Genomic DNA, 115,343 nt, shown 5'->3' with positions numbered 1-115,343 from the left:
TAGCGCTGGAACAGCTCTCTTAAAGTAGATTCTTTACCGTTTGCTCGTATCAATTCTTTCGTCAATATCAAATAGGCACAATTGGCGATCAACGTCACAATACCATAGGTCAATTGTGGGACTAAGCTGTCAATGAAATCACCGACCCAGGCTGTTGCAAAAGGCACCAATGTTAATGTAAAAATGAAAAAGTTATTTGCCCACAGCACTCTGCCATTGATTTTATGAACTAGTTGAAACATATGATGATGATTATTCCAATAAATCGCCAGCATCACAAAACTGACAACATAGATAAAAAGCTTCTTCTCGATCCCAACCAATCCAGCTAAAGTATCTGTTGTTGGCTGGTGTAACTCTAATACTAAGATCGTCATGACGATAGCGATCACTGCGTCTGTAAATGCTTCGAGCCTCGATTTTGACATGTATTCCACTCCTTGTATCTTACATCCTTTTAGACAAATGCTATGCGTTCACCCGCCTTGCGCCTGAGAGAAAATCAGACCCAAGATGGATTCCTTCTCTTGAGATTCTTGCTATACTTTATTCATAGAGAACGAGAGAAAAAAATGGAGGTTTTACTAATGAGACAACAATCAATGATAATGAATATTTTAATGGTCATCGGATTATTTTTCGTAGGGAGTTTTATTTTAAGTATTGTACTAGGAATTGTCGGAAGCTTATTGTGGTTTGCAATCAAGATCATGATTCCCGTAGCAATCGCTGTGTGGCTAGTTCGCATGATCTCAGGTCCTTCAAATAACCGCCGTAGATACTATTGATCCTATTTTTTAAAAATCGAAGAGCAGGACAAAACTAAAAAATTAGTTTTATCTCCTCTTCTTCCCCATAAATCGACAGGAACAGAAGCATCTTTCTCCTAAGGAGGTGCTTTGGCTCCTGCTTTTTATTTTACATACATTTTTTCCCGATACATCTGCAACTGTACTTGTTTGATCTGTTCAATTGCCTGAACAGCATAATCAACCCCACTATGATAGTCTTTATGGACTTGTTTTGAGACAGTCAATAAATTCGTTTCGTGGTCGCTTCCGCCATCTGCTACAAACACTAGATGATGAATTTCCATCTGTTGATTGCTAGCAGGTATCCTAACACCCAATCGATTCGTTACAGCGAGATCTTCTCCAGTCACTCGACAATAAAAGCGATCTCGGCTTGCAATTCTATATGGGAGTGTTGAAATTCCCCGCTTGAAGAAGGTTGCTTTTCCATAATTCCGGCTACATCGATCTGAGCAAAAAGAGGTACGTCGCCCTTCTAATGCTTGAGCGCACCACTTACATCTTGTTTTATCTTCTCTGAAATCAATTGTTTCAAATCCAAGTGTTTCACCAAATGCTTTTTCGTATTCATATAGACTTAACCAACGTCTTGTATAGGTGTTACTTTTTTCTTCCAAACGCAGTTGACTACCTTTAGCCTTATAAATGTACTTGTCCGAAATCTCCTCTACCAGCTGCTTGATTTCTTCTTTTCTTTTAACGGAAAATCCAGCATAATCATCCTTCGGCAATTCTCCTACACCGAATTGCCCGATCGTCTGACATTTAAAGCAAATATAAAATCGACCAGCTTCATCCTTTTCTTCTGAAAAAAGCAATTCTACTTTTCTAGAACACTTGGGACAATACGCCTGCGGAAGTTTAAATCGCTGATACACCATGCTATTCTCAATTCCTTTTTGTTTTTCCCCATTATAACCTATTTTCTATAAAAAGAGAGTCTGGATCAAAACTAGAAAATAATTTTGTCCCAGACTTTACTTCTTAATAAACATTGGTAAAAAAATCAGGTTCTTCGCGAATTTTGCAACAGATGTCACTTTAATTACTCGAACCTAAACGACTTTTGTCTCAGCTTCTACTATCTAAATGCATAGACAATATGAGTGATTCCATAAAGCATAAAATAAAAACCGACTAAAAAGCTCAATGTAAGTGCAGAGGTCAACGGATCCATCAATAGCATAAATCCTAAAATGATCCCTAATACATTAATGATTAGCGTAAACCAGAAATAACCTGTGCTCACAGATTTTGCCAAATCTAATGCAAACAAACCAAAAACTGAATCGGCAATAAACCAAATCGCAAAAACGAATGGTAACACTGCTATCCCAATATTCAAATTGAAGAATAAGTAAATACCGATTATAATATCGATCACACCTAAAATGATTGGTCCGTACGCTTTATATCCGGTCAATTCTTTTAATCTGTTACGAACAAAAATCTCGAAAATCCCTTTGATGATCGCAAAAAATGCAAAAACCATTACGATTGCAATCAAATTTCCTGCTGGATCTTGAAAAGATATCAACGCAGTCAAAACAAAGAGGATACCCAAAACCAATGATCCCCAATCAATACCATTTCTTCTTGTTTCATTCATTACGTTCCACTTCCTCATTTGTTATTTTATTTACAATTTTATGGTACTCCTAAGAAATATATTCGTCAAAAGATAACCCCTGTAATATTTTTCAAAAAAAAACGGGTCAAGAAGTTTTTTTTGAATATTTGTTAAGATCACTTTTATTATAAAGAATTTTGTATTTAAGTCTTACTCCGGTTACTACTAAAAGAACCTATCCATACCATGATAAAAACACCATTCTCTTTACTTCAAGCGATAATCAAAAATAAAACCCCACTATATTGCTTTACAACATAGTGGGGTTTTTGGTATATTGTATTACAAGATACCTGTAAAAGGAGGAAATCATTTGGACACTAGTCAAATGCTCAAAGGATTACTAGAAGGTTGCATACTGAAGATCATTCAAAAGAAAACCGTTTATGGCTATGAAATGCTTACTTTATTGTCCGATTATGGTCTAACGATGGTCAGTGAAGGCAGCATCTATCCTATTTTACTCAAACTACAAAAGCAGCAACTTATCAACGGGGAAATGCGTCCATCATCAGAAGGCCCCAAAAGAAAATACTATTTCTTAACTCAAGCTGGTGAGGACTATTTACTAGAATTTGAAGAGCGTTGGAAGCAATTATCTTCGGCCGTGAATAACATTATAGAACAAGAAAATGAGGGATAAACAATGACGACAAAAGAACTGATCAAGGAAAACAATCGATTGAGAAAACAACTAACAGACGAAAATAAAAAGTACTACGAAGATTTGCTCCTTTATATTCGCATCAATGGACACAAACAAGAGCTGGCAACGGAAGAAACACTTTTGGAAATTCTTCAGGATATTCTTGACGCACAAAAAAATGGGCGTTCTGCACAAGCTTTCTTCGGGAAAAATCCTAAAGAAATCAGTGATGAAATACTCACTGCCTTGCCGAATGAAACAAAGATCAGTACTGCTAGATCCATCAGTTTCGTGTTGATCTTGCTATTGCAATATAACTTATTTTCAATCTTATTAGAGCCTGTCGTCACATTGAGCTTCTTTAAAACAGCATTGTCGCTCTTGTTGATTGTTTGTGTGATCATATTATTACTGGTATCACTCAAGCGCGGTAGATTTTCTAAAAAATCCGGCTGGACATTTGCTTTATTTGCTTTCATCTGCTGGCTAGCGACTTTGTTGATTCCTATTGTTGATACTGCTATGGGCGGGATCGGCAAAACACTAGTGCTTTCTCATCAGACATTTGCGTTGATTTTACTAGTCCTTTCAGGCATCATTCTTTTAAGCACTTTTTTGAAAAAAGAGGGATGGATAGATGCACTGCCTACATTGATTCTGGCTGTCTTAGAAGGTATGGTTTTGATTGGTTTAGTTGATCCTGCTACTTTATCTGAAGGTAGTAGACTACTTTTCTCTACAATGATTTTACTTATCGTTGTTGGTCTTCCAGCACTTCAGATTTATAAAGACGAGTAAAAAAAGAGCCTGTAACAAAACGTTTTTCTAGTCTTGTTATAGGCTCTAATTTCGAATAGACGGCGAGAAAAAAGCAGCTACTTCGTCACGCTTCGATCACATCAGCTAAAGCACTAAGTGTTGAAGGCTTCGAAAATAGACATTTTTTTCTCAGTTTCCTTTTTACTGATAAATGATCTTATCCATTATCTTTTTTCTTTTTCCCAATCGATTTAAATGCTCGCTTCATGACATCAAAGAAACCAAGCGATTGTACCATGTGATCCGGTGACACATAGGCCTGCATTTCACGTAGTGCTTTTTTCGGTTGCTTTGATGAAAAGGTAAAAGTGCCGTTTTGTTTTGTCTGAATCGCATACCGAGGAATCCATTTTCCTTTGAACATCACCGAAGCAATCACATAGTCGACTTCTTCCCAGGGAATTTGAATATATTTACGAGTATCACGAGCATTGTAAAATTCAAATCCCTTGTCTCCGATCATAATTTTTCCATAATCTGTCAATCCAGTAAAAGCAGTCGCATCTGTTATAAAATCAACTTTTGTATTCAGTGATTGAACCATCTTACCTACCTCGTTTCCTCTGTATCTTTTGTTACTCCATTATATGTTTTTTTTAAAGATTAAGCTATGTAAATGGTGCCTAGGGTAAAACGATGCATTCGTTTTATCCTAAGCACCAACGAAAATGTTTTTTTAGATTATAACAAGCCAATATAGTGGCCAGCTACGCCGACTACGAACAAACCAAGAATGATGATGATTGGAGAAACTTTTTTCTTCAATAACCACATACATAAGAATGTAAGTAACAATGCAGCCAAACCAGGAATCAATTGATCCAAGTTGTCTTGAAGTGTTGTAACCTTATTAGCTGACAGAGCCATTCCACTATTTACTTGTTCAAATGCGCTCTTGATTCCTTCACCACCAGCAGGAAGTTTATCCCACTCGATATAGGCACCTTTATCTAACTTAACTGTAGAAACGATCGGCAGGAATTTGATCGATACCCACCGCTGTACTAAGGCTGCCAGAACGAACATCCCTAGGATCGAAGCACCTTTTGTCACGTCTTGTAATAATCCGCCTGAAAGGTCTTCTGTGATTTTTGAACCAGCTTTGTAGCCGAATTCTTGTGTATACCACATGAATGCCCAACGAATCAAGTTCCATGCAACGAAGAAAATGATCGGACCTAAGATACTACCACCCATTGCAAGTGATGCACCTAGAGCACCTAACATCGGACGAACAGTAAACCAGAAGACTGGATCACCAACACCGGCCAATGGTCCCATCATCCCAACTTTAACCCCTTGGATCGCTACATCATCAACAGGAGCGCCATTGGCACGTTCTTCTTCAAGAGCCAATGTTACACCAAGGATCGGTGAAGCAATATATGGGTGAGTGTTAAAGAATTCTAAGTGACGTTTCAACGCCGCTGAACGATCTTCTTTTGTTTTATATAATTTCTTGATCGCTGGGATCATTGAGAATGCCCAACCACCATTTTGCATACGCTCATAGTTCCAAGAACCCTGAATGAATGTAGAGCGCCATGCAACGGCTAAACGATCTTTTTTAGTTAATTCAATTTTTTCTGCCATTTCTCTTCTCCTCCTTCAGGATTAATAATCATTTAGAATATCGCCAAGCGGGTCACCAGTATTGCTTCCGCCGCCGCCATTTGAAGAACCGCCCATTTTAGAAAGATTCAAGTAGATCAAGGCTAAAGCGACACCTAAAGCTCCTAATGCGATCAACGTTAATTGAGAAATCGCAGCTACGACAAAACCGATAACGAAGAATGGCCAAACTTCTTTTGTTGCCATCATGTTGATTACTAATGCATAACCTACGGCAACGACCATTCCACCACCGATAGCCATACCATCAGTCAACCATGCTGGCATTGATTCCAATGCACCTTGTACAGATTCTGCTGGAATGAATAAAAGTGCGCCTGCTGGAATCGCAATACGAACCCCTTGCATACATACTGCTAAAATATGCAATGCTTCGATTTGTCTGATGTTGCCTTTTTCTGCTGCTGCATCCATCATGTGAACGATCGGTACAGCCAATGTACGAACGATCATTGTTAAGAAAAGACCTGCTACTGCAAGTGGTACAGCGATAGCGATCGATGATGATACAGCATCTTTTACAGAAATACTTTGTGCGCCTAGTGCTTTAACTAAAATAATTGCTGATGCTACCGATGCTAATGCTGCATCCGGCGCTACGGCTGCTCCGATATTTGCCCATCCAAGCGCGATCATTTGTAATGTTCCGCCTAAGATGATCCCTGCTTCCAAATGACCAGTAACTAAACCGATCAACGTACATGCCACTAACGGTTGATGGAATTGAAATTCATCTAGAATCCCTTCCATACCAGCTAGAAAGGCAACAAAAATTACTAAAATAATTGATATAATAGACATGATAAGCCTCCTATTTTTCATTTAAGATTTGTGTTATTTTGCGTGTGCCTCAGCTAATTCGTGTTTTGCTTTTTTAAGGATTTCATCCATGTTTGCTTGAGAATCATTTGGCACTTTACGAACATCAAACTTGATGCCTTTTGCTTCTAATTTTTCAAACGCTTCAACATCTTCTTGTCCCATTGACAATACTTTGCTTACTACGACTTTCCCAACTGAGTGCGCCATTGAGCCAACATTGACTTCTTTGATATCTACGCCGCCGTCTACGACTTTGACCACATCTTCTGGATTTTCAAATAGTAATAATGCTTTTGTATTGCCAAAACGTGGATCTTTTGAAATCTCGATCATTTTACTGATTGGGATAACGTTTGCTTTAACCCCTGGAGGAGCTGCTTGTTCGATCAATTTTTTACGAAGATCGTCTTTCGATACTGCATCTGAAACGACGATGATTCGATTTGGCAACACTGATTTCGTCCAGGCAGTCGCAACTTGTCCATGTAGTAAACGAGAATCCACACGTGCTAAAACAAATTTGATTTTGCCATCGCCGACTACTGTTCCTTCAGGTAATGCGCCTTTCGGCTGTGCATCCTCAACTGCTGCTTTAGGTGCTTCAGCTGGCTCTAATTCTTCCGGTTTGATTCTCACGCCTTCTTTAGCTGTTTCAAGAATGTGTGCTGCAATTTCATGCGCAGAGTTCATTGAGAAACGAGAAGCATATGCCTCGATCAACATTGGTAAATTCAAGCCGCTAACGATCGCCCATTTGTCTTTATGCTCTTCAAAAAGACTGTTTGCCTGGTTAAACGGTGTTCCTCCCCATAGATCGACTAAAAATAATACTTCGTCTTCCTCATCAAACGTTGCAATTGCTTGAGTTAGCTTTGCTTTTAAATCATCTGGGCCTTCGCTAGGCATCAACACAACTGCTTGTACTTTTTCCTGTTCGCCAAAAATCATGGAACCGGATTGTAAAATGCCTTGAGCAAATTCGCCATGGCTAGCAAGAATAATTCCTACCATAATTTGATACCTCCTGTATTTTTTTCAATGACATCATCACTAAACTTCCTTTTAATAAACAACCATTAGAAAAGATATAAACTAAAAAATGCATGAAGTGATTGTTTATCTCATGTTTCAGCAGTGACTATGTTCCATATCCTTTAGTTATAAAAAGCCTATCTCCTTTTCTTCTCTATATAACCACCTCTTTCAATGATTTTTGGACTCGTACCTACATTTGGCTTCTAGTCTGCTTCTATTTATTTATAGAATCTGAAAAATCAAACAAGCTGTTCCTTTTTCAGTAATTCCATCAAATTCACTTGGCTGTCAGCAACCACTTTGCGAATCTCTAATTCAATTCCCTGATCATGCAAATATTTGAACGCTGCAATGTCTTGCTCATCGACTGCAACTGCATTGGAAATCATTCGTTTACCGCTCGTGAAGCTCATACCACCGATATTCACTGAATCGAACACGACATTGCCCTTTACTACCCGCTGAACATCTTCCGGATTGGTGAACAGTAACATGACTTTCAATCCCTCAAACCGTTCATCGCCAAAGATCTCGATCATCTTTTCAACCGTAATGACATTGACTTTTACGCCTGGAGGAGCAGCCTGTACAAGTAACGCTTTTCTTAGTGTATCGTGTGCTACCGCATCACTAATGACTAAGATACGTTCTACATTGGTGCTTTTTGTCCAAACTGTAGCTACTTGCCCATGTATCAGGCGATCATCGATGCGTACTAAACGAATATCCATCATTCATTGTTCTCCTTCTTGCATTTTCGATTCTTTTCCACGAAATGTCTTTTTAAACAATCTTTAGTAATAAAATACTATGCTCTTTCATTTATTACCAAAATAACGACTAGCAAAAATCGATTATTTCCAAAAAATGTTTACTTGGCAATCATATATAACTACTCACTCTATATTAAGCAATTTTCGTGCCAATTTTAGTGTATTGTCTGAAAAAACCAAAAACTAAGGATTTATTTAAGAAAATACACAAAGAAGATACACTAAAATAGTGTATCTTCTTTGTGTATTGAGTCTAGTGTATTTTTTTCGCCTTGCAGCTGATTTTGCTGTGTATTTTTGATCAATTGAATAATATAATAGATTTCTTCCAATGGTAATTCCAACTGAAATGTTTGCTTTAGAAATAGTGCAGCTTTCGCTACTACTTCATAACTTGGTTCAGAGATAATATGATTCAATTCATCTTCAGTCAACGAAAGAGTTTCATGCTGCAGTACGCGCTCCAGCATTCCTGCTAGATGCATGATCAGATTCACATAGAATGTGTAATCCAGTTTCAAAGACAATTTCGTCCGAATGATATCAGCAAACTGCCATAGCGGATCGATCACTTTTTTTGGATTGATAAATGTAAAGCTTTCTTCCATATAATCTAGACAAGCTTGTCGTGCTGTCTGTTCATTCATTTCCTGTTGTTCCAAAGAGATTTCACTTTCCAGCAATAAACTCTCAATGATCGTTTCAGCCTCTCCAGAAAAAAAGTTTTCCATTGAAATAAACGGTGCAGAAATTTTAGGATCGATGATCCCCGTTGTCGCAATAACATGATATTTTTCCTGAATGATCACTAACTGCTCTCTCATATCCACAACGGATAAGGGCAATACTTCAAAATCCATTCCTAATTGCGGCGAAACTGCTGATTCGATCATTTCCTTCATTCGCTTAGCTGTTCCTTCACCTGAAGCACAAATAGCAATGATCACTCGTTTTTTCCATGATGGCGCCTGTTCATTTTTTCTTTCTTGCTGAATACCAGCGTACCCTTGGAAGTTTTTCAATGATTCATATAGTGTATCTAATTGTGTATCGATCAATGAAGTTTTTCTTGCTGTCTCTAAAACGATCGGTGTTGTCACCATATCGACCGTTCGAACATCAATTCCTGTCTGACGGGTTATTTCATCCGAAAATGTTGCTAGAGACCCCATATCTACTAAAAGAATCACACCACTATCTTCATTGACCTCTTTTACCACATTGATAATTTGACGCAATGCTTCTTTTGGCTGCATTTCAAGCGGCATATCCACCGCTCTTAAGTTATCGACATTCAATAATTGAGAGACCACTTGAACCATACTCGTTGCTGTGCTCTTTCCATGAGCTGCTACTACAATACCGATCCGTCCAGCATCTTTATTTTCTCGCAGTGAAATCAATAAGACTGCTAAATAATAAGTTTCAAAATCCGGAATATTCATTTGGTAGCTATTTGCGATAATTCGCTTGATTTCCTGAGCTGTCTCAAATTCTAACGGATAATCCAGTACCATATTCCGAATGTTTTCATTCAACTGATGTTGCCGTTCTTCACCGTTTTGGATACGTTTTAAGAACGAGCTGATATGTAGACTCATCGCATAAATAAAGTTAGATTGGAAATTGTAATTCAGCTTCTGCTGCGCAAAGGCATAGATTTCTTTTGTCACATCAATGATCCGTTGATCAACGATTTCCGCTAATTTATTTTCTGTATCAAATGTAAACCCATGATCTTTGTAAAAAGATTTTAAATGGACATTGATATCTGTCGTGATAAAGTTGTTGATGGCTTCTTGCTCAAGCCCATCTGCTTTCAATAACGCTGCTTTATCTCCAATGATTTCATACAGATTATACGGCAGCTCATAAGAATCTGATTGAATCGTTACCAATGGCTCATTCGGTGTCACAATCATTTGCGGTTCTAAATATTTTGATAGCTCCGCCAACAAATCACGATTGCTTGCTAGTTGCATCATGCCTTCTTTGATACTGTCAGTCAGCTCGTCGATCGTGATCACTAACTCGTCTTGCTCAATATGATTCAAAAAGCCTCTTGCAGTCACTAGCTGAACATTGGACTTCAACTGACCTACATTTCCGTAAGAGACACTACCGATCAAAGCTTTGACCACATCTTCTGATAAAGAAATCGTCCGATGAATTCGAGAAGCTTCCATTGAAATCATTACTCGAAGCAGGTCGATCTTTTCCTTTGCCGGCCGATCAATAAAATTGGGTAGTTGAATAATGATCGGAATTCTGCGGACAAATGTATTCAACAAGGAGGAGGTAGGATTTTCAGTTGTAGCACAAATGATCCTGACATCTGCATGCCGATTTTTGACCGTTTCTCCTAGTCGTGAGTACGTTCCATGATCCATGAAATAAAAGACCATTTCCTGTCCTTCCGGTGGCAAACGATGCACCTCGTCCAAAAATAAGATACCTCCATCTGCTTCATGGATGATTCCTTCTTTTGCTTTATTCGCTCCTGTAAATGCTCCTTCTGCATAACCAAATAAGTGTGACATCAATAATTCTGGGTTGTGCGCATAGTCTGCACAGTTAAAAACAACTAATTTCTTAGATGAGTCAATAACATGATTCAGTAAGGCAAATTGAAACATCGCATGAGCAAAGTAGGTTTTTCCAGACCCTGTTGGACCTGTGATCAAACAATTTAAGCCCTTTGGTGGATATAAAATAGCCGCTTTTGCCTGCTCTACAGGTGTTCTCATACTCCCTGTAGAACCAATCATCGCTTTGAAAATATCTTCACCGACAAACGTTTTAGTTGATTGCTGTTGTGTCACTGTTTCCTGTTCTTCCATCAAACTACGTTCACGATAGCTTTTCACAGGTTTAGACAGTGGTTGATATTTAAAAACAGCTTTATCTACATATTTAACTGGGCGTCCATCCGTTTTTTCCAGTAATCCTTCTCTCACAAGCTGATTCAAATCTTTGCTGGCATTGGTTCTTTGGATATCTAGAGCATTTGAAACATCGCCTGTTGTCATACCGCTCCCTAAAGAAACATCATTTGGCATCAAATGTTCGGTCTGCTCTTTTACATATTGATAGATTCGATCGATCCGTTTCATTTTACACTCTCCTTTTTACGCTCAAAGCCCCAAAACGATACACTAATTTTATGTGTATCATACAGTGTATCATAAAAAAAGTACACTAATAACCTTTTGCCTTGAATGTTCCACATGAAACACTGAAACTTTAGAAAATTTCTCCATTTGAATAAAAAGTACAGAGGATTTCTGAAAAAGTCTGAAATTCCTTGAAAAATCTAGGTTTCCTCGCTATAATGCAGAGAGGTTTAACTATTATATATGAAGCGAGGAAATCTATTGATTACTGTAAATGATGTAAGTTTGTTATTTTCTGACCGCAAACTTTTTGACGATGTAAATATTAAATTCACGCCTGGTAACTGTTACGGATTGATTGGTGCGAATGGCGCTGGAAAATCAACATTTTTAAAAATCTTATCTGGTGAAATCCAGCCAACAACTGGAACGATCACATTGGGACCCGATGAACGTATGGCTACACTGAAACAAAACCACTTTGATTATGAAGATAATACTGTTTTAGAGACTGTTATCATGGGACATAAACGCCTTTATGAAGTGATGAAAGAAAAAGATGCGATCTATATGAAAGAAGATTTTTCTGATGAAGATGGGATCAAAGCTGCTGAACTTGAAGGTGAATTTGCTGAGCTTGATGGTTGGGAAGCAGAACCTGAAGCAGCTGTTTTACTTCAAGGATTAAACATTCCTGATCAACTTCATGACCAAAAAATGAGTGAACTGACTGCGGGGCAAAAAGTGAAAGTATTACTTGCTCAATCACTTTTTGGTAAACCTGATGTACTACTTTTAGATGAGCCGACAAATGGATTGGACACACGTTCGATCAGCTGGCTTGAAGAATTCTTGATCAACTTTGAAAACACCGTTATCGTTGTTTCCCATGACCGTCACTTCTTGAATAAAGTATGTACACACATGGCTGACCTTGATTTTGGAAAAATCAAATTATACGTTGGTAACTATGACTTTTGGTTGGAATCAAGCCAATTGGCAGCTAAGCTGCAAGCAAACGCAAATGCGAAAAAAGAAGAACAAATCAAAGAATTACAAGACTTTATCGCTCGTTTCAGCGCAAATGCATCAAAATCAAAACAAGCAACTTCTCGTAAAAAAATGTTGGATAAAATCACATTAGATGACATCCAGCCTTCTTCACGTCGTTACCCATTCGTTGGGTTCACACCTGAAAGAGAAATTGGTAATGATTTGCTGCATGTAGAAAATGTTTCTGTTACGATCGACGGCAAGAAAATTTTAGATAATATCTCATTTTCTTTAAGTAATGTTGATAAAGTAGCCTTCATCGCAGACAATGATATCGTCACAACGACACTTTTCAAAGTGATCATGGGTGAAATCACACCAGATACTGGTACTGTGCGTTGGGGTGTTACAACTTCTCAAGCTTATTTGCCAAAAGACAACAGTAAAGATTTTGATACAGATTTGACGATCTTAGATTGGCTGCGTCAATTTGCCAGCAAAGAAGAAGATGACAATACATTCTTACGCGGCTTCCTAGGTAGAATGCTCTTTTCTGGTGAAGACGTATTGAAATCAGTCAACGTTCTTTCCGGTGGTGAAAAAGTCCGTGTGATGCTGTCTAAATTGATGCTATCAAAAGCCAATGTTCTTGTTTTAGATGATCCGACAAATCACTTGGATCTAGAATCGATCACTGCTTTGAATGATGGCTTGATGGCTTTTACTGGCGCCATTTTATTCGCTTCTCATGACCACCAATTTATTCAAACATTAGCAAACCGCATCATCGCTGTTTCTGACAAAGGTGTTGTGGATCGTGCAGATACAACATATGATGAGTTCTTAGAAAATAAAGATGTCCAAAAACAATTGGATCAGCTATTTTCTAGTGAATACTAACAAAAAAGATCAAACGCTGTTTTTCAGCGTTTGATCTTTTTTGTTAAATACTTGCTCCACCTCCGCCAGAGTTTCCTCCGCCTCCGGAAAAACCGCCACCAGAACTAGAACCTCCTCCGCCTCCCCATGAGCCGCCAGAAGAAGAACCTCCTCCCCAAGAACTGCCACTGCCGCCATCTCCTTTGCCGAAAATAGCTGACAATATCCAGATTGGAACCATCAACAATAGGACAAAAAGAAATTCACCGTCACCTGAATCCCAATTGCTTGAAGAAGTATAAATTACGTCATCATCTTCATCCTCATAAAATCCATCTAACTCAGTTTGACTCAACGCATGTTCATCAGTTGGATAGCCATAATCTTGATCGATCAAAGTTGCTACTGCATTAAATACATATCTTAACCCTTCATTGATCAGTACAGGATCTGAAGATTTTAATTTGTCTTTTTGACTGACTAAGATATTCATGGCCGTACTATCTGTAATCACATCTTCCAAACCATAGCCAACTTCGATCCTCACATTACGATCACCATCATTTAAAGCATATAAAATCAAGATCCCGTTATCATGCTCTTTATTTCCAATTTGCCACTTGTCAAAAAGTTCTGGCGCATAACTATCAATACTATCGCCATTTGTTGATTCAATCGTTGCAAGAACGACTTGAGGATTCTCTGGTTGTTCTTTATAAAACTCACCTTTATTGTTAATAAGCTGCTTTGTATCTTCTGCCAAGATATTCAATTGATCTAAATAGAAATCTGTCGGTGCTTCAGGTAAGCTTTCCCCTTGACCATACGCTGTTATCGGTAATGCAATACTCCAAAATAAGAGTAAAAAAAATAATCCTCTATTCGTTATTTTTTTGACCTTTTTCATTGTGATTAACCCCTTTTTGATTTAGCTCCTTACTTCCCTTCAACGCAACAACCCTTTTAGTAAGGAGCTAAATATAATGTGTAACGTAACAATATTGTAATATTAAAGAAATATGTTTGTAATCAGACTTTAGTCCTATTTTTAAGTATGATATAAAAAAGATGAAGCAAAATAAACGATTTTCCTGCTTCACCTTTTAACATTAAATAACTAATTATATTCTTTTTTTACCTCTAGAAAATACTGCTATACAGCCATTTCCTGTGTGGCTTGTAATTGTCGGACCTAATGGATGCAGGCGAATTTCTTTCACTTGAACCTGCGCTTCGATCAATGCTTTGACTTTTTCTGCACTCTCTAAATCCCCTGCATAAGCAATAAATAACCTTTGATTGATTGGATCGATCATCCCTTGAGCCGTCTCATCAGCAAGTTTCTTCAACGCTTTCCCGCGTCCGCGAACTTTTCCAATATTTTGCAGCTTTCCTTGTGCATCTACTACAATAATCGGTTTAACATTCATCAATCCGCCAATCGCTGCAGCTGCTTTGGAAATTCTGCCGCCACGCTCCAAGTGTTTTAAATCATCTACCGTCACCCAAGAATGGACTGTCATTTTATTTTCTGATAACCATAATAAAATTTCTTCTAAGGAATGCCCAGCCTGTTTCAAGTCGATCACTTCGCTGACTAAAAGTCCTTCACCTAAACTGGCAGCTTTTGTATCGATCACATAGATTTCTGCCTCTTCAAACTCTTCCTTTAAAATTTCCACAGCCTGTTTGGCACTTTGATAAGAACCACTTAAGCCGGATGAAAAAGCTAAATATAAAATTGGCACTTGTTTTTCTACAAATGGACGGAAAAATTCAATATAGCGACCAACATTTACTTGAGAAGTTGTTGGCATACCACCCGTTTTTATCTCTTGCAAAAACCAGTCATAGTCGAATGTTTTCCCCAAATCATCCACTAATTCTTTCCCGTTCAACTGGATCGTCATACTGATAAAATCAACATCATTTGCTTCTAAATATGTATATGGTAAGTCACAACATGAATCTGTCATTATCTTAAAAGTCATCTTTGATATCCCCCTAACTGTTTTTCTATTTTAACATATAATTAAAAGATACTCATGCTTTATTCAGGGAAGTTTCTTACTGAAAATGAACAAAAAAGAAACCGGGACATAACTCTACAAGTTACAACCCAGTCTCTTTAAAAGCAAATAAACGGTGGAAACAAAAGTGTCCAACTTCTTATCCTGTTTGATTAAATTTGAGCCCAAACACTTTCTAAAACGTTTGTTTGATTACGGTCTGGTCCAACAGAGAATGTTGAAATACGAACACCTACTAATTCAGAGATACGGTGCACATAATTTCTGGCATTTGCTGGTAGATCAGCCAATGTTTTACAGCCGGTGATATCTTCTGTCCAACCGGGTAATTCTTCATAAACTGGTTTACAGCGGCTTAATTCTTTCAAGCTGGCAGGATAGTGATAAATCAATTCACCATCCAGCTCATATGCTGTACAAATTTTTACAGTATCTAAACCACTTAATACATCAATTGAGTTTAATGATAGATTGGTGATACCTGAAACACGTTTAGAGTGACGCATTACCACTGTATCAAACCAGCCGACACGACGCGGACGTCCAGTTGTTGTTCCGTATTCTTTTCCGACTTTACGAATCGTTTCTCCTGTTTCATCAAACAATTCTGTCGGGAATGGACCATCGCCCACACGTGATGTATAAGCTTTACATACACCAACGACTTTATTGATTTTTGAAGGACCGACACCGCTACCGATCGTCACGCCTCCAGCAACTGGGTTTGAGGATGTCACAAATGGATACGTTCCTTGATCGATATCAAGCATAACACCTTGTGCACCTTCAAATAAGACACGTTTGCCTGCATCTAATGCATCATTTAAGATAACAGATGTATCTGTCACATATTGTTTGATTTGCTGACCGTATTCATAATACTCTTCGAAGATTTCTTCAAATGAAATCGGTTCGCTATCGAACATTTTTACAAATTGACGATTCTTTTCTTCTAAATTGATTTTCAAACGCTCTTCAAAAATTTCTTTATCTAATAAGTCTGCCACACGAATACCAACACGTGCCGCTTTGTCCATATAAGCTGGACCGATTCCTTTGATCGTTGTGCCGATCTTATTTTCACCTTTAGCATCTTCTTGTAATTGATCTAGTTTGATGTGGTAAGGTAAAATGACATGTGCACGATCAGAAATACGTAAATTATCTGTTGTTACATTGTTCTCTTTTAAATAAGCAAGCTCTTTTACTAATGATTTAGGATTAACGACTACGCCGTTTCCTATCACACTGATTTTTTCTTTGTAAAAGATACCTGAAGGAATCAAGTGTAGTTTATAAGTAACACCATCAAATTTAATGGTATGACCTGCATTATCTCCGCCTTGATAACGTGCAATGACTTCAGCATTCTCACTTAAAAAATCCGTGATCTTCCCTTTTCCTTCATCGCCCCACTGCGTTCCGACTACTACAACTGATGACATTCGAACACCTCGTTCTAAATTATTTTGTCCTGATTCATTGTACCAGTAAAACGCAACGCTTTCAACAAAAAATCGAATATTATTATTTCAAAAAAACAAAAACAAAGCAAAACACGAACATTATTTTTTATACTAAAAAACATTTATTAAAAAAACGAAAATTCAAAACTTAACCGTCCTTTAACAAATAAAAATAAGCTGCCCATAAAGATCATAGACAACTTATTTAACTATACTTTAAAACTCTTCTCTCGGTGATAGCGACGAGAATTTATTATATTCTTTAATAAATAACAGTTCAACTGTTCCCCGCGCACCACTACGGTTTTTCTCAATGATAACTTCGATCACATTATCGATTTCCGGTGGTTCATGATCGCCATCTTCGCCGCCTTCACCACGCTCATAATAGTCATCACGGTAAAGGAAAGCAACGATATCAGCATCCTGCTCGATCGAACCAGATTCACGAATATCACTCAATACTGGTCGTTTATCTTGCCGCTGCTCCACACCACGAGATAGCTGTGACAAGGCAATTACAGGAACTTTCAGCTCTTTAGCTAATTTTTTCAACTGACGAGAAATTTCAGAAACCTCTTGTTGTCGACTTTCACGTCCCGTTCCTTCAATCAGCTGCAAATAGTCGATCAGGATCAGACCTAAATTGCCTCTTTCCTGCGCCAGTTTCCGGCATTTTGCACGAATCTCTGTAATTTTGATTCCTGGTGTATCGTCGATAAAAATCTGAGCTCTGGACAAACTCCCCATTGCAATGATCAAGTTTTGCCACTCTTCTTCAGATAATTGACCCGTACGCAAGTGACCAGCTTCGATCGAACCTTCTGCACAAAGCATCCGATTGACCAAAGATTCCGCCCCCATCTCCAAACTGAAAATAGCAACTGAACGATCTGTTTTGGTCCCGATGTTTTGAGCAATATTCAAAGCAAACGCTGTTTTCCCCACGGCCGGACGAGCAGCTAAAATAATCAATTCTTCTGCTTGAAGCCCTGCAGTCATCTTATCTAACGCTGGATAACCTGTCGGTAACCCCGTGATTTCTTCGTCATTTTGATACAGCTGATCGATGTTAGCAATCGATGTATTCAATACATCTGCAATCGATAAGAAGCCGCTTCTGTTTCGTTTTTCCGATACTTCTAGGATACTACGTTCAGCATCATCTAAGATCGTCTCGACATCTTCACCTTGTTCGAATCCTTTTGTTACGATCTCAGTAGCGGTCGAAATCAAATTGCGTAGTAATGATTTTTGTTCGACGATTTTAGCATAGTAAACGATATTTGCTGCAGTCGGTACGGCTAGTGCTAAATCTGATAAATAGCTTAAACCGCCAACATCCTCCAACAAATTCTCTTGTTCCAGACGATCCTTGATGGTAATGACATCAATTGCTTCATTCCGATCATTTAACGTGAGCATAGTTTGAAAAATCAATTGATGATTACGGCGATAAAAATCTTTTGGTTCTATGTACTCTAATGCATCGATAATAACCTCAGCATCTAAAAAAACCGACCCTAAAACAGCCTGCTCTGCTTCCATGCTATGTGGCGGTACTCTATCTTGCCATACTTCACTCATTTTTTTCTCTCCTATTTTTCTTTCACTAGAAACGATCTATCTTTACAGATACGATTAGTTTCACAACTCTCACTATATATTCATTCTGTCCAGTCTTTCTATTTTAACAATAATTGTCTTAAATGTACACTGAGAATCACAGGTGCAGGCTTTTCATAAAAAGAAAAATAAGTGTTGCTCAAAAGTAAGAATCTCTTTTGAACAACACTCTAAAAGTACATGCATAAGTGAAACAAAATCAATTTTAGAAAAGCTAAGGTATCTTTTAGTTTTCTTTTTTTAAGACTATTCTTCTACTACGTGTACTTTGATTTTTGCCGTTACTTCATGATGAAGTTTTACTGGAACTTTCGTATAACCTAGCGCACGAATCGGTTGAGACAACTCGATCTTACGTTTATCTAATTTCACCTTATATTGCTTGTTTAAGGCCTCTGCAATTTGTTTTGAGGGAATTGATCCAAAAAGCCGTCCGTCCTCTCCAGCCTTTGCTTTAAGCTCTACAACAGTCTCTTCTTTTTCTAGAAACTCCTGCATTTTTTTTGCTTCTGCTAAAACTTCTGCTTCGTGTTTATCCTGAGCTTTTTTCTGCCCTGCAAGAGCACTGATACTCCCTTTATTCGCTTCTTGAGCATAGCCATTTTTAATCAGGAAATTTTGAGCATAACCTGTTGGAACTTCTTTTACGTCGCCTTTTTTTCCTTTGCCTTTAACGTCTTGCAAAAAAATAACTTTCATACTATTTTTCCTCCTCATTTTAAAAGCACGATCAGCTTATGGCGCTGAATCATACATTACATTGATATTTTGGTGTATCACTCTTAATAGTTGCTCTTTGACCTCAGCCACTGTTACATTAGGTAATTGTACCGCAGCGTTAGTGAAATGACCACCTCCGCCAAGATTTTCCATGATCAGTTGGACATTTATCGACCCGTTACTTCTAGCACTAATCCCTATCTGCTTATCTGTACGTTTCGTGATCACAAAAGCAGCATTGATCCCAACCATTGATAATAAAGTATCTGCTGTTTTTGCAGCTGTCACACTATCATACTCTTTTTCTTCACTTCCAGTAACGATCACAGTATCAGATGTTACATACTCACTCTGAGCAATCAAGCTGTTCATTTCTAAATAACTGGTCAAATCTGAGCTTAATAAATATTGTACTAAAGATGAATCCGCACTACAAGTTCTCAAATAACTTGCTACATCAAAGGTTCGAGAAGTTGTCCGTACACTAAAGCTTTTCGTATCAACAAAAATTCCCGCAAGCAGCAATGTAGCTTCAAATTTGTCTAATCGTCTTTTTGAATTACTTTGGTATTCGATCAATTCTGTTACTAATTCTGAAGCAGAAGAAGCAGAAGATTCAATATAAGAAAGCAAAGGTTTTACAGGAAACTCATCACCACGACGATGATGATCGATAATAACGACTTTCTCAAATTGTTCATACAAATCTTGTGAGATAGATAGTGAAGGCTTATGATAATCAACCATGATCAACAAACTGCTATCCGTTTTCTTTTTCATCGCTTCTTTTGGCGTAATGATTTGTTCTGCCAAATCTGGATACTTTTGTAATTCACTCATGACTCTTTCGACATCAGGAATGCTTTCATTTTTATCTAATACGATCCAAGCGTGTCTATCATGGAATTTTGCTAAACGCGCCATACCAAATGCTGATCCTATAGCATCCATATCAGGATACTTATGCCCCATGATATAAACATCTGAAGACTCTGATAAGATTCCTTGGATAGCTGTACTCATTGCCCTCGAGCGAACACGTGTTCTTTTCGCAACAGAAGCTGTTCTACCACCATAAAAAACCGGTTTAGCATCATCTTTCGCTTCTTTTACTACCACTTGATCTCCGCCTCTAACTAAAGCAGTATCTAAATTCGTTTGTGCCGTATTTCCAGTTTGATTCAAGGTTTCTCCACCATAGGAAATTCCCATACTTAATGTAACTGAACTTTCTCGAGTACTTGATTCTTTTCTGATTTTATCTAATATCTGAAACTTTTCATCCATCATTTTTTGCACATCTTCAAGCTGTGCGATGAAAAAATATCGTTCGGCATTTAGTCTTTTATAGAAGACCTGATACTGATCCATCCAATCAGAAATCATTGTTGTAATGAAACTGTTCAAATACGAGATCTCTTTATCATCCAAATTATCTGTTATATCATCATAATTATCTACAGAAACAATTCCTATAGCTGTTTGCATACCCAGCTTCTCTTGATACAAGTTACTCTCTTTTGTAATGTCTTTAAACGTTATTGTATTTTGAGCAGTATCTATATTGAAACGATAGACATGCTCACCTACTTTGAAAATATCTTTACCTTTATCAACAAGTGACAGATAATTTTGAATCAATTCTGGACTGAGCAATGATTGCCCATCTTTTTTGAAGATGTCTTCTGCAAAAGGATTTAACCACTTGGCTTCCTTAGTATCAGGATCATAATTGATGATACCCACAGACACTTCATTAAAAGCATAATCTAATGATTTTTCAGCTATTCTGCTAGCAGCTCTAATCTTTTCCGTATTTGATATCTCTATTCGCCTAATTAGATAAATAATTCTATTTATCAAAAAAAGATTAAGCACTAATAATGCTAAAATAGATATGTATTTATTAGGTATAAAAAAGAGAATTAGAACTTCTAACAAAAAAAGAACGAATGCAAAACCTAACAGTTGTTTCATTCCAATTTTTCTCATTTAAGGACTCCCCCATCCTTCAAGCATACCGCTATTTTAGCATAAAAATGGAATTTCTGCGAACTCCATAATGTTTCACGTGAAACATTCCATAGATATCATAGCTGCCTTATTCAAATCATAACTAGTATTATTTTTTTAATTTTAGTTTGTACATTTAAGGTTACTTTCATGTAAAAAGAATAATTTAAAATTAAAAAAAGACCAAAGAAAATTAATTCTTTGATCTTTGTTTTCTATATTATTGCTCTTCACCAACGAATGGTAATAAGCCCATGATACGTGCACGTTTAATCGCGATTGTTAATTTACGTTGATTTTTAGCACCAGTACCTGTTACACGACGTGGTAAAATTTTTCCACGCTCAGAAATGAATTTTTTTAGTAATTCAACATCTTTGTAATCGATATACTCAATATGGTTTGCTGCAATATAGTCAACTTTACGACGTTTACGTCCGCCTCTTCTTTGTTGTGCCATTCTTATTCCCTCCTATCAAATTCGTTTAGAATGGTAAATCATCATCTGAAATGTCAATAGTCGATCCTGTTCCACCGAATGGATCAGCATCTCTATCAAAATCAGGCATACCGTTATTGCTAGACTGAGAGGATGATTGATTAAAATTGTTTTGTCCTGAAAAATTATTATTCTGTGATGGTTGGAAACTTCCGCCGCCGGAATTGTATGACGGTGCTGATCCTTCTTGTGTTTGTCTTTGCTCTGATGCAGAACGAGACTCTAACAACTGGAAATTTTCACAAACAACTTCAGTCACGTATACACGTTGACCTTGCTGATTTTCATAATTTCTAGTCTGAATACGACCTGTTACACCTAACAATGTACCTTTACGCGCATAGTTTGCCATTGTTTCAGCGGGTTTACGCCAAATCACACAGTTAATAAAATCTGCTTCACGATTTCCACTTTGATTCGTAAAGTTACGATTTACTGCTAAAGTAAATGTCGCAACAGCTGAACCACTAGAAGTATATCGTAAATCTGGATCTTTTGTTAGTCTTCCAACTAATACAACGTTGTTAATCATTTAAACATCTCCTTTCGTCAAATGAATGTTTCACGTGAAACATTCTTATTATGCTTCTTCCTTGATAATCATATGACGGATAATATCGTCATTGATTTTAGCAAGACGATCAAATTCATTGATTGCTCCTGCAGTTGATGGAGAAGATACTTTAACGATATGATAGATGCCTTCACGGAATCCGTTCATTTCATATGCTAAGCGGCGTTTTTCCCAATCTTTTGATTCGATAACTTCTGCTCCGTTATCTTTTAAGATTGTGTCGAAACGTTCTACTAAAGCAGTTTTTGCTTCTTCATCAATGTTCGGACGAATGATGTACATAATTTCATAATTCGTAGCTTGACTCATTGATTTTCACCTCCCTATGGACTTCAAGGCTCTTAGTTTGCTAAGAGCAAGGAGAGCGATCTAAAAAAATAGACTACTCACAATATTTTATTATACACCTAAAATCCAATCAAATCAAGTATCCTTCATAACTTTTGACTGTTTTTTCCTCAAGCTATTTCCTCTTTTAGCTTTCACTATTAATATACGTTAAATCAGTGTCTTTTTGTTTTTTTCTTATTTATTCAGGTTATTTATTTTTCATGGTATACTGTCCTTGTTCGTTATTACACAAGCGATAAAAATATTTATGTAGTTTGAAAGGATGCTGTAAATTGAACCAACTGTTAGAGTACCAACCACTTAATTTGTATACAAATTATCGTGATGCTGCCTGTAAAAACCCTACTACTGCAATTATTCATGATGAACCCCTACCCGCCTTTCCAGAACTAGGTACAAGTTATACGTACGAGCTAAGTCATAATGCCATTTTAAATCGTGCGTATCAATTAGCAAGCCTAGGTGTTAAAGCTGAGGATAAAATCATTATCTTTAAAAGTTCCAAATTCGATACGTATTTACTAGCGGTTGCAGCTTCTTATTTAGGCGCTGTTCCTGCAATGATCTCTTATCACTTTCCAGCAGAAACAATCGAAGTGTTTGTTGATCGTTTAGATGACCCTTTTATTTTATTTGATGATGAAACAGCTGAAAAAGTGAACAACGTGAAAAACAGTTCTTCCAGCAAACAAATTTCTATTGAGAGACTTTTACAAGCATCTACTGAAGAAGTTCCTCAAGTCGAACTTCCTAAAGATACGATCGCTTATATGACACATACATCTGGAACAACAGGTATCCCAAAATTGATTTGTCATTCAGCAAATTCTATGGGATGGCGTACAAAATGGCAAAAAACAATTTTTACTAAAATCGCAGAGAAAAAACTGGTTGGATTCCATATTTCACCTGTACATTCACGTTTTAATATCGGTGTCTCTTCGTTAATGGCAATGGGTTTTCCAATGATGCCCTTGTCCATATCCAACAGTGATTCTGTTGCTGCAATGCTCTTAAAACATCAACCTATTGCTCTTGAAACTCACCCAAATAACTTTGTTCAGTGGACTTCATTAGCGAAAAGAGCACCTGAGGTTTTCGGCAGTGTGCGCTACTATCACTCTACATTTGATGCAATCAATAATGCGACTATGGCCAGCTTCTTAAAAGCATCAGAGAAAAACGAACCTGTTTTCCTACAGGTCTATGGACAAAGCGAATGTGGGCCAATGATCTTAAAAGCTCATACTCTAGAATCACTAAAAACATCTGATGCTCGCGACATGGGTGTTGGTTTAGAAGGGTTGACTGAGGCTAGAATTGCAGATAAAGACGGCAATGTTCTGCCTAAAATGACAGATGGACATATTCAGTTTCTATCTAAGGGACGTGCGCTTACTTATTACAAAGAAGATGAGCGATTCCAAGCAACGGTTTTTGGTCCTTGGTGGGATAGTGGTGATTATGGCTTTATGGATGAACAAGGTCATCTGCATCTGAAAGATCGTCAGGTTGATTTGATTGAAAAAATCGATAGTAATCTAGCGATCGAAGATCATTTACTAGATGCACTCGATTTCCTTCAAGAAGTGATCATTGTTCGTGCAAAAGATAATTCTCCTCAACCGATTTTAGCTGTTGATCCAAAGCAAGAAATGAACTGGGATGCTTGGTGGGAACAAGTCAATGACTTGCCACGCTTAAACGAACCGATCATTATGGCTTGGGACGAAATTCCCCGCACAGCAACGATGAAAGTCCAACGATTACAGATTGAAAAAACGTTGAAAGAACAATAAATTATAGAAAGAGACTCACAGACATTTTTTCCTTGTCTGTGAGTCTTTCAATCTGTGTAGATAGTTTCATAATTTCCATACTTCAAAAGATGTTCAGGAGATAGCGACACGCCAATTCCCGATCCTGTTGGCACTGAAAGCTTGCCATTAGTTAGAACAAAAGGCTTTGATATTATGTCTTCGTAATAGTACCGATCAGAAGCTGAAATATCTCCAGGGAAAGTAAATATGCTTTGTGAAGCAAACTGCAGATTCAATGCTCTACCCACACCTGATTCAAACATTCCGCCCAACCACACAAGCAGGTCATGTTTTTCACAAAAATCAACGATTTTTAATGCTTCAGTGATTCCACCGACTCTAGGGATTTTCAAATTGATACTTCGGCAGCTCCCTAAAGCGAAAGCTAATTCACAAGCTTTGACCGATCGGATATTTTCATCTAAACAGATCTTTGTCTTCATTACTTTTTGCAATTGTGCATGATCTAAAAAATCATCAGCAGCAAAAGGTTGCTCCAGCATCACCAAATTATAGGCGTCCAGCTTTTTCAAATGAGAAAGATCATCGATAGTATACGCAGAATTAGCATCAACCATTAGTGGTAAATCAGGAAACTTTTCTCGAATCGAAGCAATTGGTTTCAAGTCATAGCCAGGACGTATTTTCAACTTAACTCTTTGATATCCTTGATCCACATAAGCTGTAATTTGCTTTAATAATTCAGATATATCAGATTGAATGCCTACACTAACGCCGACAGGAATTTGTGTTCTTGTTGCAGAAAAATATGTTTGGAGACTTTTTCCATTACGTTTGGCATATAAATCCCAAACGGCAGTTTCTATACTGGATTTTGCCATTTGATTGCCTTTTACTTCTTGAAATAGCAAAGAAATCTCTCTTGGATCATCGATTTCTCGATCGATCAACAAAGGAATCAAGTGCTTTTCTATGATGATACGTGCTGTTGCAATCGTTTCTTCAATATAATCTGGCTGCTCAAATGCTACGAGCTCCCCAATCCCCTGATTACCTAATTCATCAGTGATCAATATAATATCAAAGGCTTTTTCTGTTAGTCGGCCGTAACTTGTTTCAAAAGGAATACGTAAAGGGAGACGAATGCGATAACAATCGATACGCTTAATCTTCATCTGCAACTCCTCCTTTTAAAAATCCATAAACGATTTCTTCAAATTGACGCGGTTTTTCTAAGTGGACACAATGTCCCGCATGTTCGACCGTTTCAATGATGAACGTTGACTGTATTTGTTTCATTTCCTCAGCAATCCACCGAAATTTATGATCTAATTCTCCGACAATCAATAACACAGGAATGTTTATACCGACTAATTCTGTCCAATAACTTTTTTGTATGCCTGTTCCCATAAACCACAAACTACACGCTAAACCAAATGGTTGTTGTGCTAATCGTTCCTCACGAACTGCAACCTGTAACTGATCAGGTAAACTTCTTTGTGTATCAAAAAGAGGCAGTGCTTCCCACTTCATCACAAAATCTTTAATTGGTGAAGTTAAGGTCCAGGAAGCTAAACGCTCATCTGATAATTGACGTCTTGTTCGTTCTGATCGACTTTTTAAGCCCGGAGAACCGCTCTCTAAGATCAGTTGTTGAACTTTATGAGGAAATAGATAGTAGAACCCTAAAGCTGCTCTAGCCCCCATAGAATAGCCTAATAATGAAAATACCGAAATACCCAGCTTTTCAGTTAGTAAAGCTAAATCCTGACACAACGAGTCTAACTGATAACGGTAAGGATGCACATGAATAGAGGATCGACCGTGTCCAATTAAATCGATCACTAAAATATTAAAATCAGATTTTCCCTGAAAGACTGGCGCAAAGGTTTGTCCACTACCTGTAAAGCCATGCAGACAGACTAAAGTGGGACACCCTTTTTTATAAGATAACCATTCATAATAGTAATCTACACCATTAATTTCTATATTCATCTGTCTTGCTCCAATTTTTCCTTTAGCACGTTCATTATTTGTTCCTGTAAACGAACATTCTTTTCACGATCCCCAATGATTTCGATTAGTTGAAATTTCGGCTCTGTTTTTGTCTGCTCTAATAATAAATCCAGCTGTTCTAAAGTTTCAGCTTTTGTATATTCAGCACCATATAACTTTGCCACAAGGGAAAAATCTAAATCAATTGGTGTGCCAAAAATCGGTTCAAAATCCTCTTTCTCCAGTTCTCTTTGAGAAAGGAAAGAAAAAATACCGCCACCATTATTATTCAACAATATGATCGTTAAAGGTAAATGATATCTTTGGGCTAATAATAATCCATTCATATCATGATACAGGGCCAGATCACCAATCAGCAAAATATTTTGGCGTTTAGGGTTCGTCGCACACATACCTAAAGCTGTCGAAACGATTCCATCGATTCCATTGATCCCGCGATTCCCAAATAGATGATAGCTAGTATTTTCTACAGCAGCAAACCGATCGATAAAACGAATGGCGTTACTGTTTGAAACGAATAATTGACCGTCAGCCATCATTTGTTTATGAACTAAAAGGCTCGCAGAAGTTTCGTTGAGCTGGTTCATTTCAGCTAATTCTTCTAATACCTGTTCAGTTATTTTTTGCCATTTAATCCATTGAGCAGTCCACGATCCTGATGTTTTTACTGTGATATTTTCTTTAACTGCTTGAAGAAATGGCTGTTCTTGAACTTGAATCGCAACTTGTGTTTGCTTTAATTGATCCTGCCATTCACCGGTCTCATCTACAAAATAGATGATCGTCTCTGTTTTCTCAAGTGATCGAAGCCAAAACATCGTATTTTTTGAAATCGGCAGCATACCAAAACGAACAACGACTTCTGGTCGATGAATCATAGTTACTTCTTGAATAAATAAATCCGCACAACTCATGATCAGTGAGCTGTCAAGACCACAAGAGGTAATATTCGTCAGCGGATCACTAATGATAGGCCAGTTTAATGCCTCTGCTAATTCAACAAATAAACGTGCTTCTTTAGGTGTGTGACTTCCCCCAACAACTAGCACACCTTTTTTACCTTGCAAAGCATTGATGCACTGAATCAATTGCTTTTCTGTCAGCTGCGGCTTTCCTGCAATGATTTCTGTTTGCCGTTTCGTTTTTAATGAGGAAGACAAATCTGGCAATAAAGGTTCTCTTAAGGGAAAATTTAAGTGTACAGGTCCTTTGGGCATTTGGGAAGCTGTATCTGTCGAGCGCATTCCTTGCCAATAAGCGTAGTCCTGCATTTCTTTTGTTCCTTCCGGAATAGCCATTTCTACAAATAATTTAACATGATTTTGGAATAATTGAAGCTGATCCATAGATTGCGGTGCACCTACTTGTCGTAATTCATGTGGGCGATCCGTCGTTAAAATGATCAATGGAACGTGACTCGCTTTAGCTTCACAGATTGCTGGATAATAATTTGCAGCTGCTGTTCCTGAAGTACACAACAAGGCAACTGGTTTATTACTTGCTTTACTTAATCCAAGTGCAAAAAAAGCTGCCGAACGCTCATCGACTTCAACAAACGTCTCTATCTTTTCTTGTCGATGCAGCAATAAAGCTAAAGGAGTAGATCTAGATCCGGGACTAATCACTGCCTGACTGACGCCACTACTAATCATGCCTTCGACAAAGGAGTGTAAATATCGTGTCATATCAATTTGATTTGTCATTGATCTTCCCTCCTATTCCTCTTAACATTGGTTGAAATTTGATTTTGGTTTCTTCTCTTTCCTGCTCTGCTTGTGAATCCTTTACGATCCCACAGCCAGCATATAAATAGCCAGTATCGCCCGAAAAAACTGCCGAACGTATACCAACGGCAAATTCACCAATATCTTCCTTGATCGCAACCCAACCGATCGGTGCACCATATAGACCTCTATCTAACTCTTCATGCTGTCTTAACCATTCCAAAGCCAATTCTTTTGGTTCCCCACCTAATGCTGGTGTTGGATGAAGTTGTTTTACTCCTTTTAAAAAACGATACTCTTTTTGTCGTTTTCCCTCAATTGGTAGATGTAGATGCTGAATGTCCCGATTTTTTAATAGCTTAGGCGTCTGAGGTAAAATTGAAACACCTGTCATCTGCTCTACTTCTCTAGTAATTCGATCGACAACAATTTTATGTTCTTGTCGATTTTTCATATCGTTCAGTAAATACTTACCCAATTCTTCATCTTCAGCGGCAGTTGTTCCACGTGAAACAGAACCAGCGATGCTTGCTGTCGAAAAAGCTGTGTCAGTTGCCTTCAGCAACCGTTCCGGAGTTGCACCAATAAAAAGTTGATCAGCTGATTCCAGCACAAAAAAATAAGTATTCGTCTGCTGCTCCTGTAGATTTCTCAAAATATATTCTGCTTGAAAAAAGTCATTGGTTGTTACTTTCATTCGTCTAGCTAAAACAACCTTTTCTAATAGTCCAGATTGTTTTAATTGTTCCACTGTTTGGTCGACCAATTTCATCCATTCAGAAACAGCTACTTCTTCTGCAATAATTTCCTGAAAAGTTGTGTTTGTTTTCACTTGTTCCTGCATTATCTCTTCTATCTGCTCATTTAGAGCATGCCATTTATGCTCTAATTCTGCTAAACTTTCAGCACTAAAATTGATCGTCAAATATCTTTGTTCATTTTTTTGAGAAAACAGGAATGTTGATAAATAAAACAATCCCCGATCCATCTCACCCCACTCATTTTGTTCTATCGAGTGATGGTCAAATGCAAAGCCGCCAACTAACATTGCACCTGCCCCGCTGATCATTTCATTTTGATAAACCAAGTCATGTTCTTTTAATAGAAAAGCATCGACATTATTAAAAGAAGCCTGATCCTCTACTAATACTTGTTCTTTCCCAAATCCTACAAGTATCAGTTCTTGTTCTGGCGTTTGCCAATAGAATCTAGTACCTTTGAAATATTTTTGTCCCTTCTCAAAATAAGTACGCAAAGATTCTGTATGTTCATTTATTTTTTTTATCCAGCTAAACTGACGATAGCCGTTCACATATGCTTCTTTTAATTCATTAGGAATGCTCATTTGCTTAAAAAAGCCTCCCTTTCTTCTGTTGTTAAGCGATGTTTCGCAAGTTTTCCACTCGCAGTTCTAGGCAAACAATTACATAGATAGAGTCGTTTTGGACATTTATATTTCGCTAAATGCTGCTTCGCAAATTCATTGATTTTTCCAATCGTAATCGTTGGGTCACCAACAATATAAGCAACTGGAACAGCTCCCCATTTTTGATCTGACTCACCGATCACAGCAACTTCTTTCACGCCTGGAAATTCTTGCAGGATATGTTCAATTTCTGTAGGATAAATATTCTCTCCACCAGAAATGATCAGTTCACTTAAACGACTCACTAAATAAAGGTACCCTTCATTATCCAAATACCCCATATCTCCTGTTTTAAACCAACCGTCTGCCGTCCATTTTTCTATTTGCCACTGCTCGCCATTCAAATAATTTCGAATCACATTTTTCCCTTTTAAAAGGATTTCACCAACGTTATTAGCTGGTGCTTGTTTTCCATTTTCAGCTATAATTTTGATTTGCATACCTTTTAACGGTTTTCCTGCTGAGCCGATTTTTTTAGAAGCATCCTCGAAGCTTAATGCAACCACCTGAGAACATGTTTCAGTCATCCCATAAGATTGGATCACAGGAATTTTATTTCGTTCGCATTGCTCTAATGCAGCTGGGGCAATAGGTCCGCCACCCAGAAGCATTGCTTTAAATTCTTTACTGTAACCCGCTTTAGGGTAATACTCCAGTAGCTCTCTCAGCATCACAGCCACAACGGAAATCACAGTTCCTCTACCTTCAGTCAAATCTTTGGTTATATTTTTAGCATCAAATTTACTATACAAGCGAAAGCTGCACCCCAGAACCAATTGACGAATCACGATCGATAGTCCGCTAATATGAAATAGTGGTACTGGACAAAGCCAACAATCAGCTGCGGTAATCCCCATATTCTCTTGTGTGCCCAAAGCACTGGCAAGATGGTTGCTAAAACGCTGAACAACCCCTTTAGGTTTCCCTGTTGTACCAGATGTATACATGATCGAAGCTGGCATCTCAAGCTGATAATTTAGTTCCATTTGTTTTTGATCAAGAACCGAAACATCTCCACGTTTCATTTCAAGGATGTTCACTTGGTTCAAGTCTGCAACTACTGATAAATATTCAGTTGCCGTAATCACTATTTTTACTTTGGCATCTGTCAATTGATATTGAAGTTCTTGAAGGCTTAAATGCGTATTCAAAAAAACGATCTCTTTACCTAATTCCCATAATGCTAGGATCGAAAAATACATCTCTTTTGAATTTCGGCTAAAAAGAGCAATACGTTTCTCTGTTTGCGGAATATTTGCAGAGTATCCAGCTGCCCATTTTTGAACTTCTTCTGCTACTTCAAAAAATGACCATACTTCATCCTGCCAGTAAAAAGCAGGATGATCCGGTCGTTCATTTACTTGTTTTTGAAGCCAACTACTCATTTTTCTCACCCTTTATGGAAACTTAGGAAATTGATCGAAATCAGGATCACGTTTTTCTTTGAAGGAATCGCGTCCTTCTTTTGCTTCGTCCATTGTATAGTAAAGTAACGTCGCGTCTCCAGCTAATTGCTGAATACCTGCAAGACCATCTGTATCTGCATTCAAAGAGGCTTTGATCATACGCAGCGCCAACGGACTTTTCTTCAACATTTCATGCGCCCAATCCATCGTGACATCTTCTACTTGGTCTAATGGAGCAATTGTATTGATCCAGCCCATATCTAACGCTTCTTCAGCAGAATATTGTTTACATAAGAACCAAACTTCTTTCGCCTTTTTATGACCGATCACACGTGCCAAATAACCAGAACCATAACCGCCGTCAAAACTACCGACATTCGGGCCTGTTTGACCAAATTTTGCATTGTCTGCAGCAATCGTCAAATCACAAACCAGCTGTAGGACATTACCACCACCGATAGAATATCCTTTGACCATCGCAATAACGGGTTTAGGGATCACACGAATCAAACGCTGTAAATCTAACACATTCAAACGCGGCACACTATCTTCACCGACATAACCGCCATGTCCACGAACTTTTTGGTCTCCACCAGAGCAAAAAGCTTTATCTCCAGCTCCTGTCAAAATAATCACACCAATATCTTGTCTATCTCGACTGATATTGAATGCATCGATCATTTCCATCACTGTTTTTGGAGTAAATGCATTGTGTACATGAGGACGATTGATCGTGATCTTCGCCACTTTACCTTCTTGTTCAAATAAAATTTCATCATATTCCTTGATTGGTGTCCAGTTTCTCATGGGGAAACCTCCTTATAATTTTAAAAGCGGAACAGGCTCTTCCAGCTCTGACTGAAAAATAGGAAAACATGACTGAGACGATTTTTGTCTCATTCAGGTTTTATCTTTCTCCGAAGAGCTAGCCTGTGCAGCTAAGTAAGTTTTCAATGCTTCTATTATACACAAATATATAAATTTTAGAATGCTAGACGGTTCAACATAAGATAGATCAGCTCTATATAATTGTACTAGAAAAGAATGAAAACCATTTATTGGTTTCCATTCTTTTTTGACTTCTGATTCATATTTATGATCTATCTTGTTACAACCACCTGAGCTCCAAACGGCATCAATGCTAGCTTCGCTAACTTGAATGACTGCATCCCAAATGGGATCCCAATAATCGTCACACATAAAATGATCCCACTAATACAATGTCCGACAGCTAGCCAAAAACCACTGAAGATCAACCATAAGATATTTACTAAAAATGATACACTACTTGTGCTGTAGACAACATCTTTCCCAAATGGCCAAAAGCTCAAGCCTGCTAATTTGAAGCATTGTAAGCCTATCGGTATTCCCACGATCGTGATACACCAAAGAATTCCAGCTAAAAGCCAGGTCACTCCACCAATGAATCCACCAAAAATAAACCAGATAATATTTCCTAAACATCCCATATCCTATTCCTCTTCTCTTATTATTCGCTATAAACTACACAATCAGATTATACTAAAAAATACACATAATTTCTTAACTTTATTTATTTCATCTTGCATACAACAATTCATATGAACTTGCTTGTTCTTGTCGTTCATCCAAAACTCCGTTATCATTGATAGTAATAGCTTCAAGAAAATAGAAATAGGAGTGATTATTTGTACCGAGCGGTTGTTGTTTATCAGAGTACACCTATGTTTGGGAGAAATAAACTTCCTGATGGAAATATTTTAGGAATGTTTAAGCAGAATAAATTGGTCAAAGAATTAAATAGAGAATTACAAAAAAGAGCTGCGCCATGGACAGTTGTCCTTGATGACTCCATCGCAGATATCCACCAAATTTCTCAAAATGCAGAGGCTATTCTCTGTGTCCCTGGCTTACAAAAACAATTTGATAGTGGAGATTATTCTAAAGAACGTATTTTTTATTTTGACTCTCTGGACTATCACAATGTAATAGTAACGTCAGCAATTGCTTTTCTCGAAACAATCCATTCGTAATTGATCACTAGTTTTTTAGAAAGGACGGAGATACATGAATTTATTGGAGCATCTGCAAATACATACGAAAGAGTTAACAAAAGAAAAAGTTACCTTAACGATGAATGTCGCATCTTTCCATAAACAGCCCTATGGAATTGTCCATGGAGGCATCAATGCTGTATTGATCGAAACAGCTTGTAGTATGGGGGCGAATGAACAATTCTCTACTGAAAATGCTTATGCTGTCGGTGTTGATCTTCAAGTCAATCATTTAAAAAGTGTACTAGACGGAACATTGACTGTCGTTGCTAAACCAAATCATATTGGTGGTTCATTGCAAGTTTGGGAAGGAAAAATTTTTAATGAGTCGAAAGAGTTGATTAGTGTAGGACGTTGTACGCTAATGAAACGGATATCTAAATAGTAAAAAGACGCTTATTTCAGCGTCTTTTTTATATGATCTCTCCAGTAATGATCTTTAATTTCATAAACAAGGAAGAAAGAACTGCTAATTCTCCTTGGTCTACATCAGAATATCTTTGCTCTATAACCTGTTCTCTTTCTTTTTTTACTAAAGAACGCATCATGCTGAGCTCTTCGATCGTTAAATTGGATAAATAAGCATGATTTGGTTCAGAATAAGCTTTCGCTTCGATCTCAAAGGATGTCGGATTTCTTTTTAAACTCGTTCTTACTTGAAATCCGTTGGTAAAGGTGATCAACTCTACATAAAAATATTCAGAAAAGGTGATTGGTCTGCGCTCCAGCACAGTTGTCTTATCGCCGAATATTTCAAGTATATTTTCGATGAAGTTGGATAATGCAGTGCCTATATTTAATTGCTTTGAAAAAGTTTTAGTTAATAGTAATTTTTCTTGAATCATCTCTTCACCTCACACTTATTCTTATTTTTTATTATAAACACACTTTTAACTAAAACAAAAGAAATATAATTTAGTTTTTTTAGAAATAATAAGTAATAATAAAAAAACACAACGACCCTCTCTTTTAGAGAAAATAGTTGTGTTTTTTTATTGTTTAATTCATTCAGTTTCTTATTCTTCTGTAGACGTATCTGCTTCTGTTGTTTCAGTTTCAACTACTGTTATTTCAGCATTTTCGACTTCTTCAACGATTTCATCCGGCTCAGGTTCAACCACTGCCATCGTTACAACTTTTGCATCTTCTTCCATTCTCATCAAGCGAACACCTAGGGTTGCTCTACCAGTTTGAGAGACAGAATCGACATTGAATCGAATGATGACACCTTTATTAGTGATCACTAGAATATCTTCATCTCCGCGAACAGTTGTAAGTCCAGCTAATGGTCCATTTTTGGCTGTGATATTAGCTGTCTTGATTCCTTTACCACCACGGCCTTTTACAGGGTACTCAGAGGCTTTTGTCCGCTTACCGTAACCATTTTCCGTCAACACAAGAACTTCCGTGTCAGCATCCAATAAAGAGGCTCCTACAACGTAATCATCTTCTCTCAGACGAATACCGCGAACACCTGATGCTGTACGTCCCATATCCCGGACAGCTGTTTCAGCAAAAGTAACAGAATAACCATTATGCGTACCGATGATCATATTTTGTTCTCCGTTAGTTAAGACAACATTGACTAACTCATCATCTTCTTTCAAACCGATCGCGATCAGACCATTACTTCTGATATTTGAAAAGGCTGTTACAGCTGTACGTTTAACTGTTCCTTTACGTGTAGTAAAGAACAGATAATGTCCGTCTTCCGCTTTGCCTTCGACTGCGATGATCGCTTGGATCTTCTCACTAGAGTCAATACCCAGCATATTGATCACAGGGATACCTTTGGCTGTTCTACCGTATTCAGGAATTTCATAGCCTTTCGCACGGTAAACTTTCCCATTATTCGTGAAGAATAATAACGTATCGTGTGTTGAACATGACACTAGATTTTTCACAAAATCATCATCATGGACACCCATTCCCTGAACACCACGACCTCCACGGCGTTGTGCTCTGAATTCACTGTTTGCTACACGCTTGATATAGCCGTTATTGGTTAATGTGATCACGACCTCTTCTTCTTCGATCAAGTCTTCATCTTCTAAACTCAAAACTTCACCAACTAAAAGTTCAGTACGACGAGCATCTCCATATTTATCACGGATATCGCCTAATTCAGTTTTGATGATTTCGATAACACGTTCTGGACGAGCTAAAATATCATTCATATCAGCGATAAATTTCAGTAACTCTTGATATTCATTTTCGACTTTATCACGCTGCAAGCCAGTTAAACTACGTAAACGCATGTCTAAAATTGCTTGAGCCTGACGATCAGAAAATTCAAAGCGCTCGATCAATGATGCTTTTGCTTCATCATCTGCTCTAGAATTTCGGATGATCGAAATGATTTCATCGATATGATCTAAGGCAATACGTAAACCTTCTAAGATATGTGCGCGTGCTTCTGCTTTTTTCTTATCAAATTCAGTACGGCGAGTAATCACTTCTTTTTGGTGCTCTACATAATTCTCAAGAATTTGTTTTAAGCTTAGGATTTTTGGCACACCTTTTTCAATTGCCAACATATTAAAACCAAATGATGTTTGTAATGACGTCATCTTGTAAAGATTGTTTAAAATAACAGAGGCACTGACATCACGACGGACATCAATAACGATCCGCATTCCTTCACGAGAGGATTCATCACGTAAATCTGTGATTCCTTCGATTCTCTTTTCACGGTGCAGCTCTGAAATTCGTTCGATCAATTTGGCTTTGTTGACCATATAAGGCAACTCTGATACCAAAATACGTTCTTTCCCATTAGGCATCTCTGTAATATCTACTTTTGCACGAACTGTGATCGATCCCCGACCAGTCTCATACGCACGACGAATGCCTGATTTGCCCATAACTAAACCGCCAGTTGGAAAATCCGGTCCAGGCAATACTTCCATCAGTTCATTGGTTGTAATCTCTGGATTGTCCATCAACAAATTAGTCGCTTCAATGACTTCAGCTAAGTTGTGCGGTGGAATATTTGTCGCCATCCCAACAGCGATCCCAGTTGTTCCGTTGACCAAAAGGTTAGGGAAACGGGCTGGCAATACATCCGGCTCTTGTTCAGAATCATCATAGTTCCCATGGAAATCAACAGTATCTTTATTGATATCACGCAGCATCTCCAACGCAATTTTACTCATTCTAGCTTCGGTATAACGCATCGCCGCGGCACCATCACCATCGACAGAACCAAAGTTTCCGTGCCCATCGACCAGCATACTGCGGTAACTAAACGGCTGAGCCATACGAACCATCGCTTCATAAATCGAGGAGTCACCATGCGGGTGATACTTACCCATTACATCCCCAACAACACGGGCAGATTTCTTATGTGGCTTATCAGGTGTTACACCTAACTCATTCATTCCATACAAAATACGGCGGTGGACAGGTTTCAACCCGTCACGTACATCCGGCAATGCCCGAGCTACGATAACACTCATCGCATAATCAATGAAGGATTCTTTCATTTCACTGGTCAGATTGACGTCTTGAATGTTTTCTTTCACTTCTTCACTCATGAACTTATCTCCTTCTTATCACTAAATATCTAAGTTTTTCACGTAATGAGCGTTTTCTTCAATAAACGCACGGCGCGGTTCTACACGATCTCCCATCAACATTTCAAAAATCCGATCTGCTTCGATCGCATCATCGACACTGACACGTGACATTAATCGTCTTTCAGGATCCATCGTTGTTTCCCATAACTGATGATCATCCATTTCTCCAAGACCTTTATAACGTTGAACACTTGGTTTTGGACTCGCTGGTAATGATTCTAAGACTCTTGCAAGCTCTTCTTCTGCATGTTTACCAGGTTGAACGTAGGTAATGTTTTTCCCTTGTTTTACCCCATATAATGGCGGTTGAGCAATATAAACGTAACCTGCTTCAACCACAGGACGCATGAAACGGTAGAATAATGTCAACAATAAGGTACGAATATGTGCACCATCGACATCGGCATCTGTCATGATCACTAATTTATGGTAACGAGCTTTTGATACATCAAAATCAGCACCAAATCCTGTCCCCATCGCTGTAAATAATGAACGGATTTCTTCATTAGCTAAAATTTTATCCATGCTGGCTTTTTCAACATTCAGGATTTTCCCACGAATCGGTAAGATCGCTTGGAATTCACGGCTACGTCCTTGTTTAGCAGAACCGCCGGCTGAATCTCCTTCGACGATAAAAATTTCGCATTTTTCAGGATCTTTACTTGAACAGTCTGCTAATTTACCAGGCAGATTGCTGATTTCAAGCGCGCCTTTACGACGAGTGACTTCACGAGCTCTTTTAGCTGCCAAACGTGCTTTAGAAGCTAATAAGCCTTTTTCGACGATTTGTTTACCAACTGTAGGGTTTTCCATCAAGAACTTTGTGAAATACTCTGAGAATAAACGGTCAGTAACTGTACGTACTTCTGAATTTCCCAGTTTTGTTTTTGTTTGCCCTTCAAACTGAGGTTCCGGATGCTTGATCGAAATAACAGCAGTCAATCCTTCACGAACATCTTCCCCTGTTAAGTTTTCATCATTTTCTTTCATGATTTTTTGTTTACGGGCGTAATCATTGATCACACGGGTCAAGGACGTTTTAAAACCAGACTCATGCGTTCCGCCTTCATACGTATGGATATTGTTTGCAAAGCTCAAGATATTTGAATGATAACCGTCTGTATACTGCATAGAAACTTCTACAGTAATATCTTGTTGTTCGCCTTCAATAAAGATCGGTTCAGGAAATAGAACATCTTTGTTGGCATTTAAATGTTCAACATAACTCTTGATCCCGCCTTCATAGTGATACTCTTTCAAAACAGGTGTTTCTTCACGTTTATCTTCGATCGAGATTTTTAAACCGCGATTCAAGAAAGCCAATTCTCTCACACGTGTAGCTAATTTATCAAAATTAAATGTTGTTGTTTCAGTAAAAATTTCAGGATCTGGTACAAAATGGACAGTAGTTCCATGACGATCTGTTTCTTCGATCACTTTCAGGTCATCGACAACTGCTCCGCGATGAAACTCTTGATAATGAACTTTTCCATCTTTATACACTTTTACATCCAAAGTTGTTGAAAGTGCATTAACAACGGAGGAACCAACCCCATGCAGTCCGCCGGATACTTTATATCCGCCGCCGCCGAATTTACCTCCGGCATGAAGTACAGTAAAGACTGTCTCAACGGCAGGACGTCCTGTTTTTGCTTGGATATCAACTGGAATTCCCCGACCATCATCGACCACTGTGATACTGTTATCAGGCTCAATGATCACTTGAATACTTGTCGCAAAACCTGCTAAGGCCTCATCGATCGAATTATCCACGATCTCCCAAACTAAGTGATGTAACCCTTCTGAGCTAGTTGATCCGATGTACATCCCTGGACGCTTACGAACCGCTTCTAGACCTTCTAATACCTGAATCTGACTGGCATCATATTCCTGGGCGCGTTCTTTCATGTTTTTTTCTTCTTCTGTCATATAGATGCTTCCCTCTCTATCTCTCCCTGATGAACATAAAATATATCCGGCTCAACAGTTAATTTATTGTTTAAATGGTCCAAACTTGTAGTAGTTAAAAATGTCTGGACCTTTCCTTCAATCGTTTCTAGTAGGTGTAATTGCCGTTCATTGTCTAATTCACTCATGACGTCATCCAATAACAGAACAGGATATTCCCCTGTTTCTGAATACATTAAATCAATTTCTGCAAGCTTCACACTTAACGCAGTCGTTCTTTGCTGTCCTTGTGATCCATAAGTCTGGACATTTTGACCATTCACATTAAAAATCAGATCATCCCGATGAGGACCTAGAAAAGTATTAGCTTTGAACAATTCACGTTTACGATTTTCGTTCACGCTTTGCAGTAATTGTTTTTGCAGTTCTTCTAGTGAAAAATTTTCTTTATCTATTGGAATACTTGAAAAATACTCGATCAACAGCTCTTCTTTTTCATGGCTGATTTTTTTGTGCAGCAAATTCGCCCAGTGTTCCAGTTTCTTGATGAACTCCAAACGGGCAAATAAGACTTTGCCGCCAAATTCCGCCAGCTGTTCTGTCAGAATATCTAAATAAACAAGGTCTGATTGTTTTTTCTCAGCTAATTGCTTCAAATATTGATTCCGCTGCTTCAAAACAGATTGATACTGGACCAGATCATATAAATAAATCGGATTGACCTGTCCCAATTCCATATCGATGAATTTACGTCGCAGCTGAGGTGAGCCTTTCACAAGAGACAGATCCTCCGGCGCAAATAAAATCACATTCAGCTGACCTATGTATGAACTTAGACGTTTTTGCTCAATATGATTGACCTTCGTCTTACGTCCTTTCGTCGAAATAATGATTTCAAGCGGAATCGTTCCAGTCTTTTTCTCGATGACACCGCTGATTTTTGCCGAATCGGAATCCCAGTGGATCAGCTCTTTTTCGTTGCTGGTTCTGTGGCTGCGAGTCATCGCCAGCACATAAATACTTTCCAGCAAGTTGGTTTTGCCTTGTGCATTTTCTCCTAGGAAAATATTCAAGGTTTTAGGGAAATCCAGCGTTAGCCCATCATAATTACGGTAGTGCTGCACTGCGATTTCATTCAGTCTCATCCGCTGCCTCGCCTTTTTTCACCATAAAAAAAGTACCTTCTTCAGGTATCTCGATCATCATACCAGCATATAATTTTCTACCGCGGCGATTCTCTAATTCCCCATCTACGAATACACTATTCTCAGCTAGGTACCATTTTGCTTGGCCACCGCTGCTTATCACATCGACTTCTTTTAAGACTTGCCCCAGTGTCATGTAATCAGTTTCTAAAACGAGTGTCTTTTTCAACATGCATCCCTCTTTTTTATTTTCACTTTCACTCTAATATTATACTCTTTTTTTAGTGATAAAACAAATTTATCCGTCTAATTTTCATTCTAAGCAATTTTGAATATAATCGATAAAAAATATTCCAAGGAATAAAAAACTCTTAAAATGCATTTTAAGAAGGTATTTAAAGTTGAAAGGGCTGAAAGTTTTACAACCGGTTTTACATTTTTATGAAAAGAATGAGCGAAAATCAATCGAATCAAAAAATCCACGCAATGAATAAGATGACAATTTCATTTCGTAGGTTTTATGGTCCTTATATATGAACTATAGACTGTCGATCATTGTCTGCAATGGATAAATAAACAATGAGGCATCTATGGATTTTTCTGGATGACTTACACCAAATCAGATTTTTAAAGACTATAAAAAAAGCTGCTACATGCATTAAACACATGTAGCAGCTTTTTCATATTTATATCTAGGTCTTAATTCGTACGAACAGGTGTAATCAACTGAATAAAATCTAAATCCGTTTCTGTTGGTTCCAATGTAAATGGACGGATCGCCGAGATAAATTTCACAGTAATGCTCATATCTCCAAATGCACGTAGTGCATCTTTCATATAATCTGGATTGAATGAAATTTCTAAAGGATCTCCTGACACTTTTTCATAGCTCAACGGCTCTTCTACTTTACCGATTTCTGGAGAATTTCCGTAAAGAACAACAGAATCTGAAGCAATGGCTAAACGAACGATATTGTTACGACCTTCATGTGAAAGTAAAGAGGCACGATCGATCGCTGACAATAATTCCGGTACATAAAAATCGATTTCTGTATTGAAGCTTGTTGGGATCAAACGATTGGTATCAGGATAATTTCCTTCCAATAAACGAGAATAGAAATACATATTTTGTGTTTTGAACAGCACTTGATTTTCCATGATGCTGATTTCTACCATTTCTTCTTCATTTGTAAATGAACGAGAAAGTTCAGTTAAGCTTTTTCCTGGAATAACGATATTGAAATCTTCTGCTGCTTGTTCGATTGGAATCACACGTTGACTTAAACGGTGAGAATCTGTCGCAACAGCTAATAATTTTTGATTTTCTAAAATAAAATGAACGCCTGTCAAAATTGGACGGCTTTCATGTAGTGATACCGCAAAACCTGTTTCATTGATGATTTTTGTCAACAGGTGGACAGGTAATTGAATTTGATTTTTTGCATCAATGACTGGAAGGTGTGGATAATTTTCAGCATCCAAACCATTGACAGTAAAGTCAGCTTTACCAGAAGTGATCGCTACTTGGTTGTTTTCTAATACTTCAAGTGTAAACATGTCCTCAGGTAATTTACGGATGATCTCACCAAAGAAACGAGCTTGCAGCACAATGCTTCCTGTAGATTCTATCGTCATTTGAGCTTTTTCGTCGTCTTGGCTTAAAAAGCTTTCAATAGAAATATCTGCATTACTACCAGTCAATGATAGACCTTCATCTGTTAATACGATTTTTACCCCAGTTAAAATTGGGATCGTTGTTTTAGAAGAAATGGCTCTTTGAACGGTTTGTAGTTCTTGTAAAAATGTATTTCTCTTTACAGTTACTTTCATAATGATTAAACTCCTTTTTCTTTGATTTTAAAATAGAAAAACTCTATCGCGGAATCTTTGTATTTATATATAAATAAATAATAAAAGTAGTAGGTCTTGTTAATTCTGTGGAAAACTGGATAAACAGAATAGAATCAGAGTTTTCCACCTGTGTATAACTTGTGGAAAACTTTTTCTGTTTTCTTATTTTTATCCACAACCTATGAATTGAGCAGATTTTTGATTTCAGCGACTTCTTTTTGAATGGTGGGGTCTTTTTCCAATAACTGTTGGATTTTTTCATGCGCATGGATCACAGTCGTATGGTCTTTTCCACCGAACTCAGCACCGATTTTAGGTAAAGAGTTGTCCGTCATTTCTCTAGAGAGGTACATCGAGATTTGTCTAGGGACAACGATCGATTTCACTCGTTTTTTCCCTTTTAAGTCCTTCAGCTGAATGTGGTAATATTTTGCAACCTCTTCCTGAATTTGGAGAATGGACAAATGATTTTGACTACCGACCGATTTTAGCGACTTCAGTGCATCAGCAGCTAAGCTTGTAGAAATATCTTCTCCATTGATCGTAGCATAAGCCTGTACACGCACCAAAGCTCCTTCAAGTTCACGAATATTGGAATCGATTTGACCAGCAATGTAGCTTAGCGTGTCATCTGGGATCTCTAAGCGTTCTGCATCTGCTTTTTTTCTGAGGATCGCAATTCGGGTTTCCAAATCAGGTGGCGTGATATCGACAGATAAGCCCCAGGCAAAGCGGGAAACCAAACGTTCCGGCAGTTTAGGAATATCATTTGGTGGTCGGTCACTTGTTAGAACGATTTGTTTATTCTCATTATAGAGATCGTTGAAGGTATGGAAAAATTCTTCCAGAGTCGCTTCCTTCTCTGCTAAAAATTGAATATCATCGACAAGCAACAAATCAACATTCCGGTATTCTTTTCTAAATTGCTCTGAATTTTTCGTTTGGATCGAGTTGATAAACTCATTCGTAAAGGTTTCACTGCTGACATACTTTACTTTAGCATCTGGTCGGTTTTGCAGCATTTGATGACCGATCGCATGCATCAAGTGAGTTTTACCTAAACCAACACCGCCATAGAAAAACAGTGGATTGTAGATGGAACCGGGATCTTCTGCAACAACTAAAGCAGCTGCGTGAGCCATTTGATTGCCCTTTCCGATAACAAATGTGTCAAAGGAATATTTAGGGTTCAACAAGGCTTTTTTGCTATGCTCAGAAATCTTTTCAGGAGCTGGAGCTTCCTTTTTTTCTTCTTGGATCATTATGGCTTCTTTTTCATCGGTCACAACAAAATGAGGCATTACTTCAGCGCCAGTTAATTTAAAACCAGTTTCAACGATTTTTGCAGCTAAGTTTTTTTCCCAATAGTCTCTATGAACGGCAGAAGGAACTTCCAACCATAATTGATTGTTTTCCAGCTTTAATGGTTGAGCTGTTTTGATCCAAGCATCAAAGCTTGGGGCAGATAAAACAGATTGGTAAGTATTCTCAAGATCTTTCCAGAAACTTTCCATATCGGGCATATAGCGACCTCCTTAAATTAAAAATGTTCAGCCGTGACTGAAAATAGACTAGTCAGCCTACTCTATCCTTTTTCAAAGATGAGCTGATCAAGTGAAATAAGTTGATATCTTATTTTCTATATAAAAGAGCAGCACAAATACAAATAGATAAGCAAATAGAATTTTATCATTTTTTTCGAACTTTTTCCACAGGCAAATTGTGAATTGTGGAAAATAAATCAACAGATGTCTAAAAAATTATCCACAGATAGAAAATAGACTGTGGATTTCTACTTGTTATTTTATTTATCCACAATACATTCTGCAAAACAAACGTGGGAATATCAGCGTTTTTGAGAAGTTATGCACAGACGGGAAATGAAATGTGTATAACTTTTAAACATCCTGTTTTTTTGTGTAAAAGTGGTGTATAAACGAAAAATAAATCAAGCGTTAGAAAAAAACTATCCACAGTCTATTCGGAAGAATCAGCATTTTGTGGATAACTTATTGTCGTACATAAGAAAAATATTCCTGAAAATTTATTGACAAATCTACCTAATACTAGGTATACTATCAAAGTATGTCTATGTATTGATGGATAGTTACAATTTCAGGAGGTGGAACAAGATGAAAAGAACATATCAACCAAACAAACGTAAACGTCAAAAAGTTCACGGTTTCCGTAAACGTATGAGCACAAAAAATGGTCGCAATGTATTAGCGAGCAGACGTCGTAAAGGTAGAAAAGTTATTTCAGCATAATATATGTTGATTTTGAATAACAAACCAAACGAACTTTAAGAACCCTTTATTATCTTCACAAAGTATATGTGAAAATAATAAAGGGTTCTTTTGTTGTTCATCACTCCACGTAGTTTCGATCGCATCAATTTCTAAGAGCTAAAGCTCTAAGAATTGAAGGACTGCGATTGGCTTCGCCAGAGCAGATGATGAACAATACTTGACGACCAAAGGGAGCGAAGTGTCCTTACTAGTGAATCACCAAACGCTTAACACTAAAACCAGCAATGAACGATATCAGCTAAATAAAAAAACATCACAATCAATTTCTAAGAGCTGAAGCTCTTAGAATCGAAGGACTGAGAATGGCTTTGCCGGAGTCAGTGATAAACAATAGCTAGCAATTTAAGGAAGCGAAGTATCCTAAATAGCTTTTTATCATTTCTTCCCCTGAATTTAGCTTCCTACTCTTTGAAAGGTCATAATTAATGAAAGAAACCAAAAAATGACATTTAAAAATAATGTTGTCGATTATAATCATCAGATATGGACATCAAAAAGCAAGACAAACATAAATCAACAAAATACTGTTTATTTTCCCCCGATATTTACAAGAAATCAAGTGAAAAAAAAGCAAATAAATGATAATATATTGAATTAGAGTCATGACATTCAAAATCTCTGGATATTTTCCTTTAAATTTGAAAAAAAATGACGGAACTATGCTATTATTGTATGTGAGTAAAAAAGAAAGAAACAAAGGGATGCAGATGAAAAAATCCTATAGAGTAAAAAAAGAAAAAGAATTTCAAGCCGTTTTTCAGCACAAACAATCCTGTGCCAATCGAAGGTTTGTTGTCTATGTTTTGGAAAAACCAGAACAAAAACATTTTCGTGTGGGAATTTCTGTCGGAAAAAAAATCGGCAACGCAGTTGTTCGAAATGCAGTCAAGCGTAAAATCCGCACGTCGATCTACCAATTAAAAGAGTCGATCGAGCCAACTTGTGATTTTATCATCATTGCCCGCCCTGGAGTGGATGCATTGACTTCTGAAGAAATCCATCGCAACATCACGCATGTATTGAAACTTGCAAAAATTTTGAAATAAGAGAGGAACAGTTTTGTGAAGAAGTATAAACGTTTATTATTGATGGCAGGTCTAATTTCCCTGATTTTTGTCTTATCTGCCTGCGGCACAGCGCCAATTAATGCTGATAGTACCGGGATTTGGGACCGCTATATTGTCTATTATTTTGCTGAAGCGATCAAGTTTTTATCCATTTCAGCAAATACAGGTATCGGGATCATCCTATTTACCTTAGTGATTCGGATCATCCTATTACCATTGATGCATTTCCAAACAAAAAGCATGCGTAAGACGCAAGAATTACAACCGAAACTAAAAGCGCTGCAAAAACAATATTCTTCAAAAGATCCGGAAACACAACGTCTATTCCGTGAAGAACAACAAAAATTATATGCAGAAAATAATGTCAATCCATACGCTGGCTGTTTACCTCTATTGATTCAAATGCCGATCATGATGGCGCTATATCAATCGATTTCTCGAGTACCAGAGTTGAAGCAAGGAAGCTTCATGTGGTTGAATTTGGGTAAACCTGACCCGTATTTGATTTTACCGATTCTAGCTGCGGTCTTCACATTTGCCAGCACATATTTGACAAGTATGAGTCAAGTTGAATCAAATGCCTCATTAAAAATCATGAGCTTTGCGATGCCAGTAATGATTTTTGTTATGGGGATGAATTTAGCCAGTGGATTATCTCTTTACTGGGTGATCTCTAACGCGTTCCAAGTAGGGCAAACATTATTGATCAATAATCCATTCAAGATCCGTAGAGAACGTGCGGAGGCTGAGCGACAAGTCAAAGAACGTGAAAGAGCATTGAAAAAAGCAATGAATCCTAAGAAAAAAAATAAGAAGAAATAAAAGGAGGGTTTCCAGGTGCCGGTTTATGAGGGAAACACAATCGAAGAAGCAACAACTAAGGGCTTACACGCACTGAATTTGACAAGAGAAGACGTAGAGATCGACGTGATCTCTGATGCCAAAAAAGGATTTTTAGGCTTTGGTAAAAAGCTTGCCCAAGTTTCGATCGAACCTACTGTCAGTGAACAAATCGCAGAAGCAGTAGAAGAAGTTGTCGAAGAGATCATTGTAACAGATGAAGAGGTAAAAGTGGAAGAAGCAGCTGAAGAGTTGCTAGCAGCTAAAGCTTCTGATTCTTCTGAACCGAAACTTTTGGAAAACCTCGAAGACGAGGAAGCAATTACTGAATTGGCCTTGTACTTAACGAATATTTCAAAAGAATTGAATGCTCCAGCATTAGTTCGTTTAGAACGTAATGAAGGGATCTTGATTTTCCATTTGGATACAGAAAAACAAGGAATCTTGATCGGTAAGCATGGGCGTGTTCTGAATGCATTACAGTACTTAGCACAAGTCTTTGTTCATCGTGTTGCTGCAAATAAATTATCCGTTGTTGTGAATGTTGGCGATTATCGTGAGAAACGCCAAGCGATTTTACAACGACTAGCAGAAAGAACTGCTGAAAAAGTCAAACAAACAGGCCGACCAGTCTTTTTAGAGCCAATGCCTGCGTTTGAACGAAAACAAATTCATTTCACACTAAGCAAAGATGATCAGATCCAAACCCATTCAGAAGGCGATGAACCTTATCGTTACTTAGTTGTGGAACCTGCAAAAAAACACTTTTAAGAAGAGCAAATGACCCTTTAAAAAAACTTTTTTTAAAGGGTCATTTATTGTTTTAAATGCTATTTTTATCAAAAAAATACATTGACAAATATTATCAAACAAAGTATATTTTAAACGAAATCATTCTTATCAACGTACAAAATACGATGATAAAGTAGTTGAAGCATTCGTGCTTCTTCCAGCCTGATTCTTTTTGGATCAGGTTTTTTTATTTGTGAAAAAATCAACCGATCGTTGTTTGTGTGAATTGGATCACTGTTCCATAAGCAAAAATCTCTACGACCCATTTTCCTTGATATTCAACATATTTTTCTTCAAAATGACAGTTGATAACGGCATCTGCCTGATACTCGAATGCGATTTCCTTTAATTGCCGGTAAACACCGCTGAACACTTCATTTGCGTTTACTTCTGATGAAAATAAATCCGTTTCGATTCGATCTGTCGCAAAAACGATATCCCGAACAATATATTTTTTATTGACGTTTCCAGTAGATAATGTGATACTGCTTAAACGGTTTTCTAACTCTTCTACGGTAAACTCATCTTTTCTTCCTTTTCTCATGATTGGAACCTCCATTCTTCTATATATTTATTTTAATAATAAAGAAGCAGAAATGCAAAATTAAAAGCAACTTTTCATAAAGAAATAATCTTGCGAAAAAAATAAAATTATGCTATCCTATGTCAAGAAATGAATAGGTATTGATGCAGTGAAAGTGCTAGATCCAACCTGAAAAAATAAGGGTGGAGTGGGCGCTTTTTTTGTAGTCTAAAATAGAAATATACATAAAATGATTTATTTTTTAGAAAGGAAGACAATCATGCAACAAATAACACTAGAATTTGATACGATCGCTGCGATTTCAACGCCTCCAGGTGAAGGAGCGATCAGTATTGTTCGTTTAAGTGGTGAAGATGCGATCACGATCGCAGATAAAGTTTATCGCTCAGGAAAGAAACAGCTATTAGATGTACAAACGCATACGATTCATTATGGTCATATCATCGATCCTAAAGATCAACATTTATTGGATGAAGTCATGGTTTCTGTGATGCGGGCGCCAAAAACCTTCACGCGGGAAGATGTTGTTGAGATCAACTGTCATGGCGGCATCGTCGTAGTCAATCAGTTACTTCAATTATTATTGAGAGAAGGTGCGCGTTTAGCTGAGCCTGGTGAATTTACTAAACGAGCGTTTTTAAATGGTCGGATGGACTTATCACAGGCGGAAGCAGTCATGGATTTGATCCGGGCGAAAACAGATAAAGCAATGCATGTTGCTTTGGATCAGCTGGATGGGAATTTATCGTCGTTGATCCGTTCCTTACGTCAGGAAATTTTAGAAACATTAGCTCAAGTGGAAGTAAATATTGACTATCCGGAATATGATGATGTGGAAGAGTTAACTACAAAATTATTATTAGAAAAAGCTGGTTTTGTCAAAGGTCAGATAGAAGCACTGTTAACGACAGCTAAACAAGGGAAAATCTTACGCGAAGGGCTGAGCACAGCCATTATTGGTCGGCCAAATGTTGGTAAATCTAGCTTGCTGAATCACTTATTACGTGAAGAAAAAGCGATCGTAACTGATATCGCTGGAACCACTCGAGATGTGATCGAAGAGTATGTAAACGTTCGTGGTGTTCCGTTGAAGCTGATCGATACGGCTGGTATTCGTGAAACAGAAGATATTGTGGAGCGGATAGGGGTAGAACGCAGTCGTAAAGCGTTAGCTGAATCAGATTTGATTTTACTTGTGTTGAATCAAAGTGAAGCATTGACAGAAGAAGACAAACAATTACTTGAAGCAACAGAAGGATTAAAACGAATCATCTTATTAAACAAAATGGATCTACCAGCTGTATTAGACAAAGAAGCTTTAGCGCAGCTAGTGAACGATGAAGAAATCTTGCCAGTGTCCGTCTTGTCAAATACAGGGATGGATGCTTTAGAGCTGAAAATCGCAGATTTATTCTTTGGCGGACAAACAGCAGAAAAGGACGCTACGTACGTTTCCAATACCCGTCATATCGCGTTGCTTGATCAAGCAGCAATTGCATTGGACGAAGTGATCCGCGGGATTGAAGCGGGGATGCCGGTCGACCTTGTACAAATGGATATGACCCGCTGCTGGGACTTTTTAGGTGAAATCGTCGGTGACAGTGTTCAAGATGAACTGATCACCCAATTATTCAGTCAATTTTGTTTAGGAAAATAGAGAGGAAGAGTCGATGAATCAATTTAAAGCAGAATCTTATGATGTAATCGTTGTTGGCGCAGGACATGCCGGTTCAGAAGCCGCTTTAGCATCTGCACGGATGGGGAGTAAAACCTTGCTTCTAACGATCAATTTAGATATGGTGGCATTCATGCCGTGTAATCCATCAGTCGGCGGACCAGCCAAAGGGGTGGTAGTCAGAGAAATCGATGCTCTAGGCGGCGAAATGGGCCGTAATATAGACAAAACATACATCCAAATGCGGATGCTGAACACAGGAAAAGGACCGGCCGTTCGCGCTCTGCGCGCCCAAGCGGACAAACATGCTTACGCAACAGAAATGAAGCATACGATCGAAAACACAGAGAATCTAACCTTGCGTCAAGGCATCGTGGAAAAGCTGCTCGTAGAAGATGGTATCTGTCAAGGCGTTGTGACAACAACGGGTGCAGAATATCATAGTAAAGCTGTGATCATCACTGCCGGAACTGCGTTGCGCGGTGAAATCATTATCGGCGAACTGAAGTATTCTTCTGGCCCCAATAATTCACTGCCGTCAATTGGCTTAGCGGATCATTTAAAAGAATTAGGACTAGAAATGGATCGTTTCAAAACTGGAACACCACCGCGTGTCAAAGCAAGTACGATCGATTATTCGGTCACAGAAGAACAGCCTGGCGATGAAAAGCCGAATCATTTTAGCTTTAGTACTCCTGACAGTGCTTATAACTTAGAGCAACGTTCATGCTGGTTGACGTATACAAATGAAGGAACGCATGAAATCATTCAGGCGAACTTGCATCGGGCACCGATGTTTACAGGGATCGTAGAAGGAGTAGGAGCTCGTTACTGTCCGTCGATCGAAGATAAAATCGTTCGTTTTGCTGATAAATCTCGTCACCAACTATTCTTGGAGCCAGAGGGATTGAATACAGAAGAAGTCTATGTACAAGGTTTGTCTACTTCTTTACCGGAAGATGTTCAAACAGAAATGCTGCATTCGGTTGCTGGTTTAGAAAAAGCAGAGATGATGCGAACGGGTTATGCGATCGAATATGATGTGGTCGTACCCCATCAATTACGTCCAACATTAGAAACAAAAATCATCGAAAATCTCTTTACAGCAGGACAAACCAATGGAACTAGCGGCTATGAAGAAGCCGCTGGGCAAGGCTTGATCGCCGGTATCAATGCTGCTTTAAAAGTGCAAGAAAAAGAACCGTTTGTCATGAAGCGCAGCGATGGTTATATCGGTGTAATGATCGATGATCTAGTAACTAAAGGCACCAATGAACCCTACCGATTATTGACTTCTAGAGCGGAATATCGATTGATTTTACGTCATGATAATGCTGATTTACGTTTGACGGAGCAAGGTCATGAGATTGGTTTAGTGAAAGAAAACCAATACCAAGCTTATCTTGAAAAGAAAAAAGCAGTGGAAACAGAAATTGCTCGTCTAAGTTCTGTCAGAGTGAAGCCTACAGCCGACGTACAAGCGTTTTTAGAAGCGAAAGGCTCAGTCCCACTGAAGGATGGTGTTCTAGCGAGCGACTTCTTAAAACGCCCGGAAATGAGCTATTATGAAGTGACGCAATTTATTCCTGCAGCTGAAGAAAAACTAGACGAAAAAGTGATTGAACAAGTTGAGATCCAACTAAAATACGAAGGCTATATCAAAAAAGCATTAGAAAAAGTCGATAAACTAAAACGGATGGAAGCCAAACGCATTCCAGAAAATATCGACTATGAAGCAATCAACGGCTTAGCAACAGAAGCCAAACAAAAACTGCAAAAAATCCAACCAGAAACGATAGCTCAAGCGAGCCGAATCAGTGGGGTAAACCCAGCTGATATTTCGATATTGATGGTATATATCGAACAGGGCAAGATAGCAAAAGTTAAGCCTTAGAATGCTTATATATCAATGCTTATAGCTTTTTCAATACACACCAACGTTTATTTGAATAGAGTATTGAATAGGGTTTAAAACGCCATGTATTGAGAAAATTTTTCGGCGGTTTCGTCTTGCTTAGTTTGTGTTACTTTGATGTAAATATCAGTTGTGATTTTTGTTGATTTGTGACCTAATCGTTGTGATACGTCTTTGATACTAGCACCACTTTCAAAAAGTAAAGATGCATTAGTCTTTCTAAATCATGGACTTTGATTGTTTTCATGTTAGGGAAATGGCGTTTTACTTTCTCCATGACATGATTAGGATATGACTTGTAAAGATATTGCCGATCACGATATAAAACAGAATTACTAAAGACCACGTTGTTCTCGAAATGCTTGTCTCTTATACCTAGAGAAAGTTTTTGTTGAATGATGTGGTTTTTCCATTCTTTGAGTATTTGGCATTTTTGGTTGTCGAGTTTGACAATAAAAGGGATAATATTAACTTGATTTGTTTAAAACAGAAGAATTTATGTATACTTTTTTTTCTTAATAGGTATAATTATATTATCTTAAGTAGAAGGAGTGTTAATTTATGATTAAAAAAGTGTGAAGGGTTTATTAATGTTGTTGGGAGTATTTTTCTTGTTTTCCCTATTTGGAACAAACGTTGAAGCTTCCGAGTTAAATGTTAACAATTTAGACAGTATTTCAATGGTTAGAGTTGCTAAAATGATTAATGAGAATTATGATACTTCTAGCATGACGAATGAAGAGTTAGATAATCTTACAATAAACCTTTTGAATCAAAACCTTAGTAAAAACACTAGAAGTGGAGTCGCTTCGCCAGGGAAAATACTAAATAAAAGAGAAAAAGAACTGGCTAAGAAATATCCATCAGAATCGGTAAATTGTTTCTTTTATGCAGATATTGCGAGTAATGCGGCAAGAAAAACTTTTAGTAACGCTACAACAGATGGAACAGACGGTAATGCGTTTCAACATTTTTATTGGAATATTTTAATGACCGATAGATACGGTGCTGTAGTAGCTGAGAGATGGGGAACGGCACATGAATATGGTACAAGTGGCCCATATACACAAATGGATTTAGCAAACAATGCAGCTGGAAGAAATACTTATAATGATTGTAGAAATTTTACTATTGGACTGATGGGTAGAAGACCAGTGGCTAAAGATATGGCGGATTGGACAGTGAAAATGATTTTTAATAGACGATTGTATAAATTAAATTCTGCTAGAACAGGATTGACTGCTACAACTGGTGCAGGATATACAGGAAAAGTTTATCATCAATAGGAAGGTAATAGGATGAAAATATTTAAATCTAAGCGATTTTTAGTAGGAATGGTTGGAGTATTATTATTTGGAATACTTTTTTATAAATATTTGCGCTTATTCCATGGGGAAATTTTTCCAGCCGATAATAAATTTATAGTGGAAAACCAAACGGACTATGAGATTGAAAATCTAAAGATATATCAGAGTTTGAGAGTATCTGAATCCAATTTGAAAATTTCCTCAGATGATACTCTTCTTGCTAGTTATTCTGATTTGAATAATGGAGATAAGAAAGTCCTATATTACAAAAAAGAGATACCTAGTGATGGAAACCTCGTTTTAATCTATGAAACGAAAGATGGGGAGAAAAAGTATCAATTTGGTGGTGAATATTTACCGTACGGTACACGATGGAGTAAAACGAAGTTCAATATTACCGACAAAGATAGTTTTTTTAGTAAATAAGGTTTATGGATAGCTTCTCTTTTTGGAGAGGCTATTTATGCCCGTGGTAATTGAGATTTTTTGACTAAGAAAGACTTTTTTCTTGCGATGCTTGATAGCTGAAAATGATTGTAAAAAACACCAAATATATCGAATAAGGTAAGATGACAAAAATAAAATATTGAATTAAGTAGTTAAATAAGCACAATATGTAAATAGAAAAAGTTGTTGATCGAAATGGGTAAAAATCCGTGTTCCGTGTGAAACATTTCTTAAAAACAAGCCCAGCGAGCTACTCCTCACTGGGCTTGTTTTCTTATAATTTAATTACATGAGATTTATTTCTCGTGTTTGCCTTTTCTTCTCTTCCAGAATAAAAGTGATCCGGCAGCTCCTGCCATGAAAACACCCATGCTTTGAGCAGCAGTAGAAGTCTCTGTTCCCGTATTTGGTAATTTTCTTTGAGAGCGAGTATTTGGTAAAGTAGTGGCTCCTGTACGAGCAACAGCTCTTGTTGTTGTCACAGTAGTAGTCACTGGATCCTTTGGTTTTTCTGTAGGTTTTACCAATGATAATGGTGCTGTTGGCACGGTACTTGCGATAGGTGCTTCTGCCATTTTTGGATCAGTTGGATCAGTTAAATCAATGACTTTTTCAACTGGTTTCGTTGCTTCATCAACAGTTTCTGGTGCTGTTAAATTTGGCGTAGATGGAGCAGTTACTTCAGGTGCTTTTTCCATCTCTTTAGGCTTTTCTAAAGGATCAACCTCTGTAACATCCTCTAAGTCATCTATTTCAAGTGGAGCATCAGGAGAAGTACTTTCTGTTGCTTCTTCCGTTTCCTTCTCTATATCTGTGATCGTTTCAACACCATCAATGTCTTCAACTGATTGTAGTGGTTCTGATGGTGTTTTTGTTGTTAGTTCAACCAATTCAACATCAGTAACTCCGATCAGTTCTTTTGTAGATACTGGTGTCGGTTCTTTCGAAAGATTTTCAGGTTCAGCTGCTGGTGTAACGTTCAATGGCTCAGATAATTCAGCTACAGGTTCAATCGGTGCTTCCGGCATATCAGGTACTGGAGGGATATCCGGTGCTGTGATTTCGTAGACATCTAATGGAGTTAGACTAGTTGTAATTGTTTCCATAGTAAATTCAGGAAATGCGATAACAATATCTGGATTTTGACCTGTAATAACGCCACTGTATTGTCCACTTTGTCTAAAATTAGATTTTATCCAATTATAAATAGATACTGGATATCCAGGGATCTGAGGTAGTGGTGTGTTTTGTAAACTTTTTATATTTTCTGCAGCAATAGTGGTAGTTAGAGCAATCATACTATCGATCGAGCTAGGGATAGGATCACCCCAAAAATAAATTTGTACTGAGCTATTCGTTTGTTTATTGAAGGTCTCGACAGCTTGTTTTAAGTTGGATTGTGCCTCAGCCCATGAAGCTGACACTCCTTTTAGATAATTTCCATAAGTAGTAAAGTTTTCTACTTGTTTGTTTACAGCTGTTATATAGGCTTCAACGAAAGTATTCCATTCATCTGCAGTGGTCATTTTTTGTAAATTTTCAGATGTATATTCTGGTGAAATCGGCGTGAAATCTTGCGTATTTAGCGAATTAAAAATAGGCTGCCACGTATTTGTATAATCGTCATTTTTATCGCCATCATTTCCAATGCTCCATCCAGCTGTATAAGCATCAAATGCAGTCTGATAATCGGAATAAGCTAGATAATATTGCTGATAAATTTTAGCCATCGCAACATTTTTCTCCATAACCTTTTTTGCTTCATCAATAAAATCTGTTAATTCTGTTTTAAATGCAACAGGATTATAAACAACATCCAATTTAATATCTGGCGCTATTGAACTAAGGTTATACGCATCATTTTTCGCTTGATAGTCTTCAATAATTGGCCAAGAATCCGTTAAGGCTGCTTTGAGTACTGCTCTTGCCGCATCATATCTAGCTTGCCACGTTGCTAGAGCATCTGGTATGCCAGTTAGATTATCCTGTGTGATTTGATCTGTTGGGAATGTATCAAGAACGTTATTCATTTCAGTGATCGCATCATTGATCGTTGTTTGAGCAGTGACTGCATTTTTATAGGCTTCTAATGCATCCTCATATGGTTTGGCTGCTGTTTTGAAGTCTTCTTTGGCAAGATCATATTTCTCTTTTAGTTGGTTATAGGTATTCAGAGTTTCTGTGTATTGCCCTTGAAGAGAGTCTAAATTGCCTGCTGCAGTCTTGTATGTTGCATCTGCTTTTTCCCATGCGGTATTTGCAGCTGTATATTTAGTATCCAAGACACCATATTCTGTTTTCAATGTTTCAAAAGTAGCCGCTATAGCCTCAAATTCATCTAAGGTCGCTTGATGTTCTGTCTCATGTGCCGCTTGCTTTTGCTTCAGCGTTTCAAACAATTTTGATGTTGTAGCAAAGTTTGCTGAAGTACTATCATATTGTTCTTTAACACCAACGTAATACGCCGCTAGAGCATCATACTCCTCTTTACGGTCTTGATAAGTCTGTTTTACTTCACTGATTGCGGCTTGCGCGGCATCGTAGCTTTCTTTTGCTAATGTATATTGTCCATCCACAGTATCAAATTGACCTTTTACATCTAAATAAATAGCTCTTGTATCGCTAAATTGTGTTTCTAAAGCAGTAAATTGGTCTTGAGTAGTCGCTAATGTCTTACCTAAATCAGTAAAGGTTGTTTCAACTTGTGAAAGCTCATCCTTTAAGGCTGTCAATTGAATTTTTAAGTCTTGTTGTATCAATAGTAAACGATCATATTCAGCACGAGCTTTTTCAAATGTTTGATTTGTCTCGTCATAAGAGATTAACGCTGTATTGTATTCTGTTTCGATTTTGGTATAAGCATCCAAACCACTTGTAAAGTCAGCTAAAACATCATCATAAGAAGCTTTGGCTTTTGCATATAAATCATTGACTGCTTGGGCGTCTGAAAGAGCTTTTTGATAATCTGCTTCTGTTTCAGTATAAACTTGCATGACTTGTGTGTAGCTTGTGCTGATCGTGTTATAGTCTGATTCCAGCTTTTGATAATCCGTTTTTGCTTGATCACGTTGTACAACAAGTGCATCGTATTGTTTTTTGATTGTGTCATAAGAAGTAGCAATGGTTTGATAATCAGCAGCTACTTTGTCATACGCAGTTTGGATCTCATTAAATTGAGTAGTTAGTTGATCTGACTGAGCTTTAACTGCTTGATATTTTGCATTTACGTCATTGTAAAGCGTATTATTTTCATTGAATGTTGAAAGAGCAGTCGCGTATTCAACAGAGCCTTCTTCATATTGTGTCATAAGTGCTTCAGCAGCTGTCCGTTTTTCTTCATATGAAATTAGACTAGTTGTATAATCTGCGAGTTGTCTATCATAAGCGGATTTTTGTTGATCATAGGTAGCTTTTTCCGCTTCATAATTAGCTGTTTTTTGATCATAGATCAGTTTCTCTGCTTCATAAGCGCTTCTTTCAGTTTCATATTGAGTTGCTAGAGTAGCTAATTGATCAGATAAAGTATTGTAACTTGTCAAAGCAGTTTCATATGCTTGCTTTGTCGTATTATAGTTCTCTTTGATCGCATCATAAGACGCCAGCTTACTTTCATAATTAGCAATAGCTGTGTTAAGTTCTGCTGAACGTGTTTCATACGTTTCTTTTTCTGTTAAATAATTTTCTTTTGCTGTATTGTAGTTATTTAATAGTAGATTGTAATCACTGAGAGCTTGATCGTAGGTAGCTTTTACACTAGTGTATGCTGTTCTAGCTGTTTCCAACTCAGCTTTCAATGTGTCATAAGATTTAGCAGCAGTATTGAAAGCAGCAGCATTCAAATTATAAGCATTTTTTGTTGTTGTGTATGTGCTCAATACTTTTTCATAATTGTCTTTTTGTGTATTATAATCTGCGAGTTGAGATGTGTAGGCCTTTTTGGCTTCATTGTACGCTACTTGAATTTCTTCATAAGCAAGTGCAGCTTTTTCATAATCTAGTCGTTTTGCTTCATAGTCTTCACGAACTAGTTCATAAACTGCTCTTTTACCCTCAGCATCAGCATTTAGTTCTTCGTAGCTTGCCAAAGCAGTTAGATAGTCATCCTGCATAGTTGTAAATTGTTCTTTCGTTGACTCATAATCTGCTTTTTCTTTTTCGTAAGCAAGTCTGATACCTTCATATTTGTCGGCTTGCTGTTCAAATTCCGTCTTATTTGCTTCATAATTGGCTCTATTTTTTTCATATGCTTTTTTTGTTTCTTCAAATACCAACAACTTATCTTCGTAAGGTTTTTTCAGATTGTCCAGATCTGTTTTTAGGTCAGTCGCTTCAGTATATGCATCATCTGCGGCTTTCTTTGCATCATTATACTCGCTTAGCGCAAGGTCATAATTGTTTTTTACGGTTTGATAATCCGTTTTTGCTTTTTCATAGTCCTGCAATGTAGTTATATAATCTCGTTGTAATGCTGACTGTGTCGATTGGCTGACCTGATCAATTGTCGTAGCCAGTGTTTGCACAGGTGTTGATGCACCAATAAGTAATGTACTTGAGTACAATAAAAACTTAAAGGTTCCCTTTCTCCATGAATAATTCATTAAATCTTACCTTCCTTTTACTATTTTTCATTTTTCACTGCATGATTATGCAGTAAAGCAATACCCTCGTTAAGCCATTTATATTTGCATAAATGTAATTATACAATAATGCTAAGTAAGTTATTTATCATGTTTTTCTTTGAATTTATAATTTTTTGAGAGGTAACAGGAACATTCATTTTATTAATAACAGTTAGTTTTATTATTTAGAAATTTAAAAAAAGTGTAGATGTTTTTTTTTTAAATAAAGTCATTATGTTAGTGGGATTTTTTTGTTTTCCGAACATCCAACTACTTATTTAAAACTAATCAAAATATAACGTTGATATAAAAATATTATTTATAAATAAAATCTATTTTTCATGTAAATATAGCTAAAAAATCAATACCTTTAGAATATGTTGGGTAAAAAAATATTCAATAAATGACAAACTTTAAGTAGGGAATTGAAGTTTATGGACTGGAGGATCGGTGAAAAATAGGCTAAGCGTTGAACATTAAAAGCATTTGATCTATGTCAGCTTGCATGCTAATTTTTGTTTCATGTGAAACATTTTAGTTGCAGGAAAATAGGATTTTACTGTTATGTAATCAAGCTGGGAGAAAGCTAACAGAAAGTAGACAGTCGAAGAGGGAGTAAAACGAGTAAACTAAGTAAGAAATCAAGAATTATGAAGATAACGGATAGAAAAGGAGTTGAAGCTAATGACCAAGCTTGAAAAAATGATTCAATGGATGTCTGAACGTCAAGGAAAAGTTTCATATTCAATGACAGCAAGGTTAGGACCAAATAGTTATGATTGTTCTAGTGCAGTCTATTTTTCTTTAATTGCTGGAGGATTTTTAGCTAGTGGAACAATGGGGAATACAGATACACTTTTTTCTCATTTAGAAAAAGCAGGCTGGACAATGGTACAAGCGGATAGTACAGGTAATTACCCTGCGAAACGAGGAGATATATTCATTTGGGGAAATCGAGGTGCTTCTGGCGGTGCAGCTGGACATACTGGTATATTTGTTGATGATTTGGATTCGATCATTCATTGCAATTATGGATATAATGGTATCACAGTAAATAATCATGATACGATCTGGTATCTGAATGGCTGCCCGGAAATGACTATTTATCGGTATAGTCAAGGAGGCAGTTCTCAGCCAATTCCAGCTATCCCAGCACCAAAACCAACACCGCAGCAAGGAGAGGGAAAATTACTCGTAAAGTCCGGTACCTTTTATCCAGACAGACGCTTAGCAGTGAGTAAAGACACCGATCCTGATGATGTTGTGAGTCCAGCACTTGCCTATTATTTACCCGGATCACCGATCCACTATGATCGATATACACATAGTAATGGCTATGTCTGGATCAGTTATTTAGATCGTGGAGGTAATCGACGGTATATTGCTGTCGGTCCGGATGATGGTCGAATCGATACTACATGGGGGAAAGGATTTTTCAATTAAGTTGAAGGGCATCCTTTGCTCTAAGTGATATTTTAAACAGGTAACTGGATAAAAACGAACTAATCACCACATTTTTGAGGAATTTCAGACTTTATCCTCATAATCGTAAAAAATAAACCATTTTTTGAACACAAAATCGTCATAATTTGGCGTTATTATATATTCATACCAAACAAACAACCCTAACAAAACACTTTTTCATTTTTTAACTCCTTTTGCCCGCTCTCCCCCAAAGAGCGGGTTTCTTTTTGTTGTTCATAGATAACACTGATAAACTCCTCAATAACGCTAACTTAAAAATACTCCAAAGAAAAAAATTGATGTTCATTTTTCGAAAGAACGTTTCATAAAATAGCAGTAAACTATTCCTATAAGATGAAGGGGGTATTTACTCACATGAAAACAAAGGTTGAACAATTTCGAGACGCACATAAGAAAGACAAGCCACTGATTTTGCTAAATATTTGGAATGTAGAAAGTGCAAAGGTATTAAGCGAGGTAGGAATCAAGTTGCTTCCGACGGGTAGCTACGCGATATCGGATTTTTATGGTTATCAAGATGGCGAAAATATTCCATTAACTGAGCTTTTAAGTTATGTGAGCAAAATGGATACAAAAAATAATGTTGTTACAGTAGATATTGAATCTGGATATGGAACTAGTCTAACTGATTTGAATTCTACGATTGAGCAAGTTGTTGCAAGTGGAGCAATCGGCATCAATATTGAAGATAAAATACCAAATAAGACGTCTCTATTTTCTGTAAAAACCCAGAAAGACCGGTTATTATCGATCAAAAACAAACTTATTGAGATGAATAAGGATCTATTCATCAATGTTCGAACAGATATGTATTTTGTAGGTGATATCATTCAAAACAATCAGGATGAACAGCTATTGAAACAAACGATCGAACGGATCAACAGCTATGAAAAAACTGGAATTGATGGTATTTTTATACCAGGTTTAAAAAATAAAGAACATATCAAAAGAATCGTACAAGAAACAAGGCTACCGATCAATTTAATGCTGGATATTCAAGCGGATAGGTTAGAAGATTATCTTGATTTAGGCATTTCAAGAATCAGTTACGGTCCATCACTATATTTTCTTTATAATGAGCATTCAAAGGATAGTTTAGTTGATTTTTATAGATCACTGTTAAAAGAGTTTATTCCTTATGAAGAACAAGGAAAAATCGAGTTGTTTAGACAAGGATAGAAAGGAGACGCCAAAATGATCAGCGAAAAGGAACAAAAACGCTACTATAAAGCCTTATTAGCGAAGGACTCTACATATGATGGGATTTTCTTTGTCGGGATCAAAACGACGGGTATTTTTTGCCATGCGACCTGTCCAGCCAGAAAACCGAAATATGAAAACTGTACCTTCTATGAAACGGCAGAAGAAGCATTGCTTTCGGGGTTCCGTCCGTGCAAACGTTGTAAACCACTGTCCTTTCCAAGAGAGATCCCGCCGTTAGTGCAGAAAATGGTCGAGCTGGTCGAGGAAAATCCGGAAAAACGCTGGAAAGATCAAGACTTTGCCGATTTGGGGATTCACTCAATGACGGCTAGAAGGCAATTTAAAAAGGTTTACGGTATGACGTTTGTTCAATATGCACGTTCAAGAAGGATGGGGATCGCATTGAAATCGATCAAAGAAGGGGAAAAAACAATCGATACACAACTAGATATGGGGTATGATTCGCCGAGTGGCTTTTATGATGCATTTTCAAAAATCATGGGCAGCAATCCAAAAAAATCAAAAGAAATCAAAAGCTTATCTGCAGATTGGATCGATACGATTTTAGGACCAATGATGAGCATTGCAGATGATGACTATTTATATTTATTGGAATTTGTTGACCGTCGCGGTCTAGAAAGAGAAATTGAGCGGCTACGGAATCGAATGAATGCATCGATCGTTCCTGGAAAAACGAAAATCAGTGAGCAGATCAAGGAAGAATTAGCGCTCTATTTCGATAAGCAGCTGGATGAATTTAAGACGCCCTATTTATGCATAGGTTCTGATTTTCAAAAGAGTGTTTGGCAAGCTTTGACCGAAATCGAGCGTGGTAAAACGTCATCGTATAAAGAGCTGGCTAACGCCATCGGCAATCCAAACGGCATGCGTGCGGTAGGAAATGCGAATGGTGCGAATCAACTGGCGATCATCATTCCTTGCCATCGAGTGATCCAGACAGATGGCAGCTTAGGCGGCTATGGCGGCGGGATCGAACGAAAAAAATGGTTGTTGAAGCATGAAAAAGAATATAGTGACTAAAAAAAGAGTATTGCTCACTGAAAAAAAGTGAAGCAGTACTCTTTTTTTATTACCAACCGCCGGAAAATCCTCCTCCGCCAGATGAACCGCCACCACCAGAAGAACTTGAACCTCCGCTGCTACTGCCGGAAGAGCCTCCGGAACTGCTGCTTCGATAGCTGGAAATGGTAAAGCTTTGCAGTGTATGATAGTTTGAGAAGCCTAATCCAGGAGATTTTCCTAAAAATAGACAAGCATCTAAATCTTTTATGGCTTTAGGGTAGTAGCTCGATTCGATTTTTTTGAAATCACGCTCCCCCTTTTTAAAAGCTGAAGGCAATTCTTTCTCAAACCCATCTGCATTTTTCATGAAATTCTCTGCGCTAGTATCTTGATCTTTCAATAAGTGATAGGAAATCAATAAAATCAGTAACCGTTCTTTTTGCTTCGTATAGTCTGTTTTTGAAATACGCTGTTGTACATAAGTTTGAACGATCGCTCTTGTTTCCTTAAAAGCAACGCGTGCTTGAACGATTTTTTGCAACGTAGTCAAGTAATCTTCATTTGATCGTTTTAATTGCTCAAGTAATGCTGTCTGAGCTTGCGGCAGCTTTTGAGGATCGGTAAGAAAATCATCTAACTGTTGATAAAACGCGTCATAATAAGGCTCACTGATCTTTAAACAGCACTCATAATAGGTCAGCTGATTTGCTGTAGTTAAGTGATTCGTTCTATATTTACCGATTTCTATTGCATAGTCGATAACGGTACTTTTAAAATAGATTCGTGCTAAATAACGCTGCAAGGGTTTATATTTTCCGAAATAGGCAAATAATAGGACGTTAAAAGAAGCTTCTTCCTTTATTAACGCCAGCAGTGATTTTTCAATCAATGACGCTTTGCCGATATGATTCACTTTTGTATGGCGGATCGGATCAAACAGCCTTTTTTTGGTTAGGCGCGTATATAAAGCACTTCGTAAAAAGGAAAAGCCAATGATGCTTCCAATGGCGAGCACCACTAAAAAGACGAAATGATCCATAATAAAACCGAGAACGATCTCAAAATAATAAACAAAATTCTTTTTCGGCGCTATAGCTTGGTAGGTATAAGAATCATCCTTTTCAGTCTGATCAAGTTCTGCAACTTCTTTTTTCGATGCATCATAATTGCCATAACGACTGTTGATCGTACCGATGATGTTCGTGCTGATAATACTTAGCCCCTGATTATAGTCTTCTTCGCGAAATAATTGCTCCACACTGGCAGGGACGATCGCACGCTTCATACTATCCGTAATGACATCTTCTACGCCATAACCGACCTCCAAGCGGTATTTTCGATCCTGTACAGCGATCACAAATAAAAAGCCATTATCCAGCTCCTTGTCACCGATGCCTAATTTTTGAAACGTTTTATTCGCATAAGATTCGATCGTTTCATTTCGCGGCAGCTTTTGGATCGTTTGTAAAACGAATTGCGGACTGCCAGGCAGCTGTTTAAATGTTTCCTCATTCGCTCGGATGATCTGTTCTTTGGTTTGCTGACTCAATAGGTTTGCCTGATCGTCCACAAAAAAGCTTTCGGCAGAAGAAACAGCTGGCTGCCAGAAGAAGAAAAGAGCAAGACCTGTGAAAATCAGAAGCCTTTTTAAGGCAACGTTTGATCTGATTGTGTGTGTGTTGTTCATAGGATTTCCTCGTGTATTATTTGATTTGTTTTTCTTTCTTAATACATATATTACCATATCATTTTTTTGATTGAGTACAAATCCAAAAAAATTCAGGAAATAGGGCGTGTCTATGCCTCTTTATTCATACACTCTATTGATTATTTTCGTTTAGTATCAATGCGGCTATTTTGACATAAAATTATTTCATATCATAACTATTAACGGACAATTTTAATCATTTTTCATAAAAATTTGTGCTACTATTATGGAAAAGGAAGTGATTATTTGATCTGTGCATTAGATAATTTAAGCTCAAAAGAATTAAAACTGATAAAAGAGCATGCAGTAGAACGTATCTTTAGTGAAAATGAAACAATTTTTGACATTGGTGACAAACCAGAATTTTTGTATCTTTTATTAAAAGGGGAGGTGTATATCTGCGATACTTCGGTAGAAGGGCACCGTACAATTGTCACGATCATTTCAGAAATCAATGATTGTTTTGGAGAAGTCTATTTATATAATGAAATGCCATATACATATTACGCAGTCGCTACGAAAGAAGCAAAAATCATGTGTATCTCCAAACAATATCTGATACAGTTTCCACAATTTTCATATAACATGAATAAAATATTAGCGAGCAAAGCATTTAAACTTTCACAAAAGCTACAACTATTGTTGAAAGATAGCTTACAGGATAAAATTTTAGAATATCTGGAGAAGCATCAAAGTGTCGAATTAAAACGTTATGAGTTAGCTGACTATTTAGGTGTCAGTCGACCTGCACTGTCAAAGGCAATTTATCAAATGGTAGACAAAGAGCTGATTGAAATTGGGGAACATGGAAAATTAATCTTAAAACGGTAATCTAGATTACCGTTTTTTGTTGTTTTAAAGCCTATTATAAATCTAAAAAGGAGTGTACATATGGAGAACATGTTCTGTTTTCAATGTCAGGAAACGTTCAATAACACAGGATGCATCAAACAAGGAGTATGTGGAAAGAGCCCAGAAGTGTCCAATTTACAAGACGGGCTGGTAAGAGCAAGCCAATACGCATCTGACAACCCAACGCATGCAATGCAAATACAAGTGATAGAAAATTTATTTATGACCATCACGAATGCTAACTTTTCAAAACAAGATATCGAAAAAGCTATTTCAAAAACCTATACTGGAAAGCCAGTTGCTACTTTGGTGCAAGAAGGAAGTTTTCAATATTCAGAAAGTGAAGATCTACGTTCATTAAGAGCTCTTGTCCTATTTGGGCTGAAGGGAATGAGTGCATACTTGCATCATGCATACGTATTAGGCTTTGAAGATCAGGCGATTTTTGATTTTCTAACGAATACGTTATATGAAATACTAGAACAAAAAACGATGGAAGAATATTTAGTGCTTATCGATCAAGTAGGCGAATTTGGTGTCAAAGCGATGACGCTATTAGATCATGCTAATACAAAAACATATGGTCACCCTCACATAACAGAAGTAGAGCTGGGCGTGGGCGATCGTCCTGGTATTTTAGTCTCTGGTCATGATCTACATGATTTAGAAGAACTGCTGGATCAAAGTGAAGGGAAAGGCATCGATATCTATACACATAGTGAGATGCTGCCTGCTCATTACTACCCTAAATTTCAAGCATACGAGCATTTTAAAGGAAACTATGGAGGTGCTTGGTGGAAGCAAAGAGAGGAATTTGACAGCTTCAATGGTCCGATTTTAATGACAACGAATTGTATTGTACCTGTTAAAGCTGCGTATAAAAATCGTATTTATACAACCGGAATCGTTGGCTATGATGGTATACAACACATTGATTCTGTAGAAGGAAAAAAGGATTTTTCGGCTATGATCGACCAAGCATTGACCTGTGCAAAGCCTGTTGAAATTGAAACAGGAAGTATCATAGGCGGCTTTGCTCATAACCAAGTATTTACGTTGAAAGATCAAATTGTTGCTGCCGTAAAAGCAGGTAAAATTAAAAAATTTGTTGTCATGGCAGGCTGTGATGGCCGTCAAAGCAAGCGTTCATACTACACAGAATTTGCAGAAGAGTTACCAAAAGATACGGTCATTTTGACAGCTGGTTGTGCAAAATATCGCTACATCAAATTAGGATTAGGAGATATCGATGGTATCCCTAGGGTATTAGATGCAGGACAATGTAATGACGCCTATTCTTTAGCACTGATTGCATTAAAATTACAGGAAGTGTTTGAATTAGCAAATATCAACGATTTGCCTATTGTATATAATATTGCTTGGTATGAACAAAAAGCGGTCATTGTTCTGCTAGCTCTTCTACATCTGGGGATCAAAAATATCCACTTAGGTCCTACCTTGCCAGGATATATGACAGAAACAGTTATTGATTACTTAGTGGATACTTTTGATCTGGCGCCTATGACGAATGTGAGTGATGATTTAGAAATATTTGGTTTAGAAGCTTGATAGGTGTGTTTTTAGTATAGATAAGGAATCACTAAGACATAGTTAAGAAAAGAGATAGGAATAGGGACAGCGACTTTAGCAAAGTTTCAGCAAATGAAAAAGTGTCGATGGATGTCATTGAGAGGATTTGTATGGCTCTTGATTGTCACCCAGGGGATATTATGGAGTTTGTTTCGGTGGAATAAAGATACAGCTACTTCAATGTGATTGTTGAATCAAATTGTAACTTCTATTTACAATATTTAATTAGTTCATAAATAAAACAGAAATGGTATACTAACCCAAGTAAAATCTAGTTAGTATACCATTTTCTTTTCCAGTAATTTTATATTTATAAAGTAAGGTGTGAATTAATAAGCTAAGTCTTCTTTATCTAAAATACCAGAATCCTGATTCAACTTGAAATTGAATCTATTTCTACCATATTTATCTTCTTGGTTTTTATTTCCTTCACACACAATTGCGATATAATCAGGGAATTCTTGAAAATATAACATTTCAAAATCAATCGGTTTTTGTAAATATTTTGCCCATCTAATCTTCATTGAGGTTATCCACCTTTTCCCCGTTTATTTCTAGATCAGTAGTTTTAAAAGTTATATCAGGCCCTTTATTTTCCATTAACAAGTCGGCTGAATCTAAAGGAGCATCGCCAGATAATGATAATGTTAAGAAATTTTTAGGAGACAGTTCGGCAAAATCATCACCTTCCAAAGTAAGTACTGTTGGAGAGACATCCCCGATGTTTTTAAAATTTGTAGTAACAGTTAGACGTAATTTCTTTATTGTTATATCTGATGTATTCACTATAAAGGTTCCTAATGTGTACATCTCATCTTCTGGAGAATAATGTAATGCGTATAGTAGAATATTTATTTTTTTTGAAAAATCTATATCACCTTGTTTTTTTTGAAAATTAGCTTCAAAAAAATTGTTTTCTATGAATATTTGTTCTTCCTCTTTTTTTTGATTGTTTGTTAATAATAGTTTATACTCTCCAATTTGGTATCCATGATCTATAGCCTCTTTTTGTTTGGTTGTTAGTTGTGAGCTTTCTGTGGGTGTACTACTAGACAAAGCAGTCTTGTTGTTAGTACCTGAACAACCAGTAAAGACAATAGAAACAGACATCAGTATAAACGTATTTTTTATACTTTTTTTCAAAAAATTCATTTGCGTATTCCCCTTTATAAATTCTAGCATATATTAGTCAAATAAAATTGTTAATTTGCTATAAATCAGTATCAAGATCTATTAAATCAATTTTTTTCCAAATATACCAATCCTTCCTATTAGTCCAGGTGTTTTTATTGATATGCCATCAGATGCTAGATTAGTTTTAATTTTAGTTGTATTCACTAATTGTCGGTATCAGTTTTTTTACCATTAATTTCTAATAACTCAATATGAATTTTCAAGTCCGTACTTTTTATTTCTGTTAGTTGTTTTATATATTTTTCACTCACACTAAATGTTAAAGTAAATGCTACAAATTCATCTTGTTTTAGTGTTGTAAACTCTTTCTCAGAAAAATACGTATCAAGATTATCTTTACTTTTAATATTCTGAAATTCTGGTGTACCTATCAAGCGAATAGACTTAATAGTTTCTAAACTATTATTGACCAGAAAGTAGTTAATGATAAGTTTTTCGTTTATGTCATCATAATTGGCTAACGTTGGAAGTAGATTTATTTTTTTTGAAGTATCTATATTTTGTTCTACCTCTTCAAAGTTATTCTTGATAGTCACATCAATATCTGAAAAAGTTTCTGATAAAATTTTACTATCATCTTTTTGAATTCCAAGTAACTTAAAACGATAATTTCCTATTTGATAACCATTTCTGATAATATTTTGTTCACTCTTGGATAGTGGCACTTCAGCAGTATTATTTGTAGTGAGAGCGTCATTATTTACAGATATACTGCTACAAGCAGTTGAAAAGATAAGTAACGTTGCTATACTTATCGTAAAAAATATTTTCTTCAAAATAATTCCCTCTTTTAAGTTTTCTATTCATTAATTCAGATGCTAATAGTATTTATTGTATAAACTTCTTAATCCAATAACATTAGAAAAGAAGTTTCATTAATATTTATATTAGACAAGTAGAAATGTATGCATTAAATTATGCCAAATTTAATTTTAACATAATATGAGAATAATAATGATAGAATTAAACAAAAGAGTAAAAAGTACTACGAAATAGTAATTTTTTACTCTGTGATTAGCTACGTATTAAATTTTTTCTTTCTGCCTTAATTCGTTAATTTGTTTCTGTATCTTTGGTAGTGTTTGTGAGAAGTCGTTATGAAATGAAGAAAAAATTTGTGAACAAGCATAATAATCACTTGCGATCTTTTTCTTATTGACTGGTCGTTGTTTGTCACTAAAAAAGTCATTTAGTAGATTGAGTGCATTTTGCCAAGAGTTGAGTTGTTCTAAAAGATCGTGTAGTGAGTAAATATCTTGATGGCTGATACTCTTGATTGGTTGGTTTTTGTTGTTTTTTAGATTTACTGATTGTATTTTATTCATTGTGATTCTCCTTTAAATTTTTTGGAGAATTTCTTAAATGTATGATATACTCAACTTGTCTGGGGTAGAGTTTTTATTTAAGAAATTCATTTCTTGTTTATTAAAGCTCTGCTTCTTTTTGTTTGATCTCAGACCTCCTTTTGTTCGATAAAAAGAATTTAATATTCGCTTTAATGAATATATAGTATCGTAAATAGAATGTTTAGTCAATACTTTTATTCTGCTTCAGGAATTATTTGTTCGTATAAACGAATATTTTGTATTGACTATGGAATGTCAACAATCTATACTAAGGTCATAATTAATAGGAGGTTAGGCACATGCCAATTATATATAATCGTTTATGGAAATTATTGATCGATAAAGGAATGACTAAGACACAATTAAGAAAAGAGATAGGGATAGGAACAGCGACTCTGGCAAAACTTTCAGCTAATGAAAAAGTGTCGATGGATGTTATTGAGAGGATTTGTGTGGCTCTTGATTGTCAGCCGGGGGATATTATGGAGTTTGTTTCTGAAATAAATGATTATTAGAAATCCTATTAAAAATTTTTTTGTATATATTTTTAGAAAAGTAATAAATAGTCCGATAGGCTACATTTGTTATAATGTAACTTATCGGACTATTTATATATAATATATACATTTACTTAACTAGTCTTTATTTTTTATAAAAAGGTGTTTTATTCTTAGTTATTTTTTTACTAAACTCACTATTCCATGATATTAAATCTAACAATTCGTCTTTTTTTATGTGTTTACTGGCTTCATTTCCTATTGATTGAAAAAGTTTATCATTATAGTTTTCCGCTTTAATAACTAATAAAAGGCTTTTTTCTGTACGTTTAACTTGTTGGAAAATGTATACTTCGTTAATTGATTCTACATTTTTAAAGTATTTTATTAATGAGTTTACCATTTTTGATGGGTATTCTTTTGGTTCTCCAATTATTACCTCGTTATTGTTTGAAGAGTTTAATTTTTCTATCAAGTCTGCGTTCAGAAGAATGTTCTGTTGGTCTGGGTTTATAGCTATCCCAGTGCATTCTAATTTCGCATATAGGTTGCACCATTGTTCAAAAGATATAGGTGTTGGATGAACATTATTGTCTTTACTGAATAAGGTTAATAAGTCTATTGTTGTAAAAAGTGGTAAAAATATTTCATTTTTTTCATTTTTTATTTGAAGAAAACTAATTTTTGAACTATTTCCCCTAGAAGTATTTTCAAAAATAGCACAGTATAGATTTGTTTTTTTTAGTTCTTCAAAAAATTTTTTTTTAATTTCTAAAGTAGCTTGCTCTGATTTGATTAATTCCATATACTTCAAGATATTCTTATTTTCTGATTCAGTCATAGTTAAGTCCTTTTTCTCATTAATTTATTGTACGTATCTTTAAAATTCAATAATCTAATTCCTAACTCATCTGAATAATCCCAAGTATCTGCTATGAAGTGAGGATAAGAAGCTATAATTTTTTTAGTTTCTTGATTTTCGATAGAATTAATCATTGAGCTAATTTCTGAGTAAATTAGTTCTAATTGTTTTTTCTGAACGGCATCAGATATATTAAGTCTTTGGTCTAATTCATTTAACAACCTCTTGCCTTCATTTTTTAGTCTTACTTGATCTGCACTAAATTGTCTAGATTCGGAATATACCATTGTTTTGCTCCCCCTATAAATCGTGCTCCTTCTTCGAACTGTGGACCTACAGTACCAGCTATAAATTGTGTTCCTTCTTTTACTTGGAATTGAGCAATGCCTTCCATTGAATTCCAATTTGCTGGTAATGCTAAATTTTCTCTATTAATAGCATCAGTAAATGTTTCAAATAGATAACGACCTTTTGGTTGAGCTCCTCCACCATAGAATCTTAACCCATAAGTGTCTGGTCCTGCTGTTTCTAATGTTATAGTTCCAGGCTTAAAGGAATCTAAAACCTGTTTTCTAAATTCTCTTGGGACATTATTTTCTTTCAAATAAGCTGACGCTTCTTTGACTCCCGCATAAGGATCAGGCATCTCATTTAGAAGTGCTTGTGCAGTTTGAAGATTCTTAGCTTGGGTCATAATATTTTTGTAATTACTTCTACCACTATTCTGCATCATCTTAACAACATGTTCCATTTTCGAAGATGATGAACCAGTTACCATGTTGATGTTATTACTAAATGAGCGTAGACCTCTCACGCCACCAAACACACCTAGAGCTCCAGCGCCAAATCGGAACAAACGCTCACCAGTGTCAAGTTCACGCCCACTTAATAAATCCTTCCCAACTGCGGCATTAAGCATTTCATAGCCACCAAATGCGGCGCCTAAAACCATACCTGCTGGTGGAAAAACGAATCCAACGATTACTGTCGTTGCCAAAGCAGCCATATTGAACCAAAATTCTTTTTTCTTCTGTCCATCGGATATTGATTCATACTCAAATGCCCCAGAGTAAAGAGCAGCTTTTTGGTAGTCCGCGTAAGATAGGTCTTTTGCACCCGGATTGTTTTTTAAATAGTTTTCCCACTCATCAACCATTGCTTTACCAACGGGATTATCGCCATTTAAAATGTCTTCAAGGTTTATTTTATCCTTTTTGACTTCGTACGTCATGTTAGTGCCCATTGCGTAGGCAGTTCTGGTTTCTTTGATTCCTAATGTATTAGAGACAGAGTACTCTGTGATGTCTAAATCTCTTACAGCCACCACATAGGCATCCATTTTTTCATAAAAGGGATCATCGATTTCACTCGCTAAGATGTTATTTACTTTGCCTGTGAAGTCTTTTAAGACTTTTAGTTTTTCACCAATTTCCTGATATTGACTGCTACGATCAGTGTGACTAAAACTGATAATACCATCTTCATCATAAGTTGAGATATTATCTTCTGCTTTTTCTAAATTTTTAGAAACATCTTTTAGTTCTTCATGGACACCTTTGCCCCAACCTGAACCAATTAAATTTCCTAAATCACGCCCCATTTTTTCCCAACTACTTTGAGTATACTTTACATCTGCCATCATTTCACCTCTTTTTTACTTATTTTTGAGCGGCTTGTATCCCATTAGAAATGTTTTTATCTGCTTCGCTCATTTGTTGCCAAGTCAAGGCTGTTATTTGTAACAGGCGGCCATAATGTTCAGCTACAGAAGCATATTTTTGAGGAATATCTTTTAATTTGCTTACCGCATTTTTGGCTTGTCCTTCTTTATAAAAATTTAGATTTCCTATTTTTTGTGCTTCTTTACAGGCTTCCTCAATAGTTTGAAGAATGTCCATTAAATCTGTGCCAAAATCTTCAATTTCACTAATATCTATATCTATTTTTTCTGCCATAACAATCCCTCTTTTATTTTTCTTCAGTTTCTTGCGGATAAGGAATTTCTAAACTATCAAAAAGTTCCTTCATTAACCAGTATTGACTTACTCGATAATAGGTTTCTTCTTCAACGTTCACTGTGCAAAGCTTATCTTCTTCCATGAAGTAGAGCCATTGTGCAAATTCAGTATCTGTTTGAACTGTTTCAGTATCAAAAACCGCAAGAGAAAGAACATTTTCTTCAATTTCTTCTTCTAGAATAGATCTTCTTTCCCGATTTCTTAATTTTTTCAATGTAAATTCTTTTTCATCGGCTAATGGCTCACGTTGGACGATTGCTACTGAATCGAATAAGTCTTTTAAAACAAGAACTTTGTCTATTACTTTTATTTGGTAATACGATTGATTTTCAATTTCTGTAAGTACAATGAGCTCATCCGGCTCACTTTCGCTAAAGGCAATCATTAAGTTGTTTATTTGCACATATTTTCTGGAAGTTGCATATTCTTGTATAGCTTTTATAGCGAAGAAGCCACCATCAGAAATGTGGCCTTCTTCGTTTAAAATCCCTTTTTCTTGTATAGCTTCTTTGGCTGTGTCTAAATAATGTGGGTCAGTGATTGCATGTACACTTTTGTCTGGTAATCCAAAGATAGTATCATTTCCTGTAGCTTCAGCCATCAAGTATAATTCGTATAAGTGAAATACATCATTTCTTGTTCCTTTTACTTCTGTCATCATAAGCTTTTCACCTTCGATACTTCTGCATGACTCTCATAGCCAGAAATCCCTGTTGGAATTTTTTTCAAAGCTTCAGTTTGTTTTTTACTCGCTTTGTGCATGTCAGAGTGATATTTTTGGACAATACTTAGGTAAGCTACAAAAGAATCTTTTGCTTCACCATCCCAATTGGAGCCTTGAACTTTACTTAATAAGCTTTTTGCTTTGGCATTAGAATCTCCTAGTAAACGGGTTAAGGTCGTAGCAGAGCTTATAGCAGTATTTACTTCGCTTTCAGTGATATCTAATTTTGATAATCCCATTGATTAAGCACGCTCCCTTTCTTTCTTAGCCTTTTCAGCCTTTTCTTTTGCTTCCCGTATTTTTGCTTCTCTAGCTATACGTTCTTGTTCTATTTCTTGATTTACTTTATTGATATAATAATTTTTTCGTGTTTCTGCTTGATTTTTTGCGGTTGTGAGACTAACACTTTTTGCCTCTTCCTGACTAATATACTTACTTAATTTTTCAGTTAGTTCTTCTCTCTTAGGATCAAAGTGATTAGAGGGGATCTTAGAGTTAGAAAAGTTTGAGACAGTTCCTTTGTAAGCAGAGAAAATCTCTTTGGCATTTTTCATATGCTTATCATGGTCACGGATTCTCTTTTCTAGCTTGTCACATAAATGTTCATATTGATTAGCTTTTCTTTCACTTTCTCTTGTTACAAACCAATACATACAGTTACTCCTTTCGTTTCTTTATCTTCCCAATGATACTTTTATTTTTTCAGCGAAATCATTTTCTACAAAGTATCCTTCTGTATCATCAAGTTGTGGTTCGCGATAACCTAAGTTAGATGCTTTTAATAAGTTTTGATCAGCCACTTTTCCTAGAACAATTCCTTTATTAATTGTTTTTAGTAATTTACTAGCATCATCATATCCTGAAATTCCATTAAATAATGAACCGAATAGAAGATAGATTCCCATTTTAGGTCCATCTTGCAATAATTTTACAAATGCTACTTCCATTTCTCTAGGCATATCTGTTAGCACATAAGGAATATTTGGCATTACTAAAATGAATGGGGTGATTTTTGTTAAATATTCCTTCATATTGGCAACTTCACCATCTTCTTTCATATCTTCAAAATCGTCTTCTCGATCCTCCATAAGTTCAATAAGTTTTTGGAAGATTTCAGGATACTCTGAATGATTTGAGCTATAATGAGTTGCTCCGCCACGATAATTAGCAAAGTTTTCTTCTTGGTCATCAAAAATAGCGTATTGATAATGACCAGAATCAACAATAAAGTTCTGAATACTTGTTAAGCAATAAAGTAAACGTTCTGGTTTAGGTGCAAAAACAGCTAATTGATTCAAGCTAGGGATAGATTTTGCAACAGGTTCAACAGCTTCAAATTCTAAACCGAGTGGAATTTGTTTGTGTTCTAGTAATTCTTGAACTTGTTTTCTTTGTCTAAACTCTTCAAAATACAAGACTTCCGGTACCATCGGAATCGGTTCTGGTCTTGCCCCAGTCCAATGTTCATCCATCTGCGCCACTTCTTCTTGGATCGCTTCAATTATTTGAAGTGTATCTTCACCCTCAGCTGGAAGAGCAGTTTGGAACAACTCAGGTTCTTCCAATTTGATCAACCCACGTCCAGGCAAGTCATCGATCGTTAAGGTCGTCCGTCCAACGATCGCTCTAGGCTCAGAATCATCAATCATCTTCAACACGATTTGTGTCTTGATATTACTTGAAAGGGTCATGCGCATTGAATTTTGGCGACCAGCAGAAAGAAGTAGGTGAATCCCAATCCCAGCACCTTCACGGGCAACTTGAGTAATGACTTTTTCAAGAATCTCCTCAAACTTCGCACCTTTCATGCCTTCAAATCCATCTAACAAGATAAGAATGATCGGTTCTTCCTTACCACTTGCACGTTCATACATTTCCAAACTAGCGACAGAATACTCACTCAGCAATTTCTTCCGGCGTTTCAATTCATCATTGATCCGACGGGCAAATTTCTCGATTTTCTCTTCTTCATCGATACTCATCGTATCGGCGACATGCGGTAATTTCTTCAATGGAAGTAATCCGTTTGTTCCGAAATCAAGCAAGTACACATTTAGCCTTTCCGGATTATGCACACGCGCCAAGTCCATGACCACCGTCTGCATAAACGTACTCTTTCCATACCCAGGACTACTAAAGACCGTCATATGACCTTCTTGGGTCATATTCAAGCGTAAGGTTTCCTGCGCCTGCATACTCGGGACATCGACAACGCCAAGTACTGGTTCAAGCGGCTGTTTCTCTGTCTGCCATGCTTCTTTAAAGTCCACAGGATGTAAAGCCGTCGCAATGATCCGTTCTTCCAATGGTGGTAACCAAGGACGAGGAAGAGGGGTGATATTTTCACGTTCTGCCACTTCATGGATTCCGTCGATGATCGCATCTAATTCGGTCGGAATCTGTTTCACATCATCCGCATTTTCTAACCCACTTAAATCTTCACTTAAAATTTCATACTGACCGAGATCGTTCACAAGGTAAATCGTATGATCTTCGATCTGTTGTTCATCTTTGTCTGGTTGATAATCTGCACCACTCCATGCACTTTGGAACAGCTCATAAATTTCATTGTTTCCGACTTGTAGATATGCACGGCCGGCTTGGGTGATTTCTGCGGCATCTGGTGTTTTCAACATTTCCATCGAATCGGCACGATCCGCCACTTTCAAGGCAAGCTTGAATTTCGAGTTACTCCAGATTTGGTCATTGACGACACCACTTGGTTTTTGTGTTGCTAGGATCAAGTGGATTCCTAGAGAACGCCCGATACGAGCAGTGGAAACGAGTTCTTTCATAAACTCTGGCTGTTCTGCTTTTAACTCGGCGAACTCATCCGAAATCAGGAAGAGGTGAGGCATTGGTTCGTCTACATCGCCGTTTTTGTATAATTTTTGGTACTGATTGATATGGTTGACGTTATTCTCAGAGAAAAGACGCTGGCGGCGTTTTAGCTCGGCATTGATGGAAATCAAGGCACGCATACTTTGAGCGCCGTCCAAGTTGGTGATACTGCCTAATAAGTGCGGCAGATTCCGGAATAGGTTCGCCATTCCTCCACCTTTGTAGTCGATCAGTAGGAACGCGACGTCATACGGGTGGAAGTTCACCGCTAAACTCAAGATATAACTTTGTACGATCTCTGATTTACCAGAACCCGTGGTCCCAGCGACAAGACCATGAGGACCGTGAGCTTTTTCATGGAGGTTCAGATAAACGATATCGTCTTTTCCACGTAAACCAAGCGGCACTGCCAAGGTTTTATGCGGAGAGTGTTCTGCCCAACGTTGGATCACGTTAAATTCATCAAAAGTTTCGATGCCGTACATCTCTAGGAAGGTGACGGATTCTGGAATACTTGATTTCAGATTTTGTAAGTGATTCAATGGTGCCAATAATCTAGGCAATTGTTCTTTATCAAAGTCGGCAGGGAAGTGATCCAGCTGGAACGGCGTATTCTTCAATTGACCTTCTTCCAGTAACAGGACTCCGGTATTACGGTCACGGATATCGATAACGGTTTTGATATTATCGGATAAGCTGCTCATCACATCTTCCACAAAAATCACACTACAGCCGAGCTCGCTTGGATCTTCATTGAAGAATTCCATGATAACGTGATCTAAAATCAATTTTTCATCGGTGATCATGACCACATAGTGAGGGGAGAAGATGGTACTATCCCGACTATTACGGTTTTCTTCCATTGAGTTTTTACGGTTTTTTAAGATTTGATTTAAACTATTCAACACTTGATCTCGACTACGTTGGTTATACACAAAGCCGCGGACATTCACGTCCTGCATTTTCGCGTGAGGCAACCAGCGCATCCATTCCCATTGCGCTTTTTCCGCTTCGGGGAAGATCGAGATGAACTGTAGATCATGGTAACTATGAAACACAGATAGTTGGTTGACTAGTAAATGTAATTGCTCTAACACTAAGCTTCTTGGTCCAATATAGCCGACAGGGCCATGTGTTAGATTGGCTAGAACAGGCATATCTGTTAGCTCTAAGCTTTTCGTGTATAACTCGTAGCCGCTTTTTTCTAGATCATCCGTTTCTTTTCCGCGTTCTTTGTTTGAATACGAAATTTCGCTGGATGATTGCACATTTCCTAAGCCTAAACGGTAGAAAAGAAAATCAAAGTGCAGCGGTGTTTTTTCATAGATACGCGGGCTGTACGTTTTCGTCATATCCAATAGTTCAGAAACACTTGGATAATGATACAGTTGCCCTTGTTTTTGCTCTTGGTTGATCTGGTGCAGTTCAACAGACTTGTCGATCAAATATTTTTTATAGCTGATTTCACGATCGATCAGGCTTTGCTTGTGCTCTTTGCGGCTCTTGAAATAGTTAGTGATCGAAAAGATGATCGTAATCAAGGTCGTTGCTGCACTGGCTAAGACGAATAATCCGTTTGGACGGAAGAAGGCCATCGCTACTGTTACGATCAGCATCACAACTGGCGGTAAAATGGTTTTGATCAGTTGATCCTTTGGTGCATCTTTGGGATCACTTGGTGCATTGATCATGATTTTTTCTTCCGGCTCACGATAAATGATCCGCGGCGAACGGTGGAAATCAGGATAGTCCTCATAAACATCGTAACGAGACGTGTAGATTTCGCATAGATCAGATTTGATGATCGTGCCTTCTGTGGCATGAATCTCATGCGTAAAGAATTTCAGTGTATGATGAAGGAAAGAAATTTCATCGCCTTTTTCTAGTAAATACTCTGTTCTGGTGAATAATCGATTGTTGATCATTAATTCGCCGGATAAAACAGTCAAGAGCCACTGATCTTCCTGCTTTTTCAAGATAGCAGATAAAGGATGCGTCAGATGATCATTCGCTAATTCTAATGTTGCGCCTTTATCTGTACTTAGGATCAATTCTTTTTTATCCAGTAAGTCAAAAATGTGTAATTTAGTCACTGGTGTCAAAATCACAGTGACTGGCTGTTCGTCTGATAATGAGAAGGTCACAGGTGTACTCAATGGCAAAACGTGTTCCTGACCTTGAGTCGTCAACACCCAATCATCTTTCTTTTCAATCGTTAACATATCAGTTTCTGACAATACGGGTACGTGTAAAGCGGCTTGGTTATCTGGACCGATCGTTTGGGCTTTTTCTTCGTCCAAAATCAATTGGTAACGATAGCCGTGAAGGTAGAGGATGGCTTGTATCTTTTGCATCTAGTTACCCTCCTGCGCCGTTGATCCTTGTGTTTGTTCAGCTTCTGCAGCGTTCACACTTTCATCACGTTTTTCTTTGTATTTTTTGTAGTCGTCTTCCAGTTTACTGATGGTTTCTTCTTTTTCTGTTCCGGACATTTTCGTGTCTTTTCTCACTTGCTCGATTTTTTGCGTGATACCGTAAAGGATCAAATCAGAATCTTCTAAGTTTTTCGCTACATCTAAGGCTTCGTCAAGATTTCCGCGGCCGTTTTCGATCCAGTAATCTAAATAGGTTTCATCTGAACGTAAGGTTACATTGTTTAAGATCACTTTTTTCTGTTGTTCTTGTAATGGTTCTCCTTGTACGAAACTGTAGGCTAATTCATATTTTTGTGTAAAAGGGATGCTGGCTGTTTTCACAGGATCTAATGTTGTGATCACTGCTTCATAGTCATTTTTCAAGAAAGCTGTATCTGTGTTTTGCATGCGATCTAAGAAAGGAAGACGGAAAAAGAGCAGGTAAGCTAAAGGGATCACTAAAACAACCGCTAAAACAGTCATCCAGATCGATAATTGTTTCATGACTTGGAATTTCGCTTTGCTGACTTTTTTAGTCGTCTTTTTCATCCGTTCTACGGTGTGATCATAATTTTCCACTAGGTATTGTCTGATTTCTTCGAAGCTTTCTTTTTTGATGATCGTTTGGATAAACTCAGAGCCTTTTTTGATTTCTAATTGTCCTTCGTAAAGCTTTGAGAAGTCCTGATTTTTTTCAAACAGGGCGATGATCAAGCTTTTGTATTGTCTCAATAGTAGGGCATGATCAGTAACTTTCGGCGGCATTTTTCCAGCTAAGCCACGGTAAGCGACTTTAGGTAAAAGGTTGTAATCGAATAAAATATTCTCTGGGTGGATAAAGAACGTCAGAGGTAAATCTAATAATTGCTCGATCGCTGCCATGTTCGCCATTGCACGCAGTTTTTCTTCTTTGGTTGCGGCTTTCAGTTCAGCGAAGGTCAAATGTTCTTTTGGCAGTTCATAAGTAAAGGTAACAGCATCTTCTTCCCATTGGATTGCAGTGTCCATCAATAGGGGATGTGCGACTTTCAATAAGGCTAAGTCTTTTTCTTCATTGACCTGAACTTCAGACTTTCTTAAGGTAAGTGTCCAGTTTTCTGCTGTTTTCTTGAATGTGTATGTTTGCTTTTCGATAATTAGTTCTAAGTCTTTCATCGTTTCCATCATTTACTCTCCCAACACTTCAATTATGTCTCCGTTTGTAATCGGATAATCTTTTAACTTCTTTTCTTCATCTAGTAAAAGTCCTTTATTCAAGACTTTGATCTGGTATTTTTTAATGTCTTTTTCTTTGTTGAATATTTGGTTCAATTCACGGATAAAACGGTAGACTGTGATATTGTTCGGAATACGTAGATCTACTGTTTTGTCTTTGTCTTGTTGGTATAAAAGGGTGATATTGATATGTTCTTGATTATCTGCCATTTTGCTGACCTCTTTTTCTACTGTGATACAACACTAATGTCACGACAGTGACTAATAATAAGCCTAAAACCAAAGGAAGCAGCTTAGCGCCGGAAGAAACTGCCTCAACAGTTTCTTCTTTTTTCGCCGCTGCATAATCGACATCATTACCTGCAAATAGCTGGGTGTGATCGTATTCTTTGGTTTTCGGTACTTTGGTCAAGAAGAATTGTGCTTCATCTTCCTGTCGTTGTTTTTCCTCGACTTTTTTTGCATTTGCTACTTTGTCGATCATTTCGCTGTCAAAAAGTCGATCTTCAGCGATAAAGCTTTGCGCTTTCCCGTTGTCGATCTGATCTTGATTCAAGCGATCAGTTTTTAAATCTAAGTTATTATCTAGTAAGGTTTCTTTTGCGTAAGAGGTGCTAGTAAATGAAAAGAGGCCGATTACAAGTAAAAGTAAGATCGTCAATTTCTTCATTTTTTCGCCACTTCCTTTAGTTTCCTTCTTGGTTTCCAAATAAAAATATTGAATGCCGCAAGAGCTGCAATCGCTAATAGATATAAAATGATCTGTACAACATTCAGTGCATTATTCGCTAAGATATCTGCTAAGTTGTTTTCTCCGATCGATAGTGGGTTGATAGAACGAATCATATCGACCATTGGATTATTGCCTTTCGTTTTTCCGATCGCATTCGTCACGAATACGTAACTAATGAATAAGAATAAGCTGAAGGCAAAACCAGCGATATGGAATTGTTTTAGTGCATAATGGTTGAGCAGTGAGAAAATCAGCATGAATAAGACGACCATCATGACCCAAACGATTTGAGATTCTTTCACGATGCCTAATTCACTGACACTTAAGATTCCTAACACAACGCCAATGCCAACTGCACTTGCACTAAGAACAATGGTTTCCATAATGTTATCTTTGAACCATAGCTGTTCCCGCTTGAATTTGTCTTTGACCTTTCTGATCACAGGCTGTGTCGCAAATAGATAAGCAATAAATAGACTCAAGGTATACATGATCAAGATCCAAGTGAATGGTTCATTTACTTCAGTGGTTTTGATCGTTGCTTCTGCTTTTCCGTTGACTGGGTTTGCGATAAACTGCAGCAACGTATTGTTTGGAACACCGTCTTTTTGCGCATTGCTCAAGACCTTGATAAAGGCCGAAACAAAATCATTGTTGTTTGCCAGCTCTTCATTCAAATTCGCCATGATCACATCTGCATTTGAAGATAGCTCTTCTCCATTTTTCTGAGCATTGTTCACTTCCTGATCGAAGGATGTAAAGACAGATTTTACGCCTTCGGCTTCTTTGACGTTCATTTCAGACGCTGCTTTAACCAATTCTGCTTGTGATTTAACAGAAGATAGCATTGACTCAACAGCTGAAATCTCTGTATCTGTTTCTATGTTGTCAGACGCCACTTTTGTTTGTCCTTCATTTGCTTCTGACATTGTTTTTCTTAACCCTTCGATATTACTGATTTGTGATTGGACATTTTCATTCAACGACATTGTGCTTGCTTGGATATCTTGCAGCTTCTCACCGATTTTCTCTGATTGTCGATCGATGTCTGCAGCCTGAAGTTTCAAAGAATTCAGTTTTTCGTGCTGATCTTTGTAGTGTCCAGTAGCAAAAGTCCCATTCAATACTTGTTTAAACATATCGGTCATATTTAGATCAAGTAAGTTGTTGAAGATATCAAATGGGTATTTATCGAATTCTCGTAATTCAGCGTTGACAGTATCATACAATTCAATTGTTTTACCTAACTGTTCGGAATATTTTCTATTTGCATATTGATATCTTTCCGTTAAAAATGCAGATAGATCAATTGGTTGCTCCCAAGTTACGGTATATTCTCCAGCTGCAGCACGGGCGGTGTAGGTTTCAATTTGAGGCGCTGACTCTTGTTCTGTTATTTTCTCAGTTTCTTTTTCGGTAGACTGTGTTGTTTCTTCCATAGAGCTTTCTTCTGTTGTTGTCTCTTCGGTCGTTAAGCCTTCAGCAGAGCCAGTGATTACAGCCACAGAAGGTAGTGAACGAGTAGTTTCTGTTTTTACAACTGGATCTGCAGGAATGACTTTTTTGACTGTGATCGGGATTACTGGAGCGCCAGCAGTTTCGTCAAAGTCAGATGTAAATGTATAGGTGAAACGCATCGATGTACTTGTGATAGGTAAGACAGTTCCTGAACTAATCACTTGGTTATTATTGAAAAGGGTGATCGTCGATGGAATCTCACCAAAAGTAATACTGCCTTCCGTTCTATAATTTTCAGTATTGATCACAAATCGCTGTTCTTTACTTAAGGCGTCTTCTCTTGCTGCAACCAAACGTTCGTAAGTTGATTTTAAATCTTGATGATATCGGCTGTTACTGATCGTTTCACTATCGACTTTCCATTCTAATTCTGCAATTGCAGGATTATCTGGATATTGATTATTTATTGTTTGAATCTTTTGATTGATCTTGTCTATATTTTCCAGCATTCCATAATTACCGTAGATACTTGATCGAATATCTTCGATTGCAGGTCCGTCAGTATATGGCAAGTAGCCGTATAGGAAAACTTGGTTAAATTCATTGATATCCCGTGTATCTTGTTTAAAAGGTAAACTATCGAGACGGTCTTGCATTTTTTTCAAGTAGGTTGCATTAAAGTTGGCAACATTTGAAAGCTGTGAGCTATCATAATCCATTTTGGATAATACTTGTCCAAAGGTTACTTTAGATGCTTCGGTAGGATCATATATCCTAAATTGTTTAAAGAACTCTTCACTATAAGTATCGAAGTATTTATCTTCGATGCCTTCCAATTCTGTGATCTGTTTTTCTACATTTTCTTTAGAGGCTAAAAGCTGTTCATTAAGCTCATTCATTTGCTGGATATAGCGTCCGTTGCCGTTATCTGATGCAACAAAATCCTCCTGTAGGGATTGATTCAGACTTTCAAGCATGCTGTACATCGCATTCGTTTCAGAGCTTAAAAGGTTATCATCCATACTTGTTAAGATCGAAACAAAATCTTCATATGTCAGCTTTCCTTCTGCACGCTGTTTCATTAATTGTTCTAGCAAGGTTGAAAATTCTTGATGACCATCAAGAAGTGTTTCAGGATTTTTCATAGCATCGATCAATGCTGTTGTCAGCAAATCGTTTGCTTGTAAGGCACTTTGTGATTGCGAAGTGATCGCAGGTAAATAATCTTTAAAATTCAACGTTGGCTGATATAAAATATTTTGAAAATCATTGACAGAATCTGTTTGATTTTTATATACTTTTTCGATGTTCTGCTGTGCGGTAAATAAGTTATCTAAAATACTGACCACGTAAAGATCCACTAGTTGCTGATTCAAGTCGTTCACGATTTTTCTCCCAACACTTCTTGATTCATTTTCTAGTGTGGCATTACCATTTGCGTTGATCTTATAGTTGACTTGTACTTTTTCTGGTGATGGACTGTCTAGTTCCAATAATTTACTTGAAAAATTGCTCGGAATCGTTACGAGTAGATTATAAGTGCCGTTTTTTAGACCATTTTCTGCGATTCCCCGGCTAACAGTAAACCAGTTATAAGTAACATCTTTTTCGATTTTCTTAACATAATCTGCTCCCAGATTGTAGTCTATGTTATTTCGATTGACACCAGCATCTTCATTTACAAGTGCAATGTTTAAGCGTGTATCTTCTTCTTCGTCTTTTTTTGCAGAAATATCGGTAAAATCGCGATTCATAAAAATCAGCATAATCAGCAGTATGACAACCATCCAAACAGATTTCAAAATGTAATAAAGTTTTTTACTGTTCATCTCTCATTCTCCTAAATAAAAGAGGAACAGCGAGGAGCAAGTGCCCTCCCTATTCCTCAGTATGTGTTTCTTATAAACCTCTTCCGATAGCTGAAGAGATATTTTGGTCTGTTTCTTCCATGATTTGAGCAACTTCGTTCAATTGCTTGTTGATTTGTTCCAACAACTCAGCGAATTCACTTACTTTTGGTTTTAATGCAGTAAATTGATCATTGAAGCTGTCAAAACCTGAACCTTCCCAGTTTCCTTGGATTGTATCTTGTTCTGATTGTAATTTTTGTAAAATGTCATTTACTTGGTTAGAACCGTCTGTATATTTTGTTGCAGAAGTTCTTAGTTCTTGTGGGGATAATTTAATTCTATCGCCTGCCATTTTTCATTCCTCCAATTTATTTACTCGTAAGTATCTCTTTTAAAGACACCTATCTTTGACAATTTTATCATAAATAAAATTAGAAAAAAGCTAAATGTAATAAAAGGTAATTTTGATGTAATAAATAGCTCTGATAAAGTTTTTTTATCAGAGCTTTAGGGTTTTTATATCTATATAATTGAATTTTAGTCGTAACGGTAAGTAATAATTAGGAGGATGGATTATGGGGTTCTTGAAAAATGTGAGTATTTTATTTTTAACTCATCTTTAAATTTTCTACTGATGGGCACAGAAAGCTTTGTGTTTTGTAGAACACCGTCTTTATAATGTTTGATAAAGGCTTCATTTTTTACGATTTCAACGATATAGTTTAAATTGATGACATAGCTGCCATGGGTTCGGACAAATGTATCGGCGTTGAGTTTTTCTGAAATTTCTGACATGGTTAGATATGTTTTATAAACCTTGTCGGCTGTGTGGATATAAGCGATACGACCGCTTTTAGATATATATATGATTTCATTCAATGTTAGAAAAATCGTTTTTCTGCCGAATGAAAAATCAAAGTAGGTATTTTGTTTATTTAGATAGTCCTTTGCGCGATCCATCGTTATTGCTAACTGCTCTTTGCATATCGGTTTAAGTAAGTAGTCAAATGTTTGAACTTTGAACACTTCAGGCATATGTATGGTATCATTTGAAATAAAAATTATAAGAGCGTGTAAATCCAGCTGCCGTATTTGCTGAGCAAGTTCGATACCGCTCATCTCTGCCATCTCGATCGTAATAAAGTAAATGCTGTATTTTACATCCATGCTTTCGAGATGTTTCAGTAGCTTAGTTCCGCTGCTGAAAAAATCAAACTCATAATTTAGGAGCCGATTTTGGTTTAAATAGGTTTCTACTTTTCCGATTTCGATAGGATCATCATCACACAATGCAATTTTCAAAAGGGCCTCACCTCTTTAGTTTAGCTTTTTTTTAAACTGTCTTTGTTTTATTTACCAATTATTTATCTTTTTTTACATTTGAAAATAAGTTTCGAGCCAATGGTACCACTTATATTTATCATATCATAAATCTTGAAACATAATAATCTAGTTTTGGAAGATTATAAGCAGTTTTTGCAAAAAATAGGAAAAATTAGGGATTTAATAGGAAAATGTGAGTTACTTTTTTCCAGAGAATAGAACAAAGGAGGAATTTGAATGAAAAATCACTATGATCAACCTATTGGAAACCTGGTGCATGGCTGGGTGACTAGAGAAATGCCGATAAAGAAAATACTTGAGGGGAGATACTGCTATTTGGAGCGTATTACTCCAGAAAAACATTTTGAAGATCTATATGAAGTGTATGGACCTAAAAGTGCTACTGAAAATTGGACGTATTTGCCGTTAGACAAATTTGAAGATCCAGCTGATTTTTCTGCATATTTAGAGACTGTCAGTCGATCTAAGGATCCATTGCACTATGCAATCATTGACAAAATGACTCAAAAAGCACTTGGTACACTAGCGTTGATGCGAATCAGTCCAGAACAAGGGACGATCGAGGTCGGTTTTGTGATTTATTCAGATCGATTAAAAAAGACGCGTATTGCAACAGAAGCACAATACCTTGCTGCAAGCTACGCAATAGGCGAGCTAGGTTATCGACGCTATGAATGGAAATGTGATTCACTGAATGAGCCATCTAAAAAATCGGCTTTACGATTGGGCTTTGTTTTTGAAGGTGTTTTTCGTCAAGCATTGATCTACAAAGGAAGAAATAGAGATACGGCTTGGTTTTCCATCATTGATAGTGAATGGCCTGAAGTTAAAAGAAGGCTGGAATCTTGGCTTGACCCAGAGAATTTTACTCAAGACGGAAAGCAGAAAAAAAGTTTATGGACGTGTTGAAACAATAATGAAGATCGAGTGAAAATGTTTGATCTCAAAAATAAGCTGATATTCGCATAATTGTGAATATCAGCTTATTTCGTAGTCTAGTTACGCTGGATTTCATGTAAAACGATCTTGTTTTTTAGCCGCGTGACATTTTCTTTGGTGACATAACCTACAGCTTGCTCTAATGCATTGCTCATACCGCAAGCCATACCGTATTTTAATGTTTCTTCAATAGATAAGCCTTGATCTAAAGCGAACGCAATACCACCGACTGTAGCATCACCAGAGCCTGTAGGATTGATCGTCTCGATTTTTGGTATTTGGATGTTAAAAAGCCGCTCATGAAATTTTGCTACAGCCCCTTCACGACCACAAGAAACAAGGATAAATGGGACATCTTTTAATAGAGAATGATCAAGGTAAGAAAAAATGTCTTGCTTATTTTTTAAGGTAACACCTAATAAGTCACCGAATTCATGAATGTTTGGCTTGATAAAATAAGGTTTAGCGGAACCATTAAGTACGTTTTGCAGCTGCTTTCCTGAAATATCTGCCAAAATCTTTGTATCAGTGTTTAGTTGTTGTAAATAATGTTCATAAAGATGTTCATTTTTAGTATTGGCTGATCCGCAAAAAGCGATGATCGGTTCTTTTTTTTGTTTTTTTATAAATGTGATCACTAAGTCCAAAACTTGTTGACTTGTTTCCTCTGAGATTTCTGGTCCTAGTTCCACGATTTCTGTTTGATTGTTTTCTTGATCCATTATTGTAACGGCATTACGTGATTCCCCTGCGATCGGGAAAAAATGTGTAGCGAAAAACGGTTCTTGTTCAAGACAAGAGCGGATGAATTCACCATTGATTCCTGCTAAAACACCTATAGCAGTCACCTCTGCCCCTAAAATGGCTGCTGTCCTGCCGGCATTGATGCCCTTTCCCCCAACTACTTTGACAGGATTACCGCAACGGTTCATCTCTCCTAAAATAAACGTATCTGTGAAATAAATTGAGTCAAGTGATGGATTGAGTGTCACTGTTAAAATCATTTGTTGTTCTCCCTTCAACTTCCAGGTCAGCTGGGCTTTTGAAAGAAGAACACAAACCCGAGCTACCTTTTTTTGTTCAACAATTTGCCATAAGATTGATAAAAATTAAATGTTTGTTCATCGATTTGGTCGTCAGTGATCACATAATCAAGGTCAGAAAGCTTATAAAATGTATACACATCGCTGACATTGAATTTTGTACTATCGGCAACGACAACTTTTTTCTTTGCATTTTTGAATGCTGCCCGCTGGACGCCACCTTCTAAGTAATTCGATGTTGTTACATTATTGTTGTAGATGCCATTCGTTGCAGCAAAAGCGATATCGATGTTGATCGTATCAAATGTTTGTTCTGCATGTTCTCCGATAAATTCCTCTGTGATCGGTGTAAAATCTCCCCCTGTTAAAAGAATTCGATAATCTGTATGCTCGATGACATAATTGAATGCCAACAGACTATTCGTAACAATCATTAAATGTTGTTTTTTGATGAATGGCAACGCATATAAGATAGTTGTCCCTGCACCTAGAAAAACGACCTGATGATCTTGGATCAAAGAATTCATGATTTTACCGATATACTCTTTTTGTTCGATATGTAGATTGATTTTCTCATGAGTTGCCAGTTCTTTGTCTTTGCGATCGATTTTTTGTGCACCGCCGTATAGACGAACCAACTGATTAGAGTCGCTCAACTCATTGATATCTCTGCGTATCGTCATTTCTGACACAGCGAGTTTTTCAGCAATATCAGAAACAGTCATAAAGGTGTTTTCTTCCAGTAATTCTAAAATATGCGCATGGCGCTCTCTTTTTAACATAATATATGCTCCTTTTTGTTCGGAAATGTTTATCTATTACATTTTAAACGTAAAATGAACAAAAAACAATCAAAAGAAAGCGTTGACAAACCTTTATACAAGTTGTATTCTTTTTGTATAAACAAAGTTTAACATAATTTTACAAAGTTGAACATAAAAAGTTTACAAAGTAAAAATATTTTTGTTAATCATGAGAAGGAGGAAAGTTATGGAAACGAAGAGGATGTTTCAACAAGACTTGATCGATTTACAATTGACCGTACGGGATGAAGACGAGTTGTTTGAAATCATTGCAGAACGTTTACAACAGAAAGGCTATGTGAATGAAGGGTATTTATCAGGTATTAAGACTCGGGAAAAAGGGTTTCCGACAGGTCTGATCACTGAACACCTTAATATCGCATTGCCGCACTCGGACACAGAATATATTGAAAGGCCTTTCATATATATTGTTAGAACGACAAAGCCGATCAAGGTCAAACAAATGGGGGATAATCAGGAAATGGAGGTGAAAGATTTATTTTTCTTAGGAATCAAAGAACCTACAAAACAGGTTGGCTTACTGCAGGAATTGATGCTCTTATTTCAAAATTATGAATTTGTCTCTGAATTAAAGCAAGCAACGAAGGAAAACGATGTATTCAATTTATTTATGAAACAATGGGAGGAAGTAAAAAATGGCTAGAAAATTGATTGTAGCATGCGGTAGTGGAGTAGCGACAAGTACGACGGTTGCAGAGAAAATCAAAAGTAAACTGGAAGCTGACAATATCGATTATCCTGTGGAAGCAGTAGATTATAAATCGATCTTACAGGAATTACCAAGTGCAAGTATTTATGTTTACATTGCAAAGCCAGATGATGAAGTGCTTCAAGCAGCGGAAAAACTAGGAATTTCTGTATATGCAGGCGTACCGTTTTTAACAGGAATAGGCGTAGATGAAATCTATGAAGGAATTGTCAACGACACGAGGAAATAAAAAAACGCGTTCAGGTTCGTCACAACCTGAACGCATATAGATAGGGAGAAAAAAGTTACACTTCATCTCTCCATCTAAAATAAAACTATGTAGTAATCATACCAAAAAAATAAAAAGATAGGTAGGTAGAGGAGATGGAAATTTTTCAATCTGTGATTGATTATATATTGAATCTTGGATCAGCGATTTTTGTCCCATTGATTATTTTGATCATCGGACTGATTGCTCGGATGCCGTTGAAAAAAGCATTTATGTCAGCTATTACATTAGGTGTGGCGTTCACAGGGATGAGCATGGTCATCGGCTTTATGTCTGATGCGGTAAGTCCAGCGTCAGAAGCGATGGCCAAAAATACAGGAATCAACTTGCCGGCACTTGATTTAGGTTGGACAGGTGCGGCGAGTATCACATGGTCTTGGTCTTATGCGTTTGTCTTTTTCGCTGTAGTGTTAGGTGTCAACTTCATCATGCTTTTATTGAACTGGACGAAAACTTTGAACGTCGATATGTGGAATGTTTGGGGGAAAGCTTTGACCGCATATCTAGTCTATTTTATCAGTGGTTCGTTAATTGCTGGGTTTGCAGCAGCAATTATTCAAGTTGTTTTAGAGCTGAAAATGGGCGATATGTTCCAACGTCACATTCAAGATTTAACAGGGATCCCATTAGTTACGGTAACGCACTTAATGAATATTTCCGCAGTGTTGATGCTGCCAGTGAATATTGTGATGGATAAGATCCCATTCTTCAATAAAAAAGCAGACACAACGGCACTAAAAGCTAAAATCGGGATTTTTTCTGAAAATAGCGTGATGGGCTTTATCATCGGGGTATTACTTGGATTTGGTGCTGCGTACGGACTGTCAGGTTCATTGAATCTAGGGATCCAAATTGCTACAGCTATGGCGTTGTTCCCGATGATCAGTAAAATGTTCATGCAGTCTTTATCACCATTAGCAGATGCGATGTCTGAAATGATGAAGAAACGGTTTAAAGATCGTGAAGTGTACATTGGTTTAGACTGGCCGGTATTAGCTGGACGTTCAGAGATTTGGGTGACAGCTATCATCTTAGTTCCTGTATTCATTGGTTATGCCATGATTTTACCTGGCAATCAAGTATTGCCTTTAGCAGGGATCATCAACTACTCGATTGCTGTAGGTGGTTTGCTTTTGACGGGCGGTAATTTGTATCGAATGATCACATTAGGTCTGATCTATACACCACTTTATTTATACGGCGCCACTTATTTAGCACCTGTATTGACCGGTTTAGCGAAAAAAACTGGAGCAGTCGATTTAAAAGGCGGCAGCATTACGTGGTCATCGATCGAAGGGCCTGAATTTAGAATTTTATTCGCAGAAGCGGCGAATTTGAATATTGTCGCAATCGTTGGCTTTATCATTTTTATCGCAATGTTTGTTTGGCTGTATAAATACATGTCGAAAGAACCTGTGCCGAGTGCACGCTATGAAGAGACAAAATAAGAATGCTTAGAGAGGGTAGAGAATAATGAATGAAAAAGGAAAATGGTTCATGCTGTTGTTTTTAGATATACTACTTTTTATCATTGCGATGGCTACAAATATTATTCCTATCTACTTTTTAGTCATCCTACTTTCATTTTTTATTTATAAAGATGGCAATGCTGTTCTTTTTAAAGAATATGACGAACGAAAAAAGCAAAAATATGAAGAATATAAACTCATACAAGATGCGGCGAAAGAAACGATCCGCACTGGAAAACTATTAAAAAAGAAAAGGGAGCTGTAATCGATTATGGCAGATGGAAGAATTTTATTTGAGCGTGAAAGAGAAGATATGGCAAAAATCGTTCAACTGATTTTTGAACGTAAAAATACCAATGTTGCTGGAGGAAATTTTTCGTTTAAAACCACTGACAAAACAGGGAAAGAATATATCATCATGACGCCAACTATGATGTCGCAAGCTTACTTAGGACATCTTTCAGCTTCACAAATTTTAGTAGTCGAACCACATACAAGAAAAGTGATTGCTGGTGAAGGCGGATTGACACGGGAAATCAATATGCACGAAGCGGTATATGACGCTAATCCTGATATTAAAGCAGTTCTTCATGCACATGCGCCAAATAGCATGTTTTGGGCAACGAGTGGGTTAGATATGCCGAACCTGACAGAAGCGACTCAAAAGGTTGAATACATTGAAGTTTTAGAATTTGAACCAAACTGTTCTGAAGAATTGGCAGAAATCGTCAGCAATCATATTAAGACGATGCCTAGAAAACAATTGCCGCATGAATTTTTATTGGACAGTCATGGGGTGTTGATCACTACAGGTGGAGACACTGGAATCGAAGCGATCCATTCAGCTTTAGCCGTTTTAGATACAGTAGAATGGAATGCAGAAATTGCTTATAAACAGACGATCTTTCAAAAATTAGGCATTTTAGATGGTTACTATTCTAAAGGTGTCAAAATTGGTACGATCGATGATTTAATAAATGGAGAACCGATCTATAATACAATTATCAAAGCAACTGCCGGTGGCGATTGATTGAGTAAAGCAGCTGGGTTATGACTCTTTTGAGTTTTGACCCAGCTGTTTTTGTTTGACTGAAAGTAAGTGAAAATTTCCTACATATAATAGAAAGAACAATTTTATTAGAACTCTTATAAAACTTGCTAAAAACATTGCAAGAAATCCCTATTTGCGTTAAAGTAAGAAAAGACAATTGTGAAACATTTTCTGTTTCACACAAGGAAGGAATCTTATGACACCTGAAGAATTTAAACAAATATTGAGCAAGAAAGAAATCCAGCTGTCAGAGCAGCAGATGGCGCAATTTGCCCGTTATTTCGAGTTGCTTGTCGAGTGGAATGAAAAGATGAATCTGACTGCGATCACTGATAAACAAGAAGTGTATTTAAAGCATTTTTATGATTCTGTTTCGTTGGCATTTTTTGAAGATTTTTCAACGAACAAGACAATCTGTGATGTTGGTGCAGGTGCTGGTTTCCCTAGTATTCCGCTGAAGATCGTTTTTCCTTCATTGAAGGTAACGATCGTAGATTCATTGAATAAACGAATCACTTTTTTAACAGAATTAGTCAATGAACTTGGGTTGGAAGAGGTTTCGTTATATCATGATCGCGCGGAATCGTTTGGACAAAAAGCAGAGTTTCGCGGTGCATTCGATTATGTGACGGCACGTGCGGTCGCTCGATTGAATGTCTTAAGTGAATTATGCTTGCCATTAGTAAAAAAAGAGGGTTTTTTCTTAGCATTGAAAGCAGCAAAAAGTGAAGAAGAGATCACCGAGGCAAAACCTGCGATAGCTATTTTAGGCGGCAAGTTTCAAGAAGAAGTATCCTTTGAATTACCAGTCACAAATGATGAACGTCATATCGTAGTCATTCAAAAGAAAAAAGAAACACCTAAAAAATACCCGAGAAAACCAGGATTACCAAATAAACAACCGATCAAATAAGATGGAGGGACACAAATGGCACGAATAATTTCTGTAGCGAATCAAAAAGGCGGAGTTGGTAAGACGACGACCACTGTGAATCTGGGTGCTAGTTTGGCCTATTATGGGAAAAAAGTCTTACTGATCGATATCGATGCTCAGGGAAATGCAACGAGTGGGATTGGTGTACGTAAACCAGATGTTGCCACAGACGTTTATGATGTATTAGTAAACGAAGAACCGATCAAAGACGTGATCCAACAAACGTCTAGAGAGAATCTAGACATCGTTCCAGCGACGATCCAGCTTGCAGGAGCAGAAATCGAGCTAACGTCAATGATGGCTCGGGAAACGAGATTAAAAGCAGCGATTGCAGAGGTCAGTGATCATTATGATTTTATTTTGATCGATTGCCCGCCTTCATTAGGTCATCTGACGATCAACGCTTTCACAGCGAGCGATTCGATTTTGATTCCTGTCCAGTGTGAGTATTATGCGTTAGAGGGATTGAGCCAGCTATTGAATACGATTCGCTTGGTCCAAAAACATTTTAATCCTGATTTGCGTATAGAAGGCGTATTGTTGACGATGTATGATGCTAGAACAAATCTTGGTGCAGAAGTCGTTGAAGAAGTTCGTAAGTATTTCCGTGAAAAAGTTTACGATACGATCATTCCTCGTAATGTTCGTTTATCAGAAGCACCAAGTCATGGCCTGTCGATTATTGATTATGACCCTCGTTCACGTGGTGCCGAAGTGTACCAAGCACTAGCAAAGGAAGTGTTGGATAATGAGTAAAGGAAAAGGTTTAGGAAGAGGTATTGATGCATTGTTTCAAGATTTCGCCAGCTTAGAAGATGTCGATGTACAAAAAGAAGAAGTCATTGAGATCCCGCTAAACGAATTACGGCCAAATCCCTACCAGCCAAGAAAAACATTTGACGAAGCTTCCTTACAAGAGTTGGCAAATTCGATCCAACAATCTGGGGTTTTTCAGCCGATCATCGTCAGAAAATCAGCAGTTAAAGGGTATGAGATCATTGCAGGTGAAAGACGTTTTCGTGCATCAAAATTAGCAGAAAAAGAAACGATTCCTGCAATCGTTCGTGAGTTTGATGAAGAAGCAATGATGCAAGTTGCTGTTTTGGAGAATCTGCAGCGTGAAGATTTAAACCCATTAGAAGAAGCAGAAGCTTACGATATGCTGATGAAAAATTTAAAATTGACACAGGTCGAAGTAGCGGAGCGTTTAGGGAAGAGCCGTCCCTATATTGCAAACTACCTACGTTTATTAACGTTGCCTGCACCAGTGAAAGAACTGGTTCAAAGTGAAACTCTTTCAATGGGACAAGCAAGAACATTATTGGGATTGAAAGATAAAGATCAGATAATGACTTTAGCTAAAAGAGTGGTCGAAGAAAATCTAACGGTTCGTCAATTAGAACAAATCGTCAATGATTTAAATGAAAACCAAGGCAAAAAAATAATCAAAAAAGATAAAAAACTCCAAAAAGAAAAACCATACTACATTCGTGAAAGTGAAGATCGCTTGATGGATAAATTCGGTACGACGGTTGCTATTCAAGAAAAAGAAGGCAAAGGAAAAATCGAAATCGAGTATCTCTCACAATCAGATTTAGCAAGAATTTTAGATATCTTAGAAATTCATTTTGATGAAGAATAAAGTATCAATAAATAAGAGAGTGACATAAAACTACTTAGTTTTATGTCACTCTCTTTTTATAATATATTTCTTGAAAAAGTATTATGTATATATCAATTTATAAATAATCGATATAAAATCCAGTTTATTTATAAATAACAAATTTTTTCTTGTTCTTATATAAAATAAGAAAAATTTATAATTGTTTAAATTAAACTATATTGTAGTTCTTATAAATAGATACTGTATTAATTGCTTACGTTTCAAGTATACAATAACTAATTTAGGCGTGTCAATGAGGAATAAAAAAATAACAATATATTTAATTAAATGATATTCATCGATAGATTATATGTTTTAATCATAATGATTGTACTATTTAAGTGGCAACTAGTAATCCTAGAATAGTATAAGACAAGACAGCTTATAGTAAGGGATCGTTATTTTCAAATAAACAATAATTAATATTAAAATCCCTTATTTTTATTCGCCGTCAAATAAACCGTCAAATAAATAGAGTTAAGTTATTAAAGTCAAAAATGATTGGAAAAGTGTATGAAGCACTTTTTTTATTTTCAATCATCAACATGGATTTATTTATTTTATTAAAATGCTCTTTTTTTAAATATTAAACTTATTACTATATTTAAATTGACCGTCATCTAGCCGTCATCAGTTTTTTAAAAATGCTGAATTTCAAGTAATAATACTCCTTTTTTCTTATTTTATATAAGAATAGGAAATTCCTATAATTCAATTTTTGCAGTTTATAGTGATCTATGTATAGGCTTGCCAGCAAGGTTGGTTGAATTTTCTCTAAGGAATTTTTTTAACATGAATGGTTGGTATTTTACTATATACAAAATTATGAGGGGGACTTTCTATTATGAGGAAAAAAATTATTATATTGACCGACACACTTAGCGCTAACGGATTATTACAAAATAGTTTGTTGAATATGGATTATGAAATTATGGTTTCAAAAGATATATTGACTCGGCCAAAAGATAAAGAGTTTTATTTTTTACAAAATTTCGATCTGATTATTTATCAGCAATCTATGTATAGTGGATTAAAAGAATCATTTTTGGATAACTTAGTACTGCTTAATAAGCCAATCGTTGTTTTGACTTTTGAATCAGAACAGGCGAACGAATCCAAATATGCTGATAATGCAGAGGTAACATTTGTTCGTTATCCGATCTCCGTTACGGATTTAGCTAGTAAGTTGGCAGAAATTTTTGAAGAAACAGCAGTGCGTGCAGGGCAAACCAATCAAGAAAGAACGATAGATGTTTTTTCAGGTAATGAGAGTATGTCGCAGCATTCATCATCATTTTCAGCTGTAGCGAAAATGAAAAAGACACACACATTCCAGCTTAAAGACCGGACATTGATCATTGATAACTGGCTGATTCCATTAACTAAAAAGGAGCATCAAGTTTTAGAACACTTTATCAAATCTGATCAACGAGTCTTTTCAAGTCAGGCATTATGCGAAGCGATTTGGACAAATGCGAAGCAAAAAAATAAACAAGCGTTATTAAGTAATTTGATCAACCGTATCAAACAAAAAATAATGGAAAAAACATCTATTTTTGAACCATTCATTTTAAATAAAAAAGGAATTGGTTATTACCTAAATCAAGATTTTACACTTTTGAATGACCAGCATGACGAAAAAATAAAAGAATTACTGACAGGTGCATTGTAAGAAATAGGAAGTAAGAAGGGGAGCGGTACAGTTGGCTATGTTTAAGAAAAAAAAACAAAAATATGATGATGACTATGAAGAATACTATGATGATTATGAAGAATATGATGATTATGACGAGTACGATGATGATGATTTCGAAGAGGAAGAATACGAACCTCCTAAGAAGAGTCGTCCAGAAGCATCAAATAAGAGAGAACGTTTAGAAAGTTCTATGAGAAAGCAGGAACAAGAATTAAAAGAAGAGCAGGCCGCCATAGTTGAACATTTAACGAATGAGAATCAGCAATTCCAAAAGGAAGTTCAGCGTCAAAAGACAATGGCAGAACGCCTAAAAGCGGAAGTAGAAAATAAGCAGCAGGAGATCGATCAGCTGACCTTACGATTGACCAGCTCGTCCCAATCTAAAGACAGAGTGCATGCGCTTGAAGATCAATTAAGACAGGCAGAAGATGCAAGGGTACAAGCAGAAGAACAACTATTAGAAGAACGTGCTAATAACAGCGAACTTGAACGACAATTACGTCAACAGGATTCAATGAAGACTCAGATTGCAGAAGTTTTGATGGAAGCAAAAGAAAAAGCACAGCAAATTATCGAGCGGGCAACAATTGAAGCTGATAGAACAGTTGAAGCAGCAAGACATGAGACTAAGAAAGCTGTTTCAGAAGCTTCGATCGAGTTGAAAAAGATTAATCAAGAGGCTGCAAACTATCATACTCGTATCCTTCGTCTTCAAAGTGAGACAAGTGTGCTGATGGAAGATCTACTGAATAAATCAGAACGCTTAGCTGATCAGTCGCTAGAGTAAGGGAAGGAGAATAAGAAGTGGTTTATCAAAATATTATAGTTGATATTTATCAAGCTGCTTCTCCGGCAGTAGGCGAGCGTCTTTTTGACGATGATATGTTGCGGGATATTTATTATATCTGTGAAGAGATTTTTCAAAAAAGAAATCTAGGAATTCCCTACCCTAAAGAAGAAGTAGAAGAATATTTTGAGGAATTCCATACAATTATTTCTTTTTTCAAACATGTTGAGATCACGTTGGATTTTGTGGATCTTGATTGGTCGGCATTGTTGGACGAGCTTATTCATACATTTCCTCAGATTGCCTGGATAGGAGGATCGAAGGAAAAGGAAGACAATCGAGTCATTTACTACATTGATTTTGTTCCTATTGCATATCGTGAAGTAGACTTTCCTTTCATGGTCAATTTACTGCAGTCTTTAGAACAGCAGCTATTAGTTGAAAGTGATGACGTATTAGAGCTGTTTATCGAGGAAATCGAACGATTAGTGTCTAAATTTGTCAAACCGCTTCAAACTGTTGAAATTGATTCCAAACCTAAACCTAAGTCTAAGCCAAAAGTAGAGGGTGTAGAAAATAATATAAAAGAGGCCAATATAAATTATGTCCTAAAAATGGAAGAAGCAGTAAGCAGGGAACGTTATGCAAAAGAGCGCATGCGTTTGGCAAACCAAAAGTTGGAAGTCGTTATTGATCAGATGGAGAGACAAAATTTATCCAGAGCAATCAAAGAACTAAGTAAGCCTAACAATAATGAAAATGAAGACTGGGATCAAATCCTGAAAATCGATTTGAGGGAATATTCAAAGTTGATGCAAAAAGCTAAGTTTTTAGAGCAGTCATGGATGATGAATAAGGAACTGGTCACAAAATCAGAAAAGATGACAATATCTGATAATCGGTTGACGTATGAAAGGGAACAAGTTCGTAGTTTTAAAGATTCCGTTTCAGCGAATGAAATCTATTTGATTCTAGATGAATGTAAAATGATTGAGTCGCGTGTGAAGATCAAGAAAAAATCTTGGTTTAGACAACCCCATGTCCGAATTATGAGAATGGATTACGATAGTATTTTAAATAAAGCAGCTTATTTTGACCTTATTCAGGGAGAAAACTTTCTATTAGAGCAAATCATCCTGAATGAGGAGCCAATAACGGATATAGAATAAAAATAGAGTGGGAATAGTCGGCTTTTCCCATTCGTAGTACATAGTTTATTAAATGTTTGCTAGAGATATAAGTCAGTGTATCGAAAAATTATAGTGACTGAAAAAAATTTTTTCTGTTGAAGAAGCAGAGGCCTTTACGCATCAGTTCTTCTTTGCTACAGGGAATTCAATCCGCTGTATAAGGGGTTTAAATAAATGTCAATTAAACAAAAGAAAATTCGTGTGCTCATCTTGAAAATCAGTTTTTTTCTAGGTATTTGTTTTACTATATTGTCAGTTGAAGCCAGCTTTGCGGTGTCTGTCAAACCGATTTTACCGAAAAATCAATCTGATACTGGGGTGACCTACTATGATCTGAGAATGAACCCGGGGCAAGAGCAGGAGTTGAAATTGGAAGTGTCCAATCCCTCTGATATAGAACAGGAAATAACAATAGAACTCAATGATGCAACAACGAATTTATCAGGAGAAATAGACTATTCTGATCGTTCAGGTCAAGTATCAAGAGATAAAAGTTTAGTTGTTTCCTTCAAAGATATTGCTCAAGTAGAGTCCAAGGCGATAGTTCCAGCTCATGAAAAAAGAATAATAATCGTTCAGCTAAAAATGCCTCCAGAGCAGTTTGACGGTATGATTTTAGGCGGGATCAAGATCAGTTCAATTGATTCGAGCCAGTCTCAACTGAATGATCAAAGTAGAAAAAAATCTTATATTGTCGCTGTAAAACTAACTGAAACAGATGCACCTGTTATGGCGAATTTAAATTTGTTGCGGGTGCTTCCGAAAAAAGTTGATGGCAGACAAACGATACAGGCAACAGTCCAAAACGATCAGGCAATAAATGTAGAAGAGCTTGAATATACAGCAACAATCACTGAAGAAGGCTCTGATCAGGTTTTGTATCAAGTGGCGCAATCCAATTATCGAATGGCTCCTAATTCAAGCACAACTTTTATTATAGCGGATGAGAATGACGCTTTGACGTCTGCGGGAAGATACTCGCTTCAGTTGACGGTCAAATCTAAAGACACAGGTCAAGAATGGAAATGGAATAAGGGGTTTGAGTTAGTTAAAGAAACCGAAAACTATCAGAAAAATTCTAAACATCTGATGATTTATATAGTGATTTGTTCTATTACGCTGGCTTTTTTGCTTATTGTTTTAATAGCGCTGATACTTCTAAGGAGAAGAAGACAGAGGCAATATGAAGCAGAGCTGTATCAGAAGAAAAAAAAGCGAAAGCGTCGAAAAAAAAGTCAACAAAATAAAAAAAGAAATCCTGAAAATAAACAACAAAAAATAAAGAAAAATAAAAGACGGTAAGCACCAGCGGATCTGCGAGGATAGCATTAGAGTAAATCAGACTAGAGCGCTATACAGGATTATCTATAAGGGATGATAGCGTGAAATTAGATTGGCAGCATAACAATTCGAGGAGTTTGAGGACATGAACGAGACCGGACAAAATCTTCAAAGACATGGGAAAAAAATCATCAAAAAGTATATTCTTCATCAAAAAGTAAATCCAAGACTTTTAGGAGTAGAAATATATAATAAAAAGCTAAAAACATCACATGAGGCTTATCTTTCTTGCAAATTAGTTTTTAAGAAAGATATCGACTCATTGATGGAACTGGAACAAATAGCAATGAAAGTCCAAAAGACTTGGGTAGAAGAAAATGATGAGCTGATCATTAAGAGGATCAATATTTTTACGTCGCCAGCTTATATTGTTTTGACTTTTACGATCGGCTTCTTTGAATCTGAGCATGTGAGACAGCTCCCATTTTTTAGAAGTTGTGTACAAGAATTAATTGAATCATATAAAGTAGTGCTAAAACAAGAGCGAGAGACTGAATATAAGAGAAAAGAAGAAAAAATATATAACGTAGTAGAAAAGTTCAATCAGCTAACCGAAAAAATGGAAGCTATAGAACATAGACTTGAAAAAAATGAAGAGATTGTGCTGGATTCTGGTGAATTACTAAAAAATGAACTGACTAAAGTAAGTCAAACATTGAAAGAACAAATACAACCTAATGACTATGCGATGTCTCCTAAGACTCATACATTGGAGAAATCAGTATCTAAACATAAAGAGCTCCGATTTGAGGTTGGAGAGATAACGCCACTAAAAGAAACAGAAAAAGATGAGAGTGTATCTCAAAGTAGCCGCCGCTATACTTTAGTTCGTTCAAATCAACATTCTAAAAAAAGAGTATTAAAAAAGCGATTAAAGGTTCTGGGAGTGTCGGAGAACAAGGAGCGTGAAAGTGAACCAGTACTGCCCGAACGAACTGTTCGTCCAAAATATATCTCTAAAAATGAGCAGGAGGTCATAAAGTATTTTGAAAACAATGTGCCCTCAAATAAAAGAAAAATGGTACCAAAAAAACAATTTTTAGATCTAAAGATGAAAGTCGAATTTATAGATTATTTGTGGATGTTACTGGAGTTAGAGGGCGAAGATGAGATCATGATCGCTAATGAAATAAGTTGTAGAAAGCTCATAGAAGAATTAGGTCCATTCATGGAAAGAGTCGATAAAATTGCAGGGAGCCTCTCGATTTTTAATTATTGGGTATACTGTCCACAAGAAGTATTGATCAAATTAGAAGGATACGCAGCATTGAAAGAGTTACTGAGCAGTTCTTTGAAACGGATCAATGATAAAGCAGTAGTTAATAATATAAAAAAGTAATCTCTTGGTGTGAATAAAAACGGGATATGCGTGGAAAAAATAATCGTTTCTATAGCAAAAAAATCTTGAATGCTACTTCCAAAAATTCTTATTTCTACCAAAAAAATTGAAACTAAAAAAAGTCAAATTAATTCATAATTAGTTAATAAAAACAAACGTATTGTAATTGTTTGGAGTTGGGGAATAGGAAATGGATAAAGGAGATCGTCAAAAAACATTTTTTGATAATAAAATGACATATTTTTCGCGATTTGTAGTGATTTCATTTTCTTGAATTAACAAATTTAACTTTAGAAAGGATCTTAGTTATGGCAAGAAGAGGAGAGAACATCTATAAGAGAAAAGATGGCCGTTGGGAAGGCCGATACATAAAAGGTAGACGAGAGAATGGAAAGATTTATTACGGGTATATTTATGGGTACAAATATGCCGAAGTTAAACAGCAATTGATATTGATGAAATATGAAAAGCAGACAACTAATCATAAGAGCTTACGTCAGTACGATGGTCAATTACTTGATTGGACAAATTATTGGTTGGAAACATTTGTACAGCCAAAGGTCAAAGGAAGTACATATGCCAGCTATAAAAATAAAATGGAAGTCCATATCCTATCAAGAATAGGCACCATCAAATTACAAAAAATGACACAATCAGACATTGAAAAATTACTTAATGACATGAGAAAAACGCTGAAAGCCAGCTCTATCAGGTCTATTTTTTCTGTTTTTAAAACATGTATCAGCAAGGCAGTTTCATTGAATTTGCTTACAGATAATCCGTGTAGAGGTATCGAATTGCCCAAATCTGAAAGAAAAACAGTTCAAGCACTATCGGTTACAGATCAGAATAGACTGATGAAAGAAGTCGATACAAATCAAAAGTTTTTCTCTATCATTCTAGCATTGCAAACAGGTTTGAGGATTGGGGAGATTTGCGGATTGAAATGGGAAGATATTGACTTTGAGAATAATACTTTGGGAGTGAATCGAACAATATTAAGAATCCCGAAAAATGATGCAGGTGTAAGAAAGACTGAGATTGTCGAAATAACACCTAAAAGTCAAAACTCTTCTCGAAGAATTCCTATTTCCGATTCATTGAGAACAAAATTATTGGAACTTCATAAAGTTTCCACTAGTGATTACGTTATCTCTCATAAACATAAGGCATTAGAACCGCGTACAGTCGCGTATCGCTTTCAAGTTGTACGTAAAAAAATTGGACTGGAAAAGTTTTCTTTCCATTCTTTGCGACACACATTTGCCACTCGTTGTTTGGAAGCGGGGGGAAATATTGCTACTATCAGCTCTTTATTAGGGCACTCGTCAACAAAAATGACACTAGATTGCTATACGAACTCATTTTTATCAGAAGAACGTCAATTGGTAGAAAAGCTTAAATTTGTTAGTTAGTATGATGAATCAGACCATAGAAAAGTTAAGGTATTATGCCGCGAGTGCCAGCTATCACTTGAAAGCTATAATAGTTGCTAGATGCCATTTGCTTTTCGGTTTATAAAAATCAAATCTCAGGCTGAAATACTTCAGTCCCAGCCTTTTGATTTTCTGTCGTTAGCAATGGGAGGAATAGATTTTATAAAGTAATTCAGCAAGATCGATCTTATCCATGTTTTCATTATAATTGGTGATGAAGAAAAAATGACGTCCTTGTTTTTTGAGAGTAGGCCAGTCGATATTACTGATTACAAGATCGTAAGGCTTATCGGTCACAAGTGGTTCAGCTTGAGCAAAGGTTGTTAATTCAGCATAATTGATCCACCATTTAGTAAATTGTTTTTTAAACAATAGATTGCCTTCAATAAATACACCAACAGTCACTTTGGCTTTGATCCATTCTTCATAAAGATTCAAGATATAAACATACTTTAATATTAAAAAACGGGTATCGGATTCATTTTCAAAAAGTGTAGGGTATTTTTTTTTCATATAATCAATAAATGCATAAATAATGGTAAAACGATGATTCTCTTCATGACTAGAAAGGTGTGACTCCCAGTAGTAATTGATGTGACCTTTAAAAATCAAATGACGATAGGCGATCGAACTGAGGTGGTAATTCAGCATAGAACGATGCCGTTTAGTCAGTCGAGTATCGGGATAAGCTAGCTCCATAAAATCTAAAAATTCATTATTTAAGGTTAAGATGAAAAGATTACTCTTTTTTTCAATAATATCCAGTTCTTTTAAACAATATGAGTGAGTTGGAATGATTTCTTCTCCTAGTAGAAAGAGGATCAATAGGATGGTTTCGTTAGGAAGCATCTTAAAAGAATAATAAACTAAAAAAGATGTCAGAACTTTGTCGATTTTTCTAAAAAGAGTAGAGGTTTTTAGTATACGGATAAAACGTTTTTGATTATGATACCCAGTTTTATTGCTAAAAAATGGTAATTGATCGCTATAGTCCGAGATTCCTTTTTGTGCATTCCTTCTTTTTAATAAACTTAGGTAAATAATTAGTTTTCTTTTGGAAAGAAAGGATAAAGGAGAACCAAGAATCGTTTGGATTTTATTTACTGTGTCGTAGATTCTAGGATCGATATCATGAATTTTTAACGGCTGTTTTAAATCAGTGATAAGAAGTAAAGAAATGTAAAAAAAGCGAATCTGCAATTCTGATCCTAAAAGATAGCCATTTTGGATAGACAAGTCAAACTCTTTTAGTAGATTGTTTAACTCGTTTATTTTTCGAAAATAAGTTGAATGACTGATTCCGATTTTTTCACATAATGGGATAGGATCAATCGTTCCGCATAGCAGCAGTTTTTTTAAGATTTGATATTTTGGTGCATGTGTAATTAGTTTATTAAATAAAGTATGTATCGAATATTCTGGTTTTGTTTGAAATCGAACCGTATGTTTTATAACATCAATTGAAAAACCATTATTGGAATTTTTTGCATGAGTCATTAAGTTTTCAAGTAATTTTGACAAAAGATAGTCTCCGATTTTTAGATGTGTCAACAGCTCCTTCTTTGTTGCAGATCCCCCATTATTGATTATGTATATGAGCAAATCAATTTGATAGGCCTCCATTTTTTCTAATAAATCAAATTTTTCCACAATAAAACTCCTTTTTATACCAACTAAGAACAAATATTTTTGAAAAATTATAAAAAATGTTATATTTTGATTATTTTTTTATCATTATCCAATATAAATAGATAAAGTTCAATCCTGTTTTGTCTAATATCTTCATTCGTTTTGAATTTGATTATTTGATCGATCTCCTAATAAGGATGTTTCCTGTTGTTGATTTTCCTTTTTAAGATTCGGATTTTTTTGATTTATATAGTAGAGATAGAGTATAATGAGTGATGTTGTGCAAAAAGAAACTATTGAGAAAAAACATTTTGCTAGTGATTCAAAAAAATGTTATTGTTAGCTTAGGGAATCGTGTCTTTTTGACTATCAAGCGTTCAATGTAGGAGGTATTTTAAGAACATGTATGATCTTGGGGATATCGTTGAAATGAAAAAGCCACATGCTTGTCAGGCGAATCGTTGGGAGATCATCCGAATGGGCGCCGACATTAAAATAAAATGTACGAACTGCGGTCATATCGTTATGATGACACGTCGGGATTTTGAAAAGAAAATGAAGAAAATTTTGGAAAAAAATGATAAAGGATAGTGAATGATCAATGGCATTAACAGCTGGAATCGTGGGTTTGCCTAACGTAGGGAAATCAACTCTTTTTAACGCAATCACAAAAGCAGGAGCAGAAGCGGCAAATTATCCGTTTGCGACGATTGACCCGAACGTTGGGATGGTGGAAGTACCAGATGATCGCCTGTTGCGGTTAACAGAATTAGTAAAGCCTAAAAAAACTGTACCAACTACTTTTGAGTTTACAGATATCGCTGGTATCGTAAAAGGTGCAAGTAAAGGTGAAGGATTGGGCAATCAATTTTTAAGTCATATTCGTCAAGTAGATGCAATTTGTCATGTTGTTCGTTGTTTTGATGATGACAATATCACCCACGTTGAAGGACGTGTTGATCCGCTGGCAGATATCGATACAATCAATCTAGAGTTAGTTTTAGCGGATTTGGATTCTATCAATAAACGTTACACACGTGTGGCCAAAATAGCAAAAACAAAGGATAAAGATGCAGTTGCTGAGTTGGCTGTACTAGATAAGCTTAAACCAGTATTAGAAGAAGGTTTATCTGCACGGACGATCGATTTTACTGAAGATGAACAAAAAATCGTTAAAAGTCTATTTTTATTAACTGCAAAACCGATTTTATATGTTGCGAATGTATCAGAAGATGAGGTTTCAGATTCAGATAACAATCCGTATGTTCAACAAGTTCGGACTTTTGCAGCTAATGAAAATGCAGAAGTGATCGTGGTTTGTGCACGAGCAGAAGAAGAGATCGCTGAATTAGATGATGAAGATAAAGCAGAATTTTTGGAAGCTCTAGGTATTGAAGAATCAGGCTTGGATCAGTTGATTCGTGCAGCCTATGATTTGTTAGGCTTGGCAACCTACTTTACTGCAGGTGAACAAGAAGTTCGTGCATGGACATTCCGTAAAGGAATCAAAGCACCTCAGGCAGCTGGAATCATTCATACCGATTTTGAACGCGGATTTATTCGTGCCGAAACTGTTTCATTTGATGATTTAAATACGTATGGCAACATGCAGGCTGCAAAAGAAGCTGGGAAAGTCCGCTTAGAAGGAAAAGAATATATTGTGCAAGATGGCGATGTTATGCTTTTCCGTTTCAATGTATAGGAAAAATTTGTAAAAAACTGTTTTTCTCCCTAAAAAGTGTGTTAGAATACTTTTTAGGTAAAGACTGCCCTGTTTTTCATGGGCGAGGAGGACGCAAAAAATGGAATCAGAAGCACTTCGAGAGATTGTTTCAGAAAATCGTGAGCTTGAACAAAAATTGACCAAAAGAAATGAACAGTACATTTTTGATTTAAAGAAGTCATTAGTAGCTGCCAACCTTTCTGAAGAAGCACAAACGCTAGCTTTGCATGAGATTTTACCACATCTGGTAGAAGGTCAAAAAAGCGGTAAAACTGCACGTCAACTGTTCGGTACTGTATCTGAACGTACGGAGGCTATTTTAAATAAACCAGAAGAATTGCCAGAGTCGACTCCTGCATTGATGTGGCTGGATAATACGTTGCTGCTATTTGGCGTGATGACGTTGATGTTTTCGATCATGATGATGTGGTCTAAAGGCAAAACGCAACCTTTAGGATTGTTGACACTTGTTTTAGCTTCAATGGCAGGCGGGTATGTATTTTATCTTACATACAAATACATTTATCAGTACGACCGCCCGGGAGTAGACAAATCAAAACGTCCTGGTTGGTTTAAGACTGGTTTGATTTTAGTGGGTTCAATGTTGCTGTGGATAGTAGTATTTGCAGGTTCTGCAATGTTGCCGCCAGTAATTAACCCTATCTTAGATCCAGTGATCGTGATCGTTATTGGTGGATTGGCATTGATCGTACGTCACTTCTTAAAGAAAAAGTACAATATGCGCAGTAGTTTAGCGCGTTGATTCAGCAGAATAATCAACCTTTTGCATATGAAAGAACCAAAAATGAAACTAAGCTTAGTTTTGTTTTTGGTTCTTTTTTATATCGAAAGATAGTAATATTTGAAAGAGATGGCTTGTCGAAGTATCTTATAAAGTAGAATACAATTTAAGAAAGGGTAAATGGATGAGAGAATGGATTTGTAAACGAAGTCGATGGTTGATTTTTTTAAGTTTTCTTTTGTTAAGTTTTTTATCTCTGTATATCGTCTACTTTCAAAATGGACATATTTTGATTGGAGACGACTATCATTTTCATCAAAATAGGATCGAAGGCCTGGCACAGTCTTTAGCACATGGTATTTGGCTTCCTAAGATCAGTTACTTTTTTATTGGTGGTTACGGATATGCTTCAAGTTTGTTTTATCCGGATTTTTACTTATATATACCTGCTCTGTTAAGAGTAGCTGGTTTTTCGCTGGCGACAAGCTTTTTGTTCTTTGCGACAATGATCAATTTAGGAACGTTCGGGATAACGTATTTGTCTGGGCGAATCATGGGATTACCTAAGTTGAAGAGTTATCTGTTTTCGTTATTATATACTTTATCGATCTATCGATTACAGGACTTCTTTAATCGTCAGGCGATCGGTGAGTTATTGGCAATGGGCTTTTTTCCTTTAGTGTTAGCCAGTCTAAGCTTGTTAAAAGCTGGTAAGGTGCAAAATTGGTGGTTGTTGACGATCGCAATGACGGGAATCGGGTTAGCACATTTTATATCATTGGAGATCGTTAGTATTTTTATTGGTTTATATGTCCTTTTAAATGCGCGTCGTTTTGTTAAAAAGCAAACACTCACAGCACTTTTGAAAGCAACAATTGTAACGATTTTGCTGCTAGCCTTCTACTTAGTTCCTGTTTTTGAACAAATGAGTCGAATTACTTTTCAAGTGACAGCCAACCCACTCACGTTGATTTCAGATAGGAGCTATGCGTTGGGAGAGCTTTTGGCAAATAGTTTTGAAAATCGGGTGTTTCATGCTTCCTCAGCGAATATTGGACTTATTCTTTTGGTAGGGCTATTGGTAAATGGCGTAATGTTGTTTAAGCAAAAAAACGTGGATCGTGACTTGCTCTTCCTTTCTTTTTTATTCATGTTTATGACAACTAATTTATTTCCTTGGCAGTTATTTGATCAGACTCCGTTGAATACTATTCAATTTCCTTGGCGTTTTTTATCCATAGTGACACTACTGTCGGCTTATTTGATTGCCAACGACTACAATAAGATCTTGAAAAAGATTCCGTATGGACAAGGTATTTTGATCCTTTTCATTTTACTAGGCGTGGTGATTTATGAGTGGGAGAGTATCGATACTGAAGGGAAGCGTATTGTATCACATCAAAGCTATGACCAAACCAACAGTTACTATATCGGTGCTGGGCACGAATATTTACCAAAAGAAGTAAATTATCAAAAGTTGTTAAAAAATAAAAAAAGAGAAATTAGCTATGATCCAGAAGTTATGACTATAAAAAAAAGTGAGCTATCTTTTGCCTCAGTAAGCTTTGATTATCAAGTCGCTCTGTCAAAGCCAGCAATCGTTACGCTTCCTTTTATCTATTATTATGGGTATCAGGCGAAGGTGATCGAAGATGGGAAGGTGAAAGAAATACCTGCCGTTTTAAATAAACAAAATGGGTATGTTGCTCTTTCATTATCAGGAAAAGGTAAAGTGACTGTTTCTTATAAAACGACTTGGGCACAAAAGATTTCATTAAGTATTTCGCTGATCACTCTTGCGCCGCTTTTCTCAGTAAAAGTGGTACCATATATTTCAAAAAAATTCTAAAGAAATAACTATAGTTATGATTTGTTTAAGATGATAAAACAATGAGCATGATCTCATGTTTTATGAAAGCGAAAGAAAATTTCTGTAAACAAAGAAATGCGGTTGACTTCACCATTATTATCTGTTATTTTCTTATATAAAATTAAATAGAGGAGTGGTCTGGAAAATGTCTAACTGGGAAACAAAATTCGCGAAAAAAGGTCTTACATTTGATGATGTATTATTGATTCCGGCAGAAAGTCACGTACTGCCAAACGAAGTAGATATGAGTGTGCAGCTAGCGAAAAATATCAAATTGAATATTCCTCTAATCAGTGCAAGTATGGATACAGTCACAGATAGTAAAATGGCGATTTCAATGGCGCGCCAAGGTGGACTAGGTGTTGTCCATAAGAATATGAGTATTGCACAGCAAGCAGATGAAGTGCGCAAAGTAAAACGTTCTGAGAGCGGAGTGATCATTGATCCATTTTTCTTAACACCGACGAATTTAGTAGCAGATGCTGAAAATCTGATGAGTAAATACCGCATTAGTGGTGTGCCTATCGTTGAAACAATGGAAAATCGTAAACTGGTTGGGATCATCACTAACCGTGATATGCGCTTTGTGACAGACTATCAAATGAAGATCGAAGAAGTCATGACGAAAGACAATTTAGTGACAGCCCCAGTCGGTACTTCTCTAAAAGATGCCGAAAAAATCCTACAAAAACATAAAATCGAAAAATTACCGATCGTTGATGAAAATAATCGTTTAAGCGGTTTGATCACGATCAAAGATATTGAAAAGGTGATTGAATTTCCGAATGCAGCTAAAGATGAACATGGTCGTCTTTTAGTCGCAGCAGCTGTAGGTGTAACGAGTGATACATTTGAGCGTGCAGAAGCTTTACTTGAAGCTGGTGCAGATGCGATCATCATTGATACTGCACACGGCCATAGTGCAGGAGTGATCCGTAAGATCAAAGAAATTCGTGACACTTTCCCAGAAGCGACATTGATCGCTGGGAATATTGCTACAGCAGAAGGTGCTAAAGCTCTTTATGATGTAGGTGTTGATGTTGTAAAAGTCGGGATCGGACCTGGTTCGATCTGTACAACACGTGTTGTAGCAGGTGTTGGCGTACCTCAATTGACAGCTATCTATGATGCAGCTTCTGTAGCCCGTAAATATAGCAAAGCGATCATTGCGGATGGGGGAATCAAGTACTCAGGTGATATCGTCAAAGCTTTAGCAGCGGGCGGACATGCGGTAATGTTAGGAAGTATGTTAGCTGGAACAGATGAATCTCCTGGTGAATTCGAAATTTATCAAGGCCGTCGTTTCAAAACATACCGCGGTATGGGTTCATTAGGTGCAATGGAAAAAGGATCAAGTGATCGTTACTTCCAAGGCGGCGTGAATGAAGCGAATAAATTAGTACCTGAAGGTATTGAAGGTCGTGTTGCTTACAAAGGCAGCGTAGCAGATATTGTCTTCCAGCTGATCGGTGGGCTAAAATCAGGTATGGGCTATGTTGGAGCTGCTGATTTGAAACAATTGCGAGAAGAAGCACAATTCATTCAAATGAGTGGAAACGGACTAAAAGAATCTCATCCACATGATGTTCAAATCACAAAAGAAGCACCAAACTACTCTGTAGAACAGTAGTATATACAATAAAAAACACCGTCCATTGGACGGTGTTTTTATTGTACAGGTCGTTCATCGTTAGATCCATAATACATATGCAAAGGTTTAGCCTTATTTCCTAACAATTGTTTAGATGGGATAATTTCATATCCTTCTGCACGTAAACGATCAATCACGATTGGTACGGCATCCACTGTTTCTGGATAAATATCATGCATCAAAATGATGGCATCATTGTATTCTGTATCATGTATGCGTTGAATGATTTTATCAATACTGTGACTTTGCCAATCTTGTGAATCAACTGACCATTGGATGATAGGCTTATTGATGATCGCTGCTGTTTCAGAATTTACAGAGCCATATGGAGGTCTAAAATCAGTAGGAAGTTTACCGATTGCCTGATAAATGACCTTATCTGTATTTTGAACTTCTGTTTTGACACGCTCTGTATCGATCGTTGTCAGCTGAGGATGTGAATATGAATGGCTAGCTACTTCATGACCTTCACTATCCGCTCGTTTGACGATTGCTTCATTTTTCACCACATTTTGCCCTAACATGAAAAAGGTTGCTTTCACGCCTTTTTCTTTTAAGATATCTAAAAGTTTGGGAGTCGTTTTTGGGTTTGGTCCATCGTCAAACGTAAGTGAAATGTACTTTTTGTTTGGATCTAAAGGCGTATCGAAAGCATCATTGATGGAAGCTGGATCGATAAACTCTGGGTTAACGTACTCAGCGATTTCTCTATATGCCAACGAGACTTCTTTTGATCCTGTTGCATTGTCAGGCAAATGAAAACTGATTTTATCGGGCCGATAAGTGAAGTGTGTGTCCGTTAAGGACATATTCGGCATCGATAAAACAGTATCGATAACCTTAGTCCCATCAGAGCTATCATCTAGTAATTTTTGTTTAATGACCTGTTGGACAGCTAATAGATTTGCTTCACTTGTAAAAAGATCGGTCAGTGTCAATTCCTGATTATTTTTCTGATTCACAAAATCTGAAGTAGCACAAGGCTCTTTCTTTTCAGACCAGGTCCTGTTTTTTTCATCCCAACTATAAATAGTCAACAGAGGTTGATAATTTTTTAATTGCGCGGTTACGTTGGACATAGTCATTTGTCCGACAATTTTAATAGGCTGTTGATTAGAATGTTTTCTTTTTACTGTATCGATCATTGTTGTTAGTTCGTCTTTCAGTGTTGAAAAACGAGGGATAGAATCCTTTTGGACCGGATCGTAAAGCAATGTTTGAATGTTGTTCGTTACTTCTGTATGCTCGGTGCTTGCTAGTGCAGCTTCTTTTTGATCTTGCCGAATCTTTTCTAAAAGCAAGGCTTCTTTTTTGTTAAAATCGCTGTCGTGCTCTTTCGTCGTTTCTTTGGCTGTCGAACGAGACTGATGAATGTGAGTGATATAAACACCGCCCCCAACTAAAAGAAGCGTGCTGGCAAATAGAGAAAGAAGGGCTATTTTTTTAGGCATATGTTGCTTTCGTCGTGCACGCCTACTATTGCGGGTACTATGTGAGTAGCTGTTTTTGTCCATGTGTAGTGCTTCCCTTATGTGATAGATTTATTTTCTTGCGATAAATCAAATGTAACATGCAGGATTTCTACTTTCAACAGGCTGCTGCTCAACTTAAGAATTTTTTTGTTCTTTTATTTGATCAATTTTAAGTTACCCATATATGGAACTAAAACTTCAGGTATTGTTACTGAACCATCTTCGTTTTGATAATTTTCTAGTATAGCAGCAACAGTACGACCGACAGCTAATCCTGATCCATTTAGTGTATGGGCATATTGAACTTTATCATTTTCATCCCGATAACGAATCATGGCACGGCGTGCTTGGAAATCTTCGCAGTTTGAGCAAGAGCTGATTTCGCGATAGGCATTTTGAGCTGGGATCCAAACTTCTAAATCATAGGTCTTAGCAGCTGAAAAGCCCATATCTCCAGTAGCAAGAGCCATTACACGGTAAGGTAAGTTCAATTTTTGTAGAATATCTTCCGCATTTGCTGTCATTTTTTCTAGTTCTTCATAAGAATGCTCTGCATCACTGAATTTTACCATTTCCACTTTATTAAACTGGTGTAAACGAATTAGTCCACGGGTATCGCGACCGGCGCTTCCTGCTTCAGAACGAAAAGAAGGGCTTAGTGCTGTAAAGTAAATAGGTAAATCTTTTCCATCTAAAATTTCATTATTATAATAGTTTGTTAAAGGAACTTCTGCCGTTGGAATCAGAGTCATATCAGTATCTTCTAATTGGAAAACATCTTCTTTAAACTTAGGAAATTGTCCTGTTCCAAACATTGAGTTACTATTAACGATATAAGGTGTCATCATTTCAGTATAACCATGATCATATACATGCATATCCAGCATGAAATTATATAATGCACGTTCTAAACGAGCACCTAAACCCTTATAGTAAACAAAACGGCTGCCTGCAACTTTTGCTCCACGTTCAAAATCAATAATATCCAAGTTCTCAGCAACATCCCAGTGAGGTTTTGGTTCAAAAGCAAAGCTTCTAGGCTCGCTCCAGCGACGAACTTCTACGTTATCCTCTTCATCCGCACCTACAGGCACGCTACTATGAGGCAGATTTGGCAAAGTAGTAGAAATTTCCTGTAGCTTAGTATCGATTTCTTCAATTTCAGTATCCAAGGCTTTAATATTGCCGCCAACTTCTTTCATTTCAGCGATTTTAGCTGCTGCATCTTCTTTGTTGCGTTTTAATTGTGCGATTTCAGCTGAAACATCATTCCGATATTTTTTTAATTCTTCTGCCTTTACTAATAAATTTCTGCGGCTTTCATCTAATCGTAAAAATTCTACCAATATTTCTTCTTTTACTCCGCGGGTTTTCAATTTTGCCTGCACATCATCAAAGTTTTGACGAATCATTTTTACATCTAACATAATTACTCCTCCTTAATATAAAAGCATAGCGGGCTTGTCCAGTCTCGGCAGAAAAATAGATCAAGGTGTTTTGACCTTATGTTATCTTTTTCTCCGAAAGGTTAGCTCATGAAACTAGGTAACTCAGTGGTAAAATAAAAAGCCACTTCATCCCCAGAAAAAAATTCTTGGGACGAAATGACTTGAATTTCGCGGTACCACCCAAGTTCAGCTATAAAGCTGCCCTTGTAAAGCAGATAACGGCTGCTGCCGATTTGACTTATTTCGCCAAATGCAATCATTAGAGACGGACTTCTCTATAGTAGAATATTTGCTCTCACCACCGCAAACTCTCTTGAATTCTAGACTATAAATACTTTTTCTCTTTGCTTGTCATTAGAATACAAAATTTTCATTTGAATGTCAACCTCATTAGAGAGCTGTCAGTTTCTCTTTAAGGGCAAATGGATAATAAAGGAAGTCCATTTATTATCGGACGTTGCATAAATATAGCCGCCATGTAGTGCAATGATGCTTTGCGCGATGGCTAGTCCCAAACCAGTGCCGCCAGTTTCTTGTGAACGAGATTCCTCTACGCGGTAGAAACGATCGAATAATTGATCTAGTGACTTTTTAGGAATAGGGGGACCATCATTTCTAACAGCAATAACAGCTTCAGTACCAACTTTCTCAACATCAATAACGATATTTTTGCCGCCTTTGCCATATTTCAACGCATTCGATAATAAGTTATTAAAGACACGAACAAGTTTTTCAGTATCTCCATCCATTTTGATAGAGGTAGGATCAGCATTGACCTGAATCGTCATATTATTTTTATCCGCTTCAAGCTCAAAGTCAGCAGCAAGCTGTTCGATCAACTGTGCCATATCGAAATTGATTGTATTGATCGGTACGGATGGCTGGCGAACTTTCGTATATTCAAAAAGATCATCGACGAGTAGCTTCATTTGTTTGGCTTTTACGTATGCAGTATGTGTATATTTCAGTAAATCCTCTTCGCTATGAAATTGTCGATCTTCGATCAAACCTAAATAACCTATAATAGAAGTAAGCGGTGTTCGAATATCATGACTGACGTTTGTAATCAATTCATCTTTTGATTTTTCTATTTTACGTTCATCTTCAATTGCTGCGACAGTACTATCTACTAAACCATTGATACTACTTACCACTTTCGATAAATCACCACTCAGCTCAAACGGAATCCGATGATCATAATTTCCATCTGCAATATAATGCAGTTCACTGATGATATGACGAAGCTGCATTTGACGGTAACGGCGGATCAAGCGCCAATACAAAACAGCAACATCCACTATAAAGAAAAGCGGGATGACAAATTTGCTTAAACTCCAGAATAGATCGGTGTTTAGTTCTTTAGCAAATGCACCTTTTGTGGTCCAAATAATTCCTTGTAGCGATTGACTGCCACTGAGTAGGACAGTAATTGAGACATTTAATAGAAGCAACAGGATAATAGTGACGATTCCTTCCGCTAATAATTCACTGATTTCCTTTGATGTTAAGGTAATTCTTTTTTGCTTTTCGATTTTCTTTTGTCTAACGAGCATCGATCTTATATCCAACTCCCCAAACTGTTTGAATGACTTTTTCTCCACCGGTTGCCTCTTCGATCTTATCTCTCAAATGACTAACGTGAACCATTACTGTTTTAGCTGAAACAATGCTTTCTTGCTGCCACACACGCTCAAAAATTTCATCTGCACTAAATACACGGTTAGGGTGACTAGCTAATAAGTAGAGAATACCAAATTCTAGTGCAGTTAGTTGGATTTCTTTGTCATCGACTGTTTTGACTTCATGAGAGTCTCTATTGATGATCAATGAGCCGACTTCTAGTATATCTGGCTCATCTGCTTTTTGCTGCATCTGACTACGACGTAAAATCGATTTAACGCGGGCCATTACTTCCAATGGGTTGAAAGGTTTTGTAACATAATCATCTGCGCCGGCAACTAAGCCTTTGATCTTATCCATGTCTGTTGTTTTTGCTGTCAACATGATGATCGGGATTTGCGATTCCTTTCTCAATTCTTTCACTACCTGCATGCCGTCCATGATCGGCATCATGATATCTAAAATCAACAAGTCAATATCAGATATCGTTCTAATCTTCGATAAAGCCTCTTTTCCATCATAAGCTTTGACCACTTCATAGCCTTCATTATGGATATAAATACTCAATAGTTCTACGATCTCTTTATCATCATCAGCAACCAAAATTTTCATATTATTATTTCCTCCATACTATATAGTAGAAATCTTCTCTTATATTCTAACAAAAAATAAAGAAAATTGACAAAAACAAGAAGAAGTTACGGGAAATTTAGAATCCATTACTAAAATTTAATAAATTGAGCGAAAACAGACGTATTTTATGCTAAAAACGAACGATAAAGAACAAAAGGAATAAAACAATCGGTAACGAAAAAAACTTCAAAAAAAATGTAATTTTTGATTGACCTGCGCGCCGAAACTTGGTATATTATTACATGTCGCAAGGCGAGCAACAAAAACGCTGAAACGACTGAAATAGAATAACAAATCAAGTTTTAAAAAAACTTGAAAAATCAGGAAGAAAGTTGTTGACAAATAACAAACAACCTGATAAACTAATGGAGTTGTCGCTGAAACAAACGACAACGCCAAGCAGAAAAAACTTTGAAACTTTTTTAAAAAAGTGTTGACATCAAATCGAAGATTTGATATGATATAAAAGTTGCTGCGAGGTAACAACGTAGACCTTTGAAAACTGAACAAAGTAAGACAAACCAAATGTGTAGGTTGTTTTCACAACGGTGAAAACAAACAATAATTTTTAACAAGCGAAGCAATATGCTAGCAAACAAATGAGCTTAACGATCGCAAGATCGTGTTCAACTTTTATTATGAGAGTTTGATCCTGGCTCAGGACGAACGCTGGCGGCGTGCCTAATACATGCAAGTCGAACGCTTCTTTTCTACCGAGTGCTTGCACTCATTTGAAAAGAGGAGTGGCGGACGGGTGAGTAACACGTGGGTAACCTGCCCATCAGAGGGGGATAACACTTGGAAACAGGTGCTAATACCGCATAACAGTCGACACCGCATGGTGTTGATTTGAAAGACGCTTTCGGGTGTCACTGATGGATGGACCCGCGGTGCATTAGCTAGTTGGTGAGGTAACGGCTCACCAAGGCCATGATGCATAGCCGACCTGAGAGGGTGATCGGCCACACTGGGACTGAGACACGGCCCAGACTCCTACGGGAGGCAGCAGTAGGGAATCTTCGGCAATGGACGAAAGTCTGACCGAGCAACGCCGCGTGAGTGAAGAAGGTTTTCGGATCGTAAAACTCTGTTGTTAGAGAAGAACAAGTAGGAGAGTAACTGCTCTTACCTTGACGGTATCTAACCAGAAAGCCACGGCTAACTACGTGCCAGCAGCCGCGGTAATACGTAGGTGGCAAGCGTTGTCCGGATTTATTGGGCGTAAAGCGAGCGCAGGCGGTTTCTTAAGTCTGATGTGAAAGCCCCCGGCTCAACCGGGGAGGGTCATTGGAAACTGGGAGACTTGAGTGCAGAAGAGGAGAGTGGAATTCCATGTGTAGCGGTGAAATGCGTAGATATATGGAGGAACACCAGTGGCGAAGGCGACTCTCTGGTCTGTAACTGACGCTGAGGCTCGAAAGCGTGGGGAGCAAACAGGATTAGATACCCTGGTAGTCCACGCCGTAAACGATGAGTGCTAAGTGTTGGAGGGTTTCCGCCCTTCAGTGCTGCAGCAAACGCATTAAGCACTCCGCCTGGGGAGTACGACCGCAAGGTTGAAACTCAAAGGAATTGACGGGGGCCCGCACAAGCGGTGGAGCATGTGGTTTAATTCGAAGCAACGCGAAGAACCTTACCAGGTCTTGACATCCTTTGACCACTCTAGAGATAGAGCTTTCCCTTCGGGGACAAAGTGACAGGTGGTGCATGGTTGTCGTCAGCTCGTGTCGTGAGATGTTGGGTTAAGTCCCGCAACGAGCGCAACCCTTATTGTTAGTTGCCATCATTCAGTTGGGCACTCTAGCGAGACTGCCGGTGACAAACCGGAGGAAGGTGGGGATGACGTCAAATCATCATGCCCCTTATGACCTGGGCTACACACGTGCTACAATGGGAAGTACAACGAGTCGCTAGGCCGCGAGGTCATGCAAATCTCTTAAAGCTTCTCTCAGTTCGGATTGTAGGCTGCAACTCGCCTACATGAAGCCGGAATCGCTAGTAATCGCGGATCAGCACGCCGCGGTGAATACGTTCCCGGGCCTTGTACACACCGCCCGTCACACCACGAAAGTTTGTAACACCCGAAGTCGGTGAGGTAACCTTTTGGAGCCAGCCGCCTAAGGTGGGATAGATGATTGGGGTGAAGTCGTAACAAGGTAGCCGTATCGGAAGGTGCGGCTGGATCACCTCCTTTCTAAGGAATATTACGGAACTACACGGTTCGTCAACACTTTGTTCAGTTTTGAGAGGTCTACTCTCAAACGATTGTTCATTGAAAACTGGATATTGAAGTAAAAAAAGTAATCAAAACAAACCGAGAACACCGCGTTGAAGAGTTAATTAATTAATTGTTCGAAGCTTATTTTATTGACCAACCTTCTATCGCTAGAAGAAGTAGTCAAGACCCAACCGCAAGGTTGACAAGGTTAAGTGAATAAGGGCGCACGGTGGATGCCTTGGCATTAGGAGCCGATGAAGGACGGGACTAACACCGATATGCTTTGGGGAGCTGTAAGTGAGCTATGATCCAGAGATTTCCGAATGGGGGAACCCAGCATCTTTTATAGGATGTTACTTTCCAGTGAATACATAGCTGGTTAGAGGTAGACGCAGAGAACTGAAACATCTAAGTACCTGCAGGAAGAGAAAGAAAATTCGATTCCCTGAGTAGCGGCGAGCGAAACGGGAAGAGC

Annotated in this window: 102 protein-coding genes, 2 rRNA genes and 1 other annotated feature (2 of these 105 only partly in view); of the genes, 44 read left to right on the top strand and 60 right to left on the bottom strand. The window is 37.1% G+C overall.

Going from position 1 to position 115,343, the window contains the following annotated elements; all coding sequences use genetic code 11:
• Nucleotides 1–428, bottom strand: partial view of a TMEM175 family protein gene (locus A5889_RS09485; protein ID WP_087641661.1) — the 5' portion only. It extends 151 nt beyond the left edge of the window; 428 of the gene's 579 nt are visible here — the first part of the coding sequence; it begins with the start codon at nucleotides 426–428; its stop codon lies beyond the left edge, outside the window.
• 159 nt (nucleotides 429–587) lie between these two features.
• Here A5889_RS09485 and A5889_RS09480 point away from each other — a divergent pair, with 159 nt between their 5' ends.
• Nucleotides 588–788, top strand: a complete 201-nt coding sequence (locus A5889_RS09480) for a hypothetical protein (protein ID WP_087641660.1) — start codon at nucleotides 588–590, stop codon at nucleotides 786–788.
• Between the two features lie 125 nt (nucleotides 789–913).
• Here A5889_RS09480 and A5889_RS09475 read toward each other — a convergent pair whose 3' ends face one another.
• Together A5889_RS09475 and A5889_RS09470 are read right to left on the bottom strand one after the other, a co-directional pair.
• Nucleotides 914–1,693 (bottom strand): HNH endonuclease, encoded by a 780-nt coding sequence (locus A5889_RS09475; protein WP_087641659.1) that lies wholly within the window; start codon nucleotides 1,691–1,693, stop codon nucleotides 914–916.
• Between the two features lie 200 nt (nucleotides 1,694–1,893).
• Nucleotides 1,894–2,421, bottom strand: coding sequence for an HdeD family acid-resistance protein (locus A5889_RS09470; protein ID WP_087641658.1), 528 nt, complete (start codon nucleotides 2,419–2,421; stop codon nucleotides 1,894–1,896).
• Between the two features lie 334 nt (nucleotides 2,422–2,755).
• Here A5889_RS09470 and A5889_RS09465 point away from each other — a divergent pair, with 334 nt between their 5' ends.
• Nucleotides 2,756–3,085 (top strand): PadR family transcriptional regulator, encoded by a 330-nt coding sequence (locus A5889_RS09465; protein WP_087641657.1) that lies wholly within the window; start codon nucleotides 2,756–2,758, stop codon nucleotides 3,083–3,085.
• Nucleotides 3,086–3,088: 3 nt separating this feature from the next.
• Entirely contained in the window at nucleotides 3,089–3,886 is a 798-nt protein-coding gene (locus A5889_RS09460; protein ID WP_087641656.1) for a hypothetical protein, read from the top strand.
• Nucleotides 3,887–4,064: 178 nt separating this feature from the next.
• Here the strand turns inward: A5889_RS09460 and A5889_RS09455 are convergent, their stop codons facing one another.
• The 6 genes from A5889_RS09455 to A5889_RS09430 form a co-directional block, all read right to left on the bottom strand.
• Complete coding sequence (locus A5889_RS09455; RefSeq protein ID WP_087641655.1) at nucleotides 4,065–4,451, bottom strand: DUF956 family protein; 387 nt, start codon at nucleotides 4,449–4,451, stop codon at nucleotides 4,065–4,067.
• A 137-nt stretch (nucleotides 4,452–4,588) separates the two neighbouring features.
• Nucleotides 4,589–5,500, bottom strand: coding sequence for a PTS system mannose/fructose/sorbose family transporter subunit IID (locus tag A5889_RS09450; RefSeq protein ID WP_087641654.1), 912 nt, complete (start codon nucleotides 5,498–5,500; stop codon nucleotides 4,589–4,591).
• Nucleotides 5,501–5,521: 21 nt separating this feature from the next.
• Nucleotides 5,522–6,340 (bottom strand): PTS mannose/fructose/sorbose transporter subunit IIC, encoded by an 819-nt coding sequence (locus A5889_RS09445; RefSeq protein ID WP_087641653.1) that lies wholly within the window; start codon nucleotides 6,338–6,340, stop codon nucleotides 5,522–5,524.
• A gap of 33 nt (nucleotides 6,341–6,373) precedes the next feature.
• Nucleotides 6,374–7,372 carry a mannose/fructose/sorbose PTS transporter subunit IIA gene (locus tag A5889_RS09440; protein ID WP_087641652.1) on the bottom strand — a complete coding sequence of 333 codons (999 nt, stop codon included), beginning with the start codon at nucleotides 7,370–7,372 and terminating at the stop codon, nucleotides 6,374–6,376.
• 263 nt (nucleotides 7,373–7,635) lie between these two features.
• Nucleotides 7,636–8,130 carry a mannose/fructose/sorbose PTS transporter subunit IIB gene (locus A5889_RS09435; RefSeq protein ID WP_087641651.1) on the bottom strand — a complete coding sequence of 165 codons (495 nt, stop codon included), beginning with the start codon at nucleotides 8,128–8,130 and terminating at the stop codon, nucleotides 7,636–7,638.
• A gap of 260 nt (nucleotides 8,131–8,390) precedes the next feature.
• On the bottom strand, nucleotides 8,391–11,282 hold the full coding sequence (locus tag A5889_RS09430) for a sigma-54-dependent transcriptional regulator (protein ID WP_087641650.1): 2,892 nt from the start codon (nucleotides 11,280–11,282) through the stop codon (nucleotides 8,391–8,393).
• 261 nt (nucleotides 11,283–11,543) lie between these two features.
• On the opposite strand from A5889_RS09430, the gene A5889_RS09425 reads away from it, so the two are divergent.
• Nucleotides 11,544–13,175, top strand: coding sequence for an ABC-F family ATP-binding cassette domain-containing protein (locus tag A5889_RS09425; protein ID WP_087642051.1), 1,632 nt, complete (start codon nucleotides 11,544–11,546; stop codon nucleotides 13,173–13,175).
• Between the two features lie 43 nt (nucleotides 13,176–13,218).
• Here the strand turns inward: A5889_RS09425 and A5889_RS09420 are convergent, their stop codons facing one another.
• The 9 genes from A5889_RS09420 to rpsF all read right to left on the bottom strand — a co-directional run bounded on the left by A5889_RS09420 (nucleotide 13,219) and on the right by rpsF (nucleotide 22,391).
• Complete coding sequence (locus A5889_RS09420; RefSeq protein ID WP_087641649.1) at nucleotides 13,219–14,061, bottom strand: TPM domain-containing protein; 843 nt, start codon at nucleotides 14,059–14,061, stop codon at nucleotides 13,219–13,221.
• Between the two features lie 214 nt (nucleotides 14,062–14,275).
• The gene (locus tag A5889_RS09415) at nucleotides 14,276–15,145 is read right to left on the bottom strand and encodes a DegV family protein (RefSeq protein ID WP_087641648.1); all 870 of its coding nucleotides are present in this window, start codon (nucleotides 15,143–15,145) and stop codon (nucleotides 14,276–14,278) included.
• Between the two features lie 191 nt (nucleotides 15,146–15,336).
• Nucleotides 15,337–16,629, bottom strand: coding sequence for an adenylosuccinate synthase (locus tag A5889_RS09410; protein WP_087641647.1), 1,293 nt, complete (start codon nucleotides 16,627–16,629; stop codon nucleotides 15,337–15,339).
• A gap of 237 nt (nucleotides 16,630–16,866) precedes the next feature.
• Entirely contained in the window at nucleotides 16,867–18,237 is a 1,371-nt protein-coding gene (gene dnaB / locus A5889_RS09405; protein ID WP_069663267.1) for a replicative DNA helicase, read from the bottom strand.
• A gap of 285 nt (nucleotides 18,238–18,522) precedes the next feature.
• Nucleotides 18,523–18,975, bottom strand: coding sequence for a 50S ribosomal protein L9 (gene rplI / locus A5889_RS09400; protein WP_087641646.1), 453 nt, complete (start codon nucleotides 18,973–18,975; stop codon nucleotides 18,523–18,525).
• A gap of 36 nt (nucleotides 18,976–19,011) precedes the next feature.
• A complete protein-coding gene (locus A5889_RS09395) occupies nucleotides 19,012–20,988 on the bottom strand; it encodes a DHH family phosphoesterase (protein WP_087641645.1) in 1,977 nt (658 codons plus the stop codon).
• Between the two features lie 241 nt (nucleotides 20,989–21,229).
• Nucleotides 21,230–21,469, bottom strand: a complete 240-nt coding sequence (gene rpsR, locus A5889_RS09390) for a 30S ribosomal protein S18 (RefSeq protein WP_087641644.1) — start codon at nucleotides 21,467–21,469, stop codon at nucleotides 21,230–21,232.
• 25 nt (nucleotides 21,470–21,494) lie between these two features.
• Nucleotides 21,495–22,040 (bottom strand): single-stranded DNA-binding protein, encoded by a 546-nt coding sequence (ssb, locus tag A5889_RS09385; RefSeq protein WP_087641643.1) that lies wholly within the window; start codon nucleotides 22,038–22,040, stop codon nucleotides 21,495–21,497.
• A gap of 48 nt (nucleotides 22,041–22,088) precedes the next feature.
• Entirely contained in the window at nucleotides 22,089–22,391 is a 303-nt protein-coding gene (gene rpsF / locus A5889_RS09380) for a 30S ribosomal protein S6 (protein WP_069663270.1), read from the bottom strand.
• 314 nt (nucleotides 22,392–22,705) lie between these two features.
• Between rpsF and A5889_RS09375 the strand changes: the two genes are divergently transcribed.
• On the top strand, nucleotides 22,706–24,232 hold the full coding sequence (locus A5889_RS09375; RefSeq protein WP_087641642.1) for an AMP-binding protein: 1,527 nt from the start codon (nucleotides 22,706–22,708) through the stop codon (nucleotides 24,230–24,232).
• A gap of 47 nt (nucleotides 24,233–24,279) precedes the next feature.
• On the opposite strand, the gene menC is transcribed toward A5889_RS09375, so the two are convergent.
• From menC to A5889_RS09340, 7 genes are all read right to left on the bottom strand, one after another.
• Nucleotides 24,280–25,389, bottom strand: a complete 1,110-nt coding sequence (menC, locus tag A5889_RS09370; protein ID WP_087641641.1) for an o-succinylbenzoate synthase — start codon at nucleotides 25,387–25,389, stop codon at nucleotides 24,280–24,282.
• Nucleotides 25,379–26,209 carry a 2-succinyl-6-hydroxy-2,4-cyclohexadiene-1-carboxylate synthase gene (menH, locus tag A5889_RS09365; protein ID WP_087641640.1) on the bottom strand — a complete coding sequence of 277 codons (831 nt, stop codon included), beginning with the start codon at nucleotides 26,207–26,209 and terminating at the stop codon, nucleotides 25,379–25,381. Before menH ends, menC begins: the two co-directional genes overlap by 11 nt.
• Nucleotides 26,206–27,933: a 2-succinyl-5-enolpyruvyl-6-hydroxy-3-cyclohexene-1-carboxylic-acid synthase gene (gene menD / locus A5889_RS09360; RefSeq protein ID WP_087641639.1), complete on the bottom strand. Its 1,728-nt coding sequence runs from the start codon at nucleotides 27,931–27,933 to the stop codon at nucleotides 26,206–26,208. The genes menH and menD overlap by 4 nt, the downstream gene beginning before the upstream one ends.
• The gene (locus A5889_RS09355) at nucleotides 27,917–29,299 is read right to left on the bottom strand and encodes an isochorismate synthase (RefSeq protein WP_087641638.1); all 1,383 of its coding nucleotides are present in this window, start codon (nucleotides 29,297–29,299) and stop codon (nucleotides 27,917–27,919) included. Before A5889_RS09355 ends, menD begins: the two co-directional genes overlap by 17 nt.
• Nucleotides 29,296–30,765 carry an o-succinylbenzoate--CoA ligase gene (locus A5889_RS09350; protein ID WP_087641637.1) on the bottom strand — a complete coding sequence of 490 codons (1,470 nt, stop codon included), beginning with the start codon at nucleotides 30,763–30,765 and terminating at the stop codon, nucleotides 29,296–29,298. Before A5889_RS09350 ends, A5889_RS09355 begins: the two co-directional genes overlap by 4 nt.
• A gap of 12 nt (nucleotides 30,766–30,777) precedes the next feature.
• The gene (gene menB / locus A5889_RS09345) at nucleotides 30,778–31,593 is read right to left on the bottom strand and encodes a 1,4-dihydroxy-2-naphthoyl-CoA synthase (RefSeq protein WP_087641636.1); all 816 of its coding nucleotides are present in this window, start codon (nucleotides 31,591–31,593) and stop codon (nucleotides 30,778–30,780) included.
• A 293-nt stretch (nucleotides 31,594–31,886) separates the two neighbouring features.
• The gene (locus A5889_RS09340; RefSeq protein ID WP_087641635.1) at nucleotides 31,887–32,255 is read right to left on the bottom strand and encodes a YccF domain-containing protein; all 369 of its coding nucleotides are present in this window, start codon (nucleotides 32,253–32,255) and stop codon (nucleotides 31,887–31,889) included.
• A 198-nt stretch (nucleotides 32,256–32,453) separates the two neighbouring features.
• Here A5889_RS09340 and A5889_RS09335 point away from each other — a divergent pair, with 198 nt between their 5' ends.
• Both A5889_RS09335 and A5889_RS09330 read left to right on the top strand, forming a co-directional pair.
• Nucleotides 32,454–32,798 (top strand): hypothetical protein, encoded by a 345-nt coding sequence (locus A5889_RS09335; protein ID WP_087641634.1) that lies wholly within the window; start codon nucleotides 32,454–32,456, stop codon nucleotides 32,796–32,798.
• A gap of 34 nt (nucleotides 32,799–32,832) precedes the next feature.
• Nucleotides 32,833–33,204: a PaaI family thioesterase gene (locus A5889_RS09330; RefSeq protein WP_087641633.1), complete on the top strand. Its 372-nt coding sequence runs from the start codon at nucleotides 32,833–32,835 to the stop codon at nucleotides 33,202–33,204.
• Between the two features lie 28 nt (nucleotides 33,205–33,232).
• Here A5889_RS09330 and A5889_RS09325 read toward each other — a convergent pair whose 3' ends face one another.
• The 7 genes from A5889_RS09325 to dnaA all read right to left on the bottom strand — a co-directional run bounded on the left by A5889_RS09325 (nucleotide 33,233) and on the right by dnaA (nucleotide 42,824).
• On the bottom strand, nucleotides 33,233–33,664 hold the full coding sequence (locus A5889_RS09325; protein ID WP_087641632.1) for a hypothetical protein: 432 nt from the start codon (nucleotides 33,662–33,664) through the stop codon (nucleotides 33,233–33,235).
• Nucleotides 33,665–33,835: 171 nt separating this feature from the next.
• Nucleotides 33,836–36,355, bottom strand: coding sequence for a DNA gyrase subunit A (gene gyrA, locus A5889_RS09320; RefSeq protein ID WP_087641631.1), 2,520 nt, complete (start codon nucleotides 36,353–36,355; stop codon nucleotides 33,836–33,838).
• Between the two features lie 21 nt (nucleotides 36,356–36,376).
• Nucleotides 36,377–38,326 carry a DNA topoisomerase (ATP-hydrolyzing) subunit B gene (gene gyrB, locus A5889_RS09315; RefSeq protein ID WP_087641630.1) on the bottom strand — a complete coding sequence of 650 codons (1,950 nt, stop codon included), beginning with the start codon at nucleotides 38,324–38,326 and terminating at the stop codon, nucleotides 36,377–36,379.
• Entirely contained in the window at nucleotides 38,323–39,450 is a 1,128-nt protein-coding gene (recF, locus tag A5889_RS09310; protein ID WP_087641629.1) for a DNA replication/repair protein RecF, read from the bottom strand. Before recF ends, gyrB begins: the two co-directional genes overlap by 4 nt.
• Complete coding sequence (gene yaaA, locus A5889_RS09305; RefSeq protein WP_087642050.1) at nucleotides 39,437–39,679, bottom strand: S4 domain-containing protein YaaA; 243 nt, start codon at nucleotides 39,677–39,679, stop codon at nucleotides 39,437–39,439. Before yaaA ends, recF begins: the two co-directional genes overlap by 14 nt.
• A gap of 470 nt (nucleotides 39,680–40,149) precedes the next feature.
• Nucleotides 40,150–41,280 (bottom strand): DNA polymerase III subunit beta, encoded by a 1,131-nt coding sequence (gene dnaN, locus A5889_RS09300; protein WP_087641628.1) that lies wholly within the window; start codon nucleotides 41,278–41,280, stop codon nucleotides 40,150–40,152.
• Between the two features lie 200 nt (nucleotides 41,281–41,480).
• Nucleotides 41,481–42,824: a chromosomal replication initiator protein DnaA gene (dnaA, locus tag A5889_RS09295; protein ID WP_087641627.1), complete on the bottom strand. Its 1,344-nt coding sequence runs from the start codon at nucleotides 42,822–42,824 to the stop codon at nucleotides 41,481–41,483.
• A gap of 609 nt (nucleotides 42,825–43,433) precedes the next feature.
• Here dnaA and rpmH point away from each other — a divergent pair.
• From rpmH to jag, 4 genes are all read left to right on the top strand, one after another.
• Nucleotides 43,434–43,568, top strand: coding sequence for a 50S ribosomal protein L34 (gene rpmH, locus A5889_RS09290; RefSeq protein ID WP_010762140.1), 135 nt, complete (start codon nucleotides 43,434–43,436; stop codon nucleotides 43,566–43,568).
• Nucleotides 43,569–44,317: 749 nt separating this feature from the next.
• Nucleotides 44,318–44,656 carry a ribonuclease P protein component gene (rnpA, locus tag A5889_RS09285; protein ID WP_087642049.1) on the top strand — a complete coding sequence of 113 codons (339 nt, stop codon included), beginning with the start codon at nucleotides 44,318–44,320 and terminating at the stop codon, nucleotides 44,654–44,656.
• A 15-nt stretch (nucleotides 44,657–44,671) separates the two neighbouring features.
• Nucleotides 44,672–45,499 carry a YidC/Oxa1 family membrane protein insertase gene (locus tag A5889_RS09280; RefSeq protein WP_087641626.1) on the top strand — a complete coding sequence of 276 codons (828 nt, stop codon included), beginning with the start codon at nucleotides 44,672–44,674 and terminating at the stop codon, nucleotides 45,497–45,499.
• A gap of 15 nt (nucleotides 45,500–45,514) precedes the next feature.
• A complete protein-coding gene (jag, locus tag A5889_RS09275; RefSeq protein WP_087641625.1) occupies nucleotides 45,515–46,288 on the top strand; it encodes an RNA-binding cell elongation regulator Jag/EloR in 774 nt (257 codons plus the stop codon).
• 223 nt (nucleotides 46,289–46,511) lie between these two features.
• Here jag and A5889_RS09270 read toward each other — a convergent pair whose 3' ends face one another.
• Nucleotides 46,512–46,853, bottom strand: a complete 342-nt coding sequence (locus A5889_RS09270) for a hypothetical protein (RefSeq protein WP_087641624.1) — start codon at nucleotides 46,851–46,853, stop codon at nucleotides 46,512–46,514.
• A 259-nt stretch (nucleotides 46,854–47,112) separates the two neighbouring features.
• Here A5889_RS09270 and mnmE point away from each other — a divergent pair, with 259 nt between their 5' ends.
• The 4 genes from mnmE to A5889_RS09250 all read left to right on the top strand — a co-directional run bounded on the left by mnmE (nucleotide 47,113) and on the right by A5889_RS09250 (nucleotide 52,176).
• On the top strand, nucleotides 47,113–48,510 hold the full coding sequence (gene mnmE, locus A5889_RS09265; protein ID WP_087641623.1) for a tRNA uridine-5-carboxymethylaminomethyl(34) synthesis GTPase MnmE: 1,398 nt from the start codon (nucleotides 47,113–47,115) through the stop codon (nucleotides 48,508–48,510).
• A gap of 13 nt (nucleotides 48,511–48,523) precedes the next feature.
• Nucleotides 48,524–50,422, top strand: coding sequence for a tRNA uridine-5-carboxymethylaminomethyl(34) synthesis enzyme MnmG (gene mnmG / locus A5889_RS09260; protein WP_087641622.1), 1,899 nt, complete (start codon nucleotides 48,524–48,526; stop codon nucleotides 50,420–50,422).
• A 611-nt stretch (nucleotides 50,423–51,033) separates the two neighbouring features.
• The gene (locus A5889_RS09255; RefSeq protein WP_087641621.1) at nucleotides 51,034–51,729 is read left to right on the top strand and encodes a DUF6973 domain-containing protein; all 696 of its coding nucleotides are present in this window, start codon (nucleotides 51,034–51,036) and stop codon (nucleotides 51,727–51,729) included.
• 12 nt (nucleotides 51,730–51,741) lie between these two features.
• A complete protein-coding gene (locus A5889_RS09250) occupies nucleotides 51,742–52,176 on the top strand; it encodes a hypothetical protein (protein ID WP_087641620.1) in 435 nt (144 codons plus the stop codon).
• 317 nt (nucleotides 52,177–52,493) lie between these two features.
• On the opposite strand, the gene A5889_RS09245 is transcribed toward A5889_RS09250, so the two are convergent.
• Nucleotides 52,494–56,795, bottom strand: a complete 4,302-nt coding sequence (locus A5889_RS09245; RefSeq protein WP_087641619.1) for an LPXTG cell wall anchor domain-containing protein — start codon at nucleotides 56,793–56,795, stop codon at nucleotides 52,494–52,496.
• A gap of 705 nt (nucleotides 56,796–57,500) precedes the next feature.
• On the opposite strand from A5889_RS09245, the gene A5889_RS09240 reads away from it, so the two are divergent.
• From A5889_RS09240 to A5889_RS09230, 3 genes are all read left to right on the top strand, one after another.
• Nucleotides 57,501–58,259 (top strand): peptidoglycan amidohydrolase family protein, encoded by a 759-nt coding sequence (locus tag A5889_RS09240; RefSeq protein ID WP_087641618.1) that lies wholly within the window; start codon nucleotides 57,501–57,503, stop codon nucleotides 58,257–58,259.
• 396 nt (nucleotides 58,260–58,655) lie between these two features.
• On the top strand, nucleotides 58,656–59,480 hold the full coding sequence (locus tag A5889_RS09235; RefSeq protein WP_087641617.1) for an isocitrate lyase/PEP mutase family protein: 825 nt from the start codon (nucleotides 58,656–58,658) through the stop codon (nucleotides 59,478–59,480).
• A 15-nt stretch (nucleotides 59,481–59,495) separates the two neighbouring features.
• The gene (locus A5889_RS09230) at nucleotides 59,496–60,545 is read left to right on the top strand and encodes a bifunctional transcriptional activator/DNA repair enzyme AdaA (RefSeq protein ID WP_087641616.1); all 1,050 of its coding nucleotides are present in this window, start codon (nucleotides 59,496–59,498) and stop codon (nucleotides 60,543–60,545) included.
• 49 nt (nucleotides 60,546–60,594) lie between these two features.
• Here A5889_RS09230 and A5889_RS09225 read toward each other — a convergent pair whose 3' ends face one another.
• A complete protein-coding gene (locus A5889_RS09225) occupies nucleotides 60,595–62,214 on the bottom strand; it encodes a TPM domain-containing protein (RefSeq protein WP_176372867.1) in 1,620 nt (539 codons plus the stop codon).
• Nucleotides 62,215–62,481: 267 nt separating this feature from the next.
• Here A5889_RS09225 and A5889_RS09220 point away from each other — a divergent pair, with 267 nt between their 5' ends.
• From A5889_RS09220 to A5889_RS16485, 3 genes are read left to right on the top strand one after another with little or no spacing between them, the layout of a single operon-like run.
• The gene (locus A5889_RS09220; protein ID WP_176372866.1) at nucleotides 62,482–63,066 is read left to right on the top strand and encodes a Crp/Fnr family transcriptional regulator; all 585 of its coding nucleotides are present in this window, start codon (nucleotides 62,482–62,484) and stop codon (nucleotides 63,064–63,066) included.
• Nucleotides 63,067–63,126: 60 nt separating this feature from the next.
• A complete protein-coding gene (gene hcp / locus A5889_RS09215; protein WP_087641613.1) occupies nucleotides 63,127–64,656 on the top strand; it encodes a hydroxylamine reductase in 1,530 nt (509 codons plus the stop codon).
• A 38-nt stretch (nucleotides 64,657–64,694) separates the two neighbouring features.
• Nucleotides 64,695–64,841: a helix-turn-helix domain-containing protein gene (locus tag A5889_RS16485; protein WP_422389716.1), complete on the top strand. Its 147-nt coding sequence runs from the start codon at nucleotides 64,695–64,697 to the stop codon at nucleotides 64,839–64,841.
• 165 nt (nucleotides 64,842–65,006) lie between these two features.
• Here the strand turns inward: A5889_RS16485 and A5889_RS09210 are convergent, their stop codons facing one another.
• The 4 genes from A5889_RS09210 to A5889_RS09195 all read right to left on the bottom strand — a co-directional run bounded on the left by A5889_RS09210 (nucleotide 65,007) and on the right by A5889_RS09195 (nucleotide 67,196).
• Complete coding sequence (locus tag A5889_RS09210; RefSeq protein WP_207114611.1) at nucleotides 65,007–65,201, bottom strand: hypothetical protein; 195 nt, start codon at nucleotides 65,199–65,201, stop codon at nucleotides 65,007–65,009.
• Nucleotides 65,191–65,829 (bottom strand): hypothetical protein, encoded by a 639-nt coding sequence (locus A5889_RS09205; RefSeq protein ID WP_207114612.1) that lies wholly within the window; start codon nucleotides 65,827–65,829, stop codon nucleotides 65,191–65,193. Before A5889_RS09205 ends, A5889_RS09210 begins: the two co-directional genes overlap by 11 nt.
• A gap of 185 nt (nucleotides 65,830–66,014) precedes the next feature.
• Complete coding sequence (locus A5889_RS09200; protein WP_207114613.1) at nucleotides 66,015–66,647, bottom strand: hypothetical protein; 633 nt, start codon at nucleotides 66,645–66,647, stop codon at nucleotides 66,015–66,017.
• A 249-nt stretch (nucleotides 66,648–66,896) separates the two neighbouring features.
• Nucleotides 66,897–67,196, bottom strand: coding sequence for a hypothetical protein (locus A5889_RS09195; protein WP_207114614.1), 300 nt, complete (start codon nucleotides 67,194–67,196; stop codon nucleotides 66,897–66,899).
• A 320-nt stretch (nucleotides 67,197–67,516) separates the two neighbouring features.
• Here A5889_RS09195 and A5889_RS09190 point away from each other — a divergent pair, with 320 nt between their 5' ends.
• Complete coding sequence (locus A5889_RS09190; protein WP_207114615.1) at nucleotides 67,517–67,732, top strand: helix-turn-helix domain-containing protein; 216 nt, start codon at nucleotides 67,517–67,519, stop codon at nucleotides 67,730–67,732.
• A gap of 127 nt (nucleotides 67,733–67,859) precedes the next feature.
• On the opposite strand, the gene A5889_RS09185 is transcribed toward A5889_RS09190, so the two are convergent.
• The 14 genes from A5889_RS09185 to A5889_RS09120 all read right to left on the bottom strand — a co-directional run bounded on the left by A5889_RS09185 (nucleotide 67,860) and on the right by A5889_RS09120 (nucleotide 83,131).
• Complete coding sequence (locus tag A5889_RS09185) at nucleotides 67,860–68,555, bottom strand: enhanced serine sensitivity protein SseB (protein ID WP_207114616.1); 696 nt, start codon at nucleotides 68,553–68,555, stop codon at nucleotides 67,860–67,862.
• A 2-nt stretch (nucleotides 68,556–68,557) separates the two neighbouring features.
• Complete coding sequence (locus A5889_RS09180; RefSeq protein ID WP_087641610.1) at nucleotides 68,558–68,863, bottom strand: hypothetical protein; 306 nt, start codon at nucleotides 68,861–68,863, stop codon at nucleotides 68,558–68,560.
• Nucleotides 68,821–70,215, bottom strand: coding sequence for a pre-toxin TG domain-containing protein (locus tag A5889_RS09175; protein ID WP_207114617.1), 1,395 nt, complete (start codon nucleotides 70,213–70,215; stop codon nucleotides 68,821–68,823). Before A5889_RS09175 ends, A5889_RS09180 begins: the two co-directional genes overlap by 43 nt.
• 19 nt (nucleotides 70,216–70,234) lie before the next feature.
• Complete coding sequence (locus tag A5889_RS09170; protein ID WP_087641609.1) at nucleotides 70,235–70,531, bottom strand: hypothetical protein; 297 nt, start codon at nucleotides 70,529–70,531, stop codon at nucleotides 70,235–70,237.
• A gap of 13 nt (nucleotides 70,532–70,544) precedes the next feature.
• Complete coding sequence (locus A5889_RS09165) at nucleotides 70,545–71,252, bottom strand: DUF5081 family protein (RefSeq protein WP_176372865.1); 708 nt, start codon at nucleotides 71,250–71,252, stop codon at nucleotides 70,545–70,547.
• Nucleotides 71,252–71,557, bottom strand: coding sequence for a hypothetical protein (locus tag A5889_RS09160; RefSeq protein ID WP_087641607.1), 306 nt, complete (start codon nucleotides 71,555–71,557; stop codon nucleotides 71,252–71,254). Before A5889_RS09160 ends, A5889_RS09165 begins: the two co-directional genes overlap by 1 nt.
• 3 nt (nucleotides 71,558–71,560) lie before the next feature.
• Entirely contained in the window at nucleotides 71,561–71,971 is a 411-nt protein-coding gene (locus A5889_RS09155; RefSeq protein ID WP_087641606.1) for a hypothetical protein, read from the bottom strand.
• 21 nt (nucleotides 71,972–71,992) lie between these two features.
• Nucleotides 71,993–76,513 carry a type VII secretion protein EssC gene (gene essC, locus A5889_RS09150; protein WP_087641605.1) on the bottom strand — a complete coding sequence of 1,507 codons (4,521 nt, stop codon included), beginning with the start codon at nucleotides 76,511–76,513 and terminating at the stop codon, nucleotides 71,993–71,995.
• Complete coding sequence (essB, locus tag A5889_RS09145) at nucleotides 76,514–77,737, bottom strand: type VII secretion protein EssB (RefSeq protein WP_176372864.1); 1,224 nt, start codon at nucleotides 77,735–77,737, stop codon at nucleotides 76,514–76,516.
• Between the two features lie 3 nt (nucleotides 77,738–77,740).
• The gene (locus A5889_RS09140) at nucleotides 77,741–77,998 is read right to left on the bottom strand and encodes an EsaB/YukD family protein (protein WP_087641603.1); all 258 of its coding nucleotides are present in this window, start codon (nucleotides 77,996–77,998) and stop codon (nucleotides 77,741–77,743) included.
• A complete protein-coding gene (essA, locus tag A5889_RS09135; protein WP_087641602.1) occupies nucleotides 77,988–78,458 on the bottom strand; it encodes a type VII secretion protein EssA in 471 nt (156 codons plus the stop codon). The genes A5889_RS09140 and essA overlap by 11 nt, the downstream gene beginning before the upstream one ends.
• Nucleotides 78,455–81,808 carry a type VII secretion protein EsaA gene (esaA, locus tag A5889_RS09130; protein ID WP_087641601.1) on the bottom strand — a complete coding sequence of 1,118 codons (3,354 nt, stop codon included), beginning with the start codon at nucleotides 81,806–81,808 and terminating at the stop codon, nucleotides 78,455–78,457. Before esaA ends, essA begins: the two co-directional genes overlap by 4 nt.
• 70 nt (nucleotides 81,809–81,878) lie before the next feature.
• Nucleotides 81,879–82,181: a WXG100 family type VII secretion target gene (locus tag A5889_RS09125; RefSeq protein ID WP_087641600.1), complete on the bottom strand. Its 303-nt coding sequence runs from the start codon at nucleotides 82,179–82,181 to the stop codon at nucleotides 81,879–81,881.
• Between the two features lie 221 nt (nucleotides 82,182–82,402).
• A complete protein-coding gene (locus tag A5889_RS09120; RefSeq protein WP_087641599.1) occupies nucleotides 82,403–83,131 on the bottom strand; it encodes a LytR/AlgR family response regulator transcription factor in 729 nt (242 codons plus the stop codon).
• A 258-nt stretch (nucleotides 83,132–83,389) separates the two neighbouring features.
• On the opposite strand from A5889_RS09120, the gene A5889_RS09115 reads away from it, so the two are divergent.
• A complete protein-coding gene (locus tag A5889_RS09115; protein WP_087641598.1) occupies nucleotides 83,390–84,082 on the top strand; it encodes a GNAT family N-acetyltransferase in 693 nt (230 codons plus the stop codon).
• An 86-nt stretch (nucleotides 84,083–84,168) separates the two neighbouring features.
• Here the strand turns inward: A5889_RS09115 and A5889_RS09110 are convergent, their stop codons facing one another.
• A complete protein-coding gene (locus A5889_RS09110; protein ID WP_087641597.1) occupies nucleotides 84,169–85,116 on the bottom strand; it encodes a 1-phosphofructokinase family hexose kinase in 948 nt (315 codons plus the stop codon).
• 62 nt (nucleotides 85,117–85,178) lie between these two features.
• A complete protein-coding gene (locus A5889_RS09105) occupies nucleotides 85,179–85,937 on the bottom strand; it encodes a DeoR/GlpR family DNA-binding transcription regulator (RefSeq protein WP_087641596.1) in 759 nt (252 codons plus the stop codon).
• Nucleotides 85,938–86,145: 208 nt separating this feature from the next.
• Between A5889_RS09105 and A5889_RS09100 the strand changes: the two genes are divergently transcribed.
• The 14 genes from A5889_RS09100 (at nucleotide 86,146) to A5889_RS09035 (ending at nucleotide 99,841) form a co-directional block, all read left to right on the top strand.
• Nucleotides 86,146–86,622: a PTS sugar transporter subunit IIA gene (locus A5889_RS09100; protein ID WP_087641595.1), complete on the top strand. Its 477-nt coding sequence runs from the start codon at nucleotides 86,146–86,148 to the stop codon at nucleotides 86,620–86,622.
• Complete coding sequence (locus A5889_RS09095; RefSeq protein ID WP_087641594.1) at nucleotides 86,615–86,917, top strand: PTS sugar transporter subunit IIB; 303 nt, start codon at nucleotides 86,615–86,617, stop codon at nucleotides 86,915–86,917. The genes A5889_RS09100 and A5889_RS09095 overlap by 8 nt, the downstream gene beginning before the upstream one ends.
• A gap of 134 nt (nucleotides 86,918–87,051) precedes the next feature.
• Nucleotides 87,052–88,404 (top strand): PTS galactitol transporter subunit IIC, encoded by a 1,353-nt coding sequence (locus A5889_RS09090; protein ID WP_087641593.1) that lies wholly within the window; start codon nucleotides 87,052–87,054, stop codon nucleotides 88,402–88,404.
• A 25-nt stretch (nucleotides 88,405–88,429) separates the two neighbouring features.
• The gene (locus A5889_RS09085) at nucleotides 88,430–88,690 is read left to right on the top strand and encodes a hypothetical protein (RefSeq protein WP_087641592.1); all 261 of its coding nucleotides are present in this window, start codon (nucleotides 88,430–88,432) and stop codon (nucleotides 88,688–88,690) included.
• 6 nt (nucleotides 88,691–88,696) lie between these two features.
• On the top strand, nucleotides 88,697–89,455 hold the full coding sequence (locus tag A5889_RS09080) for a class II aldolase/adducin family protein (RefSeq protein WP_087641591.1): 759 nt from the start codon (nucleotides 88,697–88,699) through the stop codon (nucleotides 89,453–89,455).
• Between the two features lie 217 nt (nucleotides 89,456–89,672).
• Complete coding sequence (gene rsmG, locus A5889_RS09075; protein WP_087641590.1) at nucleotides 89,673–90,389, top strand: 16S rRNA (guanine(527)-N(7))-methyltransferase RsmG; 717 nt, start codon at nucleotides 89,673–89,675, stop codon at nucleotides 90,387–90,389.
• A 15-nt stretch (nucleotides 90,390–90,404) separates the two neighbouring features.
• A complete protein-coding gene (locus tag A5889_RS09070; protein WP_087641589.1) occupies nucleotides 90,405–91,166 on the top strand; it encodes a ParA family protein in 762 nt (253 codons plus the stop codon).
• On the top strand, nucleotides 91,159–92,052 hold the full coding sequence (locus tag A5889_RS09065; RefSeq protein ID WP_087641588.1) for a ParB/RepB/Spo0J family partition protein: 894 nt from the start codon (nucleotides 91,159–91,161) through the stop codon (nucleotides 92,050–92,052). The genes A5889_RS09070 and A5889_RS09065 overlap by 8 nt, the downstream gene beginning before the upstream one ends.
• An 865-nt stretch (nucleotides 92,053–92,917) precedes the next feature.
• A complete protein-coding gene (locus tag A5889_RS09060) occupies nucleotides 92,918–93,745 on the top strand; it encodes a helix-turn-helix domain-containing protein (RefSeq protein WP_087641587.1) in 828 nt (275 codons plus the stop codon).
• 37 nt (nucleotides 93,746–93,782) lie between these two features.
• A complete protein-coding gene (locus A5889_RS09055) occupies nucleotides 93,783–94,556 on the top strand; it encodes a hypothetical protein (protein ID WP_225535137.1) in 774 nt (257 codons plus the stop codon).
• A gap of 17 nt (nucleotides 94,557–94,573) precedes the next feature.
• Nucleotides 94,574–95,725, top strand: coding sequence for a hypothetical protein (locus A5889_RS09050; RefSeq protein WP_087641585.1), 1,152 nt, complete (start codon nucleotides 94,574–94,576; stop codon nucleotides 95,723–95,725).
• 195 nt (nucleotides 95,726–95,920) lie between these two features.
• Complete coding sequence (locus tag A5889_RS09045; RefSeq protein WP_087641584.1) at nucleotides 95,921–97,048, top strand: DUF916 and DUF3324 domain-containing protein; 1,128 nt, start codon at nucleotides 95,921–95,923, stop codon at nucleotides 97,046–97,048.
• A gap of 124 nt (nucleotides 97,049–97,172) precedes the next feature.
• Nucleotides 97,173–98,426 (top strand): hypothetical protein, encoded by a 1,254-nt coding sequence (locus A5889_RS09040; RefSeq protein ID WP_087641583.1) that lies wholly within the window; start codon nucleotides 97,173–97,175, stop codon nucleotides 98,424–98,426.
• 308 nt (nucleotides 98,427–98,734) lie between these two features.
• On the top strand, nucleotides 98,735–99,841 hold the full coding sequence (locus tag A5889_RS09035) for a tyrosine-type recombinase/integrase (RefSeq protein ID WP_087641582.1): 1,107 nt from the start codon (nucleotides 98,735–98,737) through the stop codon (nucleotides 99,839–99,841).
• A 159-nt stretch (nucleotides 99,842–100,000) separates the two neighbouring features.
• On the opposite strand, the gene A5889_RS09030 is transcribed toward A5889_RS09035, so the two are convergent.
• Nucleotides 100,001–101,512 carry a helix-turn-helix domain-containing protein gene (locus A5889_RS09030; RefSeq protein WP_087641581.1) on the bottom strand — a complete coding sequence of 504 codons (1,512 nt, stop codon included), beginning with the start codon at nucleotides 101,510–101,512 and terminating at the stop codon, nucleotides 100,001–100,003.
• 381 nt (nucleotides 101,513–101,893) lie between these two features.
• On the opposite strand from A5889_RS09030, the gene A5889_RS09025 reads away from it, so the two are divergent.
• The 5 genes from A5889_RS09025 to guaB all read left to right on the top strand — a co-directional run bounded on the left by A5889_RS09025 (nucleotide 101,894) and on the right by guaB (nucleotide 107,456).
• Nucleotides 101,894–102,082, top strand: coding sequence for a DUF951 domain-containing protein (locus A5889_RS09025; RefSeq protein ID WP_087641580.1), 189 nt, complete (start codon nucleotides 101,894–101,896; stop codon nucleotides 102,080–102,082).
• Between the two features lie 10 nt (nucleotides 102,083–102,092).
• Nucleotides 102,093–103,193, top strand: coding sequence for a redox-regulated ATPase YchF (ychF, locus tag A5889_RS09020; protein WP_087641579.1), 1,101 nt, complete (start codon nucleotides 102,093–102,095; stop codon nucleotides 103,191–103,193).
• Between the two features lie 100 nt (nucleotides 103,194–103,293).
• Nucleotides 103,294–103,977, top strand: a complete 684-nt coding sequence (locus A5889_RS09015) for a DUF1129 domain-containing protein (RefSeq protein ID WP_087641578.1) — start codon at nucleotides 103,294–103,296, stop codon at nucleotides 103,975–103,977.
• A gap of 163 nt (nucleotides 103,978–104,140) precedes the next feature.
• On the top strand, nucleotides 104,141–105,805 hold the full coding sequence (locus A5889_RS09010) for a 6-pyruvoyl-tetrahydropterin synthase-related protein (RefSeq protein ID WP_087641577.1): 1,665 nt from the start codon (nucleotides 104,141–104,143) through the stop codon (nucleotides 105,803–105,805).
• A gap of 166 nt (nucleotides 105,806–105,971) precedes the next feature.
• Nucleotides 105,972–107,456 carry an IMP dehydrogenase gene (gene guaB, locus A5889_RS09005; protein WP_087641576.1) on the top strand — a complete coding sequence of 495 codons (1,485 nt, stop codon included), beginning with the start codon at nucleotides 105,972–105,974 and terminating at the stop codon, nucleotides 107,454–107,456.
• A gap of 38 nt (nucleotides 107,457–107,494) precedes the next feature.
• Here the strand turns inward: guaB and A5889_RS09000 are convergent, their stop codons facing one another.
• The 4 genes from A5889_RS09000 to A5889_RS08985 form a co-directional block, all read right to left on the bottom strand.
• A complete protein-coding gene (locus A5889_RS09000) occupies nucleotides 107,495–108,991 on the bottom strand; it encodes a polysaccharide deacetylase family protein (RefSeq protein ID WP_087641575.1) in 1,497 nt (498 codons plus the stop codon).
• 113 nt (nucleotides 108,992–109,104) lie between these two features.
• Nucleotides 109,105–110,376 carry a serine--tRNA ligase gene (gene serS, locus A5889_RS08995; protein ID WP_087641574.1) on the bottom strand — a complete coding sequence of 424 codons (1,272 nt, stop codon included), beginning with the start codon at nucleotides 110,374–110,376 and terminating at the stop codon, nucleotides 109,105–109,107.
• A 165-nt stretch (nucleotides 110,377–110,541) separates the two neighbouring features.
• Nucleotides 110,542–110,754 (bottom strand) — a binding site (T-box leader).
• A 44-nt stretch (nucleotides 110,755–110,798) separates the two neighbouring features.
• Nucleotides 110,799–111,950 carry a sensor histidine kinase gene (locus tag A5889_RS08990; RefSeq protein WP_087641572.1) on the bottom strand — a complete coding sequence of 384 codons (1,152 nt, stop codon included), beginning with the start codon at nucleotides 111,948–111,950 and terminating at the stop codon, nucleotides 110,799–110,801.
• Nucleotides 111,940–112,629, bottom strand: a complete 690-nt coding sequence (locus tag A5889_RS08985; protein WP_087641571.1) for a response regulator transcription factor — start codon at nucleotides 112,627–112,629, stop codon at nucleotides 111,940–111,942. Before A5889_RS08985 ends, A5889_RS08990 begins: the two co-directional genes overlap by 11 nt.
• Before the next feature lie 655 nt (nucleotides 112,630–113,284).
• Here A5889_RS08985 and A5889_RS08980 point away from each other — a divergent pair.
• Together A5889_RS08980 and A5889_RS08975 are read left to right on the top strand one after the other, a co-directional pair.
• Nucleotides 113,285–114,844: ribosomal RNA gene (locus A5889_RS08980) — 16S ribosomal RNA — on the top strand.
• Nucleotides 114,845–115,074: 230 nt separating this feature from the next.
• Nucleotides 115,075–115,343, top strand: a 23S ribosomal RNA gene (locus A5889_RS08975) (it continues 2,643 nt past the right edge of the window).
• The 16S and 23S rRNA genes sit together here, the layout of an rRNA operon.

The sequence above is a fragment of the Enterococcus sp. 9D6_DIV0238 genome, assembly GCF_002174455.2.
Taxonomy (GTDB): Bacteria; Bacillota; Bacilli; order Lactobacillales; family Enterococcaceae; genus Enterococcus_L; species Enterococcus_L dunnyi.
Note: the sequence above shows the minus strand (reverse complement) of the source record. Positions and strands in the feature narration are given on the sequence as shown.

Coding starts and splice junctions, on each gene's coding strand:
- A5889_RS09480 (WP_087641660.1), top strand. CDS start 588: ATGAGACAACAATCAATGATAATGAATATTTTAATGGTCATCGGATTA.
- A5889_RS09475 (WP_087641659.1), bottom strand. CDS start 1,693: ATGGTGTATCAGCGATTTAAACTTCCGCAGGCGTATTGTCCCAAGTGT.
- A5889_RS09470 (WP_087641658.1), bottom strand. CDS start 2,421: ATGAATGAAACAAGAAGAAATGGTATTGATTGGGGATCATTGGTTTTG.
- A5889_RS09460 (WP_087641656.1), top strand. CDS start 3,089: ATGACGACAAAAGAACTGATCAAGGAAAACAATCGATTGAGAAAACAA.
- A5889_RS09455 (WP_087641655.1), bottom strand. CDS start 4,451: ATGGTTCAATCACTGAATACAAAAGTTGATTTTATAACAGATGCGACT.
- A5889_RS09450 (WP_087641654.1), bottom strand. CDS start 5,500: ATGGCAGAAAAAATTGAATTAACTAAAAAAGATCGTTTAGCCGTTGCA.
- A5889_RS09445 (WP_087641653.1), bottom strand. CDS start 6,340: ATGTCTATTATATCAATTATTTTAGTAATTTTTGTTGCCTTTCTAGCT.
- A5889_RS09440 (WP_087641652.1), bottom strand. CDS start 7,372: ATGGTAGGAATTATTCTTGCTAGCCATGGCGAATTTGCTCAAGGCATT.
- A5889_RS09435 (WP_087641651.1), bottom strand. CDS start 8,130: ATGATGGATATTCGTTTAGTACGCATCGATGATCGCCTGATACATGGG.
- A5889_RS09430 (WP_087641650.1), bottom strand. CDS start 11,282: ATGAAACGGATCGATCGAATCTATCAATATGTAAAAGAGCAGACCGAA.
- A5889_RS09420 (WP_087641649.1), bottom strand. CDS start 14,061: ATGAAAAAGGTCAAAAAAATAACGAATAGAGGATTATTTTTTTTACTC.
- A5889_RS09415 (WP_087641648.1), bottom strand. CDS start 15,145: ATGACTTTTAAGATAATGACAGATTCATGTTGTGACTTACCATATACA.
- A5889_RS09410 (WP_087641647.1), bottom strand. CDS start 16,629: ATGTCATCAGTTGTAGTAGTCGGAACGCAGTGGGGCGATGAAGGAAAA.
- dnaB (WP_069663267.1), bottom strand. CDS start 18,237: ATGAGTGAAGTATGGCAAGATAGAGTACCGCCACATAGCATGGAAGCA.
- rplI (WP_087641646.1), bottom strand. CDS start 18,975: ATGAAAGTTATTTTTTTGCAAGACGTTAAAGGCAAAGGAAAAAAAGGC.
- A5889_RS09395 (WP_087641645.1), bottom strand. CDS start 20,988: ATGAGAAAAATTGGAATGAAACAACTGTTAGGTTTTGCATTCGTTCTT.
- rpsR (WP_087641644.1), bottom strand. CDS start 21,469: ATGGCACAACAAAGAAGAGGCGGACGTAAACGTCGTAAAGTTGACTAT.
- ssb (WP_087641643.1), bottom strand. CDS start 22,040: ATGATTAACAACGTTGTATTAGTTGGAAGACTAACAAAAGATCCAGAT.
- rpsF (WP_069663270.1), bottom strand. CDS start 22,391: ATGAGTCAAGCTACGAATTATGAAATTATGTACATCATTCGTCCGAAC.
- menC (WP_087641641.1), bottom strand. CDS start 25,389: ATGAAGATTAAGCGTATCGATTGTTATCGCATTCGTCTCCCTTTACGT.
- menH (WP_087641640.1), bottom strand. CDS start 26,209: ATGAATATAGAAATTAATGGTGTAGATTACTATTATGAATGGTTATCT.
- menD (WP_087641639.1), bottom strand. CDS start 27,933: ATGACAAATCAAATTGATATGACACGATATTTACACTCCTTTGTCGAA.
- A5889_RS09355 (WP_087641638.1), bottom strand. CDS start 29,299: ATGAGCATTCCTAATGAATTAAAAGAAGCATATGTGAACGGCTATCGT.
- A5889_RS09350 (WP_087641637.1), bottom strand. CDS start 30,765: ATGAGTAGTTGGCTTCAAAAACAAGTAAATGAACGACCGGATCATCCT.
- menB (WP_087641636.1), bottom strand. CDS start 31,593: ATGAGAAACTGGACACCAATCAAGGAATATGATGAAATTTTATTTGAA.
- A5889_RS09340 (WP_087641635.1), bottom strand. CDS start 32,255: ATGGGATGTTTAGGAAATATTATCTGGTTTATTTTTGGTGGATTCATT.
- A5889_RS09330 (WP_087641633.1), top strand. CDS start 32,833: ATGAATTTATTGGAGCATCTGCAAATACATACGAAAGAGTTAACAAAA.
- A5889_RS09325 (WP_087641632.1), bottom strand. CDS start 33,664: ATGATTCAAGAAAAATTACTATTAACTAAAACTTTTTCAAAGCAATTA.
- gyrA (WP_087641631.1), bottom strand. CDS start 36,355: ATGAGTGAAGAAGTGAAAGAAAACATTCAAGACGTCAATCTGACCAGT.
- gyrB (WP_087641630.1), bottom strand. CDS start 38,326: ATGACAGAAGAAGAAAAAAACATGAAAGAACGCGCCCAGGAATATGAT.
- recF (WP_087641629.1), bottom strand. CDS start 39,450: ATGAGACTGAATGAAATCGCAGTGCAGCACTACCGTAATTATGATGGG.
- dnaN (WP_087641628.1), bottom strand. CDS start 41,280: ATGAAAGTAACTGTAAAGAGAAATACATTTTTACAAGAACTACAAACC.
- dnaA (WP_087641627.1), bottom strand. CDS start 42,824: ATGCCCGATATGGAAAGTTTCTGGAAAGATCTTGAGAATACTTACCAA.
- rpmH (WP_010762140.1), top strand. CDS start 43,434: ATGAAAAGAACATATCAACCAAACAAACGTAAACGTCAAAAAGTTCAC.
- rnpA (WP_087642049.1), top strand. CDS start 44,318: ATGAAAAAATCCTATAGAGTAAAAAAAGAAAAAGAATTTCAAGCCGTT.
- A5889_RS09270 (WP_087641624.1), bottom strand. CDS start 46,853: ATGAGAAAAGGAAGAAAAGATGAGTTTACCGTAGAAGAGTTAGAAAAC.
- mnmE (WP_087641623.1), top strand. CDS start 47,113: ATGCAACAAATAACACTAGAATTTGATACGATCGCTGCGATTTCAACG.
- mnmG (WP_087641622.1), top strand. CDS start 48,524: ATGAATCAATTTAAAGCAGAATCTTATGATGTAATCGTTGTTGGCGCA.
- A5889_RS09255 (WP_087641621.1), top strand. CDS start 51,034: ATGTTGTTGGGAGTATTTTTCTTGTTTTCCCTATTTGGAACAAACGTT.
- A5889_RS09250 (WP_087641620.1), top strand. CDS start 51,742: ATGAAAATATTTAAATCTAAGCGATTTTTAGTAGGAATGGTTGGAGTA.
- A5889_RS09245 (WP_087641619.1), bottom strand. CDS start 56,795: ATGAATTATTCATGGAGAAAGGGAACCTTTAAGTTTTTATTGTACTCA.
- A5889_RS09240 (WP_087641618.1), top strand. CDS start 57,501: ATGACCAAGCTTGAAAAAATGATTCAATGGATGTCTGAACGTCAAGGA.
- A5889_RS09235 (WP_087641617.1), top strand. CDS start 58,656: ATGAAAACAAAGGTTGAACAATTTCGAGACGCACATAAGAAAGACAAG.
- A5889_RS09230 (WP_087641616.1), top strand. CDS start 59,496: ATGATCAGCGAAAAGGAACAAAAACGCTACTATAAAGCCTTATTAGCG.
- A5889_RS09225 (WP_176372867.1), bottom strand. CDS start 62,214: ATGAACAACACACACACAATCAGATCAAACGTTGCCTTAAAAAGGCTT.
- hcp (WP_087641613.1), top strand. CDS start 63,127: ATGGAGAACATGTTCTGTTTTCAATGTCAGGAAACGTTCAATAACACA.
- A5889_RS09210 (WP_207114611.1), bottom strand. CDS start 65,201: ATGAAGATTAGATGGGCAAAATATTTACAAAAACCGATTGATTTTGAA.
- A5889_RS09205 (WP_207114612.1), bottom strand. CDS start 65,829: ATGAATTTTTTGAAAAAAAGTATAAAAAATACGTTTATACTGATGTCT.
- A5889_RS09195 (WP_207114614.1), bottom strand. CDS start 67,196: ATGAATAAAATACAATCAGTAAATCTAAAAAACAACAAAAACCAACCA.
- A5889_RS09190 (WP_207114615.1), top strand. CDS start 67,517: ATGCCAATTATATATAATCGTTTATGGAAATTATTGATCGATAAAGGA.
- A5889_RS09185 (WP_207114616.1), bottom strand. CDS start 68,555: ATGACTGAATCAGAAAATAAGAATATCTTGAAGTATATGGAATTAATC.
- A5889_RS09180 (WP_087641610.1), bottom strand. CDS start 68,863: ATGGTATATTCCGAATCTAGACAATTTAGTGCAGATCAAGTAAGACTA.
- A5889_RS09175 (WP_207114617.1), bottom strand. CDS start 70,215: ATGGCAGATGTAAAGTATACTCAAAGTAGTTGGGAAAAAATGGGGCGT.
- A5889_RS09170 (WP_087641609.1), bottom strand. CDS start 70,531: ATGGCAGAAAAAATAGATATAGATATTAGTGAAATTGAAGATTTTGGC.
- A5889_RS09165 (WP_176372865.1), bottom strand. CDS start 71,252: ATGACAGAAGTAAAAGGAACAAGAAATGATGTATTTCACTTATACGAA.
- A5889_RS09160 (WP_087641607.1), bottom strand. CDS start 71,557: ATGGGATTATCAAAATTAGATATCACTGAAAGCGAAGTAAATACTGCT.
- A5889_RS09155 (WP_087641606.1), bottom strand. CDS start 71,971: ATGTATTGGTTTGTAACAAGAGAAAGTGAAAGAAAAGCTAATCAATAT.
- essC (WP_087641605.1), bottom strand. CDS start 76,513: ATGCAAAAGATACAAGCCATCCTCTACCTTCACGGCTATCGTTACCAA.
- essB (WP_176372864.1), bottom strand. CDS start 77,737: ATGGAAACGATGAAAGACTTAGAACTAATTATCGAAAAGCAAACATAC.
- A5889_RS09140 (WP_087641603.1), bottom strand. CDS start 77,998: ATGGCAGATAATCAAGAACATATCAATATCACCCTTTTATACCAACAA.
- essA (WP_087641602.1), bottom strand. CDS start 78,458: ATGAAGAAATTGACGATCTTACTTTTACTTGTAATCGGCCTCTTTTCA.
- esaA (WP_087641601.1), bottom strand. CDS start 81,808: ATGAACAGTAAAAAACTTTATTACATTTTGAAATCTGTTTGGATGGTT.
- A5889_RS09125 (WP_087641600.1), bottom strand. CDS start 82,181: ATGGCAGGCGATAGAATTAAATTATCCCCACAAGAACTAAGAACTTCT.
- A5889_RS09115 (WP_087641598.1), top strand. CDS start 83,390: ATGAAAAATCACTATGATCAACCTATTGGAAACCTGGTGCATGGCTGG.
- A5889_RS09110 (WP_087641597.1), bottom strand. CDS start 85,116: ATGATTTTAACAGTGACACTCAATCCATCACTTGACTCAATTTATTTC.
- A5889_RS09105 (WP_087641596.1), bottom strand. CDS start 85,937: ATGTTAAAAAGAGAGCGCCATGCGCATATTTTAGAATTACTGGAAGAA.
- A5889_RS09100 (WP_087641595.1), top strand. CDS start 86,146: ATGGAAACGAAGAGGATGTTTCAACAAGACTTGATCGATTTACAATTG.
- A5889_RS09095 (WP_087641594.1), top strand. CDS start 86,615: ATGGCTAGAAAATTGATTGTAGCATGCGGTAGTGGAGTAGCGACAAGT.
- A5889_RS09090 (WP_087641593.1), top strand. CDS start 87,052: ATGGAAATTTTTCAATCTGTGATTGATTATATATTGAATCTTGGATCA.
- A5889_RS09085 (WP_087641592.1), top strand. CDS start 88,430: ATGAATGAAAAAGGAAAATGGTTCATGCTGTTGTTTTTAGATATACTA.
- A5889_RS09080 (WP_087641591.1), top strand. CDS start 88,697: ATGGCAGATGGAAGAATTTTATTTGAGCGTGAAAGAGAAGATATGGCA.
- rsmG (WP_087641590.1), top strand. CDS start 89,673: ATGACACCTGAAGAATTTAAACAAATATTGAGCAAGAAAGAAATCCAG.
- A5889_RS09070 (WP_087641589.1), top strand. CDS start 90,405: ATGGCACGAATAATTTCTGTAGCGAATCAAAAAGGCGGAGTTGGTAAG.
- A5889_RS09065 (WP_087641588.1), top strand. CDS start 91,159: ATGAGTAAAGGAAAAGGTTTAGGAAGAGGTATTGATGCATTGTTTCAA.
- A5889_RS09060 (WP_087641587.1), top strand. CDS start 92,918: ATGAGGAAAAAAATTATTATATTGACCGACACACTTAGCGCTAACGGA.
- A5889_RS09055 (WP_225535137.1), top strand. CDS start 93,783: ATGTTTAAGAAAAAAAAACAAAAATATGATGATGACTATGAAGAATAC.
- A5889_RS09045 (WP_087641584.1), top strand. CDS start 95,921: ATGTCAATTAAACAAAAGAAAATTCGTGTGCTCATCTTGAAAATCAGT.
- A5889_RS09040 (WP_087641583.1), top strand. CDS start 97,173: ATGAACGAGACCGGACAAAATCTTCAAAGACATGGGAAAAAAATCATC.
- A5889_RS09035 (WP_087641582.1), top strand. CDS start 98,735: ATGGCAAGAAGAGGAGAGAACATCTATAAGAGAAAAGATGGCCGTTGG.
- A5889_RS09025 (WP_087641580.1), top strand. CDS start 101,894: ATGTATGATCTTGGGGATATCGTTGAAATGAAAAAGCCACATGCTTGT.
- ychF (WP_087641579.1), top strand. CDS start 102,093: ATGGCATTAACAGCTGGAATCGTGGGTTTGCCTAACGTAGGGAAATCA.
- A5889_RS09015 (WP_087641578.1), top strand. CDS start 103,294: ATGGAATCAGAAGCACTTCGAGAGATTGTTTCAGAAAATCGTGAGCTT.
- A5889_RS09010 (WP_087641577.1), top strand. CDS start 104,141: ATGAGAGAATGGATTTGTAAACGAAGTCGATGGTTGATTTTTTTAAGT.
- guaB (WP_087641576.1), top strand. CDS start 105,972: ATGTCTAACTGGGAAACAAAATTCGCGAAAAAAGGTCTTACATTTGAT.
- A5889_RS09000 (WP_087641575.1), bottom strand. CDS start 108,991: ATGGACAAAAACAGCTACTCACATAGTACCCGCAATAGTAGGCGTGCA.
- serS (WP_087641574.1), bottom strand. CDS start 110,376: ATGTTAGATGTAAAAATGATTCGTCAAAACTTTGATGATGTGCAGGCA.
- A5889_RS08990 (WP_087641572.1), bottom strand. CDS start 111,950: ATGCTCGTTAGACAAAAGAAAATCGAAAAGCAAAAAAGAATTACCTTA.
- A5889_RS08985 (WP_087641571.1), bottom strand. CDS start 112,629: ATGAAAATTTTGGTTGCTGATGATGATAAAGAGATCGTAGAACTATTG.